General features: G+C 44.1%; 79 protein-coding genes and 2 pseudogenes (1 of these 81 running past the window's edge). 40 read left to right on the top strand and 41 right to left on the bottom strand.

Annotated features, from left to right (window positions below; all coding sequences use genetic code 11):
• Positions 1 to 85 (bottom strand): annotated as a pseudogene (locus tag FTU95_RS08310) (IS5/IS1182 family transposase); the annotation flags it as partial.
• A gap of 43 nt (positions 86 to 128) precedes the next feature.
• Here FTU95_RS08310 and FTU95_RS08305 point away from each other — a divergent pair.
• Positions 129 to 530 (top strand): annotated as a pseudogene (locus tag FTU95_RS08305) (SDR family NAD(P)-dependent oxidoreductase); the annotation flags it as partial.
• 22 nt (positions 531 to 552) lie between these two features.
• Here FTU95_RS08305 and FTU95_RS08300 read toward each other — a convergent pair.
• From FTU95_RS08300 to FTU95_RS08205, 20 genes are all read right to left on the bottom strand, one after another.
• The gene (locus tag FTU95_RS08300) at positions 553 to 1,149 is read right to left on the bottom strand and encodes a 4'-phosphopantetheinyl transferase superfamily protein (protein ID WP_218944638.1); all 597 of its coding nucleotides are present in this window, start codon (positions 1,147 to 1,149) and stop codon (positions 553 to 555) included.
• Between the two features lie 144 nt (positions 1,150 to 1,293).
• Positions 1,294 to 1,989, bottom strand: coding sequence for a hypothetical protein (locus FTU95_RS08295; protein WP_005172668.1), 696 nt, complete (start codon positions 1,987 to 1,989; stop codon positions 1,294 to 1,296).
• 21 nt (positions 1,990 to 2,010) lie between these two features.
• Positions 2,011 to 4,062 carry a hypothetical protein gene (locus FTU95_RS08290; RefSeq protein WP_180051202.1) on the bottom strand — a complete coding sequence of 684 codons (2,052 nt, stop codon included), beginning with the start codon at positions 4,060 to 4,062 and terminating at the stop codon, positions 2,011 to 2,013.
• A 2-nt stretch (positions 4,063 to 4,064) separates the two neighbouring features.
• Positions 4,065 to 5,573, bottom strand: coding sequence for a hypothetical protein (locus FTU95_RS08285; RefSeq protein WP_180078156.1), 1,509 nt, complete (start codon positions 5,571 to 5,573; stop codon positions 4,065 to 4,067).
• 274 nt (positions 5,574 to 5,847) lie between these two features.
• The gene (der, locus tag FTU95_RS08280) at positions 5,848 to 7,257 is read right to left on the bottom strand and encodes a ribosome biogenesis GTPase Der (protein ID WP_005095683.1); all 1,410 of its coding nucleotides are present in this window, start codon (positions 7,255 to 7,257) and stop codon (positions 5,848 to 5,850) included.
• 171 nt (positions 7,258 to 7,428) lie between these two features.
• The gene (gene bamB, locus FTU95_RS08275; RefSeq protein WP_005095682.1) at positions 7,429 to 8,577 is read right to left on the bottom strand and encodes an outer membrane protein assembly factor BamB; all 1,149 of its coding nucleotides are present in this window, start codon (positions 8,575 to 8,577) and stop codon (positions 7,429 to 7,431) included.
• The gene (locus FTU95_RS08270) at positions 8,574 to 9,269 is read right to left on the bottom strand and encodes a tetratricopeptide repeat protein (RefSeq protein WP_005095680.1); all 696 of its coding nucleotides are present in this window, start codon (positions 9,267 to 9,269) and stop codon (positions 8,574 to 8,576) included. The genes bamB and FTU95_RS08270 overlap by 4 nt, the downstream gene beginning before the upstream one ends.
• A gap of 30 nt (positions 9,270 to 9,299) precedes the next feature.
• Positions 9,300 to 10,595: a histidine--tRNA ligase gene (gene hisS / locus FTU95_RS08265; RefSeq protein ID WP_180075892.1), complete on the bottom strand. Its 1,296-nt coding sequence runs from the start codon at positions 10,593 to 10,595 to the stop codon at positions 9,300 to 9,302.
• A 3-nt stretch (positions 10,596 to 10,598) separates the two neighbouring features.
• Positions 10,599 to 11,720: a flavodoxin-dependent (E)-4-hydroxy-3-methylbut-2-enyl-diphosphate synthase gene (gene ispG / locus FTU95_RS08260; RefSeq protein ID WP_005172685.1), complete on the bottom strand. Its 1,122-nt coding sequence runs from the start codon at positions 11,718 to 11,720 to the stop codon at positions 10,599 to 10,601.
• A gap of 23 nt (positions 11,721 to 11,743) precedes the next feature.
• Positions 11,744 to 12,535, bottom strand: coding sequence for a DUF4115 domain-containing protein (locus tag FTU95_RS08255; protein WP_074384029.1), 792 nt, complete (start codon positions 12,533 to 12,535; stop codon positions 11,744 to 11,746).
• Positions 12,526 to 13,326 (bottom strand): type IV pilus biogenesis/stability protein PilW, encoded by an 801-nt coding sequence (pilW, locus tag FTU95_RS08250; RefSeq protein ID WP_005172689.1) that lies wholly within the window; start codon positions 13,324 to 13,326, stop codon positions 12,526 to 12,528. The genes FTU95_RS08255 and pilW overlap by 10 nt, the downstream gene beginning before the upstream one ends.
• Before the next feature lie 14 nt (positions 13,327 to 13,340).
• A complete protein-coding gene (rlmN, locus tag FTU95_RS08245; RefSeq protein WP_005095669.1) occupies positions 13,341 to 14,576 on the bottom strand; it encodes a 23S rRNA (adenine(2503)-C(2))-methyltransferase RlmN in 1,236 nt (411 codons plus the stop codon).
• 122 nt (positions 14,577 to 14,698) lie between these two features.
• The gene (ndk, locus tag FTU95_RS08240; RefSeq protein WP_004647460.1) at positions 14,699 to 15,130 is read right to left on the bottom strand and encodes a nucleoside-diphosphate kinase; all 432 of its coding nucleotides are present in this window, start codon (positions 15,128 to 15,130) and stop codon (positions 14,699 to 14,701) included.
• Between the two features lie 110 nt (positions 15,131 to 15,240).
• Positions 15,241 to 15,441, bottom strand: a complete 201-nt coding sequence (gene iscX / locus FTU95_RS08235) for a Fe-S cluster assembly protein IscX (RefSeq protein ID WP_005172695.1) — start codon at positions 15,439 to 15,441, stop codon at positions 15,241 to 15,243.
• An 87-nt stretch (positions 15,442 to 15,528) separates the two neighbouring features.
• The gene (locus tag FTU95_RS08230) at positions 15,529 to 16,080 is read right to left on the bottom strand and encodes a phosphatase PAP2 family protein (RefSeq protein ID WP_005095663.1); all 552 of its coding nucleotides are present in this window, start codon (positions 16,078 to 16,080) and stop codon (positions 15,529 to 15,531) included.
• Between the two features lie 30 nt (positions 16,081 to 16,110).
• Complete coding sequence (locus tag FTU95_RS08225; RefSeq protein WP_180078154.1) at positions 16,111 to 17,382, bottom strand: glycosyltransferase family 1 protein; 1,272 nt, start codon at positions 17,380 to 17,382, stop codon at positions 16,111 to 16,113.
• 91 nt (positions 17,383 to 17,473) lie between these two features.
• The gene (locus tag FTU95_RS08220; protein WP_180078152.1) at positions 17,474 to 17,731 is read right to left on the bottom strand and encodes a hypothetical protein; all 258 of its coding nucleotides are present in this window, start codon (positions 17,729 to 17,731) and stop codon (positions 17,474 to 17,476) included.
• A 364-nt stretch (positions 17,732 to 18,095) separates the two neighbouring features.
• Positions 18,096 to 19,112 (bottom strand): ketol-acid reductoisomerase, encoded by a 1,017-nt coding sequence (gene ilvC / locus FTU95_RS08215; protein ID WP_004278368.1) that lies wholly within the window; start codon positions 19,110 to 19,112, stop codon positions 18,096 to 18,098.
• Between the two features lie 106 nt (positions 19,113 to 19,218).
• On the bottom strand, positions 19,219 to 19,710 hold the full coding sequence (gene ilvN, locus FTU95_RS08210) for an acetolactate synthase small subunit (protein WP_064094785.1): 492 nt from the start codon (positions 19,708 to 19,710) through the stop codon (positions 19,219 to 19,221).
• Positions 19,707 to 21,434: an acetolactate synthase 3 large subunit gene (locus FTU95_RS08205; protein WP_086044103.1), complete on the bottom strand. Its 1,728-nt coding sequence runs from the start codon at positions 21,432 to 21,434 to the stop codon at positions 19,707 to 19,709. The genes ilvN and FTU95_RS08205 overlap by 4 nt, the downstream gene beginning before the upstream one ends.
• 687 nt (positions 21,435 to 22,121) lie before the next feature.
• Between FTU95_RS08205 and FTU95_RS08200 the strand changes: the two genes are divergently transcribed.
• From FTU95_RS08200 to holA, 4 genes are all read left to right on the top strand, one after another.
• Positions 22,122 to 22,472, top strand: coding sequence for a DUF4124 domain-containing protein (locus tag FTU95_RS08200; RefSeq protein ID WP_005172709.1), 351 nt, complete (start codon positions 22,122 to 22,124; stop codon positions 22,470 to 22,472).
• 125 nt (positions 22,473 to 22,597) lie between these two features.
• Positions 22,598 to 25,219: a leucine--tRNA ligase gene (gene leuS / locus FTU95_RS08195; RefSeq protein WP_180078150.1), complete on the top strand. Its 2,622-nt coding sequence runs from the start codon at positions 22,598 to 22,600 to the stop codon at positions 25,217 to 25,219.
• A gap of 277 nt (positions 25,220 to 25,496) precedes the next feature.
• On the top strand, positions 25,497 to 26,030 hold the full coding sequence (locus tag FTU95_RS08190; protein ID WP_074384022.1) for a hypothetical protein: 534 nt from the start codon (positions 25,497 to 25,499) through the stop codon (positions 26,028 to 26,030).
• Positions 26,031 to 26,039: 9 nt separating this feature from the next.
• The gene (holA, locus tag FTU95_RS08185; RefSeq protein WP_074384021.1) at positions 26,040 to 27,038 is read left to right on the top strand and encodes a DNA polymerase III subunit delta; all 999 of its coding nucleotides are present in this window, start codon (positions 26,040 to 26,042) and stop codon (positions 27,036 to 27,038) included.
• Here the strand turns inward: holA and FTU95_RS08180 are convergent.
• On the bottom strand, positions 27,035 to 27,484 hold the full coding sequence (locus tag FTU95_RS08180; RefSeq protein ID WP_005172715.1) for a bacteriohemerythrin: 450 nt from the start codon (positions 27,482 to 27,484) through the stop codon (positions 27,035 to 27,037). The genes holA and FTU95_RS08180 overlap by 4 nt on opposite strands.
• 591 nt (positions 27,485 to 28,075) lie before the next feature.
• Between FTU95_RS08180 and FTU95_RS08175 the strand changes: the two genes are divergently transcribed.
• From FTU95_RS08175 to FTU95_RS08165, 3 genes are read left to right on the top strand one after another with little or no spacing between them, the layout of a single operon-like run.
• Positions 28,076 to 29,440: a MacA family efflux pump subunit gene (locus FTU95_RS08175; RefSeq protein WP_180078148.1), complete on the top strand. Its 1,365-nt coding sequence runs from the start codon at positions 28,076 to 28,078 to the stop codon at positions 29,438 to 29,440.
• Between the two features lie 2 nt (positions 29,441 to 29,442).
• On the top strand, positions 29,443 to 31,419 hold the full coding sequence (locus FTU95_RS08170; protein WP_180078146.1) for a MacB family efflux pump subunit: 1,977 nt from the start codon (positions 29,443 to 29,445) through the stop codon (positions 31,417 to 31,419).
• Positions 31,420 to 31,429: 10 nt separating this feature from the next.
• Positions 31,430 to 32,848 carry an efflux transporter outer membrane subunit gene (locus FTU95_RS08165; RefSeq protein WP_180078144.1) on the top strand — a complete coding sequence of 473 codons (1,419 nt, stop codon included), beginning with the start codon at positions 31,430 to 31,432 and terminating at the stop codon, positions 32,846 to 32,848.
• 67 nt (positions 32,849 to 32,915) lie between these two features.
• Here the strand turns inward: FTU95_RS08165 and FTU95_RS08160 are convergent, their stop codons facing one another.
• The 3 genes from FTU95_RS08160 to orn all read right to left on the bottom strand — a co-directional run bounded on the left by FTU95_RS08160 (position 32,916) and on the right by orn (position 36,634).
• Complete coding sequence (locus tag FTU95_RS08160) at positions 32,916 to 34,751, bottom strand: tetratricopeptide repeat protein (RefSeq protein ID WP_180078143.1); 1,836 nt, start codon at positions 34,749 to 34,751, stop codon at positions 32,916 to 32,918.
• 98 nt (positions 34,752 to 34,849) lie between these two features.
• Positions 34,850 to 35,620, bottom strand: coding sequence for a ThiF family adenylyltransferase (locus FTU95_RS08155; protein ID WP_100329241.1), 771 nt, complete (start codon positions 35,618 to 35,620; stop codon positions 34,850 to 34,852).
• 456 nt (positions 35,621 to 36,076) lie between these two features.
• Positions 36,077 to 36,634 carry an oligoribonuclease gene (gene orn, locus FTU95_RS08150; RefSeq protein ID WP_004278381.1) on the bottom strand — a complete coding sequence of 186 codons (558 nt, stop codon included), beginning with the start codon at positions 36,632 to 36,634 and terminating at the stop codon, positions 36,077 to 36,079.
• 124 nt (positions 36,635 to 36,758) lie between these two features.
• Here orn and rsgA point away from each other — a divergent pair, with 124 nt between their 5' ends.
• The 4 genes from rsgA to secB all read left to right on the top strand — a co-directional run bounded on the left by rsgA (position 36,759) and on the right by secB (position 39,091).
• On the top strand, positions 36,759 to 37,817 hold the full coding sequence (gene rsgA, locus FTU95_RS08145; protein ID WP_100329243.1) for a ribosome small subunit-dependent GTPase A: 1,059 nt from the start codon (positions 36,759 to 36,761) through the stop codon (positions 37,815 to 37,817).
• A 93-nt stretch (positions 37,818 to 37,910) separates the two neighbouring features.
• Complete coding sequence (locus FTU95_RS08140) at positions 37,911 to 38,318, top strand: rhodanese-like domain-containing protein (protein WP_005095619.1); 408 nt, start codon at positions 37,911 to 37,913, stop codon at positions 38,316 to 38,318.
• A gap of 18 nt (positions 38,319 to 38,336) precedes the next feature.
• Entirely contained in the window at positions 38,337 to 38,594 is a 258-nt protein-coding gene (grxC, locus tag FTU95_RS08135; RefSeq protein WP_100329331.1) for a glutaredoxin 3, read from the top strand.
• A gap of 38 nt (positions 38,595 to 38,632) precedes the next feature.
• Entirely contained in the window at positions 38,633 to 39,091 is a 459-nt protein-coding gene (gene secB, locus FTU95_RS08130) for a protein-export chaperone SecB (protein ID WP_004278389.1), read from the top strand.
• Between the two features lie 211 nt (positions 39,092 to 39,302).
• Here the strand turns inward: secB and FTU95_RS08125 are convergent, their stop codons facing one another.
• The 7 genes from FTU95_RS08125 to FTU95_RS08095 all read right to left on the bottom strand — a co-directional run bounded on the left by FTU95_RS08125 (position 39,303) and on the right by FTU95_RS08095 (position 49,370).
• On the bottom strand, positions 39,303 to 40,109 hold the full coding sequence (locus FTU95_RS08125) for an enoyl-ACP reductase (protein WP_005095616.1): 807 nt from the start codon (positions 40,107 to 40,109) through the stop codon (positions 39,303 to 39,305).
• A 127-nt stretch (positions 40,110 to 40,236) separates the two neighbouring features.
• Complete coding sequence (locus FTU95_RS08120; protein ID WP_159516229.1) at positions 40,237 to 41,061, bottom strand: TatD family hydrolase; 825 nt, start codon at positions 41,059 to 41,061, stop codon at positions 40,237 to 40,239.
• Entirely contained in the window at positions 41,058 to 42,020 is a 963-nt protein-coding gene (locus FTU95_RS08115) for an RsiV family protein (protein WP_005172733.1), read from the bottom strand. Before FTU95_RS08115 ends, FTU95_RS08120 begins: the two co-directional genes overlap by 4 nt.
• A 49-nt stretch (positions 42,021 to 42,069) precedes the next feature.
• Positions 42,070 to 42,894 (bottom strand): hypothetical protein, encoded by an 825-nt coding sequence (locus FTU95_RS08110; RefSeq protein ID WP_159516228.1) that lies wholly within the window; start codon positions 42,892 to 42,894, stop codon positions 42,070 to 42,072.
• Between the two features lie 107 nt (positions 42,895 to 43,001).
• Positions 43,002 to 44,594, bottom strand: a complete 1,593-nt coding sequence (locus FTU95_RS08105) for a peptide chain release factor 3 (RefSeq protein WP_005095608.1) — start codon at positions 44,592 to 44,594, stop codon at positions 43,002 to 43,004.
• A 299-nt stretch (positions 44,595 to 44,893) separates the two neighbouring features.
• Positions 44,894 to 46,744 carry a bifunctional diguanylate cyclase/phosphodiesterase gene (locus FTU95_RS08100; protein WP_180078140.1) on the bottom strand — a complete coding sequence of 617 codons (1,851 nt, stop codon included), beginning with the start codon at positions 46,742 to 46,744 and terminating at the stop codon, positions 44,894 to 44,896.
• 439 nt (positions 46,745 to 47,183) lie between these two features.
• Positions 47,184 to 49,370 carry a carboxy terminal-processing peptidase gene (locus FTU95_RS08095; RefSeq protein ID WP_180078138.1) on the bottom strand — a complete coding sequence of 729 codons (2,187 nt, stop codon included), beginning with the start codon at positions 49,368 to 49,370 and terminating at the stop codon, positions 47,184 to 47,186.
• 199 nt (positions 49,371 to 49,569) lie between these two features.
• On the opposite strand from FTU95_RS08095, the gene nagZ reads away from it, so the two are divergent.
• Both nagZ and FTU95_RS08085 read left to right on the top strand, forming a co-directional pair.
• Positions 49,570 to 50,592, top strand: coding sequence for a beta-N-acetylhexosaminidase (nagZ, locus tag FTU95_RS08090; protein WP_180078136.1), 1,023 nt, complete (start codon positions 49,570 to 49,572; stop codon positions 50,590 to 50,592).
• 120 nt (positions 50,593 to 50,712) lie between these two features.
• Positions 50,713 to 51,579: a class I SAM-dependent methyltransferase gene (locus FTU95_RS08085; protein WP_180078134.1), complete on the top strand. Its 867-nt coding sequence runs from the start codon at positions 50,713 to 50,715 to the stop codon at positions 51,577 to 51,579.
• Between the two features lie 24 nt (positions 51,580 to 51,603).
• On the opposite strand, the gene FTU95_RS08080 is transcribed toward FTU95_RS08085, so the two are convergent.
• Positions 51,604 to 52,941 (bottom strand): alpha/beta fold hydrolase, encoded by a 1,338-nt coding sequence (locus FTU95_RS08080; protein WP_005172747.1) that lies wholly within the window; start codon positions 52,939 to 52,941, stop codon positions 51,604 to 51,606.
• A 322-nt stretch (positions 52,942 to 53,263) separates the two neighbouring features.
• Here FTU95_RS08080 and FTU95_RS08075 point away from each other — a divergent pair, with 322 nt between their 5' ends.
• The 4 genes from FTU95_RS08075 to FTU95_RS08060 all read left to right on the top strand — a co-directional run bounded on the left by FTU95_RS08075 (position 53,264) and on the right by FTU95_RS08060 (position 58,761).
• Entirely contained in the window at positions 53,264 to 54,529 is a 1,266-nt protein-coding gene (locus tag FTU95_RS08075; RefSeq protein ID WP_034609142.1) for a glutamate-5-semialdehyde dehydrogenase, read from the top strand.
• A 450-nt stretch (positions 54,530 to 54,979) separates the two neighbouring features.
• Positions 54,980 to 56,200, top strand: coding sequence for an acetate/propionate family kinase (locus tag FTU95_RS08070; RefSeq protein WP_005172750.1), 1,221 nt, complete (start codon positions 54,980 to 54,982; stop codon positions 56,198 to 56,200).
• A gap of 54 nt (positions 56,201 to 56,254) precedes the next feature.
• Positions 56,255 to 58,393, top strand: coding sequence for a phosphate acetyltransferase (pta, locus tag FTU95_RS08065; protein WP_005172751.1), 2,139 nt, complete (start codon positions 56,255 to 56,257; stop codon positions 58,391 to 58,393).
• A gap of 227 nt (positions 58,394 to 58,620) precedes the next feature.
• Positions 58,621 to 58,761 carry a hypothetical protein gene (locus FTU95_RS08060; RefSeq protein ID WP_157799602.1) on the top strand — a complete coding sequence of 47 codons (141 nt, stop codon included), beginning with the start codon at positions 58,621 to 58,623 and terminating at the stop codon, positions 58,759 to 58,761.
• A 440-nt stretch (positions 58,762 to 59,201) separates the two neighbouring features.
• Here FTU95_RS08060 and FTU95_RS08055 read toward each other — a convergent pair whose 3' ends face one another.
• The gene (locus tag FTU95_RS08055; RefSeq protein ID WP_005095591.1) at positions 59,202 to 59,441 is read right to left on the bottom strand and encodes a DUF2171 domain-containing protein; all 240 of its coding nucleotides are present in this window, start codon (positions 59,439 to 59,441) and stop codon (positions 59,202 to 59,204) included.
• A gap of 760 nt (positions 59,442 to 60,201) precedes the next feature.
• Between FTU95_RS08055 and FTU95_RS08050 the strand changes: the two genes are divergently transcribed.
• Positions 60,202 to 61,728, top strand: a complete 1,527-nt coding sequence (locus FTU95_RS08050) for a fumarate hydratase (protein ID WP_005172753.1) — start codon at positions 60,202 to 60,204, stop codon at positions 61,726 to 61,728.
• Between the two features lie 70 nt (positions 61,729 to 61,798).
• Here FTU95_RS08050 and FTU95_RS08045 read toward each other — a convergent pair whose 3' ends face one another.
• The 4 genes from FTU95_RS08045 to tig form a co-directional block, all read right to left on the bottom strand.
• Entirely contained in the window at positions 61,799 to 62,515 is a 717-nt protein-coding gene (locus FTU95_RS08045; RefSeq protein ID WP_100329252.1) for a DUF2846 domain-containing protein, read from the bottom strand.
• A 170-nt stretch (positions 62,516 to 62,685) separates the two neighbouring features.
• Positions 62,686 to 63,996: an ATP-dependent protease ATP-binding subunit ClpX gene (clpX, locus tag FTU95_RS08040; RefSeq protein WP_180078133.1), complete on the bottom strand. Its 1,311-nt coding sequence runs from the start codon at positions 63,994 to 63,996 to the stop codon at positions 62,686 to 62,688.
• A 29-nt stretch (positions 63,997 to 64,025) separates the two neighbouring features.
• Positions 64,026 to 64,631: an ATP-dependent Clp endopeptidase proteolytic subunit ClpP gene (gene clpP, locus FTU95_RS08035; protein WP_004647427.1), complete on the bottom strand. Its 606-nt coding sequence runs from the start codon at positions 64,629 to 64,631 to the stop codon at positions 64,026 to 64,028.
• Between the two features lie 195 nt (positions 64,632 to 64,826).
• Entirely contained in the window at positions 64,827 to 66,158 is a 1,332-nt protein-coding gene (gene tig, locus FTU95_RS08030) for a trigger factor (RefSeq protein ID WP_074384005.1), read from the bottom strand.
• Positions 66,159 to 66,423: 265 nt separating this feature from the next.
• On the opposite strand from tig, the gene FTU95_RS08025 reads away from it, so the two are divergent.
• The 8 genes from FTU95_RS08025 (at position 66,424) to rdgB (ending at position 77,336) form a co-directional block, all read left to right on the top strand.
• Positions 66,424 to 68,628: a TonB-dependent receptor domain-containing protein gene (locus tag FTU95_RS08025; RefSeq protein WP_180078131.1), complete on the top strand. Its 2,205-nt coding sequence runs from the start codon at positions 66,424 to 66,426 to the stop codon at positions 68,626 to 68,628.
• 312 nt (positions 68,629 to 68,940) lie between these two features.
• On the top strand, positions 68,941 to 71,271 hold the full coding sequence (locus FTU95_RS08020) for a TonB-dependent siderophore receptor (RefSeq protein ID WP_180078129.1): 2,331 nt from the start codon (positions 68,941 to 68,943) through the stop codon (positions 71,269 to 71,271).
• A 72-nt stretch (positions 71,272 to 71,343) separates the two neighbouring features.
• Positions 71,344 to 72,027 (top strand): Fe2+-dependent dioxygenase, encoded by a 684-nt coding sequence (locus FTU95_RS08015; RefSeq protein ID WP_100357541.1) that lies wholly within the window; start codon positions 71,344 to 71,346, stop codon positions 72,025 to 72,027.
• A gap of 428 nt (positions 72,028 to 72,455) precedes the next feature.
• Complete coding sequence (gene leuA, locus FTU95_RS08010) at positions 72,456 to 74,153, top strand: 2-isopropylmalate synthase (RefSeq protein WP_159138504.1); 1,698 nt, start codon at positions 72,456 to 72,458, stop codon at positions 74,151 to 74,153.
• Positions 74,154 to 74,266: 113 nt separating this feature from the next.
• On the top strand, positions 74,267 to 75,427 hold the full coding sequence (locus FTU95_RS08005) for a homoserine O-acetyltransferase (RefSeq protein ID WP_005095567.1): 1,161 nt from the start codon (positions 74,267 to 74,269) through the stop codon (positions 75,425 to 75,427).
• Positions 75,427 to 76,020, top strand: a complete 594-nt coding sequence (gene metW / locus FTU95_RS08000; protein ID WP_005095565.1) for a methionine biosynthesis protein MetW — start codon at positions 75,427 to 75,429, stop codon at positions 76,018 to 76,020. The genes FTU95_RS08005 and metW overlap by 1 nt, the downstream gene beginning before the upstream one ends.
• Entirely contained in the window at positions 76,017 to 76,607 is a 591-nt protein-coding gene (locus FTU95_RS07995) for a tetratricopeptide repeat protein (RefSeq protein ID WP_005095562.1), read from the top strand. The genes metW and FTU95_RS07995 overlap by 4 nt, the downstream gene beginning before the upstream one ends.
• Positions 76,608 to 76,709: 102 nt before the next feature.
• A complete protein-coding gene (gene rdgB, locus FTU95_RS07990; RefSeq protein ID WP_074383999.1) occupies positions 76,710 to 77,336 on the top strand; it encodes an RdgB/HAM1 family non-canonical purine NTP pyrophosphatase in 627 nt (208 codons plus the stop codon).
• A 130-nt stretch (positions 77,337 to 77,466) separates the two neighbouring features.
• On the opposite strand, the gene FTU95_RS07985 is transcribed toward rdgB, so the two are convergent.
• Positions 77,467 to 78,348 (bottom strand): hypothetical protein, encoded by an 882-nt coding sequence (locus FTU95_RS07985; protein ID WP_005172765.1) that lies wholly within the window; start codon positions 78,346 to 78,348, stop codon positions 77,467 to 77,469.
• A 185-nt stretch (positions 78,349 to 78,533) separates the two neighbouring features.
• Here FTU95_RS07985 and tatA point away from each other — a divergent pair, with 185 nt between their 5' ends.
• From tatA to FTU95_RS07965, 4 genes are all read left to right on the top strand, one after another.
• Positions 78,534 to 78,752, top strand: coding sequence for a Sec-independent protein translocase subunit TatA (tatA, locus tag FTU95_RS07980; protein WP_100355649.1), 219 nt, complete (start codon positions 78,534 to 78,536; stop codon positions 78,750 to 78,752).
• Between the two features lie 9 nt (positions 78,753 to 78,761).
• Positions 78,762 to 79,184 (top strand): Sec-independent protein translocase protein TatB, encoded by a 423-nt coding sequence (gene tatB / locus FTU95_RS07975; RefSeq protein ID WP_100355648.1) that lies wholly within the window; start codon positions 78,762 to 78,764, stop codon positions 79,182 to 79,184.
• Entirely contained in the window at positions 79,181 to 79,957 is a 777-nt protein-coding gene (gene tatC / locus FTU95_RS07970) for a twin-arginine translocase subunit TatC (RefSeq protein ID WP_100355647.1), read from the top strand. Before tatB ends, tatC begins: the two co-directional genes overlap by 4 nt.
• A gap of 194 nt (positions 79,958 to 80,151) precedes the next feature.
• Positions 80,152 to 82,404, top strand: coding sequence for a PhoX family phosphatase (locus tag FTU95_RS07965; protein ID WP_180078127.1), 2,253 nt, complete (start codon positions 80,152 to 80,154; stop codon positions 82,402 to 82,404).
• Positions 82,405 to 82,458: 54 nt separating this feature from the next.
• Here FTU95_RS07965 and FTU95_RS07960 read toward each other — a convergent pair whose 3' ends face one another.
• Positions 82,459 to 83,238: an NRDE family protein gene (locus tag FTU95_RS07960; protein ID WP_180078125.1), complete on the bottom strand. Its 780-nt coding sequence runs from the start codon at positions 83,236 to 83,238 to the stop codon at positions 82,459 to 82,461.
• Between the two features lie 93 nt (positions 83,239 to 83,331).
• Between FTU95_RS07960 and lgt the strand changes: the two genes are divergently transcribed.
• The 3 genes from lgt to FTU95_RS07945 all read left to right on the top strand — a co-directional run bounded on the left by lgt (position 83,332) and on the right by FTU95_RS07945 (position 85,006).
• Positions 83,332 to 84,138, top strand: a complete 807-nt coding sequence (gene lgt / locus FTU95_RS07955) for a prolipoprotein diacylglyceryl transferase (RefSeq protein WP_180078122.1) — start codon at positions 83,332 to 83,334, stop codon at positions 84,136 to 84,138.
• Positions 84,139 to 84,234: 96 nt separating this feature from the next.
• Positions 84,235 to 84,627 (top strand): hypothetical protein, encoded by a 393-nt coding sequence (locus FTU95_RS07950; RefSeq protein WP_180078120.1) that lies wholly within the window; start codon positions 84,235 to 84,237, stop codon positions 84,625 to 84,627.
• Entirely contained in the window at positions 84,620 to 85,006 is a 387-nt protein-coding gene (locus FTU95_RS07945) for a hypothetical protein (protein WP_180078118.1), read from the top strand. The genes FTU95_RS07950 and FTU95_RS07945 overlap by 8 nt, the downstream gene beginning before the upstream one ends.
• Positions 85,007 to 85,024: 18 nt before the next feature.
• Here FTU95_RS07945 and FTU95_RS07940 read toward each other — a convergent pair whose 3' ends face one another.
• Positions 85,025 to 85,540 carry a hypothetical protein gene (locus FTU95_RS07940; protein ID WP_005107935.1) on the bottom strand — a complete coding sequence of 172 codons (516 nt, stop codon included), beginning with the start codon at positions 85,538 to 85,540 and terminating at the stop codon, positions 85,025 to 85,027.
• A gap of 421 nt (positions 85,541 to 85,961) precedes the next feature.
• Here FTU95_RS07940 and FTU95_RS07935 point away from each other — a divergent pair, with 421 nt between their 5' ends.
• The 6 genes from FTU95_RS07935 to msrA all read left to right on the top strand — a co-directional run.
• A complete protein-coding gene (locus FTU95_RS07935) occupies positions 85,962 to 86,453 on the top strand; it encodes a lipocalin family protein (RefSeq protein ID WP_180078116.1) in 492 nt (163 codons plus the stop codon).
• 182 nt (positions 86,454 to 86,635) lie between these two features.
• Positions 86,636 to 87,478 (top strand): thymidylate synthase, encoded by an 843-nt coding sequence (gene thyA, locus FTU95_RS07930; RefSeq protein ID WP_004278429.1) that lies wholly within the window; start codon positions 86,636 to 86,638, stop codon positions 87,476 to 87,478.
• Between the two features lie 199 nt (positions 87,479 to 87,677).
• Positions 87,678 to 88,190, top strand: a complete 513-nt coding sequence (locus FTU95_RS07925) for a dihydrofolate reductase (RefSeq protein WP_180078114.1) — start codon at positions 87,678 to 87,680, stop codon at positions 88,188 to 88,190.
• 26 nt (positions 88,191 to 88,216) lie between these two features.
• Positions 88,217 to 89,263 carry a DUF4105 domain-containing protein gene (locus FTU95_RS07920; protein WP_005095536.1) on the top strand — a complete coding sequence of 349 codons (1,047 nt, stop codon included), beginning with the start codon at positions 88,217 to 88,219 and terminating at the stop codon, positions 89,261 to 89,263.
• A gap of 101 nt (positions 89,264 to 89,364) precedes the next feature.
• Positions 89,365 to 89,826, top strand: a complete 462-nt coding sequence (locus FTU95_RS07915) for an META domain-containing protein (RefSeq protein WP_180071914.1) — start codon at positions 89,365 to 89,367, stop codon at positions 89,824 to 89,826.
• Positions 89,827 to 89,928: 102 nt separating this feature from the next.
• Positions 89,929 to 90,039: the 5' end (the start) of a peptide-methionine (S)-S-oxide reductase MsrA gene (gene msrA / locus FTU95_RS07910; RefSeq protein ID WP_005095533.1), read on the top strand. It continues 414 nt past the right edge of the window; 111 of the gene's 525 nt are visible here — the first part of the coding sequence; its start codon is at positions 89,929 to 89,931; its stop codon lies beyond the right edge, outside the window.

The following is a 90,039-nucleotide window of genomic DNA, read 5'->3' as shown; positions in this document are numbered from 1 at the left end:
CCATTTCAGTAAAAACTTGTCGAGGTACGCCAACCAAGCGTTTGAATTCAGAATCTGAAAAACGATTTAATTTCTGATATCTCATGAAATTTATATTGAGGTGGTTTTTACTTTCGCAAGAGATCTAATCTTCATTTGCTCGTGTCATTAATTTATCTTCGGCATCCGCCATTTATGGACAGGCTGATTTGGCCTCTTATGCGACCAGTAAATTTGCCGTGCGCGGTCTGACTGAAAGTCTGGATATTGAATGGCAACCCTATGGGATTCGGGTGCTTGATGTGATGCCACTTTTCGTCGGTACAGCCATGGTGAAAGATATGCAGGCAGAAAGTATTAAAAAAATGGGGGTACATTTGAAAGCAGAGGATGTCGCACAGGATATTCTAAAACTGGTACAGCTTAAAGACTCTATCTGGCAAGCTACGCACCATCCGGTTGGATTAAAAAGTAAATTTTTATTTCATCTATCACGTATGAGTCCACAGTTTGTGAACCGAATCAGCAACCTGTTGATTGCCAGACAATAGAGTCTATTTCTACTCTGCTGCTTTAAACAGATTGGTGAATCTGGATTAGCGGAAATCTGAAACCCTTGCATGAATGCTCACTTTGCCAGGCCACGGTGAGCATACATCCTGCCATATTATAATTTTGATAGGCATAGACGCCGATCTCTGGATGTTCACATCTTCCACCATTCTGATCTGGATGAATCTGGGTATTTAACTCATTCAGGTTGATGCGTATGCCCAGTCCTGAGGCCTTTAATACAGCTTCCTTGGTGGTCCAGACCTTAAACCAGTATTCGGAATCATAGTCCAGTGCCTGCCACTGTTTAAGCTCTTCAGGATGAAAGGCATGTTGTGCCATGGCTTCAAATCGAACCTTACGGCTCAGCTCTTCAATATCAATTCCCAAATTTTGGACATTATTGCTCGTTGCCAGAGCATAGAAATTTTGACTATGGCTATGGTTAAAGTTGAAGTCTGGATGAGTGTGGAGATAGGGTTTGCCGAATTCAGTAATGCTAAAATCTGAAGACTGGATAAAATAATTAAGTTGATCTGAAAGCAATTGGTTACGATAGGCATAGATCGCACGTTTACGAAATTTGATTTGCTCTACACGTGATTGATGAAGTTCCATTGAAAAGAACTGATCTATTTTTTGCAAATAAATGTGAATATTACGCGACAATGGAAAGCTCTTGAAAACAGTTTGACTTTTTTCATTTTACGTCGCTAGATAAAAAAAGAAAGCCTGTTCGAAAACAGGCTAGCTTTATCTGTCTTAAATTGAATCTGAAATATCGACAGGTTTTGCTGCAGCAGATTCTGGGGCCTTAAAGTTCAAGCCAGCTTTTTTCATCAGTTGTGGATACTCAACCAATGCCATAGTCGAGTTTTTGGCAATGCCGGTGACATCGCTAAGCAGACCTTTGGCATCCATAAAAGACATGCCACTATTGCTGATAGTACTTGGATTGCTCAGCAATTGCATAGACACCTGCTTACTATTTACGACCAGTTCGCGTGCAGACAGACCAGCAATGGCAAAGTTTGTCAGTGAGTTCATTAAATGCTGTTTCTGGCTGGTATTTAATGCATTAATACGCTCAAGTGTCGCAGCTTCATCTTTTTTCGAAGCTTCCAGAACCGCATTGGTTAGCTTGGTAATTTCTTTCTGGATCGCTTCTTTTTCTTTGACATCAGAAGTGGTTTTCAAGCTATTCAACTTGGTTTTCAGTTCTTCGCTGTCTTTTCGCTCAGCAAATAAGGTTGCCAATGCTGTACGACTCTGAATAAACATGGCATTGGTTGCTTGTGCCTGCTTAAAAAAACCGGCTAAATCCAGATTTTGTGAAGATGTACCTGTTGTTGTCTCCACTACTTTTGAGGCCAGACCACTGAGTGTTCCAAAACCTGCATGACTTTGTGATGTCAATACAGCACTTCCCAATATCAATATGCTTACGATTTTTTTCATAGTATTTCCCCTCATAATTCCTTACTGCCCTGAATCGGCTTTTTGCACGATCTGATTTAAAATTTTTGGTAATGCTTTAAACATTTGAATGTTGTACATGGCATGACGATGAGCAGTATTTATGCCTTTTAAATTAACTTCCTGTTGCAAACCTACAGCACCGACCCGCTCCTGTTTTTCATTAAAACGGCGTGCTCCTCCTGCCAATACCAAAGTGGCATCGCAGATGGATTGATCTGTATTGCATTTGATGGAATCTTCTTGAACCTGAATCTTAAATGCTGGCTGTAAACACTCTTCTTTTGGCACATACAGTTTCAAATCCAGCTGTTTTTTAAAGCCCGCATTTTCAGTCATTTTTACAATAGATGTTTTTAAACTGGTCTGCCCTTTAAACCCTGAACCTGTCGCATAAAACGGACGCTTGGATTGACTGGTAAACGCGTGGTAAATCAGTGGCCCAAATCCATAAAACGGAATCTCTCCAACCTGTTCAGTATGCAGATTTGAACAAAGCACCCGGGCAAGTTTTGAGTCACCGACAGCAGCGTGACTATCCACCAAGATGCTGTCTCCTGAACGTACCGGTAGACGATCATTTCCACTCACAGGAAAATCAAGCTGTGCTTTAACTTTATTGCCCTGACGCTCAACCACTGTAGCTTCCCAAGTGGGAATCAATACTTGACGTTGTGCAACTTTTTCACGGTTATAGACATGAATTTTCATGCCTGTGGTCAAGCGCTCACCCGTATCCTGAATCGTGATGGTATCGCTCCCCCCGCTCGATACCTGCAAATCGGAACGGGTAAATTGAATCCCTTTCTGAAATTGCTGACCTAATTTCACCAAAGCATTTTTGAGTGCCACTTCTTTACGCGTACCGAGTGAAAAACCCATACCTTGTGAAATGGTTTCACTTATTTCATCAGTCGCATGCGCGGAATAAATCACACGTCCCGAACGATCAATCATCTCAGCAAAAACTTCGCTATGTACCACTTGCTGCTGGGTCATCTTGCCGACTTGTTGCTGATAGCCAATCACAGGGATCACATTAATACGAATAAAAAATTCTGGTAGTTCGCGCTGGTGCTGGGTTTCCTGATTGCTTAACCCCGTCTGCTCACTGACACTTTGCGCCAAAGTGCTGTAACGTTTATTCACCGGCGTAAGGGTAAATGATGCATTCTCCCCGATGGCATCAGAAAAAATCTGCTCAATCAGGTCTTTTGATTCACCTTGGTAGGTCAATACATCTACGACCAAAGCTTTAGGCTTATTCAGCGCCTGACGGGTATTTGCCGAAATCTTGCTAAACTGGCTTGAAGTGCCACTCATCAACACCGGTAATGCCACTGCATAATCACTATCGGCATGTACAACTCTAATCAAATCTCCGGAATCCGAACTGAGTTCATCGTCTTTGGCAATGCCTTGATTGAAGCCTTTATCTAAAATCAGATAGGATTTCCAGCGATCAATCACCTTGGTCTGTACTTCAGACACCTTGAATTTCTTCTGGAGATCCTGAGTGAGTTGCTGGGTCAAGGTCAGCAAACTGCTTTGAAACTTCTGCTGGACGGCTTGACGTGTTGCAACAGTCTGAATCTCGGTCGACAACACCTGAATAGGCTGTGACAAGGTAGCACTATCGGTATAAATCACTTCCCCAGATAGAATATTGGTCAATTTTAAGCTTAAGGTGACTGGCAGAAAAATCTCGGCTGTAGATTCCTTTTGCACCACATATTCACTAGCACGCAAAACGTCCAGAGAAGCCACATAGCTTCGATGTTTATTCTGCTGGGAAATTGAAGCCACCACCTGATCTTGCAAAACCTGTTTCAACTGCTGCTCAAAAGTCTGTGCAACTTGTTTACGGATCACCTCGTTCGACACAGCCTTGCTAAAGTCACAGGAAATCGAGGAGGCATTTGCTTCTATATGATCTGCCGATTGACGACAAGGCAATTCCAAGCCATAAATTCCTTTAGCCGGAAAAACCTGAATATTGGCCTGCACACTTGCAGCAGTACCCATCAGGGCCATGGCAAGAGTAATTTTTTTCATGCTTATTTGCATTGGGTACCGCCAATACATAAGGTAATGGTATTCCCTGCTTGCAAACGTTCTGCATTAGACAGCACAGGATTTACCCGGCGTAAAGCTTTGGCCAGTTCAGCACTCAATGGCTTTTCACTTTTATAAGTCATGGTCATCTCGACCAGCTTGCCATCCTGGGTACGTATATCGATATTTTCTGCGCCGTCCATCTCATCTAAAGCCACATAGAGATCATCTCCCAAGCGGCTAGATACGCTACCCGATACACTTTTTACAAAAAGGGTAATTTCCTTACCATACATGCTACGGTTTTTCGAATAGGACAGAATTTGTGGACCGACTTCGGACAAGGTCATTTCGCCCAGTTTACCGGCAACATTGGTACGACACGAATTTGTCGTTGCAGCCATTGATGATTCCGTGCGGGTATCACCGCCCATCAGCGTGCCATCATCGACTGAATAAATTTTATAGCTGACAGCACCATCACACACAAACTGGCCGGTTACACCTGAACGACCACGGTCATAAATATAGGAGCTACCGACCATAAACCAGTCTGCTTTTTCCTGACGTGCAGCAACTGCAAGTTTTGCCAATTCTGCATCACTCAGCAATTGCTGAATAGACATACTCTTGCCTTTTAAATAACGGCTACGGAATAGATCCGAATCCATTAAACGTAGATCGTATTTAGATGCTGAGCCTGCAATTGCATTCAGTGTATGGTTTTCACGCTCTGGCTTTGTAGATGGAGTCTGATATTCCACATATTTTACAAAGTTTTGAATATCATTTTGGCGTTCAGACTGGCTATAACGTGCTGACTCACTGGCGTTATAACTCGCTGAAGCTGAAGATTTACCTGAATTATTGTGACTTGCTGAACGTGCTGCGACTCCTACACCCGCACCATAATAATTATCATATGCATAACCAGATGCAGCTGATGACTTTCCTTTCGATGAATATGATGAACTCTCGCTCGCTTTGGCACTTTCTTTGGCATCATAGCTGGCCTTTTCATCATAAGCATAGCTTTTATCAGAGAAGTACGAGGTAAATTCTTTGACCGGTTTAGAGTTATCACGCGGCACACCGAAATATTCATCCATCACGATCATGATCGGACTGGTTCGGCTATTCTTTTTGGATAAACCCAGGTCATTTAAGATCTGGCGAAACTCCTGATCATCCATTTCAATTGAAATAGAGGTGACCAGTTCTTTATTACTATTAGTTTGGCTGCCACGATTAAACACGTAGCCATTATCAACTTGTTTCACAATATCTGTTAGATGAGGCAGAGCATCCTGCATGGCTTGAGGACCATTAATTTTTTTGATTAAAGCAATGACTGCATCAGTTTTTGCATTATTCAATGCTTGATTACGTGTTCCTACCGGATCTTTTTTAATAATAGGGCTACTGCCCTCACCATTTACTTTGATCATTTCAGCACACGCGAGGCTTGGCAGGCCCATCATACAGATTAAAGCCAATGCAGTTTTTTTCATGTTCCCCTCACACCACCCCAATCGAGACAGTAATTTCTTATGATCTTTTTCAGCCAGCTTTCATTCTTGCGACTGAGTTAACAATTTAAAACAAATATAATACATATTACATAAATATTAAATTGATACTTATACTAAATGACTAGAAAAAAAGAAAATTTTTATTTTTGCTAAAATCAGAATTAAGCTTTATCACAAATACATTTTTATATTTTTCACAAAAAACAAAAAAGCCTGCATCAGCAGGCTTTTTATCGAAAACTAAAAAAAGAAATTAACGTTTAAATTTCTTCTCGGCTTTCTTGAACTTCTGTACATAACGACGTTTACGCGCTGCAATACGCTCATCCATCACCGTCTTACGCCCTTCAAACGGGTTTTCAGAGGTTTTAAACTCGATTTTAATCGGCGTACCTTCAAGCTTGTATACTTTACGGAACACGTTTTCAAGATAACGACGGTAATCCGCAGGGGTTTTATCGACCTTGTTACCATGGATCACGATGGTTGGTGGATTCTGTCCGCCCATATGCGCATAACGCATTTTAATACGACGACCCTGAACCATAGGCGGTTGGTGGGCATCTGTTGCATCATTTAAAATCTGGGTGATTTTTGCCGGTGATACTTTCAAACGAGATGAATCATAGGCACGGTGAATCGAAGGATAAAGCTCACCCACACCCGTTCCATGCAATGCAGAAATCAAATGCACTTTTGCCCATGGAATGAAATCGAAGCGACGCTCTACATCTAGCTTACATTGCTTGCGATCATATTCAGTCATGTTATCCCATTTGTTGACAGCAATGACCATGGCACGACCGGCTTCAAGCGCATAGCCAATCAGATGCAAATCTTGCTCTACAATACCATCACGTGCATCGACCACAACCACAATCACGTTGGCATCTTTCATCGCCTGTAAAGTTTTAACAATCGAGAATTTCTCAATCATTTCATCCACTTTACCTTTACGACGCACCCCTGCAGTATCAATCAGGGTATATTGACGGCCATCACGCTCGAATGGAATATAAATCGAGTCACGTGTTGTACCCGGCTGGTCAAATGCCACCACACGCTCTTCGCCGAGCAAACGGTTCACCAGCGTAGATTTACCGACGTTTGGACGACCAATAATCGCTAAACGCAGACCAGTGTTTTTATCATGCTCTTCCGGGTTTTCATCTTCCGGTACATCGGCAAGCACGTCTTCCAGCATTTGCTGAACACCACGACCATGGCTGGCAGCAACTTGTAACGGCTCGCCCATGCCCAGTTTGTAGAATTCAACCAGGGCAGCTTCAGCATGTACGCCATCGACTTTATTGGCCGCCAGAAAGACCTTTTTGCCTAAAGTACGCAGTTCACGTGCAATCTGCTCATCGGAAGCCAGCAGTCCGGCACGCGCATCGACCACAAAAATGATAATATCGGCTTCATGAATGGCAGTTTTAGATTGCTCTGCCATGTACGAGTCAATACCGCCTTCATTTTCACCAATACCACCGGTATCAACCACAATGAAAGATTTATTTTGATAGGTTGCATCGCCATATTTACGGTCGCGTGTCAGACCAGCAAAGTCTGCCACCAATGCGTCACGGCTCTTGGTAATCTGATTGAACAGAGTTGATTTTCCGACGTTCGGACGACCAATGAGCGCAATTACGGGTTTCATAGAGTAACCTTTATTCAATAATCAGGCAGTCAAAGTGGCCTGAACATCAGAAAGTATAGGAAGATATAAGGGGAAAAATACCCTAAATAAAAACACGGGGCATTGATTTTTCAATCACCCCGCGTTCACAAAAATACGGTTGCGGCTAGTTTAACATAAGGCTCGTTAAAATTAACGGTTCTGCCAAATGCTTAATGCGCCCTTGCGTGTAGAAACATAAAGCTGGTTGTCGATCACACGTAAGTTACGCACTTCACCAGAGGTTTTCGAACGACCAGTAATTTGTCCGGTACGCGGGTCAATCAGGTGCAACACACCATCCAGATCACCGACCACCAAATCCGTGCCTAACATCACTGGATTACTGAGCTGACGATTCAGCAATTGATCATTTTCCCAAAGCGGTTGACCCGAGCTAATCTCAAAAGCTTTAATTTTGCCATCAGTTTGCGCCACGAATACGCCATTGCCGACAACTTCTGGACGCTGGATGCTGCTGGCATCTTCACTCCAGATGACTTGCTGTGAAGCCAAGTCCAGTACAGTCACCTGACCTTGATAACTGGTCGTCACCACAAACTGGCCTGCAACGACCGGCTCACCGTCAATATCGACCAGACGCTGAATATCAGAACGGCCATCCGACACGGCGACACGACGCTGTAACTTTGGTACGCCACTTAAGGCATCCAGTGCATAAATATACGCATTTGAAGATGCAATCAGCACATTACGCGCATCTAATGGCACAGGAGCCGCCATACCACGCAGGCTGAATTGTACATTAGGCAGGTTATAAGTCCAAACTTGTGCACCGCTTGCCACTTCATGCGCATAGACCATACCGTCATTGCTCACACTAATCACACGACCTGCATGAATCAGTGAAGGCGCCAGTAAAGCACCCGTCAATTGTGCAGTCCATTTTTGCTCACCGGTTTGCTGATCGAGTGCAAACAGTTGGCCCTTCTGGCTACCCACAACAACCAGACCCTCGGCCGCTTCAACGCCAGAACTTAGATTATCTTTGCTGACTTTTTTCTGCCAAAGACGCTGTTTGCCCTTAAATGCAGACACCTCGCCTTTTGGATCAATCGCAAAAACCACACCATTGTCTGCATCCAGACGTAAACGCAATGGATCGGCAGCATCTGTCGCAGATACACTGGTGGAAAATACAGGAACCAGTGTTTTGGCTTGGGTCAGTTTTGGAAGTGGGTTCGGTTTTACTTCTGGAACTTTATTTGTTTTACCTGCACAGCCAGCCAGTGCAAGCGTTAAAACAGTCAAGGCACAGGTAATTTTGTATTTTCTATTCATGCAGCTTCTTCCGCTTGTGTTTCTATAATTGGGCGTTCGATTTCCGGATCATCGACCAACACGCCTACGCTTTCGAGCTTAATTTGTAAAATCTGACGTTCTTCTTTACGTTCAATCAAGGCATCCCATGCACTTTGATATACTTTTTTCGCATTTTCAATATCATTTTTGGCAACATAGATATCGCCACGTGCTTCATCGGCAGTTGCTTTAAACGCAGGTTCAGTCACTGCTTCTAAAGTTTTCAATGCAGCATCATATTTTTTCTGTGCCAGTTGCGCATAAGCCAGACGAAGTTTGACCACCTGAACCAGACCTTTATCGTCTAGTGTCGAGTTTTCAACTTTTTGTAGCGCTTTCTCAGCCGCAGCATAATCTTCTTTGTCATAGGCCAGTTTCGCCATGACCAGCTGAGTCTGAATGGCCTGAGCTGAATCTGGTGCTTCTTTGACAATTTTGTCCGCAGTTTCAGACAGCTTGGCAAAGGCATCGCCCTGCGTCGCCTGTGCATCATCCATCAACTGCTGAACCTTGGCAGTGTGCATTTGCGACTCTGCCAGGTTTTTCTTCTGCCAATATTCCCATCCAAAAAAGGCAATCAGCGCAATCAAAATCCCTGTAATGATCGAAGAACCATATTTCTTCGTAAAGGATTTTAAGCTTTCAAACTGTTCATCACCCACTGCGCTCATGAGACTACCCTTTTCCTGATGTTTTATCGATTATTTTAAAGAAATTTTAGCACTAAAAAATGCAACGAAGTCCGTAAATGGCACATTCGATTGCTCTGCGGTTGCCAGTTCTTTCACCGTAAAAGTCTGCGCTTCAAGTTCACGCTCACCTAAAATCGCAGCAAACAAAGCACCGGCCTGATCGGCCTTTTTCATTTGCGACTTCATTGAACCTTGAGAGCCCACTTTCAAACGCACCTGACTCCCCGCTGCTTCAAGCTGATCACGGATCTGTTCAGCAATGACCAAGGCTTGACCTTGAGAAGCCGGTTCAGCCACCAGGAATACTTCACAATCACGCGTTGGTGTATTGTCTTCAACCTGTTCAAGCAGAAGCAATAAACGTTCGATACCCATGGCAAAACCAACCGCAGGTACAGACTGATCAGGCTTGCCCTTCAATTGACCAACAAGACCGTCATAACGGCCACCGGCACACACGGTTCCTTGTGAACCTAAATGTGTTGTGGTCCATTCAAACACAGTTTTGTTGTAGTAGTCTAAGCCACGTACCAGTTTTTGGTTGATCACAAAACTCACGCCGGCATCAGTCAGGTACTGTTGTAACTGGACAAAATGCGCCAGAGTTTCTTCACCCATAAAGTCATGCAGTTTCGGTGCATTTTCTAGGATGCTTTGGGTTTTGGCATCTTTAGAATCCAGAATACGCAGTGGATTTGTGGTCAGACGGCGCTGAGAATCTTCGTCCAGATCGGCTTTATGTGACTCTAAAAATTCAACCAAGGCTGCACGATAGGCTGCACGTTCATCCGATTCGCCTAAAGTATTTAATTCAAGTTGAACCTTGTCCGCTACGCCCATACGTTTCCACAGACGTGCAGTCATCAAAATCAGCTCTGCATCCATGTCCGGAGTCGCCACACCAAAGGTTTCTACACCAAACTGGTGGAACTGACGGTAACGGCCTTTCTGTGGTTTTTCATAACGGAACATTGGCCCGATATACCAGACGCGAGGAGTTGCACCACGAAGCAGATTATGCTCCAGCATGGCACGTACACAGCCTGCAGTTCCTTCAGGGCGTAGTGTCAGAGACTCAGGCGGATTACCTTTGTCCAGAAAGGTATACATTTCTTTTTCAACGATATCGGTGGCATCACCGATCGAACGTTTGAACAGATTGGTCTGTTCAACGATAGGCAAACGGATTTGTTGATAGCCATAAGCATCCATCAAACCCGAAAGATGTTGTTCAAGACGTCTCCAAGCTGGGCTTTGCGTTGGGAGAATGTCATTAAAACCTTTGATTGCGACGATTGAACTCATGATCTACTCAGAAAAACTTGTACGAATAATTTCTTTAGATTTAGCTTCTTCAAGCTCGGTAACACGTTGACGAACCATATTTTCGATCTCATCAACCAGTTGATTGGTATCAATTAGATGGCTCTTTTCACCATTACGATACACCAGTGAACGTGGCGCTGCACCTACGACACCGATATCGGCTTCTTTAGCCTCGCCCGGCCCATTTACTTTACAGCCAATCACCGAGACATCCATCGGGGTACGGATATCTTCCAGACGCTCTTCCAGTTGTTGCATCACTGAAATCACATTAAATTCCTGACGTGAACAGCTTGGGCAGGCAATAAAATTAATGCCGTTAGAACGCAGACCCAGCGATTTTAGAATATCAAAACCGATTTTAATTTCTTCTTCAGGCTCGGCAGCAAGCGAAATACGCATGGTATCGCCAATGCCTTCCATCAGCAAACCACCCAGAGCGATTGCAGATTTAACCGAACCTGTACGGTAAATACCGGCTTCGGTTACACCCAAATGCAGCGGATTATCAATTTGCTGTGACAGCAAACGGTACGCATCCATGGTCAGGAACACATTGGATGCTTTAACTGAAATTTTAAATTCCTGAAAATCCAGACGGTCTAAAATGTCGATATGACGCATCGCAGATTCAAGCAATGCTGCGCCTGTCGGCTCGCCATATTTCTTTTGAATGTCTTTTTCGAGTGAACCGGCATTGACACCGATCCGCATTGAAATATCATTATGACGTGCTGCTGCCACCACTTCACGAATCTTTGCTTCTGAGCCGATATTGCCCGGGTTAATCCGCAAACAGTCTGCACCGAAGTCCGCAACTGCCAAAGCAATTTTATAGTCGAAGTGAATATCGGCCACCAAAGGCACATTCACCTGCTTACGAATTTCACCAAATGCTGCCGCCGCTTCCATCGTAGGCACAGAAACCCGCATGATGTCTGCACCGGCATCGACACAGCGCTGGATCTGTGCAACCGTGGCTGCCACATCACAGGTTTCAGTATTGGTCATAGACTGGATACTGATTGGTGCATCACCACCCACATAAACTGAACCGACACGAATTTTACGTGTTGGACGACGTTTAATTGGATTTACGATCATGGTTTTGCTCTACTCTTGATCTGTTAAGGTGACAAACGGAATTCTGCTTTTCCGTTTACGGTATAAGGTGACAATGAAATATTTTCATTATTCAGGCTGAGTGATACAGCTGCCGCATCATCAAGACGAATCTGGAATGGTGCTTCACCATTGAGTTGCAAACTCGATGCCTGACGGCCAGTCGCTAAAACGTTACCGGCTGAATCGACGATATGCACAGAGGTCGGACGGTTAAAATCGAGTTTTAGCTGGTCGCCAGACAGTGCGGCGCCTGCATCCAGATTCAGAATCTCGATATTGGAAGCACCGACTCCAGAAACTTCACTGCTATTTTGCGAATTACTGCTCGACCAGTTTTGAATCATGGCAAACAGTGCGCCCAAAATTAGCAGCAAGACCAGCGTAATAAAAATGCGCTTTAACCATTTACGGTTACGGTCACGCTTGGAACCTGGCAATTTCCCCATAATTTTGATGGGGGAATTATTCAGCGCATGATTGGGCAACAAACCCGTATCATTGGTATAAATTTCATCAAAACGCTGAATAATAGTCGACGCATCTACACCCAAAAGTTTGGCATAGATCCGGTAATAGCCTTTGATAAAAGTCGCCTCAGGCAAAGACTTATATTCATCCTGCTCAAGTGCAGTCAGGGTTTTGACCGGAATATTCAGCTCTTTGGCCACATTTTCCAGATCACGTTGCTGATTGAGACGAATCTGGCGCAAGTACTCGCCCGGACGTTGAATATTTCCTAACGCATTTGGAGCTACGCTCGAATGATTCGAAGGTGAATTAGGATTTACTTCCATACGGCCTCAGTACTGTACTGTAATTGCAAATAACGTTGGTATTCCTGGCTTTCAGGAAACAATGCACGTAACTGGTTCACCAATACCTGCATCCCCAACTGATCACCACTGGCACGCGCAGTGCGAATGCCAACCCAGAGCGCACGGGCACCCTGATTTTTCTGTCCCACACCACGCGCAAACTGTTGATACAGTTGTGTCGCTGCCGGGAACTGCTGGTTTAAATAAAAAATTTCTGACAACTCTAACATTGATATATATGAGTCGCGATTCGCCTGAAGCGCCTGTTTGAATGATTTTTCAGCATTCACCACATCGCCCATTTTCAGGTAAATACGTCCCATATTTTCCAGCGCACGGAAACGCTGATCATAACCTAAAGTTGCACCGGCAATGTTAAACTGCTCGATCGCATCATTATAGCGTTCTAGCTGATATAAATACGTGCCATAGTTGTTGCGTGCCTGTGCATTTTTCGGATCTGCCGAAATTGCACGCTTGAAATAAGCATCTGCTTTCTCAAGATTGAGCTGACTACCTTCCTGTTGCAATAGCACGCCCATCATCATATTCGCTTGCGAATCACGCGGAGTCGTTTCGAGTGCCTGATCCAGCGCACGTTTGGCTGCATCTAGGTCACCTGTTCTTAAATATTCTGCCGCCAATTGGGTACGGACTTTGGTGGCTTTTTCAGGATCTTTCTGACCCAAATCTGGCGTTTGACATGCAACCAAAGCTAAAGACACACATACTGTTGAAATCAAAGCAATTTTAGATGTTAGATTTCTCAACTGGCGACCTCTTATTATCCTTGTGAACGCATAATCTCATTTGACTGCGCAATTTTCTTTTTCCACTGTTCCGCACGACGGGTACGATCAGCCACTTGACCTACAAGCTGTCCACACGCCGCATCAATATCATCACCGCGTGTCTGACGAATCGTACACACAAAACCGGCATCAGACAAAGTTTTTTGGAAAGAAATAATGCGGTTACGGCTTGAACGCCCATAAGGCGCGTGCGGGAAAGGGTTGAATGGAATCAAATTAATCTTGCTCGGCAAGTTCTTCAGCAGCTTAATCATTTGCTGTGCATGTTCAGGATGATCATTCACACCATCCAGCATCACATATTCAATGGTGACGTGTTTACGTGAACTTTCATTACCATCTTTGGCAATATAACGCTGACACGCCGCAATCAGTTGTTCTAAAGGATATTTCTTGTTGATTGGCACCAGTTCATTACGCAGTTCGTCATTTGGTGCGTGCAATGAAATTGCCAGTGCAACATCAATGTCTTTGACCATTTGATCGATTTTTGGCACCACACCTGATGTCGATAAGGTCACACGACGTTTCGACATGCCATAAGCAAAGTCGTCCAGCATAATGCGCATGGAATTGAGTACGGCATCGTAGTTAAGCAGTGGTTCGCCCATGCCCATCATGACCACATTCGTGACTGAACGTTCACGATCTGCCACAGGTACATCTTCCATATAGGAATAGTTCGCCACCCACAACTGACCAATGATTTCTGACTGATCTAAATCGCGCTGAAAACCCTGTTTACCGGTTGAACAGAATGAACAGTCCAGTGCGCAGCCCACTTGAGACGAAATACACAAGGTACGACGTAGGCCGCTACGATGTTCAGCAGGAATCAATACAGTTTCGACAAGAGAGCCGTCACCATCACCGACACGGAAGACCCATTTCCGGGTACCGTCTTTAGAATAATTTTTATGCACCACTTCGGGCGCTTTAATTTCACAAATACGTTCCAGTTTTTCACGCAGTTTGCCCGAGATATTGGTCATCTCGGCAAAATCGGTCACGAAAAATTGGTGAATCCATTTCATTACCTGCCCGGCACGAAACTTCTTCTCCCCCATATCCTCAAAGAATTTCTCCATTTGCGGACGAGACATGCCGAGTAGGTTCACTTTTTCCACAGCATTCTGCTGTGTGGGAGTGGACGGAGATGGTTGCTGTGCAGCTGAAACTGCAGATACAGCGACGACTTCAGTACTCATGTGTATTACCTAAACCATGTCTAAAGATCAAAGGAGAAGCTCAATATGTGAGCAAAGAATTATTCAAAGAATAAAAAAACCAGATAAGTATAATAACACTTATCTGGTTTGAATACTGCGAATTAACGAGTACGTGGAGCAATCTCAGTTTGAGCGAAGAAGTAGTTAACTTCACGGTCAGCTGATGCTACAGAGTCAGAACCGTGAGCAGCATTTTCGTCGATGCTTACAGCGAAATCTGCACGGATTGTACCAGGAGCAGCTTCTTTAGGATTCGTCGCGCCAAGGATGTCACGGTGAGCAAGAACAGCGTTTTCACCTTCAAGAACTGAAACAACCACTGGACCAGAAGTCATGAAAGCAACAAGATCAGCAAAGAAACCACGTTCTTTGTGCTCAGCGTAGAAGCCTTCAGCTTCAGCTTGAGTCAAGTGTTTCATTTTAGTTGCAACAATTTGAAGACCAGCTTTCTCGAAACGAGCAAAGATGTCGCCGATGTGGTTTTTAGCAACTGCGTCTGGTTTTACGATAGATAAAGTACGTTCGATAGCCATGATAGGCTCCTTAAGTCAATTGTTGACATGAAAATTTGGCGCATTATACCGAGATAATGCGCACTTTTCTGCTTTTACACTGTAAAAATATGCTTTTTTCAATCGGGCACTTAACGCGCTTCGTCAATCCATGCCATTTGAATCGCTTCCAGCAGACCTTCTGTGGATTTAGTCGGGTCATCTGCAAACTCAGGCAAGGCACATACCCAGGCGTGTAAATCAGTAAAACGAATCCACTGCGGATCCACATCTGGATGCGCTTCGTAGAGTTCAATCGCGATATCGAGGGTATCAGTCCAACGTAAACCCATCTCTATTTCTCACCATATTTGCTTTAATGCTGTACTTTAGCAAATTTATAAAAATCTGCGAGCTTTCGCCTCAGTTTTCACTTATTTTTACAACATAATATTGAGATAAGGTGCGCTCAGCACAATGACCACGGCCATCATGCCTCCGATCATTGCCCCAACTGCGACATCACTTGGATAATGCAATCCCAGAATCATGCGCGATAAAGCCACCAGCAGCGTAAAAGGGAGCATCAACAGCAATAATAGCGGTGCAACATAACCCAAGACCGTGGTTGCCATTACCGCATGCAAGGTATGTCCAGACGGAAAACTAAAATGATCCAGCGGCCGCTCACCCAGTCGAATCACCTGATGCACCTGATAAGGTCTTGGACGTACAGTTTTTGTTTTGAGAATTTTATAAATCAGCGTACCGAACGTTCCGCCCAAAATGATATAGAGCATCTGTAGCCCATACTCCAAGCCACGAAGTCCCCATGCAGCAAAACACATCACATACCAAAACACGCCATCCCCCAAACGGCTAATGATTTTAAAAAAAGCAGCGATTCGATTTGAGTGGGAGAGATGATTGAGGTAGACACAGCCTTTTAAATCTATTTCTAAAAATTTGAGTTTGGCATTGTGGATTTTCATCATGTTGCTCCCGCTCTTGTTTTAATTAGGTCATTTATTTTGCCTTGTGATTGAGTACAGAACCTGTTCAAACTGCTCTACAGGATGTTGCCATCCGACCTTCTGTGCACAGTGTGAAGCATACACACCCATTCTTCTAAGTGTGTGATAATCTGGTAACTTTAAGATATTGGCTGTTAAATCTTCTTGCAGACCCAGTGAGCTGAGCCAGCCCGTTCGGTCGTGTTGTACATGTAGATGTGCACAAGCATAATCATAAGCAATAACCGGCAGTCCACTGGCCATCGCCTCCAATACCACATTGCCAAAGGTTTCAACCTGACTCGCAAAGCAAAACACATCGGCACTGGCATAGGCTTCAGCAAGCTGTTGACCACGCAAACTCCCGGTAAACACAATCGAAGCATCATGATTCAACTGCTCTAAGCGCTGTCGGTCTGGACCATCTCCGACCACCACCAGACGCACATCCTGACAATACATATGACGCAATGTGAAATATGCCTGAATCACCACTGGTATTTCTTTTTCAGGCGATAAACGCCCGACATACAACATGACACGGGTCTCTTTGGAAGCTCCCCAGTTCTGGCGTAGGGAATCAGAACGCCATTTAGGTGAAAAGGCTTGTGTATCTACCCCTCGCCCCACCACAACCAGTGGAAACGTCACTCCAAATTTGCGGAGTGCTTCGGCAGTCTCACGACTCGGTACACAGGTAATTGCGGTATGATTATGAAACCATTTGAGATAATGCTGAATGGGTTTAACCAAGAATGCCAAATCGAAGAAACGGCTAAATTCCTGAAATGGAGAGTGAAAGCCGCTTGATACAGGAATTTCAAGGAATCTTGCAGTTTGCTGCGCGGCAAGCCCTAATGGGCCTTCTGTGACGATATGCACTACATCGGGTGCAAAGGCTTCTACCGCATGGCGAACCTTTAGAAACTGCGGCCAACCGAACTGTAAGCCTGAATATTTGGGAATACGCTGTGCTTTAACCAAACATTCCCGATAGGGTTGAAATTCAGCACAGATGCCTTTTTGCTCGGGTCGAATCAATAAAATTTTATGCCCCTGTTTTTTCAGCCCTTTGCAGAGTTGTAACAGTGAATGGGCTACACCATTAATTTCAGGTGGCCATGTTTCGGTCACTATGGCAATTTTTAAGCGGGGGCGTACCAAATCTGCAAGCGCAGATGATTTTTGAGGACTTTTCAGACGTTGCTGTTTTAAGTCAAATTGAAAGCCATCAAGGAATGCTTGTTGTTTTGTTAAGGCTTGGCTGTAGGGCTGATTCATGTCGCACCTATCTTACTTATGTATGTTTTAAGCAAAGCATAGGTGTTCTGTGTGACTGTTTGATGAAGTAGCAAAAACTTAATAATGGGTGCTATGCAACCCGAAATGAGCCTTCTGAATTGAATATCATTTTGGCTGTAGAAGCTTTTTGATCTTTAATAGTTAGAATTAATCCTTTGTAGTAATTAGGGTCATTACAATCAATAAATACATCACACTTAAAAATATCTTTTATCTCAAAAACTAAATTGCTCTCAATAAAATCATTAATATTTATTAGATTCTTTTCTGTACTAATCTCAAATCCTAAGCATTTAACTTTCATGCCTTTTCCAATAAAAAACCCCATAATAACGAGGTCTTTATAGCATAAAATTCAACCAAAATGAGTATTAATTCTTTTCCTTATCAACGATTTTGTTTACTTGAATCCAAGGTACGAAAAAAATAAAGCACTGCTTTATTCTTCTTGAGGCACGTAACGTTAATACTAACTTCATTATCACACAAAAAAGCCCCCGTTAAAAACAGGGGCTTTTTGACTTAGACATTAGAACTTAGTTCTTTTCTTTATCTACAATCTTATTCGCTTGAATCCAAGGCACGAAAAAGATGTAAGCAATGCTTACATCTTTTGAGGCACGTAACACCAAAAATAAAAAACCCACTCAAAATGAGTGGGTCTTCGCATTCAAATCAATTGATTCGAGAAATTAGTTTTTCTCTTTATCAACAATTTTATTTGCTTGAATCCAAGGCATCATCGCGCGAAGTTTGTTACCAGTTACTTCAATACCGTGAGCAGCGTTTTGACGACGACGTGCAGTCATTGAAGGGTAGTTTAAAGCACCTTCTTGAATGAACATCTTCGCGTATTCGCCAGATTGAATACGTTTAAGTGCATTACGCATCGCTTCACGAGACTGCTCGTTAATTACTTCAGTACCCGTTACATATTCGCCATATTCAGCATTGTTCGATACAGAGTAGTTCATGTCCGCGATACCGCCTTCGAACATTAAGTCAACGATCAATTTAAGCTCGTGTAGACATTCGAAGTACGCCATTTCAGGCGCATAACCAGCTTCAACCAAAGTTTCGAAGCCCATTTTAACCAGTTCAACTGCACCACCACAAAGAACTGCTTGCTCACCGAAAAGGTCAGTTTCAGTTTCTTCACGGAATGAAGTTTCGATGATACCTGTACGGCCGCCACCTACGCCTGAAGCGTAAGAAAGAGCAACGTTACGCGCATTACCAGAAGCATCTTGGTGAATCGCGATAAGATCAGGAACACCTGAACCACGTTGGTATTCAGAACGTACTGTGTGACCAGGAGCTTTAGGCGCAACCATGATTACGTCTAAGTCAGCACGTGGAACAACTTGGTTATAAAGAATCGAGAAACCATGAGCAAATGCTAAAGTAGCGCCTTGCTTGATGTTTGGCTCAATTACGTCACGGTAAAGTTGAGATTGGAACTCATCTGGAGTCAAGATCATCACTACGTCAGCTTGTGCTACAGCAGCAGGAACTTCAGCAACTTTAAGACCTGAATTTTCAGCTTTCTTCCAAGAAGCAGAGTTCGCACGTAAACCTACAGTTACGTCAACGCCAGAATCTTTCAGGTTAAGCGCATGCGCGTGGCCTTGTGAACCGTAACCAATGATCGCTACTTTCTTAGATTGGATGATAGATAAGTCACAGTCTTTATCGTAAAAAATTTGCATTGCTGTCTCCGCTTAAATGCTTGTTTGTCCGTTAAATCAGGCAATGACCCTTGTATTTACATTGCCTGATACCCTCTTCTTATTTAGAGGAGGAAATACTTAAAATTTAGATGGTGAGTACTTTTTCGCCGCGTGCGATACCGGATACACCTGAACGTACCACTTCTAAAATCGTGTGTTCTGCAAGTGCATCAATAAACGCATCCACTTTCTCAGTCGTACCTGCGATTTGAACGGTATAGGTCGTTGGGGTTACATCGACAATCTGACCACGGAAAATATCTGCAGTACGCTTGATTTCGTCGCGAGATGAACCCAATGCCTTCACTTTAATCAGCATCAGTTCACGCTCAATGTGCGCGCCTTCAGACAGGTCAACCACTTTCACCACTTCAACCAGCTTGTTGAGCTGTTTGGTAATTTGCTCAATCTTGTGATCATCGCCATAAGTGGTCAATGTCAAACGTGAAAGCGTTGGATCTTCAGTCGGAGCAACATTCAATGTTTCGATGTTGTAGCCACGCTGTGAGAACAAACCCACTAAACGGGAAAGCGCGCCTGATTCGTTTTCTACGAGTACAGAGATAATATGTCTCATTTCGTGCGCTCCCCTTTAGCCAACCACATATCCTGCATCGATTGACCCGCAATCAACATCGGATAAACGTGCTCGGTACGATCTACCATAACGTTAATAAATACGCACTTGTCGTTAATCGCCATCGCTTCTGCAAGCTTCGACTCTAGCTCATCGGCATGATTAATCTGAATACCGACATGACCATAGGCTTCCATCAGTTTGGCAAAATCAGGCAATGAATCTACATAAGAACTTGAATGACGTCCTTCATAGTTCATATCTTGCCACTGCTTCACCATCCCTAAAGACTGGTTATTCAGGCACAGGATTTTTACATTCAGGCCATATTGCTTACAGGTCGACAGTTCCTGGATACACATCTGAATCGATGCTTCACCGGTGATACACACCACTTGCTGTTCCGGGTATGCAAGCTTCGCAGCCATTGCATACGGCAAGCCCACACCCATGGTGCCTAGACCACCTGAGTTGATCCATTGACGTGGACGTTTGTATTTGTAATACATCGCACCAAACATCTGATGCTGACCGACATCAGAAGTAATGATCGCTTCGCCATTGGTCACTTTATCCAATGCCTGAACCACTTGTTGTGGCTTCATCACGCCATCAACACCCGCTTCATAACGACCGCCATGCACTTTGCGCCATTCATTAATCTGAGACCACCATGCCGCAATCACTTCAGGATTTGGCTTGGAAACATTGAGCTGTTTCAACTGGTTCAACATTTCAGTCAATACCGGCTCTACCGCACCGACAATTGGAATGTGCGCCATAATGGTTTTTGAAATCGTCGCCGGGTCGATGTCAATATGAATCACTTTGGCATTCGGACAGAATTTTGCCGGATTGTTGGTGACACGGTCATCGAAGCGCGCGCCTACACACAGAATCACATCTGCATTGTGCATGGTCATGTTGGCTTCATAAGTACCGTGCATACCGAGCATACCGATGAACTGTTCATCATCACCCGGGAATGCGCCCAAGCCCATTAAGGTATTGGTTACCGGATAGCCCAATAGATGCGCAAGCTCTGTCAATTGTGCAGATGCATTGCCTTGAACCACACCACCACCCGAATAAATTACTGGGCGCTTAGCATTGACTAATTCTTCAATCGCTTTACGAATTTGACCTGAGTGACCACGAAACGGTGGCTGATACGAACGCATCTTCACTTTTTCCGGGTATTCGTAAGCAAATTTTTCTGCAGGATTGGTCGCATCTTTAGGAATATCAATTACGACAGGGCCTGGACGACCAGATGACGCGATATAGAATGCTTTTTTGATGATTGCAGGAATTTCGCTGGCATGACGCACCTGGAAACTATGCTTCACGATTGGACGTGAAATGCCGACCATATCGGTTTCCTGGAATGCATCTTCACCAATCAGATGACTCGCAACCTGACCTGACAAAATCACCATCGGGATTGAGTCCATATAGGCCGTTGCAATTGGCGTTACCGTATTGGTTGCACCCGGACCTGAGGTCACCAGCACCACACCGGTCTTACCTGTGACGCGTGAGTAAGCATCCGCCATGTGACCGGCAGCTTGTTCGTGACGTACGAGGTAATGATTGATTTTGTCTTGTTGAAATAGCGCATCATAAATATGAAGAACTGCGCCGCCTGGGTATCCAAAAACATGTTCAACGCCTTCGTCCGCTAATGCGCGAACAAGCATTTCACCACCAGATAGAAGTTCCAACGTGATTCACCCTAATATTATGACACTGCACAAATGGGAGGCATTTGCAGTGTTTCATTTGTTAACTGTCTGCACTGTTATAGCACACAAATTTCATAGTTTTCATAGCAATAGGAAAAAAATCTGATCTCTTGGCTGTTCGAGCAATACAAGACCTAAAACATGTTGGGATAAACATATTTTGCTTAGCTTTGTTCAATTTCTCGGCTAGAGAAATCGCCCACTGCATGAAATGACACTTAGTCGAAGGGTGATCGATTAAGGCATATAAAACTATTGCAGCATTCTTGTGTTTTCAGGCTTTAAAGTCAAGTTTAAAAAACAGGCAATATGCGCTTTAAAATACCTGATTTGCTGTTTTTAACAGCAATCTAGAGCAAGGACAGTAATAAAGAATTAATCTAATAATATTTAATCCAATAAAATTCATAAACTTATATATTTAATTTTATAAATTTTTAGTATGTCTTATATAAAAAAAATGAATGAATTTTTAATAAATCCAGTGAAGTTGTTTATCAATAAATTTTGTGTCTGAAAATTTGCTCACCACCTCTACAAACGAGATGCAGAAGCTGTTCGACCCTTGATCATGAATAGAGCGGATAAAAATTCATTATTTTTACTGTGAAAATCACTACAATGTTTTGTAGTATTTTATGGCTAGAACACAGAGGCTCAAAAACAATGAAAATATCTTTTTTAACTGCCTTAAGTCTGAGTTGTGCAATTTCTCTGGGCATCTGTAGCAGCAGTGCTTCAGCAATCCAGTATTATAAATGGGTCGATGCCAAGGGCACCACACACTATACGAAAACACCGCCCCCGAAAACAGCGAAAAAAGCCACAACTGTCGATACCTATGGCTGGAAAAACTCGGCACCGACACCGCCTAGAACGAGTGAAACTGAAGTGCAAACAGAAAATAGCGCTCAAGAACAACTGCAACAGCCTCAAATTCCTGCGAATCAGGATCAGCAGCAACGTGAAGCCAACGAAGCCTTAGAACAATCGAAAAATCGCGCAGTGGCTTTATAAGCGACCTCCACTATGGAACTGATCATTTTTTCTTAGGGAAATGCCTGCGCAAAATTCACTTTTAGGTGCATTTTGCGCTATGCTGTGCAACAGACTTTTTTTCACCGTAATTCACTGATACGTTTATGACTACTCACATTGATTCCGAATATCAAGCCAGTGCGATCGAGCCTCAAGTCCAACAGGATTGGGAATCTCGCAAAGCCTTTAAAGTTGCCGACAAAGTAGAAGGTCCACGTCGTTATATTCTCTCGATGTTCCCTTACCCAAGTGGCAAGCTGCATATGGGTCATGTGCGTAACTATACGATTGGTGACGTGATCAGCCGTTTCCATCGCTTAAAAGGTGAAACGGTTCTACAACCAATGGGTTGGGATGCTTTCGGTCTACCTGCTGAAAACGCAGCGATTGCACACCAAGTTGCTCCGGCAAAATGGACATTTGAAAATATCGCTTACATGCGTGACCAGTTGAAAAAACTCGGTCTTGCAGTGGATTGGGATCGTGAATTTGCCACCTGTACCCCAGAGTACTATCGTTGGGAACAATGGCTATTTGTTCAGCTTTATAAAAAAGGCTTGATCTACCGTAAACTTTCAACTGTAAACTGGGATCCGGTCGATCAGACTGTTCTTGCCAACGAACAGGTTGAAAATGGTCGCGGCTGGCGTTCAGGTGCATTGGTGGAAAAACGTGATATTCCAATGTACTACTTCCGCATTACCGATTATGCGCAAGAGTTACTTGACGACCTGGACACGCTTAAAGATGGCTGGCCACAACAAGTTCTGACCATGCAGCGTAACTGGATTGGTCGTTCACAAGGGATGGACATTACCTTCCCTTCAGCGAATCCTGAAATTTACGCAGACGGCCTTACTGTATTCACCACACGTGCTGACACCTTAATGGGTGTGACTTATGTTGCAGTTGCAGCAGAACATCCAATGGCGCTGAAAGCTGCGGAAAATAATGCTGAACTTAAAGCATTTATTGAAGAATGCCGTATGGGTTCTGTGGCTGAAGCTGACCTTGCCACTGCTGAAAAGAAAGGCATGGCAACAGGTCTGTCTGTGAAGCATCCTGTCACTGGCGAAGCAGTTCCTGTTTGGATTGCCAACTACGTGTTGATGTCTTATGGCTCTGGCGCAGTGATGGCTGTACCTGCACACGACGAACGTGATTTTGAATTTGCCAATAAATATGGCTTAACCATCAAACAAGTGATTGCTGCTAAAGGCGCAGACGATGCAGACTTTGATGCTACACAATGGCAAGAATGGTACGGTTCTAAAGAGGGTAAATTGGTCAATTCTGCTGAATTTGACGGTTTAGACTTTCAAGCAGCTTATGATGCGTTCCTTGCGAAATTAGAACCAACAACTCTTGCAAGCACCAAAGTTCAGTTCCGTTTACGTGACTGGGGTGTATCGCGTCAGCGTTATTGGGGTTGCCCAATTCCAATGATCAACTGTGAAAAATGTGGTCAGGTTCCTGTACCTGAAGAGCAACTTCCAGTGGTCTTACCGACTGATGTCGTACCTGATGGCTCGGGTAATCCATTGAACAAGATGCCTGAGTTTTATCAAACCACTTGCCCAAGCTGTGGTGGTGATGCGCGTCGTGAAACAGATACGCTGGATACCTTTGTAGAGTCATCTTGGTACTATGCACGTTATGCATCTCCTGATTTTACTAATGGTTTAGTTAAACCTGAAGCTGCTCAAACATGGCTTCCAGTAAATCAATACATCGGTGGTGTTGAACACGCGATTCTGCACTTACTTTATGCACGCTTCTTCCACAAATTGATGCGTGATGAAGGTGTAGTACAAGGTAATGAACCATTTACCAACCTGTTAACTCAAGGTATGGTTTTGGCAGATACTTATTACCGTGAAGCTGAATCAGGCAAGAAAACCTGGTTTAACCCTGCAGATATCGATCTCGAACGTGATGAAAAAGGGCGTATTCTGTCTGCGAAATACCAAGGTGATGGTCAGGACGTAATTGTTGGTGGTCAGGAAAAAATGTCGAAATCGAAAAATAACGGTATCGACCCGCAATCAATTATCGACCAATACGGTGCAGATACCGCACGTGTATTTATGATGTTTGCAGCACCACCGGATCAATCGCTTGAATGGTCGGATGCCGGTGTTGAAGGTGCCAACCGCTTCCTGAAACGTGTATGGCGTTTAGCAACAGGCTTCCTTGAAAAAGGTAACGGTGCATCAAACATCGACAAAGCGGCACTGTCTACGGCTGCACAAGACCTACGTCGTAAAACCCATGAAACCATCCAGAAAGTCGGTGATGACATCGAACGTCGTCATGCATTTAACACTGCAATTGCTGCATTGATGGAACTTCTAAACGCGAACAACAAGTTTGAAGCCCAAGATGACAATGACGTTGCTGTTGCACGTGAGTCGATCACTACACTTCTGACTTTGTTAGCTCCATTTGCACCGCACTTAAGCCAAACTTTATTGGCTGAGTTTGGGATTGAATTGAATTCAACCCTATTCCCTGCTGTGGACGAATCTGCACTGACACGTAATACGCAAACCATTGTGGTACAAGTCAACGGTAAACTTCGTGGCAAACTTGAAGTTTCTGTGGGTGCATCAAAAGATGACATCTTGGCGCAAGCCAAAGCATTGCCTGAAGTTCAACAATTCCTGACTGGTCCAACCAAGAAAGAAATTGTGGTACCGAATAAATTGGTGAATTTGGTGGTTTAAATCCTGAGGAATTGTTTAAGCACTGCTTTAAACAATTCTGCAAGGGGATGAGGGCGAATAATTCACCTCTCCCTAACCCTCACTTGCGTTCAGTTTTAAAAGCGCTGCTTTAAAACCTCACTCAGGAGAGGGACTTTAAGAAATAATCCCTCCAAACCTCCCTTTGCCAAAGGGAGGCTTAAAAAACACAAAGCCCGTTGCCAGCCAACGGGCTTTGACTTTACAATCCAGTTCAGGATTTCAAATATTCCCCTTCGGGAAGCATAGAGGGCAACACATGCATTTGGGCAAACGTTTAGCAGCAATTGTTTTAACTTGTGGTCTGAGTGCAGGCTTAGTCGGCTGTGGTTTTCATCTGAAAGGAACCAATCCGAGCTCCGCACCTGTTGCTTACTCTGTCATGAGCCTGTCTTTACCGCCCAATACTGAAGAACTGCAAGAAAAACTGGCAGTTTACCTCGGTGCTGCAGGCGTACAGCTAAGTAATGCACCTAATGCTTATGTATTGCGTGTTCTCGATTACACGCCGCGCCGCTTAGAATTGAATGGTAAGCTGGTAGAAACCTTGCTACGTTTAAATGTGACTTTTCGCATTGAAGATGCACAAGGCAATCCGATCACTGAACCACGCACTGTGGTGGCAACGCGTACTTATCAATATGACATTGAAACAGTCAACACTGATGACCAGGAACAAAAGTTTCTCAATCAGGTGATTATTGATGATGTGGCACAGCAGATCGCGCGTCAGATTTCATCGAACCGCCTACCCTTGGCCAAACAAAATACCCCAGCGCAACCTGCTCAATAAGAACGCCTTATGAAACTTGACTATCTGCAAGCCCTAAAACGTGTCGATGAAGCTCGCGGTGCCTGGGTCTTGCATGGTCAAGAGCCTTTGCTAGAACAAAACCTGATCGATGCCTTTCGCACACATTGGCAAGCCAAAGACATCGAACGTCAACGTTATGATGTCAGTTCAGTTTCTGAGTGGAAAAATGTCTTTAATGCATTGAACAGTTTGTCATTGTTCTCAACCCAACTGGCAGTTGAAGTGCATGGCAATATCAAACCAGATGCCAGTAGCCTCAAACTGCTGAAAAGCTATTTACAACAAGACAGTGATAATCTGCTATTGGTTGTTATGCCCAAGCAAGATGCGAGCAGCCTCAAATCCAGCTTCTTCCAGACGGTTGAGGCCAATGGTGTCTGCGTTGCGCTTACTGCAAATTATCCACGCGATCGTCAGCAAATTTTGGCAGTTGAAGCAGAGAAACTGGGGATTAAACTGGCCCATGATGCCTGGCAATGGCTGGAACAGCATCATGAGCACAACTTGCTGGCAGCCAAAAACAGCCTGATGCGGGTCAGTGACACCTTTGCAGAAGTTGATGTGATTCAGATTGATCATTTATATGCCTGCTTACAGGATCAATCACGCTATAGCACCTATGATTTGAGTGATGCCCTACTGCAAGGCAATCTCTCGCAATCGATCAAGATTTTCCAGTATCTGGTCGCTTCAGGTGAACCGATGAGCCTGATCTTATGGAGCCTGAGCAAGGAAATGCGTCTGTTGATGCAACTGTTTGAACAGCCGCAAAATGCCTTGCAAATTGGAATCTGGAAAACCAAAGTCGGGCTATATCAGCAAGCTTTACGCCGTCTCAGCCCACAACGCTTTTTGAGCTGGCCCCAGCTGTTAATCCGTATTGATGCAGCCATTAAAGGAATGTCCAAAGAGAACCCTGAACATCTCATCTTACAGGCCATTGCTGAAATGTGCGGTCAACGCTTATTTTTAGCGCCGAGTGCTTAACCAAAGAAACGTGCAAACCAGCCCTTGCCTTTTTTGCTTTCCTGAGCACGTAAATAACTCAACATATTATCGCGCACTGCATCGACATAGTCCTGATCATCATGTTGAATATGATTGATCAGCCATTTGGACAATAAACGATATAAATCATTTTCAATCGATTCTCCCTTCTCGAACTTGAGACGATAATCATTGAGTCGTTTCACAAATAATTCATGTATACCGCGATGCGAAGGTAGGTATTGATAACTGACCTGTTCCAGCAGGTTTTCTTCAAAGCTGAAATGTGACTGGGTATAATCGATTAAATCCTCCAAGACCTCTTTGATTCGATCGCGATCTCCTGTGCTTTTTACCTGCTCCAAAGCATTGATATAATCTAAAATTTGACGGTGCTGATTATCGATTACGTCGATTCCAATATTATAGCTTTCATTCCATTCCATCGTTAAACCCTCATCAATGTTGCGAGCAAAGTTGTATTATTTTTGCACAATAAATGTGCGTTTTCTTCTTAAGTGGTAAAACCATAATTTTTTTATGGAATTAAATCTTACAAGCTTTATTTATTTAAATCCATATATAAAACATGGGTTTTTAATTTTTTTTTCTACTTAATTTTCAACTGGTTTTTGCTCTCTGGACTAGAGGGAGGAAAATTAAGCCAGAAACAGCCTTAAAACAAATATCACACAACAAATCTAGTATGTTTGGTCTTATGTCTTTATTGATTCACACTCGATTTTATTTGTGCAGCGCTTTGATTGAAAAAATACTGTTGGGGACAGTGATCATTTTATTCAAGAGTCACCTGATGATCTTTTAAATAGGATCGATGTTATCTATAGAGGGTCAAAGTCTTGTTATGAATGTCAGAACAAGCAATTCATGGAGCATTTTAAAATGGTCTGTATGGACGATATTTTCAGAAATCAGCCAATAGAAAATAATTCTCATTATAATTCAAAAAATTCACGATTTATCCCAATTTCGCTTTTATAATCAATCCCTATCTTTGATCCGAATTCGTACTCAATATGCCAAAAATAAAACCGACGAAACTAATTATGGCCGCCGTGATTGCCATTGTGTTAATCGCTGCGGGGTGGTATTTCCTCAAACCTAAAGAACAGCCGCCACAGTATATTACTGCTGAAGTAACACAGGGTGATATTGAAAGTTCTGTACTGGCGACCGGTATTTTAGAAGCCACCAAAATGGTCAGCGTAGGTGCCCAGGTTTCTGGCCAGGTGAGACAAATGTATGTGGAACTCGGTGATCAGGTTAAACAGGGTCAGCTGATTGCACGAATTGATTCTGTTCGTCAGGAAAATGATTTAAAAACTGCTGAAGCCAGCATTAAAAACCAGATGGCACAGCTTGCAGTGAGACAGGCGAATCTGGCCAAAGTTGAAGCTGAATACAATCGTCAGAAAGCCATGTATGCACAGGATGCAACTTCCCGTTCAGAGCTGGAATCTGCATTTGCCAGTTATAAAACGGCTCAGGCCGATATCACGGCAATCAATGCACAGATCGAACAGTCGCGCCTGACCTTGGCAACTGCCAAAGAAGACTTGGGTTATACCCAGATTGTGGCACCGATGGATGGCACGATTGTGGCGATTGTGACCGAAGAAGGTCAAACCGTGAATGCCAATCAAAGTGCACCGACCATTGTGAAGCTGGCCAAGCTGGACACCATGACCATTAAAGCTGAAATTTCTGAAGCAGATGTGATGAAAGTGGAAGAAGGTCAAACGGTTTATTTCACCACACTGGGCAATAACGAGAAAAAGATTTACGCCAAATTGCGCCAGGTTGAACCTGCACCAAATTCGATTAATACCGATTCCAATGCAACAGGCTCATCTTCAAGTTCTGCGGTGTATTACAACGCTTTATTCGATGTACCGAATGAAGATGGCAAACTGCGTATTGATATGACGGCGCAAGTTTATATTGTGCTGGATGAAGCTAAAAACGTGCTGACGATTCCGGCCGCTGCGATTCAAGGCTCAAACCGTCCGCCACGTGCTAATCGGGCTGAAGGTTCTCGCGGTGACAGTTCTCGCGGCGAAGCTAATCCGGCAGCACTTCCTGAAGCTGAATCTGCTCAAGGCAATCGTCCTGCTGGTGAACGCCCTGCCCGCCTGAATCTTTCTGAAGCGGAGCTGGCACTGATTGAACAGGGCAAAGCACAGCGCGCCATGGTGCGTGTCTTGCAGGCTGATGGTACTGCAAAACCAACCCCTGTACTGATCGGTTTGAATAACCGTGCCACTGCACAAGTGATTAAAGGTCTAAAACGTGGTGATCAGGTGGTCATTGCTGATGGTTCTGACACCTCCAATGATGCAGCAAAACGCGGTGGCAATAGCCGTGGCCCAATGAGAATGTAAATATGAATTCACAACAGCAGCCTCTCCTCGAGGTGAAAAATCTGGTACGTGAATTCCCTGCGGGTGAAGGTACGGTCCAGATTTTAAAAGGGGTCAATCTGGAGATTTATCCGGGTGAACTGGTGGCGATTGTTGGTCAGTCTGGTTCAGGTAAATCCACCCTGATGAACATTCTGGGCTGTCTGGACAAACCCACCACGGGTAGCTACAAGGTCAAAGGCCGTGAAACCCGGGAACTGGAAGCAGATGAACTGGCGCAGTTACGTCGTGAATATTTCGGCTTTATTTTTCAGCGTTATCACCTGCTCGGCGATTTAAACGCAGCAGGCAATGTCGAAGTCCCTGCCATTTATGCGGGTGCAGATTCATCGGAACGGCATGCGCGTGCGGTCAAGATTCTGACCGATCTGGGTCTGGGCGAAAAAACCCAGAACCGTCCGAGTCAACTGTCAGGCGGTCAGCAGCAACGTGTGTCGATTGCCCGTGCGCTGATGAATGGCGGTGATGTGATTCTGGCCGATGAGCCGACAGGTGCCTTGGATAAGAACAGCGGTATTGAGGTGATGCGTATTTTGCGCGAACTGAATGCCAAGGGTCATACCATCATTCTGGTTACGCATGATCATAATGTGGCAAAAAACGCGACACGAATCATTGAAATTTCAGACGGGAATATCATTTCCGATCAGCCGAATGTGCCTGAAGCCGAAGACCATCTGGAAAAGCAGCCGCTGATCCGTAATCAACAAAAGAAGATTTCTTCATGGCGTTCGGCGGTTGACCGCCTCGGTGAGGCCTTCCGTATGGCTTTGCTGGCCATGAATGCGCATCGCATGCGGACTTTCCTGACCATGCTCGGGATCATTATCGGTATCGCTTCGGTGGTTTCAGTGGTGGCTTTGGGGAATGGTTCACAGAAGCAGATTCTGGAAAATATCAGCAGTCTGGGCACCAATACCATTACCGTATTTCAGGGGCGGGGCTTCGGAGACAATTCCAGATCTTCACAAGCCAAAACCCTGATTCCAGCCGATGCCGATGCGCTGGCCGAACAACCGTATGTCGATGGCGTCAGTCCCTCTGTGAACAGCAGTGTTACCGGCCGTTATAAAGAAATTGAAGCCTCAACCACGGTCAATGGCGTCAGTGAAGATTTCTTCTATGTGCGTGGCATGACTTTCCAGTCCGGTCAGCCCTTTGACCGCAGTAGCATCATGCAACAGGCACAAGATGTTGTCATTGATACCAATACCAAAAACACTTTCTTTAAGGATGGTACTAATCCGGTGGGTCAGGTGATTTTACTGGGTAGCGTCCCGAGCCGGATTATCGGGGTGATTGATGCGCAAAAAGGCATGATGGGCAATAATGACAGCCTGAATGTCTACCTGCCGTATTCTACCGTGATGAGTCGTATGCTGGGGCAATCTAACGTTCGCAGCATCATTGTGCGGATTAAGGATGAATACCCAAGTGCGGCGGCTGAAAATGCAATTTTAAACCTGTTGGTACAGCGCCATGGCGCGCAGGACGTGTTTACCCAGAATGCCGACAGTATTCGTGAAACCATTCAGCAGACCACAGCGACTATGACGCTTTTAATTTCGGCGATTGCGGTGATTTCACTGGTGGTCGGCGGGATCGGGGTGATGAATATCATGCTGGTGTCCGTGACTGAACGTACTCAGGAAATTGGGGTGCGGATGGCAGTGGGTGCACGTCAAAGTGATATTTTGCAGCAGTTCCTGATTGAGGCAGTGCTGGTGTGTATTTTAGGCGGTATTTTGGGGGTGCTGCTCTCGCTCGGGATTGGCCAGCTAATTACCCACTTTGCCGGCGGTACTTTCCAGATGGCGTATTCAACCACTTCGATTGTAGCGGCCTTTGTCTGCTCAAGCCTGATCGGGATTGTGTTTGGCTTTATCCCGGCACGTAACGCTGCTCGTCTGAATCCAGTCGATGCGCTCTCTCGCGAATAAGGAATCTGATATGCAAATGAATTTAACCAAGCTTGCCAGTGCCCTGTTGCTGGGAAGCTCGCTGGTCGGTTGTGCCGCAGTGGTGAAAACCCCCTATGAACAGCCTGCGATCAATATGCCGGGTAGCTTTCAAAACAATAAGGTGCTTAGTCAGCAGATTCATGCCGATATTTTGGCAGATCAATGGTGGACTTTATTTAAAGATCCGCAATTGAACAGTTTGGTCGATCAAGTGCTGGCGCAGAATACAGATCTGGCGGTGGCTGGCATCAGTTTACAGCAGGCGCGCATTCAGGCCAGACAGGCACAAAGCCAGCAAGGCGTCCGTGTCGGTGATGCACGAATTTCAACGGGACAGCGTTTTGATCTGGAGGGTGGTGGCAATGCTTCGACGGGTCTTTCACTGGGCTATCCGGGCTTAAGCTATGAACTGGATCTGTTTGGCAAACTGGCCAATCAGACTGAAGCGGCGCGCTGGGAAGCCTTGGCATCTGCACAGGACTTACAGGCGACGGCGCAGAGCCTGATTGGCACCACGGCACAGCTTTACTGGCAATTGGCTTATTTAAACGAGCGTTATAGCGTGGTACAGCAAAATCTGGCAACAGCGCAAAAAACCTATGATCTGGTGCAGGTACAATATCGTGCCGGTGCGGTGTCCGGTCTAGATTTAACCCAGGCCGAACAGGCGATTCAAAGCCAGCAAGCCACCTTAAGCCAGATTGAGCAGCAACGGGTGGAAACGCGTACCGGCCTCGCAGTATTGCTGCATATGCCAGTACAACAGCTTTCTATTCAGGAGCCAAGCCGTTTACCGAATATTCAATTACCGAGTATTCAGGCCGACTTACCCGCGAGTTTATTGTCCCGTCGTCCCGACCTCCAAGCGACTGAACTACGTTTGCGTAAAGCGCTGGCCAATAAGGATGCCAACAAAGCCAGTTATTATCCTTCAATCAGTCTGACTGGGAATTTGACCACAGGTATTGGCAGCAGTACCTCGCTTTCAAATGCGTTGAAGAATCCGGTGGCGACTTTAGGTGCGGGTCTGACCTTGCCCTTCCTGCAATGGAATGACATGAAACGTGATCTGCAAGTCAATGAGCTAGAATATGAAAAAGCGATTATGCAATATCGCCAGACCATGTATGAAGCCTTCGCCGATGTGGAAAATGCCTTGTCGAACCGGACTGAAATCAGTAAGCAAGTCACTTTGCAGCAACGTAATGTCGAACTGGCTGAACGTACCGAACGCCTGACTGAAGTACGTTATCGTAATGGCGCGGTGGCGTTAAAGAACCTGCTAGATGCGCAGGAAACTACGCGGAATGCACGGCTGTCTTTGGTACAAACCCGACAGAACCAATACAATGCCTATGTGACTTTAATGCAGGCATTAGGTGGCAGTCCAATCCAGCAATTACTTTAAACAAAGCTTGAACCATAAAAAAACCGCTGCCAGACAGCGGTTTTTTTATGGTGTGATTTCAATAAAATTACTTCATTTCTAAATAGGCATGTACATTTTTCAATAATTCAGTTGATCGCTCATGCCCGAGCAAACTGCCTTTTTCCAGCCAGTCCCGCGCGCGCCCAATATCCCGCTCTACACCAATGCCTTTGATATATAAGCGCCCCAGATGACTATAAGCATCGGCATTGACCTGCGCTGCCGCCTGACGGTAATACTGTACCGCCTGTTCGATATTTGCCTCAGTGCCTATGCCATTTTCAAAAGCGTCCCCCAGCGCATTCAGTGCCACACTATTCTGCTGAGCAGCCGCTTTTTGCAGATAGCTCAAACCTAAGGCAATATCCTGCGCAATCTGTTGCCCCTTAAGATACTCCAAGCCCAATTCTGCCTGTGCCTGTGCATGTCCCAGTTGTGCAGCCTGATGCAGATAACGATTGGCCTGCTCTGGATGATAGATAAAGACCGGATAAAGACCTGACAGAGCCTGATACAGGAACCAGGCTGCTTCCTTGGAGCCTTTCGCAACCGCCTGATTCAGATATTGAATGGCTTTGTCGTGTGTCGGCAATGGATATTCCGCCAGACTATAAAAACGCCCGACCACATAAATTAAATCTGCCTCAGACTGAGCCTCGATCTGCCAATATTGCTGGGCCACTGCCTGAATCATGCGGGTGGCTTTACCCGTATCTTTAGCTGTGCCGATACCATTTAAATAACACAGTGCCAGACCCATTTGTGCATAAGCATCATCGGAACTGAGCTGAAATGCTGCCTGATATAATTCAAATGCCTTTTGCGGCTCATAAGCCACTAGATGCTGTTCAAAATACAGCGCGGCAATCATGCATAAAGCGGGCGGATGCTGAGTATTGGCAGCTTCAGACCAGTAACGAAACGCCATGGTTTCATTTTTATCGACATACCAGCCATGAAAATAAGCCAGTCCAATTAAAGTCTTGGAATGCGCATCGGCATGTTCTTTGGACTGCTGCATCAAATGCTGGAACACGCGCTGACGCTGGTCGGTATCGATACGGCCTTGCAACACACCGGCATAATAATCATAGAGACCTTTTTGATCACCAAGACTGATACAGCGTTTAATAAATTGCAGGGCTTGAGTCTGGTCTTGGGGCAGCCTCTGTCCACGCGCATAATCATCGGCGATCTGCTGATTGGCAGCCAGATGATCTTGCTGCGCAGCTAAAAACAGATAATGAATTCCCTGAACCAAATCTTGAGCCGCTGAATCTGTTAAATAATACTGCGCCAGTTGATACTGCGAATTGCTATGTCCCTGCCCGGCATTTTGAATGAGTAAGGCCAAGCGCTGCTGTTCAGCGTTCTTCTCTTCTGGATTTGTTTCTGTAGTGGAAGAAAGTTCAGTGATGCGGTACTGGGCATCCAGATTGCCACGGGCTACGGCATGTCGGTACCAGTACAGCGCTTTTTCCGGGTCAGCCATTTGATAGCGTTGCTCCTCATGAATCTGCCCTAGATGATAAGCTGCGTCATCACTGCCCAGATGAAAGGCTTTATCGAGATAACTGATGGCTGTTTCCGTATTTTGCGCATGTCCCAGACCCTGCAAATGCATCAGCCCCATGCCGACATAAGCCTGTGGAATTTCCTGTTGCTGGGCAAGATTCTGGTAAATCTGATAGGCGCGTGCATAATTCGGATGTTCAGGATCTGAACTCAAGCGCGCCGCATGCTTGAGCTGTGCATCAAGCTGCTCAATCCATAGATCATGCTGCACAGCTTTGGCCTGATCACGTTTCACCGGATCCGGACGTTTCCACATCCAGATTCCCAAAGCCCCTATCCCCAAAATCAATACCAGCAAGAACCACATAACTGCTCCAAAACATTATTTTTGTTCTGCAAATGAATCCTTTCATTCTAAACGCCGTCTCAAAAAAAGCACATATCTTGTGCTTTTTATTTTGTAAATCAGGCTTTTGCTCTTTTACTATCCAGCTTCTTCAAGCCTTCTGCCACAGCGACCATGGCAAAGCTTGATGTCACCACCACGGCAGAGCCATAACCACCACAGCGCAAGCCGGCACTGGCACAGACATCGGCACTCGAGAACGGATTATCGATTGAATAGACACAGGTAATGCCGAATTTTTCTTTAGGTTTTTTACAAATACCTTTGCCGCGTAACTGGGCACGCAATTTGGCCAGCATCGGGTCCTGTTCGGTTTTAGATAAGTCTGCGACACGAATTTTCAGGGGATCCAGTTTACCGCCTGCCCCGCCCGACACAATCAAGGGAATCTTGTTAAAGCGACAATGCAGCATCAAGGCAAATTTGGCCTTCACATCATCAATACAGTCGAGAATTAAATCAGGATTACCTGCTAAAATTTCTTTGATATTTTCCGGCGTCAGATAGTCATCAATCAGATTAATCTTGATCCGTGGATTAATGGCATGACAACGCTCGGCCATCACTGCAATTTTTTCATGGCCCAAGGTCGTGCTCATGGCAGGCAATTGACGATTAATATTGGATGCCGCCACCACATCCATATCGACCAAACTCAGCTCGCCCACACCGCTACGTGCCAGCGCTTCTACTGCCCAAGAACCGACACCACCGATGCCAATCACCATCACATGACTTTTTTCATAATGACTGAAGCTGTCTTCTCCATAAATTTTGGCAACACCCGCAAAGCGGCGCTCATATTCATCGTCTTGAAGCAGGTCGGTCATAAGTCATCAATAGCTGTTAAATCACGGCTTATTTTAGCAAAGTCAGCATTTTTTTACTGCTTCTAAAATTTTGATACAAAATCTATCAGCAAAATCAGAAAGATAAATTCAGGAACATTTATAATTGGATAAAATTCATACATAAAACTTTAAATATGGGAGTCAAACACTGTGCTGATCAATGCTCTTTTGGCTCTCAATTTTATCCTGATCACTCTACATTTTTATTTTTACAGTAGCCAAAAACAGAAAAACTATGCGCTGAGTATTTTTATTCGTTTGCTGATTTTAGGCCTATTCGGATATGTGATCCTAGATCGCCATGAAACCCAGACCCATCTGATTTTGGTACTGATATCCTGGGTGATATTTGAACTGATTGAGAGTTTATATCAAAAGAAAAAAGCATCAATCTCATAAAAAAAGAGGCTTGCGCCTCTTTCAATCCATCTAAACTTAGTCTTTATTCATGATAAAGAAATATTGACGATAGTATTTCAGTTCGGCAATTGAATCACGAATGTCATCCATCGCCAGATGCGAAGCATTTTTCTTGAGACCACTCATAATTTCTGGACGCCAGCGTTTTGCCAGCTCTTTCACTGAAGATACATCCAGATTACGGTAATGGAAATACTGCTCCAGCTCAGGCATCAGGCGATGCAAGAAACGGCGATCCTGACAGATCGAGTTGCCACACATCGGGGATGACTTTGGATTGACCCATTTTTTCAGGAATTCAATGGTTTGCTGTTCTGCATCCTGAGCCGTCAGTTTACTGCGACGCACCCGTTCAATCAGACCCGATTGACCATGTTGACGAGTGTTCCACTCATCCATGGCATTTAACAGACGTGCAGGCTGATGCACCGCAAGCACAGGACCTTCTGCCAGAATATTCAAATTGTCATCGGTTACAATCGTCGCAATTTCAATAATTTGGTCATTGTCTGTGTCTAGACCTGTCATTTCAAGGTCAATCCAAATCAGGCGGGTATCAGCGGTGCTGCTCATAAATGTGCAATCTTATTGGGTTTAAAAACAACTATAGTAGCAAATTAATTACATCTTGGGTGTCATTCGGGGGCTGCTTCATGCTATTTTTGCCATCTGATTTACCCGGTTTTTTAGGATATGAATGGCCTTAATACGTAAGCGTCGTCTGACAGAGCAACAACAGCGCCGCATTCAGAAACAACAGAAAACACGTCAAGAAGATCTCGATACCTCCAGTGATCTGGAAGGTTTGGTAGTGCAACACTACGGCCGCCAACTTGAAGTGCAAGCTTTGTCTACTCCTGACATTCACCCTGAAAAACCTGTGGTCGCCGATGGTGAGCCTGAACCTTTCTGGAAAGAAATTGAACTAGGCAGCGTCTGGCGCTGTCATACCCGAACCAATCTGGATTTACTGGTCACGGGTGACCGGGTTAAATGGCAAGCCGATCCGAATACAGGTTTAGGAATTATTACGGCGATTCATCCACGTAAATCCTTATTGACCCGTCCTGACCGCTATCACAAGGTTAAACCGGTAGCGGCCAATATTTCACTGATTGTGATTGTGTTTGCACCATTACCTGAGCCAGCACCGGGCCTGATCGACCGTTATCTGGTGGCCTGTGCCGATGCCGATATTCCTGCGCTTCTAGTGATGAACAAAGCCGATTTGTTAAAAGAGAACGATCCAATTCTGACTCTGCTACAAGAATATCAAGACCTCGGTTATGAAGTAATGCAAACCCAGTCCGATGGTGATCTGACTGTATTGTCCAATCGTCTGGAAAATGAAACGGTGGCTTTTGTCGGTCAATCGGGTGTCGGTAAAAGTACGCTGATCAATGCGATCGTGCCAGATGCAGCCCAGAAAACCAATATTATTTCGGAAAACTCGGCACTCGGTCAGCACACCACCACCTCAACCCGTTTAATCGGTTTTGGTGAAGGTGCTGCCCTGATTGACTCTCCGGGAATTCGTGAATTTGGCCTGTGGCATCTGACTTTAGATAAGGTACAAATCGGTTTTCCTGAAATTGAAAACCTGCTCGGACACTGTCAGTTCCGGAACTGCACGCATAAGCATGAAAAACAATGTGCTTTACGTCAGGCTGCGAGTGCGGGTGAAATTTTACCGCGCCGACTGGACAGCTATTTGCGTTTAATCGATGAAATCACTGAAGCACAGCAAAAAAATTAATTTTCTTGTGCCTCAACCCTTGAAGCGGTGATTTTGATCACCATATTTATGAGCTATACTCTTGGCAATTTTAAAATTGTAATTAGGTGAATTGTGGAACGTTGGTTCGAGTTTATGGGGAATCACCCCTTCTTATTTGGAACACTCGCGGTATTGGTAGTTTTGTTCTTCATTATCGAAGGTCAACGTAACGGTCGTAAAATTTCTCCGCAGTCGCTGGGAATTTTAGTCAAAGCAAAAAATGCCATGCTGATTGATTTACGGGATGCCAAAGACTTCCGTGAAGGTCATATCAGCGGCAGCCGTAACATTCCATATAGCCAGATTACAAAGCATGTTGAAGAGCTGAAAGCATCTGATCGCCCTTTGGTGTTCATTTGTAACCTTGGACAGGTGGCTGGTACTGCGCTACAACAAGTGGGTCATGCCGATGCATACCGTCTTGATGGCGGCATCAGCAACTGGAAAGCCCAGGGTTTACCTTTGGTGAAAAGCAAATAATCCACGAACAGGAGATTGATCATGGCTGACGTTATTGTTTATTCAACGACTGTGTGTCCTTATTGCGTGCGTGCAAAACAGTTGCTTGAGCGCAAAGGTGTCGCATATAAAGAAATTAATCTATCTCAAGAAGCACCTGAAGTACGTCTTGAATTGATGCAGCGTACCAATCACCGCACTGTGCCACAAATTTTTATTAAGGATCAATTCATCGGTGGTTTCGACCAGCTTTATGCTTTAGAGCGTGAAGGCAAACTCGATGAATTACTGGCTTAATTCTATTAAAATCATCACTTTATATTAAGGATCAAAGAATGAGTGAAGAACAACAAGCTCAACCACAATTGGCATTAGAGCGTATTTATACCAAAGATATTTCTTTTGAGGTTCCTGGGGCACAAGTTTTTACCAAGCAATGGCAACCTGAGCTCAACATCAACCTTTCTTCTTCTGCAGAAAAAATTGATGAGACTCATTTTGAAGTGGCTTTAAAAGTCGTTGTTCAAGCGACCAATGAAGGTGATACTGCTTTTATCGTCGACGTGACTCAAGCCGGTATCTTCTTGGTAGATGGCGTTGAAGAAGAGCGTCTTCCATACATCCTGGGCGCATACTGCCCGAACATTCTGTTCCCGTTCCTGCGTGAAGCAGTGAATGATATGGTGACTAAAGGTAGCTTCCCACAGTTGCTGCTTACCCCAATCAACTTCGATGCTGAATTTGAAGCCAATATGCAACGTGCACAAACTGCCGCTGTAGATGGTCAGGCTTAATCGCTGTCCTGCAAATCTAAAAAAGACCGCTTATGCGGTCTTTTTTATGGCCTTGAGTGAACTCCCCCTTTATCAAAGGGGGAATGAGGGGGATTTTGCTCATTCACTCTTTTTTTTAAGAAAGGGTTTAGCGAGATTAAAGAAAAATAATCCCTCCTAACCTTCCTTTAAAAAAGGGAGGAACTCTCCCCCCACGGCAGAGAATAGACTTTTATTCCGCATCCGCCATTAAATCAGCACTCATACCCACGGTATTGAAACCGGCATCGACATACAGGATTTCACCGGTAATGCCATTGGCCCATGGCGAGCACAGGAATAATGCTGCATTGCCGACATCTTCAATCGTTACATTACGTTTTAATGGCGCAACTTTTTCATTTAAGTCGAGCATTTTACGGAATGATTTAATGCCTGAAGCAGCCAGAGTACGGATTGGACCCGCAGAGATGGCATTGACACGAATACCTTCCTGACCCAAGCTCGAAGCTAAATAACGAACACCGGCTTCTAAAGAGGCTTTGGCCATACCCATCACGTTATAGTTCGGCATTACGCGCTCAGAACCTTGATAAGTTAGCGTTAACAGGCAGCCTTGACGAACTTGTAGCAAAGGCTTTGCCGCACGTGCCATCGCGATAAAGCTATAGGCACTGATGTCATGTGCAATATTGAAACCTTCGCGGTCTGTGATTTCGGTAAAGTCGCCATCCAAAGTATGCGCCGGTGCGAAACCGATAGAATGCACTACGCCATCCAGACCATCCCAGTGTTTCGCCAGCTCAGCAAATGCATTATCAATATCAGCATCTACCGCCACATCACAAGGAAAAACCAGTTTTGAACCAAACTGTTCAGCAAAGTCATCTACCCGCTTTTTCAGCTTTTCATTTGGATAAGTAAAAGCCAATTCAGCACCTTCACGATGTAATGCCTGAGCAATACCAAAAGCAATGGATAATTTACTCGCAATACCCGCGATCAAGAAGCGCTTACCCGCCAAAAGTCCTTGTGCCATGTGAATCTCACCTAAAATAATATATATGCATGATGCCAAGTCTGAGGCATTTTAGAAATTGCATAATGCATCTTTTTTTAACAGATACCAAATTACAGTAGATACAGCCGAGCAATAAAAACCGGCATTATTCATCGGCCAAATTCAAAACCTGATGGGTATTCTGCCAGAGCTGCTGTGCCAATTTGGCTTGATCTTGCCCTAAGCTTTGTGCCAAACCTTCCAGTACATAAGGCAAGTTGGCAGGTGTATTGCGGGTACGTTGCTCACCTGACTGTTGACAGCATAACGGCGTCATATCCGGACAATCGGTTTCCAGCACCAGATGTTCTGCACCGACTGCCTGTACCACCTGATGCAGTTTTCTGGCATTCGGATTGGTAATCTGTCCGGTGACTCCCAGTTTAAACCCCAACTTGACAAAAGCCTTGGCTTCCTCAACACCTCCGCCAAAGGCATGTGCGATTCCACCCTGTTTAAACTGATGCTGTTTTAAAATTTGTAAAACTTCTGCATGTGATTTACGGATATGCAGCAAAATCGGCTTATCAAATTGTTGTGCCAGTTCAATTTGTGCAGCGAAAAAATCTTGCTGCTTTTGAAAAATTTCAGGTTGTTTATGCTGCTTTAAAAATGTGTCGAGACCGATTTCACCAATGGCAATGCATTGTTCATTTCTAAGTAGCTGCTCCAGATCATATAAATGTTCAGCCTGATGCTGTTCAATATAAAACGGATGCAAGCCGGGTGCCAAGTGGCTATGCGGTGCATTTTCCAACCCGTTGATAAAATGGTGGGTTTTTAACAAATCCTGAAAGCGGTTTTGCAAAAAGCCAATTAGAACCAGATGTTCCACACCTACCGCTTTGGCCGCATAGGCCAGATGTTCCCGATCAGGATCAAAATCGGGAACATCAAAATGGGTATGCGTATCGAACAGTTTTAACTTCATTCGGCTTTAGATGCTAACGCTGGCTGTGCCTCAGAGGCTGCTGTTTCAGCTTGCGGCAGATATTGCGGTTTTAGCACGCCTTGTAGCTGCGCATAAGGAATCATTAAGCGCGGCAAACCCACCACATAAGGTCCGATTTCATATTCGGCATATTGTAAGATCAAACCTTCTTTGGCCAGATAAAAATTATCGGTCAGTATGAACTTCCAGGCCTGTTCATATTCAGCGACATCTTTTGCCAGCTTGGACTCCATGACCCAGACTTTAAAAGCCTCATACGCCTGTGCTTCGAGTTTGGCTTTTTGCTTCTCGGCAATAATGTCATCCAGCTTGACCAGTGTTTGCTGTTCAAGATCAAAATTATAATAGCGCTGTGCAGATGCTCCGTGCGCACCTCCCAGATAATGGCTACTGTTTAGCACCACAGTCGCCAATGGATCACCCGAATTCAGAATCTTGGGCTTAATCATCAGGCTAATGCTATGACTGGCACTCAGTGCTTTGAGCTCCTTGTCCAGATTCAAGAAGGTCTGCATAGAAGGCTGAATTTGCTGCTCAAGCTGCTGTTTTGGTGTAGTGACCGTCGACAAGGCTGTTTTTGGTTCAGAAGCAGCCACTTCGGCTTCACTGGCAGCAGTGGCTTTTGCCGGCTCAATCGCATCGACAGACAGGATATTTTTTAACTGTTGCAAAATCTGCTGATCGATCCATTCATCAATAAAGCGCTGATTACTGTTCAGGCGTTCAATCGAAATTTCCGGACAGTTTTTACCCTCACACTCTGGAATCACCAGCTTGAGTTTTTCGGTATCACCACTAAGTTTCAGGACTTCTGGCTCGGTTTGTACCACTTCAGGAGAAGTCGGCTCTTTCGGCTCATTGCTCTTCGGCTGACATGCACTCAGTAAAACTGCGGATGCCAGTATCGATAGACAAAAAATATTCTTATATTTTGGCATTCATTACCCTTTTCAAAACGTGTAATTAATCCTGAGAGGATTACGACCTTTAGAACATATTCCGATAGACTTCGGCTTTCAAGACCTGTTGTGTTTGTTCTTTTGTTAAATAGATATCCAGTTGTTTGGCATCTTTGCTAATGTCATGACTGCGATAATGCAGACCAATCCCTTCCTGATCGAAGAACCACTCAGCCTGCCCCCAATACAGTTTTTTCGGTGCTTGCTGCTGAACCTCGTGATTATTGTCCTTTAACCATTTTTCATAAGCGGTTTGAATGATCTTGTCCATTAACAACTGTTGTTTGGGATCGATAATATCCAGTGGGGTCAGCATTTTTTGTTGTTGACGATCGGCTACAAAAAAATAATAGCGCTCATACACACTGATATTTTCCTGTTTACTATCAATACCAATTTGCAGCAAGACATATTGATTACGCTGATAGGGAATGCGGGTATACAGCGATAATTCATAAGCCTGATTGAGCTGGAGTTGAGCCTGCCAGGCATCCGATTTTTTCACATAGGCATTCATCGCCTGTTGTAAACTCATATCCTGTTTTAAGCCAATTTGATCCTGAATTACCTTGGCCTGCTGTTTTTCGATCCAGTGATTCATCCATGGATCAGCCGTATATAAAGTCTGGATATCGACATTGATACAGTTTTTGGTTTCACAAAATGGCAAGGCGATCTTGGCCGGTTGTTCTTGAATATTCAGGTAAGGCAAAATACTGGCACTTTGCTTAACTGGGGTTGTTTTTCCATCCGGCTGGTCAAGTTCCGGTTCTTTTTCGCTTTTATCACAGCCACTCAGGACAAGACTTAAACCAATGACAGCACCGAGGGCGGCTTCCTTGCTGAACTTCATTTTTAAACAATCTATCAGGTTATGAATAGTTTAAATGTAACATAAAACAAAACAGCTTCCGGAGAAGCTGTTTGATATTTTTAGACGATATTTGAATACCTGAAAGTTTAGTGTTCGCGCGTATTATGGAACACGATGTCCGGATAACGTTCTTGCATGAGCTGTAAATTCACTCGGCTTGGCGCAAGATAAGTCAAGTGACCACCGCCATCGACTGACAACTGGTCGTGGGCTTTTTTCTTAAATTCGTTAAATTTTTTCTCGTCATCACAAGACACCCAACGAACAGTATTGATGTTCACGGGTTCGTAAACACAGTCAACTTTATATTCTTCTTTCAAACGATACGCCACCACTTCAAACTGAAGTACGCCCACTGCACCCACGATCAGGTCATTATTATGCTGTGGCATAAATACCTGTGTTGCACCTTCTTCAGACAACTCTTTCAGGCCCTTTTGCAACTGTTTCGATTTCAAAGGATCTTTTAAGCGTACACGACGGAACATTTCCGGTGCAAAGTGCGGAATACCTGTGAACTGTAGCTTTTCACCTGAAGTAAAGGTATCACCAATCTGAATGGTGCCGTGGTTATGCAGTCCGATAATATCGCCCGGCCACGCTTCTTCCAGATGCTGGCGGTCACCGGCCAGGAAGGTTAAGGCATCACTAATCCGCACATCTTTATCCAGACGTACATGCTTCATTTTCAGGCCTTTTTCATATTTACCTGAACAAATTCGCATGAATGCAATACGGTCACGATGTTTCGGGTCCATATTGGCCTGAATTTTAAAGACAAAACCGCTAAAGCCTTCTTCATCAGCTTCGACAACACGAGCCTGAGTAGGATGGGCCTTCGGCGGCGGTGCATATTGACTGAAGGCATCCAGCACATGGTCAACCCCAAAGTTACCTAAGGCTGTACCGAACAATACCGGCGTTTGACGGCCTGCCAGAAATTCTTCACGATCCAATGGCTCATTGGCCATTTGCACCAGTTCAAGTGATTCTTCAAATGCAGCCCACGCCAGCTCACCAACTTTCTCACGAAGATCCGGATAGTCATAACCATCACGTATTTCGATTGTAGGAATGGTTGAACCAAAACCGGTTTTGTAAATGTAGAATTTTTCTTCGATTAAATTAAATACACCGGCAAAATCACGCCCCGTACCCAATGGCCAGGTGATCGGAACACATTTAATTTTCAGAACGTTTTCGATTTCATCCAGAAGCTCGAGTGGCTCACGGATTTCACGGTCCATTTTGTTAACAAAAGAAATAATCGGTGTATCGCGCATACGACACACGTCCATCAATTTAATGGTCCGGTCTTCTACCCCTTTTGCACCATCAATCACCATTAATGCCGAGTCAACGGCGGTTAAGGTACGATAGGTATCTTCCGAGAAATCTTCATGTCCCGGGGTATCGAGCAGGTTGATCATCTTGTCTTTGAACGGGAACTGCATCACCGAGGTCGTGATCGAGATGCCACGTTCTTTTTCCATTTCCATCCAGTCTGATGTAGCGGCCCGGTCAGACTTACGGCTTTTCACCATACCTGCAACCTGAATCGCCTGCCCCCATAACAGCAGCTTTTCTGTCATGGTGGTTTTACCGGCATCGGGGTGGGAAATAATGGCGAATGTACGTCGCTGAGCGACCTGCGCCGCTAACTCATCTTTAAAACTCATGGAAAATACCTACTGCAGAACCGCAGTGCTCAAGATCAAAAACGATCAATATGAAAATTGGCGATATTGTAGCAGATTTCTAAAGCCAATAAGTATGCCCACGGCTGAAGGAAATGACAGTATTTATAAGATCTACACTTGCTGACTGCTGGATTTTTCAGCCCAGATTGAGTCAGAAATAATACGGTTATGAAGCTTAAATATGGGAGTTTGTGTCATTCAACTGGCCTGCTGAATAACGCTAAATATAGGTCCACCGTACTCTTTAGTACCGCATTAGTAGCGTATAAAAATTCAAATTAAGACAGAAAATCCTGTATTTCCAATGACTCGACTGGCATCGGCTTTGCCAGCAAATAACCTTGTAATTGCTGACAACCGAGTCGAGTCAAAATATCTGCTTGCAGCGTGGTTTCTATGCCTTCAGCCGTTACTTTTAAACCCAGTTTAATCGCCAGCCGAATAATGCTTTCCAGAATCATTTCTTCTTTAGAGCCGACGCTAAGATCCTGAATAAACTCTTTATCAATTTTCAGTTCATCCACGGGCAGATTTTTTAGATATAAAAAGCTGGAATGTCCGGTTCCAAAATCATCAATCGCCAGCTGGATGCCGATATTACGTAATTGTTCAAGGGTACGAATACTGGCATCGATATAATGCATGGCGGTCGATTCAGTAATCTCGATCATCAAATGCTGCGGATTGATCTTATAGCGTTTAAACAGGTTTTGCAGATTAGCTAATAGATGCTTATGCTCAAACTGCACCGCAGACAAATTCACGGCAATCGGGAAAAAGTCGGTATTATTTTTTTCCCAGAGTTGGATCTGTTTGCAAGCCTGCTCCAGTGCCCAATAGCCCATCTGAATAATAAGCCCAGTTTTCTCAGCGCCATGAATAAACATATTGGGACCCAGCAACCCATGTAACGGATGCTGCCAGCGAATCAGGGCTTCTACCCCACAAATTTTTCGCTCACTGGTAAATTTGGGCTGATAAAACAGTACAAATTGCTGATCTTCAACTGCTTTATACAGATCATTAATCAGCTTGCTCTGGCTCTTGGATTCATGCTGATCAGAAGAAAAATTAAAGACTGAATAGGTATTGCGGCCCTGATATTTAGAACTGAGCATTGCTGCATCGGCATTCACCAGTAAATCTTGCAGATTCTTGCCATGCTCCGGATATATCGCGATTCCGATACTGCCCGAAATATTAATGGTTTTGCCATCAATCAGGAAGCTGTCCTGAATCAGATTTAGAATCTGCTCTGACATTTCTGAAGCTTTGCTGACGGACGTATTTTCCAGCACCATCAGGAACTCATCGCCGCCAATTCTGAGCAGCTTGGAACGGTCACCCCATAACTGATGAATACGCGCAGTCAGTTGAATCAGCAACTGGTCTCCGACCTGATGACCAAACACATCATTCACCGCCTTAAAACGATCCAGATCAATATATAAAAAGGCAATTTCCTGCTGATGTTGTTGCTTGGAAAACAAGATATCTGCGTATTCAGCCAGGTATAAACGGTTGGGTAATTTGGTGAGATTATCCTGGATATTTTGATTTTCGAGCTCTTTATTGGCCCATCGCAGTTGGCGATTCCGAGAGGCCAGGCGCAATTCTGAGAGAACCAGACGAATCATGGCAATCAGTAACAGAGCACTGATTAACACAACCGCGAACAACAGATCATAAGTCGCATGTGAAGATTCTGTGATTGGCGTAATCTCTGTTCTCTCAAAGTTGGCCCTAAGACTACTTGTATAGTGCATGGTTGAGACCCCGAGACTCATCACCACGATCGCGAGAGCCACTCGGGAAAATGACCAGATGCTTTGGATCATTAAGCAGAGGGTAAAAATAGAAGCCGTAAAGACACTCAAATAAGAGAGCAACATCCAGCTGAAATCAAAATGATAGACATGACTTAAATGAATTGCTGTCATCCCAGTGAAATGGATCGACCAGATCAACAGCCCCAGTAATGCGGCCGTTGCAAATAGCATGAGTGTTGCAAATTTTCTTCGCGACTCACGCCACCATATTTTTTGAATCGGCATCAAAAAATAGCCAGCGACGAAAGCAAAGAGAGTTGATCCGATGACCAGACTGATATCATGCTGAATAGGGATCATATAAAATGTTCCGTATTGGTCATCATTGTTATTATTCCCCTCACGTGTATTTCTATTTCCACCTGGTCAAGTTTAAAGCCGTCAGAATCGTAAAGTTGACAAGCAATGCACATGTGTCGCTGTGCAAAGCCTCTGGTTTTAAATAAAATTAGAATTTATATTTTTTTAATTCAGGGTCGAGAACAGATTCTGAAATCATGATGAGCATCAGCATAAAATATGACTTCTATCTTATGAGTCTTGAAAATTTTAGCAAATGTTTAAATCTATTTTTCCAGTTTATTTATTCGACCACCGTCACAATTTTTTTCTTTTTATTTAGACAGCTAGCAATTCATATGAAAAATTTATTCTGATTTTTAAATAGCCGGATGTCATAAAAAAATAGCCTGTCGAAACAGGCTATTTTTTTAGATCCTTAAATGGACACGCTTAAAAGTTACTGTTTGGCCTGTAACTTGGCATAATCCAGCAACACATGTGCAGCTTCGATCACAAAGGCTTCTTCTTCAGGAAGCGCCGGACGCTCTTTGGCTTTCATTTTGGCACGGGTTTCAATCAGTGCATCCATTGAAGCCTGATAAGTTTCCCAGTTCGGATAAGGTTTAAGACCTGTAGCCATACGGCGGGTATTTTCTGCCTCCAGCGTTTTTTGCTCCATGACAATCAACTCTGCTTTACGCTGTTGCAAGTCCAGTACCTGACGCTTTTCTTCCTCGGCTTTTTTCATCACCGCCTTACGCTGTTCCAGATACTTGAACTGAGAATCCAGCACGACCCGTTGCTGAGAAAGTTTAGCCAATTCAGGTACATATTTCTGTACTGCACCTTCACGTTTAAACGGTGCGGTTGGAATGGTATCCCACTGCAAGGCATTTTTAGCCTTACGCTCACCAAACTCTTCATTATAAATATCGACCAGTTTAATGTCTGGCACAACCCCTTTATTCTGGGTACTACCACCAGTCACCCGGTAGAATTTACGCTGTGTCAGTGTCGCCTGACCATGGGCCAAGCTATCCAGTTGCACCTGCGCCGTACCCTTACCAGTGGTGGTACTGCCGATCACAATCCCGCGTTCATAATCCTGAATCGCTGCGGAGTAAATTTCGCTGGCCGAGGCAGAGGCCAGATTGATCATTACTGCCAAAGGACCCGCATAGGTTTGTGCACCGCCATCATCATCTTCAAAGACGCTAACATTGCCATTACCATCACGAATCTGCACCACTGGACCAGACTTGATCACCTGCCCCAACATACGTGCCACTTCTTCCAGTGAACCACCTGGGTTATTGCGCAAATCGACAATAATCCCGGCAACATTCTTCGCCGCGAGTTCTTTCAAGGCTTTGTTGGTATCTTCAGACACCGAACGATAATCCGTACCGGCACGGCGTGCGCGATAGTTCAGGTAGAACGATGGAATTTCGATCACACCATATTGATATTTCTTGCCATCGCGTTGAATGTCGACCACACGTGTACGCACACCGGCATCTTCTTCCTGAATCACGTCACGGGTAATGGTCACATTACGTGCCTGCCCCATGGCAGCACCCGCACCGAGCAAGCGTAAAGTGACTTTAGTGCCACGTTTACCACGAATCAGACCGACAATTTCATTACTTGGCCAGCCAATGACATCGACCATCTGTTCGCCGTCTTGGGCTACACCAATGATACGATCCCCTGATTTGACCTGACCGGATTTGCTGGCCGGACCACCTTCAACGATGGTTTCAATCTTGGTGTAATCTTCATTGCCACGTTCCGGACGAATCGATACGCCGACGCCTTCCAGCTGTAAAGTGGTCTGACGATTCAGCTCCATCGCATCCACAGGCGGGAAATAATTGCTGTGCGGATCATAGGTCAGCATCATCGCATTCAAGGTCTTGTCGAGCACATCATCACTCTTGATCCGGCTGACACGTTCCAGCTGACGGGTATAACGCTTGGTCAAGGTTTGTGCAGGCGTCAGATCTTCAGGACCGGTAAGGTCTTGTCCATTGGCCAGTTCTGGATTGGCCTTCAGTGCTTTCTGTTTGGCCTGTTCTTCTTCTTTACTGATGGTCAGATTGATCAGCTGGGACACCAGCATTTTTGACCAGTGCGCGCGCTGTTCAGCCTCAGTTTTAAAGAATGGTGCTTTTTCACGATCAGTTTCGATATAGACATTTGGCTGATTCAAGTTCTGTGGTTTTTTCAGCTCATCCAGCATATAAGTATAGAACTGAGTCAGGCGCTGACGATATTGCGCATGGATTTCATAAGGACCCGACAAATTGCCAGCTTTCAGGTGAGCACCGAAATTGGCTCCATAACGTTTCTTGTAATTTTCAACTTCTGGTGCCAGAAATAAGCTATGTTCCGGATCCAGACTATCGATATAGAAATCGAAAATACGCTGCGAAGTCTGGGCATCCAGACGCATATTCAAATAGTGCTGACGATCCACCAGCGTCGCCAGTTGACGTGATACTAACGCCTGTTCTTGAGATGGCTGAATGGCTTTGCTGACCACTTCTGCACTATTGGCTGCAATCGCATCATTCACGACATGGGTAAAAAAGAAGCCACCTGTCGCAATCGCAACGGCGCAAGCTATCGTTTGAAATTTCATAAATAATTCGTACTTCCTTGGCCTAGAGACCAATGTGACCGTGTTGCTTTTCGACCAGAATTTAACGTATTCAGCATCTTAAACAACTTAATATGTTTATGTCGTGTAGTTTTATCATATTCTGTGCTGACAAAGTGTAGCAAATCATTGCAGAAATCAGGTATTGTTTCCCGGAAAAATTCTAAAACGGATTCCGCATATGATTGGCGCATTGATGCTCGACATCGCAGGCACAACCCTGACTCAAGAAGATATTGAACTATTCGGTGCGCCGCAAGTCGGTGGAGTCATTTTATTTGGTCGCAATATCGAATCTCCGGCTCAAGTCCGTGCCTTAACCGATCACATGCGCCAGATTCGTCCTGATATTTTGATTGCAGTCGATCAGGAAGGTGGACGTGTGCAGCGCTTAAGACAGGGCTTTACCCTGCTCCCTGCGATGGGGAAATTTGGCGAACTGTATGCTCATGATTCGCAGCGTGCTTTAGATTTGGCCGAAAAATGCGGCTGGCTGATGGCGATTGAAGTACTGGCTGTCGGGATTGATTTCAGTTTTGCGCCGGTGCTGGATTTAAACGACATCAGTGATGTGATTGGTGACCGAAGCTTTGCCAGAAATATTCCGGATATTATTCCACTGGCCAGCGCATTTTTAAAAGGGATGAAACGTGCAGGAATGGCGTCAACCGGGAAACATTTCCCAGGTCATGGTTCAGTCAAAGCGGATTCACATGTTGCGGCAGCCATTGATATGCGCAGCTATGAAGACATTCAGCAAAAAGACATGCAGACCTTTATCCAGTTACAGCCGCAACTCGATGCTTTAATGCCGGCTCATGTCATCTATAGTCAGGTCGATCCAAACCCGGCCGGATTCTCGGAATTCTGGATTCAGAAAGTCTTGCGTCAGCAACTCGGTTTTGACGGCGTTCTGTTCTCGGATGATTTAAGCATGCAGGCCGCCTGTGTGGCAGGCGGTGCCGATGCCCGAATTCAGGCCGCCCTCAAAGCGGGTTGTGACATGGGTCTGGTCTGCAATGACCGTGCAGCACAATGCATTGCACTGGAAGGGATTAAGGATCTGCCTATCCCGAACCAGCAACGTCTGGAACGCATGCGCGGCAACATCCCGAACATCCAGATTGGGTCAGAGCTTGATCTGGGAGAAGCATGGCGCAATATCCGTGACGAAATACTGGTATTCAAGCAGCAGACTAGCTGAAACTTTTTAAATCCAATCAAGATGATAAAGGAACACGACAAAGTGTTCCTTTTTTATTATGATGTTAAAAGGCGTTACTTCTGTAGCACCCAACTAAAATAACAATAAGGTCAGAACCCTATGCCAAAATCACTTTCGCAGCATCGCCATATTTCTTTTACAGCACATTATACCGGCTATATCTGGTATCAAATGGGGATCTCACATCCGGTCTTTGCCACGACTAAAGGCAAATTTCTGGCCACACTGCTACATCCACTTGAAGTATGGGCAGAACGCTCTGTAGGTGGCAGCATGCGTACCACACTCAAGCAGCGCCATCAGATGATTGATGAACATCTGTGTCAGTTGATCGAGCAGCATCCACAACTTCAGATTCTTGAAATTGCCTGCGGTTTGTCTCCACGTAGCTGGAATTTCAGACAAAAATTTCCCGAGATTAATTATCGTGAACTGGATCTTCCCGACATGGCCAGAATCAAGACCCAAGCCTTGCAGCAGATTGATCAGCAGGCTCCCGAAGTGCTCACTGCAGATATTTTTAGTGAAGAGTTGGACTGTATCTTTCAGATGTTTGATCCCGACCAACCTTTGGTGGTAATTAATGAGGGACTGATTAATTACTTTGATCAACGCATGTTGCGTATTCTGTTGCAAGGTATTGCAGAGAATGCACGACATTTTCCAGCCTTGCATTACCTTAGCGACATTTACCCGGAACCCGTCAAAAATAAATTGGCAAATTTTATTTGGAGCTGTAGCCGTCTGCTTAAATTCATGTCACGCAGTGCTTTTACCTTTCATTTTAAAACCCCCCAAGAATTACAGCACTTTTTTCAAGATGCCGGTTTCGATCAGGTTGAGGTACAACAACCGCAACGTTATTTTGCCGAGCCTCGTCAGCAAAATCTGACACCGGAGCAGGATGAACATCTCGGTGATCTGGTCTGGATGATTCATGCAGTGAAAAAAAACAGCGTTAAATGATGCTGTTTTTTTATTAAGCCCCGATTAAATCACTGCATCGAAAGCGTCTTCTTGCTGAAGGATTTTCTGTTGTTGCACAAAAGCCAATAAACGTTCTGCCACTTCAAAACTGCCATGTTTAAACAGGGCCCGCACTTGAGTCTCATCCTGTTCAAAGATCAGACATTCGATCTTGAACTCGCCGTTTTCATCTTCCAGATGCAAGGCCAGATCACGCGGATAAGCTGCGGCACACTCTGTCTGTCCTGCGTCTAACTCCAGCAATACTCCAAAGAAATTCATGTCGATAATTTCTACATTCAACAGCAGATCCGAATGACGATGACTCAAATAACGTTGTGGCTGTTGCACACAAATCCGTTCTTCACCGCGCCGTTCAATCTGCTGCATCTGTTCACGGCTAAACGGAATAATTCCCGGCAACTGCTCGACTGCTTCATCACGCAAGAAGGTGGCAAACAGATGCATAGTTTCTTTCCTGCGCTGCAACTGAGGCACATGGTCAGCACCGGCAATTTGTACATACTGCATATTTGGACATTGCAGGGCAAAATTGGCATTCTCATGTGGCAAGGTAAAACTGTCATATTGACCACAGGCCACCAGAACCTTGCACTGTGGAATCGGCACGTGGGTCAGACGCAATAGACGGTTGCAGTTAATATCATAACGCTCTTGTTCGGTCACCGTGAATTCTGACATCTGCTTGAAGAATAAGCGCTTTGCTGTTGGTGACATGCGGGTTTCTTTGAGACGGGCATGATTGACCAGATATAAAATGACGGCCTGACCAAATTCATCCATGCGCTGTTCTTTCATCAGATGCAAGGATTCTTCCAATAGCATGCGCCAGCTTTTGCGGGTTTTCTGCATTACGCCCATCAGGATCATCCGATCCACCAGTTCAGGGCGCTGGTCTGCCAGACAGGAGGCGACTACTGAGCCTAAGGACATGCCTAAAATTGAAACTTGAGGAAGTTGCATCTGCTCCAGCCATTGCCCCAGCATGGCAGCAAGGTCTTCAAGCTCCAGAGTTCCAGCCGACAGACCAGTATCCACATTGCTGATCTGCTGGTTGGCTCCCATCGAAGGCAAGTCAATCAGAATGATCGGGCCGGCAGCGAAGAGCTGTTCGACACAATATTTATAGGAATTAAAATTCTGGAAGGCGCCCCCAATGATCACCATCGGCCTGAGATGCAAAGTATCCGGACGGGCAATCGCCATATATTCGATTTTCCAGCCATCCATCCAGGTGCTTCGTGCTGGCTGCTTAAAACTGTGCTTATCATAAAGATCAAAAAAACCATAATGGCTTTGCGAATCCAATACATGGGCATCCATGTGGATAATGGAATTCATTTTCCTTTTCCTCCGTCCTTGCCTTATTTTTATTGTGCAAGTCATGATTAACAGATCTTATGCTTCAGACACATTCCGATGAGCCTGAACACGCATCCTGCTCTTTAATAATTATATATGACTTCAATGTCGCTTATTTCATTCTATACAGAGCGGCTTTTCACAAGCAACCGCTTCAGCGACCACTTATCTGCTTTTAAACAGAAAACAATTTCAAAATGTTTAGAAGTCCGCGAAAACGGATGATTTTTAACAGATGGGCTTCATTGTCCGGCAGCAGACTGTTAATATCGAAGTGAAATTTCTAAGTGATCAAAGCGCTATGCAAGAGTCTATTGAACAATATATGCAAACGGTAGGACAGCAGGCACGCCAGGCTTCTCGCATTTTGGCTCGTGCGTCCACCCAAACCAAAAACAACGCACTATCGGCTATTTATACGGCTTTGGAAAATAGCCAGCCAGCTATTTTGGCTGCCAACCAGAAAGATATGACCAAAGCGCATAATAACAATCTGGACAGTGCCCTGCTTGATCGCTTAGAACTCAACCCCGCACGCTTTAAAGGTATGTTAGAAGGCCTGAAAGATGTGATTGGCCTGAAAGATCCGATTGGTGAAATTAGCGATATGGCTTATCGCCCATCTGGCATTCAACTGGGCAAGATGCGTGTACCTTTAGGTGTGGTCGGCATGATTTATGAATCACGTCCCAACGTGACCCTGGAAGCGGCTTCACTGGCGCTGAAATCAGGCAATGCGATTATTTTACGTGGCGGTTCAGAAGCACTGGAATCCAATCAGGCGATTGCCGCGGCAATTCAACATGCGCTGAAAATTTCCGGCCTGCCAGAATCAGCAGTACAAGTGATCAATACCGTTGATCGTGCTGCAGTCGGCCAGCTCATTACCATGACCGAATATGTCGATGTGATTGTGCCTCGTGGCGGCAAGAGCCTAATCGAACGCATTACTGAAGAAGCTCGTGTCCCGGTGATCAAACATTTAGATGGTAATTGCCATATCTATGTGGAAGCACAGGCGGATCTGTTAAAAGCCTTACCCATTGCTTTAAATGCTAAAACCCATCGTTATGGCGTGTGTAATGCCATGGAAACTTTGCTAGTCGATGAAAAAGTCGCTGAAGAGTTCTTGCCTCGCATCGCAGAACTTTATCAGGAGAAAAAAGTAGAGCTCCGTGGTTGCAAAGAAACCCAGCGTATTCTTGCTGATGCAGTGATTGCGGCCACTGAAGAAGACTGGTATACCGAATATCTGGGCCCAATTCTGGCCATCAAAGTGGTTTCTGGCATAGAAGAAGCGATTGAACATATTAATCAGTATGGCTCACATCATACCGATTCGATCATTACTGAAAATTACAGTCTGGCACGCGAGTTTTTGGCCGGTGTCGATTCGAGTTCGGTGATGATCAATGCCTCGACCCGCTTTGCTGATGGTTTTGAATATGGCTTAGGCGCGGAAATCGGAATTTCAACCGATAAAATTCATGCCCGTGGTCCGGTTGGTCTTGAAGGCCTGACCTCACAAAAATGGATCGTATTTGGTGATGGTCAGATTCGCCAATAACTATTTCAGATGATCACTTTAAAAATCAGTTTTGTTCGCAAGGCTGATTTTTTATGGATATAAAAATTAAAACCAAAATGGATCAGAACCTTTGGGTCATTTTATTGATGAATCTCTGTATAGAATTGTATGTATAAGTCATATTTGCTGTTTTAGGCACTAAACTGAAAGCAATCTGTTCTAGTACGACATTAAAAATAGAATTCGGCAGCTTTATTGATTATATTTTTCAGCATCATTTTATTTATAAATGAAAACTATGAACTGATAAATTTTAGTTATTATTGTCAGCCTGGTCGATAATGCTTAAGTCTAATCTGCTAAAGTCTATCTAGGACAGAAAAAAAACAAATGTTAAAACATCAATATTGATTCAGCTTAGTGCCTTTTTGCTGATCACTGGATCAAGTCAATGGACGAGAATTTTAATTAAAAATCGGGTAATCAATCGTGTCTAAATCAGTATTAGTTATTAATTGTGGCTCTTCTTCAATCAAGTTTGCATTACTTCTTGAGGAACAGAACTTCCGTATTCATGGTTTAGCTGAGAACTTAGGCACAGAGAATGCTCGTATCAAAGGCGTGACTGTCGGTAACGAACCAGTCGATATCCATATTCCTTTTGCCGACCATAAAAAAGCCCTTGAAGTTGGTTTGGAGCGTCTGGCTAACTATCGCCCAGATGCGATTGGTCACCGTGTGGTACATGGTGGCAGCCTGACCAAAGCAGAATTGATCAATGATGAAATTATTGAAAAGATTCGTGAAGCAACGCCGCTTGCGCCCTTACACAATCCGGCACATCTGATTGGCATTGAAGCCACCAAACGCTTGTTCCCAGACTTACCGCAAATAGCAGTATTTGATACCGCATTCCATCAAAGCATGCCAGCACATGCATATCGCTATGCCCTGCCAAAATTCTTATATACAGCCCATGGTGTGCGTCGTTATGGTTTCCACGGCACCAGCCATGCTTATGTTTCAGACCGTGGTTCTGAACTGGCAGGTAGCCTGAAACAAGGCGGCTGGTTAACAGCACATCTCGGTAATGGCAGCTCGACCTGTGCCGTGTGGAATGGGAAAAGTGTAGATACGTCAATGGGCTTAACCCCGCTTGAAGGTATTGTCATGGGCACCCGCAGTGGCGATGTCGACCCAAGCCTGCACAGCTTCCTGGCAAAGAACCTGGGTTGGGATATCTATAAAATTGACAAGATGCTGAATAGCCAGAGCGGTCTGTTGGGTCTGTCTGATTTGTCGAATGACATGCGTACCCTGATTGAAGCATCGGAACAAGGTAATGAAGATGCTGCATTAGCGATTGAAGTATTCTGCTACCGTCTAGCCAAATCTCTGGCAGCACTGAGCTGTGGTCTGCCACGTATTGATGGCTTGTTCTTCACTGGCGGTATTGGCGAAAATTCTGCCTATATCCGTGAAAAAACCATGACTTATCTGCCCCACTTCGGCTTCAACCTGGATAAAAGTGCCAATAATGACCTGAAACGTGGCACTGAAGGCCGTATCGATTCAGGTACAGGTCCACAAATCTGGGTAGTGCCAACAGACGAAGAAGGTCGTATCGCTCAAGAAGTACATAGCGTTGTAGAACTTGAAGTGGAGCAAAAAAACGCAAAAAAGTCTGAAGCTGAGGTAGCGCTTGCATAAGCAAGCAGGGCCACTTTTTAACTGATTTTTATTATTGTGTGACTGACGTAACTTATGAAAACGATTCTATTGGTTCCCACTGGGGAAGGCGTAGGCTTAACTTCTGCATGTTTAGGCCTGATTTATGCACTGGAATGCCAAGGGGTTAAAGCTGGCTTTCTCAAACCTTTTGCTCAGGAATTGAATGAAGTCGAAGACCGTACTACGGCTTTGTATCGTCATATTTCTCAAAGTGAAACTGTTGAACCAATCCGTTATAGCAAAGTCTTGCAGCAGATTAATCTGGGTGAACAGGATGAACTGCTGGAAGAAGCGGTACGTCTGCATCGTCAAATTGCCAGACAGCATGACCTGATTATTGTCGAAGGTCTATTGCCAAATGCTCAGGACAGTTTTGCCGATGATCTGAATGCCTCGCTGGCGCAGGCTTTGGATGCCAAAGTGATTGTGGTCAGCAATGCCAATATCCAGCAGCCAGGTCAGACTGCCGATAAAGTTGAAAACCAGATTCGCAACTTTGGTGGCGCCAGTTCAACCCGCCTGTCTGGCATCCTGTTGATGCGAACCAAAGGTCTGCCTGAAGAATCTGCACAGATTCCTGTAACGCTTGATCCGGATTTACGTCTTGCAGAAGAAACCACACAATTTATTCGTGCCATCCAGCAAACCCATCCACATATTGGTTCAGAAAAGTTACCTGTAATTGGACTGGTGCCTTTCAGTAAAACTTTAAGTGTGCCGCGTATATCTGATCTGGCGGCACATATTCAGGCCTACTGGATTAATGAAGGCGAAGCGAAACAGCGCCGTGTCCAGCACAGCAGCCTGATTTCGGCCAATATTGAACATGAATTGCATAAGTTTGTAGCGGGTGAATTGATCATCAGTGCATCTGACCGGATTGATGTGTTATTGGCCAGCAGTCTGGCCAGCAGCAATGGTATTCCTTTGGCTGGCTTGGTGCTAACTGAACATCATCAGCCAAATGATCACGTATTGGAATTTTGCCAGACCGCCATCAAACAAGGTTTACCAATTTTACATACACCGCTTAGCACCTTTGAAACCGCACAAAAACTGACAAATCTCAGCAATGAAATTCCAGTAGATGATACGGAACGTGCAGATCAGGTCACGCGCTTTGTTTCGAGTCACATCAATCCGGAATGGCTCGGTCAGATGTTGAATGGTTCTTATAAGCCACGTCTATCGCCTTCAGCCTTCCGGCATGAACTGGTACAAAAATCGATTGCGGCGAAAAAACGTATTGTATTACCTGAAGGTGATGAACCACGTACGATACAAGCTGCAGCAATCTGTCAGTCGCGTGGCATTGCACAATGTATTTTATTGGCCAATCCCGAATCTGTTTTAGAAGTGGCAAAAGCTCGTGGTATCGAATTGCCTGAAGATCTGGAAATTCTGGATCCGGATCTGATTCGTGACAACTATATCGACAAGATGGTCGAGCTACGTAAAGGCAAACTCAACGAACTGCAAGCGCGTGAACAGTTGCAAGACACTGTGGTGCTCGGCACCATGATGCTGGCGCTGGATCAGGTTGATGGTCTGGTCTCTGGCGCGGTACATACCACGGCCAATACCGTACGTCCTGCCTTTCAGCTGATCAAGACTGCACCCGATTATTCACTGGTTTCTTCTGTGTTCTTTATGTTGCTGCCAGATGAAGTCTATGTTTATGGCGACTGTGCGATTAATCCTGATCCAGATGCAGAGCAGCTGGCCGAGATTGCGATTCAATCGGCAGATTCTGCCAAAGCCTTTGGCATTGACCCGCGGATTGCAATGATTTCTTACTCTACCGGAACTTCAGGTATGGGTGCCGATGTCGAGAAAGTGGCTGAAGCAACACGAATTGCCAAAGAACGTCGTCCTGACCTGCTAATTGATGGGCCATTACAATATGATGCTGCCTCGGTTGAAAGTGTTGGCCGTCAAAAAGCACCAGATTCACAAGTGGCCGGACGTGCCAATGTCTTTATTTTCCCGGATTTAAATACGGGTAATACGACTTATAAAGCTGTGCAACGTGCTGCCAATGTAGTCAGTGTCGGGCCAATGTTGCAAGGTTTGAACAAACCGGTGAACGACCTGTCTCGTGGTGCTTTGGTCGATGATATTGTATTTACCATCGCCTTAACCGCGATTCAGGCAGAACAGCAGGCTCAATAAATTTAATAGCTCCGCACTCACCACCCTCTCGCAAGATGGGGTGGTTTTTTTAATCATTTTTGTTCTAAAGTCGGACATTCTATAATCTGTCGATTACTTTTCTAAAAATAAAAAATGCTCTCAAAGAGCATCACATCAACACTGATCTTAAATGGAACCGCATCTACTTACACTTACTGAAAGTTGAAAATCTACTCACATTTTTAGCGCTCACGCAAATCGATGAAATGCGTTATATGACCGGCTTGAAATGGCATTTTACACTTGAAGATATGCAGGCACATATTCAGCGCTGTTTGGCTGATCCAACCCGTTATGACTTTGCGATTTGTTTAAACCATCATGATGAAATGATCGGTAAACTTTGAATTCTAGAAATCAATCTTGTGCTCAACATGCCGAATTTTGTATTGCCATCTCAACGATCACTTGGACAGCTCAAGGCTATGGCAGTGAAGCGCTCAAGTTGGTCAAAGAGCTTTTCTTTAAGCCATTACAACTCAAAAGTTTAAGTTCAAAAGTCTTTGGACATAATTGAGGTGGAAGTCGTGCCTAGGAAAAATATGGTTTTCAAACGCTAAAAATCATACAAAATGGTTTTGAATATGAAGGGGAATTTTCAGATAAAATCATTATACAGGCTCAAAATCCATTTCTGGCAGAATGCAAAACCAAATAAAAAAGAATCAACTACGCATAATAAATGCCAGTCTTTCGAACTGGCATTTTCAACGATTACTAATAAAGTCTGTGACATAAAAAATTAAGCTGAGACAGCCCTGCTTTTCAGTCCACTGACTTTAATTTTTTATAAGGTGGTCCACTCTTTACGCACATCTTCTGCTGTTTTATTGAGCACTACGCTATCGTCTTTGATTTCGCTTACCCAACTCAAGGGAATCAGATGATGCTCATTATTTTCATCATCACTTCTTGTCAATTTAATTGAATCCTGACCTTCTAAATGGTCTACCTTCCCGACTTGAGTACCACATGAAGCAATGACTGAAGCATGTTCTTTAATATCACTTGCATTAAAATTGTTCATTCTATTTGCCTGTTTCTAGAAGTTGAGAGGAACAGTCTAAGCAATAAAAAACGCCACATGTGTAAGGCTTTTCAGACTTTGGGTTTTGAAGGGTTAAGAATGTAAACGCTTAGCACGGTTTAACCCACTACATAACAAAAATGCTTTTTGAAGTTGAGTATTCAGATATTTTTATAGCTTGATGAATTGGATGTGAAGATTTGAAGATTTGAAGATTTGAAGATTTGAAGATTTGAAGATTTGAAGATTTGAAGATTTGAAGATTTGAAGATTTGAAGATTTGAAGATTTGAAGATTTGAAGATAGGTTAATTTTTTATGTCTTAAAATAAAAAAGAAGATAAAGCTTAGGCTTGATCTTCTTTCTGACCGTACATCCAAGTTGCAGCGATATATACACAAAAACCACTTGCCATTAAAATACCTGTAACCATTGTTAAGATCTCCCGTTTCAATAGCTGCATTATGTAAAAGTTTTATGACAGTTATATGACAATCTGGTTTTTTATTAAATTTAAAATAATTAATAAAATTCAATTGCTTAATACGGAATAAGCAAAATTATGCGTATTTTTTATCTGAAATATGACACTAAATATGACCGATTACTGTCATATTTGACCCGCTGAGCTGCTAAAGTCGTCCTTCAGATTGCTTAAACTATAAACTTTCGGCCAATGCTCGCCCAAAATGCCCACAACCCGATTCTTTTGTCTTATAATTTAGCCCGCTAGCTATCAGCCCGCTCAAGAGATATTTGTATGACAACTATTATCAAGCAAGATGACTTAATCACATCGGTTAAAGATGCGCTTCAGTTCATTTCTTACTATCACCCACAAGACTTTATCCAAGCGATGAGCCGTGCGTATGATCGTGAAGAGAACAAAGCTGCTAAAGATGCGATCGCGCAAATCTTAATTAACTCACGCATGTGTGCAGAAGGCCACCGCCCAATCTGTCAAGATACCGGTATCGTCAACGTATTTGTTGAAGTGGGCATGGATGTTAAATTCGATTTAACCATGGGCCTGGATGATGCAATCAATGAAGGCGTACGTCAGGGTTATTTAGAAAACTCCAACGTGCTTCGTGCATCAGTTCTGGCCGATCCTGCTTTTGGTCGTAAGAATACCAAAGACAACACTCCTGCCGTGATTTACCACAAGCTTGTGCCTGGTAATAAAGTAGATATCACTGTAGCAGCCAAAGGTGGCGGTTCAGAAAATAAATCTAAACTCGCAATGTTGAACCCATCTGATTCAATCGTAGATTGGGTACTGAAAACTGTTCCAACGATGGGTGCAGGCTGGTGTCCACCAGGTATGCTAGGGATTGGGATCGGTGGTACTGCTGAAAAAGCCATGATGCTTGCCAAAGAAGCATTGATGGAAGAGATCAACATGGACGAATTACTTCGTCGTGGTCCACAATCTAAACTTGAAGAACTTCGTATCGAAATCTTCGAAAAAGTGAATGCTTTGGGTATTGGCGCACAAGGTCTTGGCGGTTTAACCACTGTTCTTGATATTAAAATCAAAGATTATCCATGTCATGCTGCGGGTAAGCCAGTCGGTATGATCCCGAACTGTGCTGCGACTCGTCATGCACACTTCACACTTGATGGTACGGGTGTTGCCAACATCATCGCACCAAAACTTGAAGACTATCCTGAAGTCACTTGGGATTCTTCATCTTCTAAACGTGTTGACCTGGACAACATCACGCAAGAAGAAATGAACTCCTGGAAACCAGGCGATACGCTTCTTCTAAACGGTACGATTTATACTGGTCGCGATGCTGCACATAAACGTATGGTCGACATGCTGAACAACGGTGAAGAACTTCCTGTTGACTTGAAAGGCAAGTTTATCTACTACGTCGGTCCAGTCGATCCAGTCGGTGATGAAGTGGTTGGTCCTGCTGGTCCAACAACGGCTACACGTATGGATAAATTCACACGTCAAGTCCTTGAAGCAACTGGCATGTTCGGCATGATCGGTAAAGCGGACCGTGGCCCTGCTGCTGTTGAAGCCATTAAAGATAACCAGGCAACTTACCTCATGGCTGTGGGTGGTGCTGCTTACTTGGTATCGAAAGCGATCCGTGAAGCTGAAGTGGTGGCTTTTGCTGATCTGGGTATGGAAGCAATTTACAAGTTTGTCGTGAAAGACATGCCGGTTTCTGTCGCGGTTGATGTGAATGGTACTTCTATTCACGCGACTGCACCGAAAATCTGGCAAGCAAAAATTGGTAAGATTCCAGTCGTGGACGCTGCTGCGGGCTAATTTCTATTGCAATAAAAAAGCACCCTGAATGGGTGCTTTTTTATTGTGTTTGCTTAAAAAAATGTCCAAATTACCAAGTCCGTGGATCCCAAAGTTTAAAAGGTGCTTTCAGCTGCACATCTAATGAGGGATCATAAGCAGTCGGTTCAATTTTTTGGGCTTTTTTACGAATCTGGCCAGTTTCCTGATCTTGTGCCACGAAGTTAAAACTGTCTGATTTTAGCTGAGTAAAAGCAATTTCATTCAGGCCAACTTTTTCCGGCATCAGCATGAGCGGCCCGGAAATACTCCGGCGTGTACTGATATTTTCTTCATCATATTTAATAAAATAAGACTGTCCCGCTTCGACAGTAAAATCCAGATATTTAGGCTTCTGGAAATGTAGCGCGCCTAATGGCCGGCTGGTACTCAAACGATAGGTCCCTGCAGGCACCTCAATCCAGTAATAATGATTATGCAATAAGCTTGGAATATGCTCTTGATTAATAAACAGGCTGGCAGCAACAATTTCCTGACGGTTCCATCTGGAATCAGGCCGGTATAAATACACGATGGCTGCTTCAGCATGCTGCGGTTTCACCGTCTGAAACTGGTTGCCCTGCTTTTGATTGACCCAGCCGCCAATGGTGAACATGCCGATACGATGCTGCTCGACGAAGCCCGGTTTTTTTTCAAGATCGATATTTTTTAAAGTGCTGAGTGGCTGTGTAGGCTCAACGACGGCTTTCTTACCATGACACCCCAGCAATGCCAAACTGCTGATGAGTACAATTGCGACTCCACGCATGCTTATCCCTCACTGCGTCTTTATTCTTTTGTATGCAAGTGCTTTGCGATTTGTTTTTTATAAGTTTTAGGCATCCACGCCTAGTGAATCAGATTAACACCGAGCTTTATTTTTGGAAATAAAAAACGTGCGAAAACACGGAGTTTTCGCACGTTTCGGACGAATAGCAATTAAGCAGATTTACTATTCACGACCTTTAAATCTATTTTTGTCGCTGTCTCTTGCTGATCATGCGGCTGACGCTCGGCACGGTATTCCGGCTCTGCTTCACCTTTAATCACCGCTTCATTGACGACCACAGTGCCGACATCACTACGGCTTGGCAAGTCATACATGGTTTCCAGCAATGAATTTTCCAGAATCGAACGTAGACCACGTGCGCCTGTATTACGCTCAACTGCTTTCTTAGCCACGGCACGTAGAGCAGATTCTTCAAAGACCAGATCCACATCTTCCATATCAAACAGATGTTGGTACTGACGGGTCAAAGCGTTCTTCGGCTCAGTCAGAATCTGCATCAGTGCTTCTTCATCTAACTCATCCAAAGTAGCAATCACTGGCAAACGACCAATAAATTCTGGAATCAAACCAAATTTTACCAGGTCAGTTGCTTCAACTTGACGGAACAAGTCAGACAGCTTCTTGGTTTCATCTTTTTTACGCACTTCTGCAGTAAAGCCGATGCCACCTTTTTCCTGACGCTGCTGTACAATTTTCTCAAGTCCTGAGAATGCACCACCACAGATAAACAGGATGTTTGAGGTATCAATCTGAATAAATTCTTGCTGCGGATGCTTACGTCCACCTTGTGGCGGAATTGATGCAACCGTGCCTTCAATCATTTTCAATAATGCTTGCTGAACACCTTCACCTGATACATCACGCGTGATGGATGGGTTTTCAGACTTGCGGGTAATCTTGTCGATCTCATCGATATAGATAATCCCCTTTTGCGCTTTTTCGACATCGTAATCGGCTTTTTGCAAAAGCTTCTGTACGATGTTTTCTACATCTTCACCCACATAACCGGCTTCGGTCAGTGTCGTTGCATCTGCCATAGCAAATGGAACATCAAGAAGACGTGCCAGCGTTTGTGCAAGCAAGGTTTTGCCTGATCCTGTCGGACCAACCAACATAATATTACTTTTTGAAAGCTCGACTGAATCATCAGCTTTCTTGCCATTATTCTGCACTTTCAAGCGCTTGTAATGGTTATAAACCGCCACTGACAAGGTTTTTTTCGCGACGTCCTGACCAATCACATATTGATCCAAGGCCGCACGAATTTCATGCGGTTTCGGCAAAGGACGATTGGCCCAGTCATTGGTTTCCACCTGCTGACTGGTTTGAACCAAATCTAAGCATACGTCCACACATTCGTTACAAATGTATGCGTCCTCGCCTGCAATCAGCTTCCCGACTTCAGACTGCGTTTTACCGCAAAATGAACAATGCTTTTGTCCTTGAGGATGTTCGGACATATTTACTCCACTATCTCAATCTTTAAAACTTACGGACGTTTAGTTAAAACTTCGTCCACAAGACCGTATTCTTTCGCTTGCTGAGCAGTCATAAAGTTGTCACGGTCTGTATCACGTGCAACTTTCTCGTAATCCTGACCGCTGTGTTCAGCCATTAAACGGTTTAAACGTTCTTTAATAAATAGAATTTCACGGGCATGAATTTCAATATCTGAAGCCTGACCACGGAAACCACCCAATGGCTGGTGAATCATGACACGGGCATTTTCAAGGCAATAACGCTTGCCTTTGGTACCGGCATTCAGCAGGAACGCACCCATTGATGCTGCCTGACCCATGCAGTACGTTACGACATCTGGTTTGATAAACTGCATGGTGTCATAAATCGCCATACCTGCAGTTACCGAACCGCCTGGTGAATTGATATATAGATGAATATCTTTATCTGGATTTTCCGCCTCTAAAAACAACATTTGCGCAACGATCAGGTTCGCCATGTTGTCTTCAACTTCGCCCGTCATAAAAATTACACGTTCACGCAAAAGGCGTGAATAAATATCAAAAGAACGCTCACCACGAGAGGATTGTTCTACCACCATTGGCACTAAAGCGTTTTCAATCGTTGGAACATACATACGTTTATTTATTCCTAAATTTTTTGTGACCTAACCCATAATCACAATATGAGGGATAATCACTGAAATTGCAAAAAATTCGCCAACAAATCCATTATATTTTTTGCATTAGTTTTGTGAAAAACAGAAATGCTTTTTTCAGCGCTCAATATGAAAAAAAAGGCGCATTAAGCGCCTTTTTTATCGAAAGCTAAATTAGCCTTGTTGACGAGCTTGTTGCTCTTTCAATAAGTCTTCATAGCTTACAGTCGCATCAGTTACTTTAGCAGAAGCCAAAATGTAATCAACAACTTGGTCTTCTAGTACAACAGCTTCGATTTGTTGACGTTGTTGCGCATCGTTTTTGAAGTATTCGATCACTTCGTTTGGATCTTCATAAGAAGACGCCATGTCTTGGATATACGCTTCAACACGTGCAGCATCTACTTCGATTTTCGCATCAGCTAAAACACGGCTAACCAATACACCAAGTTTTACAGATTTTTCAGCTTGTTCTTTGAACAATTCATCTGGAAGCATGCTTGAATCAAATGCTTGCGCACCTTGAGCACCGAACTGTTGAGTGAACTGCTGAATCATTTGTTGACGTTGACGGTCAATTTCTTGAGCAAGCATAGCCGCTGGAAGTTCAACTTCGTTTGCAGCAACAAGCGCATCAAAAGTCGCACCTTTTACCTGGTTACGCAGGCCGTTTTTCACTTCACGTTCCATGTTTTTACGAACGTCAGCTTTCAACTTCTCAACGCCTTCTTCTTCAGACACACCGAAGATTTCCAGGAATTCAGCATCAATTTCTGGAAGTTTTTGTTTTTCAACAAGCTTCACAGTGATTTTGAATTGAGCTTGTTTACCAGCAAGGTTTTCAGCTTGGTAATCTTCAGGGAAAGTTACATCAATCACTTTCTCTTCGCCTTTCTTCATACCAACGATGCCGTCTTCGAAGCCAGGAATCATACGGCCAGAACCGAGTACAAGTTTGAAGTCTTCAGCAGCGCCGCCTTCAAATTTCTCGCCATCAACCGTACCTTCGAAATCAAAAGTCACTTGCATGTCTTTTTTAGCCATGCCTTTGGTTTCAGCCCAAGCAGCACGTTGTTTTTGAAGATTTTCGATCATCTTCTCAACGTCTTTATCGTTGACTTCAGTTGCTTTACGTTCAACTTCTAGACCTTCGAATTTCACTTCAACTTCTGGATAAACTTCAACAGTCGCTGTATATACCAGCGCGTCGTCTTTCATTTCAGTTTTTTCGATGTTTGGCATGCCCACAGCATTGATTTTCTCTTGCTGGATTGCTTCGAAAACTGTGTCACGAATAATATCGTTTACCACTTCTTGGTAGATACCCGCGCCGTATTCACGACGAACTACGTTTACAGGCACTTTACCTGGACGGAAGCCGTTGATCTTCGCAGTTTTAGCAGTGCGTTTTAAACGAGCTTCAAATTGCTCATTAATACGGCTCGTCGGTACAGAAACATTTAAACGACGGGCAACGCCCGAAACCGCTTCAGAAGTTACTTGCATGGCTTCCTCTATATATTAGGTTATAACAGGTTTATAAAAATGTGCCACATTATATGACAACATTTAAGGATATACAAAAAATACGCGCGAGTTCCAGTTTTTAAACCCTTTTTTTACTTGAATTGGCATCTTTTCAAATATTCAGGCGATTAAATTGAAATGAAGGAATTGTATATTTTTATTGCAAATGATAAATATTATCACTAGTATTCACTTTCAAATTTGATACAAAACTCTGAACTCTCTCCATATTGGAATTTTGGTTATGCGTGATTTTAATCTTCGACCTTTAGCTGTGGCTATTCTTGGGGTTACAGCTGCTTCTGCACATGCTGAAACAAATAATACCACTGTACCAGTAACACAATTGTCTACGATTGTGGTTTCAGCGGCGGGTTATGAACAAAAGATTAAGGACGCACCCGCTTCAATTACTGTACTCACCGAAGAAGATTTTAAAACAAAACGTATTACTTCTTTAGCAGATGCTTTAAGCGATGTAGAAGGTATTGATATTAGTCCTACGGCTGGTAAAACAGGCGGTCTAGATATTAGCATTCGTGGCTTACCATCTGAGTACACACTTGTACTCATTGATGGTCGCCGTCAAAACAGTACCGGCGATATTACACCGAATGGTTTTGGTGAAACAAAAAATAATTTTATTCCTCCATTGTCTGCAATTGAACGCATCGAAATTATTCGTGGCCCGGCATCTACCTTATATGGTTCGGATGCAATGGGAGGTGTCGTAAATATTATTACTAAAAAAGTAAGCAGCGAATGGACCGGTTCGATTGGTTTAGAAGGATCAATCTTGCCGAAAAGCTCTGATTTTGGTAACCAACGTAGTATCGATTTGTATGCAACTGGTCCCTTAGTACAAAACCTTTTGGGCTTACAAATTCGCGCAAAACATTGGGAACGTGACGAATCGAATGTAACTAGAGATATTGACCAAACAACATTAGGTACAGGTAATAATCCATCTGAAGGTAAAATTGATACCCTAGGTGCACGTTTAACATTAACACCCACAGACAAGCATGACATATCTATTGATGCAGAGTCTCAGCGCCAATCATATGAAAATCCGAAAAATACCAGCGGTTTCCAATTAGGTACTGTAGGCCCAGCAGGTGGCTATGATAATGAGATGGAATTTAATCGTGATAAATATGTGCTAGCTCATCAATGGCGTAATGACATTGGTACTTTAGACAGCAGCATTACCCGTAATGAAAGTGAAACTGTTGGTCGTCTTATTCCATCACGTATGCAAGGTGGCGATTTAGTTACTAAAACCCCGCGACTAATTGAAAGTGAAGATACTATTTTTGATACTAAACTGTCTGTAAATTCAATAGCAAATCATAACTTGATCTTAGGTGGCCAATGGTGGGATGCCAGCATTTCAGATGGCCTACGTTCATCTAAACCTGAGGTTAACTTTACTCAAGTTGGTTTGTTTGCAGAAGATACATGGAATATCTTACCAAACTTCGCCTTAACATTAGGTCTGCGTTATGATGATCACGATACTTTTGGTGATTTCATTACTCCTCGTGCTTATGCTGTTTGGAATGTTAACGATACTTGGACACTAAAAGGCGGTTATTCAGAAGGCTATAAAGCTCCTCGTTTAGAACAGTTGACAAATGGTGTAGTAAACGTTGGACGTCAAGGTGCTCAACCTATTTTTGGTAATCAAAATTTAAAACCTGAAACTAGCGATAACTATGAGCTTGGCATTTATTTCACACCTAATAATGACTTAAATATTAACTTGACAGGTTTTATCAGTACCGTTGAAGATAAAATTGTTTCAGGTGCAATCACAGATACTTCGGTAAATACAGGTGGCAATCCAGGTGAATGTTTAGTAAACCAAACTTGTGCAGACTATTTAACTGGTCTCGGCACTCCATGGCAGTGGCTTAATCAATCCAGTGATCGTGCTTTTATGATCACTCGACCTGACAACGTTGATGAAGTTGAAATTTATGGTACAGAGCTAGGTATTAATTGGGGCTTTGCTGAAGATTGGAAATTAAACTTTAACTACACTTGGACTGAAACTGAGGTTACCAAAGGTAAAGATAAAGGGAAAAAGTTACAAGACACCCCTGAGCATATGTTTAATGCAACTGTAAAATGGAATGTCGCTGACAATGCTGATCTTTGGTTACGTGGTGAATACCGTACCGAACGCTCTCGCTTCAAAACCACAAACTTAACTGGAGATGATCTTACTGTTTATAATACGTTGGGTGACTATGAGGCATATGGTTTAATGCACTTAGGCACAAATTATGCCGTGAATGATAACTGGGATATTGGTGTTGCACTCTACAACATTTTCGATAAAGACTTTAATAAGTATGAAATCGTTGATGGTACTGCCTATAACTTATATAGCAATACCCAAGAAGGTCGTCGCGTTCAGTTAAGTACAACTTTTAAATTCTAAGAAATACATCTCTTAAAAAAACCCTGCCCTGGCAGGGTTTTTTTCTTATCGTGCGATCAATACTTTCCAAAACATTGCTAATTTATGCTGTTCTATAAACATCATTATTCTCAATAAAAATTTAACAATTAGATTAATTTTTCAATATTTACTAAAATCATATGTTTATATATTGATTGTTATAATATTACATTTAGAAACTCATTTAACATTTTCTTAAAGATCATGAATTCCCATCATTAAAAGATAAAAACAATAACAAGAATCATTATTATTCGCATACATTTTTAATATTCATTTCTTAGGTTTAACATGACCTTCATTAAAACACGTAAAAAAATCGTTTCCTCTGCAATTGTTTCGTCTTTATCAATTGTCGGAACACATGCAATTGCTGAAGAAAATGTAGTTCGACTTGACACCATTCATCAAGAAGTCAAAGCTGAACAAGCACCCAGCTTAAAAGTAGATCAATCTGCAAACAGCAAATTTGTTGCTCCTTTACTCGACACACCAAAATCAGTATCCGTTATTTCAAAACAGCTGATTGCAGATACGCAAGTGACGACTTTAAGTGATGCTTTACGTACTGTGCCGGGTATTACCCTAGGTGCAGGTGAAGGGGGCAATCCAAACGGCGATCGTCCGTTTATTCGTGGTTATAACTCTGAAAGTTCCATGTATGTAGACGGCGTTCGTAATGCCACTTCACAAAACCGTGAAATGTTTGCTGTCGAACAGGTCGAAGTGACTAAAGGTTCTGCGTCTGCCATGGGCGGCGCAGGAGCGACCGGTGGTAGCATCAACATGATTTCTAAAGTTGCGAAGAAAGGTGACTTTTTAGAAGGCTCGGTCGCTGGCGGCACAGATAACTATCAACGTATTACTTTAGATGGCAATAAAGATTTCGGAAATGGTATCGCAGCACGTGTTGCGGTAATGGGCCATCATAATGAAAAAGCTGGCCAGAAAGATGGTGCGGAATATAAACGTGCCGGTATTGCGCCAAGTATTAGCTTTGGTCTGGACACCCCTACTCGCGCGACTTTGGGCTATTACTACTTAAAGTCTGATGATACGCCTGATGCTGGTGTACCTTACGGTACACTTGGAACTGCTGATACTATTGGTAAACCCATTGATGTAAAACAAGGCATTTACTACGGATGGCTTAATCGTGACTTCCAAAAACAAGAAAATCAAATTGGTACATTTAAGTTAGAACATGATTTAAATGAAAATTTAACACTTTCTAACATTGCAAGTTATACCCGATCAAAAAATGATTATGTATGGACTCAACCTGACGATAGTCAAAAAAATATTGCCAATGATGAAGTTTGGCGCCGTGCCAATACACGTATTACCGACACAGAAGGCTATAGCGATCAGCTAAGCTTACGCGGCAAATTTAATACAGGCGCTTTACAACATAGCTTTAATATCGGTGCTGAATATAGTTATCTAGAATCAGATAAAGGCAATTATACAGTTAACAATTCTGGCAATGTTGAACCTGTTCAAACAGTTGATGCTGCTGGCAACCCAGTCTTTGATAAAGATGGTAAACCTGTAATGACCAACCCAATTGGAGGTAACTCTGCATCTGGTGCATGTTCTACAAATTACGGTTATGGACAAGGTGCTGCATCTGAATACTGGTGTACTTCTGCTCTTAACCCTAATTCACGAGATCCATGGTTAGGCAGTATTACTGTAAATAAAGCCGTCACCACAACAACTGCAGAAACAACATCTATCTATTTATTAGACAGCATCGAAATCAATCCTCAATGGATAGTCGATCTAGGTGCACGTTGGGATAAATTCGATACGGAACTTAAAACCAATGCAACCGGTGTAAAAATTGAAAACAATACGGACTTTTTCTCATATCAAGCAGGCTTAACATTTAAACCTGTAGAAAATGGTTCGATCTATGCGAGTTATTCGACTTCTGCAAACCCAGTAGGGATTGATGCAGGTGATGGCTCTGAAGCAACAGTCAATGCCAACAATAAAGACCTTGACCCTGAAGAAGCTCGTACTTTTGAAATCGGAACAAAATGGGACTTATTAAATGAAAAACTGAATTTAACTGCTGCCATTTTCCGAACAGAAAAACAAAATACGCGGATTCAACTGGATGCTAGTACATATACTAATGGCGGTGAAACCCAAGTTGATGGTATCGAATTGGGCTTAAACGGTAACATTACCGATAAATGGGCAGTTTCAGCTGGCTATACTTATCTAGACAGCGAAACTGTGAATCCAGGCCCATCTTGTAACCGTCAAGGCGTGTGTACACCGGATAACCCTGCCAAAGGTAAACAAATGCAGAATGTGCCTAAAAACTCTGCAACCCTGTGGACAACTTATGCAATAACTCCAGCTTTAACTTTAGGTGCGGGTGCTGTGGCAATGGATAAAGTCTATGGCGATGCTGCGAATACAAAATATGTTCCGGGCTATGTACGTTACGACGCGATGGCACGTTATAACGTAAATAAAAATGTTGATTTACAATTGAACGTCAACAACCTGTCTGATGAACGTTACTTTACCAAAGCTTATGCATCTCACTATGCCACTGAAGCAGAAGGCCGTAGCGCAGTATTGGCAATCAACTTTAAATATTAATTCAATGTAAGCGCATAGCCTCCTTATGGGGGCTATGCTATTTTCAATATAAAATATTCAGGAAAAGTCTTCGTGCTGCATCATATTCCAAACGTACTGAGCAAAGAACAAGTGCAATATTTCCGTGAGGAGATGAATAAAATCGAGTGGGTGAATGGCAAGGTTACGGCTGGTACGCTCTCTGCAACGGTGAAACAGAATCAGCAATTGCCTGAAGATCATCCCCTGACCCATCATTTAAGTCATATTATTCTTGAATCATTGGGTCAACATCCGCTATTTCTATCGGCTGCGATTCCACTCGATATCATTCCCCCACTGTTCAACCGTTATGAAAATAACGAAGCTTTTGGCTTTCATGTCGACAACTCCATTCGCCGTATTCGTGGCACGAATGAACGTCTCAGAACCGACTTATCCTGTACGGTTTTTTTGAGTGAACCTGAAGAATATGCCGGTGGTGAACTGGTGGTTGAAGACACCTATGGCTATCACGAAGTAAAACTGCCTGCCGGGGATATGATTCTGTATCCATCCACCAGTTTGCATGAAGTCACCCCAATCACCTCAGGTTGCCGAATTGCCTCATTTTTCTGGGTACAAAGCATGATTCGTGATGATGCTGAACGGCATATGCTGTTTAATCTGGATCAAAGCATTCAAAACTTGAGAATGCAATTGGGCGATCAGCATGCAGAAGTTATGAAACTGACCAATTTGTATCACAACCTCATGCGCAAATGGGCCGAGCTTTAAAATTTTGCCCGGATTAAATGCCTTTAGCCATCTAGGGCTATCTTTTCTAAAAATATAGGCTGATATGGCATGATTGGGTGTAAAAAATAACGGCTTATTTCAAAATCAAGAAAATATAAAACACTATACTTAAAATATATGGGAATATTTTTCAAAACTTAAAGCTTATAAGAAAATCTTTATTAAGATACGACTAAAATCTATTAAAAAAGCAAAAACTTTTCGGTTTAACTGGATTAAACTTAAAGTTATAAGTTGATCATGCAGGTTTTTTGATTAAAACTAAATCCCAAATATTCCAGAAGATTTTTAGTTTTAATGCTGGTTCCAATCTGTATGTAGACGATTATAGACACAATCTATTCGGTAACCTTTGCCAGTGCTTCAACCAAGCGCAGACTCTATCAGGTTACACAAGGAGCTCTCTCATGATGTTGGCTGATCCAAGTAAAAAATACCGTCGCATGTATCAACGTGTGGACTTACCAGACCGTCAATGGCCGAACAATGAAATCAACAAAGCGCCAATCTGGATGAGTACTGACCTGCGTGATGGTAACCAGGCGATCTTCGAGCCAATGAACATGGAGCAAAAATTCAAGATGTTCCAGATGTTGGTGAAAATCGGTTTCAAGCATATTGAAATTGGTTTCCCTTCAGCATCGCAAATTGACTTTGATTTCACTCGTAAATTGATTGAAGAAGATCATATTCCTGAAGATGTTTATATCGAAGTTTTGGTTCAAGCTCGTGATCATTTAATTGCTCGTACCTTTGAATCTTTACAGGGTGCAAAACGTGCCATTGTGCATATCTACAACTCCAATTCACCGACTTTCCGCGAGAAAGTCTTAAATGTAGATGTAGCGGGCGCAAAACAATTAGCCGTCAATGCAGCACAAAAAGTCAAAGAATATGCCGCAAAACAGCCTGAAACTGAATTTGTCTTCCAGTACAGCCCGGAATGTTTCACTGCGACTGAATTAGAAGTTGCAAAAGATGTCTGTGATGCTGTGACTGAAATCTGGGAAGCATCACCGACCAATAAAGTCATTTTGAACTTGCCTGCAACGGTAGAAGTCTCAGGTCCACACATCTATGCCGATCAAATCGAATGGATGCACCGCAACATTCAGCGTCGTGACGGCGTAATTATTTCTGTGCACTGTCATAATGACCGTGGTTGCGGCATTGCCGCTTCTGAATTGGCGATGATGGCCGGTGCCGATCGTGTTGAAGGTTGTGTGTTTGGGAACGGTGAGCGTACCGGTAACGTCGATGTGGCAGCAATCGCATTGAACATGTATACCCAAGGTGTTGCGCCAAACCTGGATTTCTCCAATATCAATGAAATTATCGCGACTGTAGAAGAATGTACCGGTTTGCCAGTACATCCACGTCATCCATACGCAGGTGATTTGGTCTTTACTGCATTCTCCGGTTCACATCAGGATGCGATCAAAAAAGGTTTCGAATTCCAGAAAGACCAAGAAATGTGGGATATGCCATATTTACCAATCGATCCAAAAGACTTGGGTCGTGACTATGATGCGGTGATTCGCGTTAACTCACAGTCAGGTAAAGGCGGTATCGCCTACTTGTTAGAATCGAATTACAACGTGACTTTACCACGTCGTTTACAAATCGAGTTCTCGCAAATTGTACAAAAACGTACCGATGAACAAGGCACTGAAATTTCTGCAACCGAGATCTGGAAGTTGTTTAAAGAGACTTATGTCGATGTTAAACATGTACATTACTCGACTAAAAACTACAAGTTATCGGATGACAATGGCAATCAGGTGATTGAGCTGGATCTCGAAGTTGAGGGTCAGTCCCGCCGTGTTCGCGGTGAAGGCAATGGTCCAATTTCTGCAATCTTGGATGCACTTCAGTTACCGATTGATGTGGTGAACTATGAAGAGCGCAGCATCAGTTCAGGTGCGCATGCCAAAGCCTTGGCCTTGATTGAACTGCAAGTCAAAGGCACTGGCAAGTCTGCCTTTGGTGCGGGTGTACATGACAACATCGTGACCTCTTCGATTGAAGCAATTCTTGCCTCGACCAACCGTCTGATTGATCAAGGTGTATTAAGCACTGATCAGGTAATCGCTGCTGCGGTCTAACCGGCTGTATTAGAATTAGCGATAATTCATAGCACTAAAATGACTTTAGAAGGATATCCGCTAGTGGTATCCTTTTATTATTCATACTCAAGATTTTAAGGCGAATCCTCCCCGTGTCTTTTCCAGCTGACTCAGTGGGCATTGTTGTCCCACAAAAGTTCCAATTTGAAGAGCCGTTAGAGCTTGAATGCGGTCGCATCCTCCCCCGTTTTGAACTGATGGTTGAAACTTACGGTACCTTAAATGCTGACAAGTCCAATGCCATTCTGATTTGTCATGCCCTTTCTGGTCATCATCATGCCGCAGGTTATCATCATGAAGATGATAAAAAGGCTGGCTGGTGGGACGCCTGTATTGGTCCCGGCAAAGCCATTGATACTGCAAAATTCTTTGTGGTATCACTGAATAATATTGGGGGCTGTAGCGGTTCTACCGGTCCAACCTCACCAAATCCTGAAAATGAAAACCGTCCTTATGGTCCAGATTTTCCGCTGGTCACGGTCCGCGACTGGGTTAAAACTCAGGCTTTATTGTCCGATCGTTTAGGCATTCAGACTTGGGATGCCATCATTGGTGGTTCACTCGGTGGCATGCAGGCACTGCAATGGTCAGTGGATTACCCGAACCGTTTAAGAAAATGTGTGATTATTGCCAGTGCGCCAAAACTTTCAGCACAGAATATTGCCTTTAATGAAGTAGCACGTCAGTCGATTTTGTCTGATCCTGACTTCCACAACGGCCGTTATCTGGAAAATGACAGCTACCCCAAACGTGGTCTAATTCTGGCACGTATGGTCGGTCATATTACCTACCTGTCCGAAGAAGCCATGAAGCAGAAATTTGGCCGTGATCTGAAATCTGGCAAATTTATGTATGGTTTTGATGTCGAATTCCAGGTCGAAAGTTATTTGCGTTATCAGGGTGAACAGTTCAGCCGTAACTTTGATGCCAATACCTATCTGATCATGACCAAAGCACTGGATTATTTTGATCCGTCACGTGAATATGAGCAGTCACTGAAAAAAGCCATGGCCCATACCCAGTGCAAATTTTTGGTGGTGTCCTTCACCACTGACTGGCGTTTTACCCCTGCCCGCTCGCAGGAAATTGTGGATGCCTTAATTAGCAACCATAAACCGGTGAGCTATCTGGATATTGATGCCGAACAGGGTCACGATTCCTTCCTGTTCCCGATTCCCCTGTATGTAAAATCTTTGCGTGCATTCCTGGGTGGTGAAGAACACCTGAAAGCCACACCGAAGGAGGCCGTATAATGCGTATCGATCAACAACTCGCTGAAAAGTGGATTAAGCCCGGTTCTAGCGTACTCGACCTCGGTTGTGGCGATGGTGAACTGCTGGCACAAATGAGTAAAAAACACGATATTCGTGCATACGGATTAGAAATTGATCAGGAAAAGATTGCAATTGCGGTCAGTCGCGGGTTAAATATCATCCAACAAGACTTAAACCTCGGTTTAAGCCGCTTTGCCGACCAGTCTTTTGACAATGTGGTCATGGCACAAGCTTTGCAGGCTGTAGATGCACCTGACGTATTATTGCGTGATATGGTGCGTGTAGGGAAACAGGCCATTATTACGTTTCCAAACTTTGCCCACTGGAAGACCCGTTCTTTCTTGGCGATCAAAGGAAAAATGCCGGTTTCTGAAGCCTTGCCTTATATGTGGTATAACACCCCGAATATCCACTTATGTACATTCCGTGACTTTGAAGCACTCTGTGCGGAAAATAACATCAAAATTATTAATCGACTCGCTGTGAACGGGAATCAAGAAGATAGTTTGCTCAGCAAACATCTCCCTAATCTATTTGGTGAAGTCGCAATTTATCGAGTGAGCGCGCTATGAAAAAATTATTATTAGGTACGACGCTACTGGCTGGACTTTTTGGCATGCAAGCCCATGCAGACTATGTTGCTCCAAGTCCTTCTGTTGCCAGTCAAGCGGCTCAGTATTCAATAATGGATATCAACAGTCTGATCAAAGCAGCTAAAGCAGGTCAGGCCGGTGCACAGTTTTATCTGGCCACCAAATACCAGTATGGCAAAGACATTCAAAAAGATGAACGACAGGCCTTTGCCTGGTACAAAGCTGCTGCCGATCAAGGTTTAGCTGTGGCGCAGTTAAATGTCGGCCGTATGCTGGCAGATGGCATGGGCACCCGAAAAGATGAAGCGCTGGCACGTCAGTATTTTGAAAAAGCAGCCAGCCGTGGTGATAACCGTGCCAGCTTTAACCTGGCCATGATGGAAGAGAAAAAGAAAAACTACATGGGTGCTTATCAGTGGTATGAACTGTCTACCCGTGATGGCATGCTCGACAATAAAGTGATTACCCTTTCTGAAGGCAAGAAAACAGCATTGGCGGCAAACTTGACCCAGGAACAGATCCGTCAGGCGCGTGACCGTGCCGACAGATGGATTCAGGCACAATAAAGCTGAATGGTATAAATAGCACCTTCGGGTGCTTTTTTATTGCCTACAAACCCGCAATGGCAGTTAAAATAGCACGATTGATATTTAGAGAATGAGTGACACATGGCTTCTACAGATTGGTTATCCCAAGGCACACTGGTATTGGCAAGTAATAACAAAGGTAAAATTGCCGAGTTTGAGAAAATGTTTGCGGAACTGCAACTGCCGGTAGATGTGATTCCTCAAGGTCAACTGAATATCGAAGATGCCATCGAAGATGGCTTAAGCTTTGTTGAAAATGCCATTATCAAGGCACGCCACGCGGCTAAAATCTCAGGTAAACCGGCGATTGCCGATGATTCAGGCATTTGTGTGCCAGTTCTTGGCGGAGCTCCTGGGATCTACTCAGCACGTTATGCCGGTGAACATGGCAATGATGCCGCCAATAATGAGAAACTTCTAGTAGACCTTAAACCATTGCGTAAAGATAGCGAAGCGATTGAAGGCATGTTTGTCTGTGTACTGGCACTGGTTCAACATGCTGAAGATCCACTGCCACAAATTTTCCAGGGCATCTGGACGGGTGAAATTTTAGAAGCAGCACGCGGTGAAAATGGCTTCGGTTATGACCCGCTGTTCTGGTTGCCGGAACTCGGTATTTCCAGTGCAGAAATGAGCAAAGAAGAAAAGAATAAAATCAGTCATCGTGGTCAGGCCATGCAGCTGTTTAAAGCCAGTTTGGCGAAATAATTTGTTTTACCCCTCCCTTTTCCAAAGGGAGGTTGGGAGAGATTTAAACATTAATGAATCCCCCTAAATCCCCATTTTTCAAAGGGGGACTTTATAACTCTTTCTAGCCTTCTCTCCAAAAAAGGAAACTTTATAGCGTAGGCATCACCGCATGCAACACCAGCCCATAGATCCCAATCAAAATTGCACTCGCAATCGTCCCCGAAGCAATATATTTAGCGGAATGCCCTGTGCCCTGATAATGGGTTTCTAAAGCCACGATGTTCGCTGCCGGTGGCAATAAGAAATACATCATCATTACACTATAAGTCAGGAGCTGATGTGGAATCGGCAAGAATATATAGGCAATACCAGCCAAGCCTAATGCAAAAATAAAGCGCCCGCTGATCAGCACCAGACTGCGCTTTAAATCCCTCAGCTGAATACGGACATGACGAAGCCACATGCCCAAAATGCACATTCCTGCAAAAGTGACTAAAAATTTATTGGCTGCATATGCCCATTGAAGGGTGGGATGAAACTCATAATGACTAAAGTCCCAAAATGATAAAACCCCTGCAATACTGAGTGCGATCACCGGTGGCGATTGCAGGATATTTTTCAGAATAAATGTCCAATCTTGGCGAGTTTGGCTCACGGCAATGACAGCACTGACATTCCCAAATAATGAGCCACCAATATAAAGTGCAATCATGGTCGACATTGCGTCAGTGCCAAACACTGCTAAGGCAAATGGCAGACCGAGCCATACGCCATTCAAATAGCTAAAACACAGCGCACGCAATTTATCTTTGGCAAAATAATAAAACAGGCTAAACAGCACAATTGAACTAAAAATACTAAAGCCCATCAGCCACAGACTGCCCGCTTTATAAAACACCATATTGTAAATAATCAGCACAGGAATCAGGACACGTGCCAATAAAGCCGCCAAGACAGGTCGAACCGGCTTTAAATATTGCACGCCCCAATAACCAATCAAAAAAGACAGCAGGGGAAGAATCAAGGCCATGACAGTGCTGCTGAGATTTCCATATCAGGTTATATGCTAGCACAGCATCCTTTTCATCTAATGATAGATTTTTCATATGAATTACTCATTACCCTGCTGCCGTGTCGGCAAACTGTCATTAAAGCGTCACTGCATTGTCATACAAGCCTGCTGAGATAGGGGCATGAAATATAGAGGATAAAATAATGGCAGGATTATCAATTTGGCATGTGCTGATTTTTGCAATTGTGGTGATTTTATTGTTTGGTACATCGAAGCTGAAAAACCTGGGTAAAGATGTCGGCGGTGCAATTAAAGACTTTAAAAAATCAGTCAAAGATGAAGAAGCAGAAATGGCCAAGCTGCAAGAACCGCGAACGATTGATGCACAAGTCAAAACCCCTGAAACCTCGATCAAGAGTTAAGAGTCCGCTATGCTCAATATCGGAATGACCGAACTGCTGATTTTCGGGATTATTGCACTTCTGGTGCTTGGGCCAGACAAGTTGCCTGAGGCAGTCCGTTTTGTCGGAACATGGTATGGCAAGATCAAGCGCATGGTCAGCAATGTTCAGAACGATCTGGATCGTGAATTACGCTTGTCCGAACTGCGAGAACAGATGCAGGCCGAAATGCAGCGGATCCAGCAACTGGAAGCCAAGATGCAGGCACAAATGGCAGATTTGCAGCAGCCGATTGCAACTGATGAATTAAAAATAAAGCCTCAGGCTGCCCAGCCCGTGCTTCGCTATCAGCCTGTGGTACAGCCCGTATCAGCGGTGTATTTACCTCAGCCTGCACAAACTCAAGCAGTGATTTCCCAACAACGCTATACAGAAATGAAGGTGGCCGTATGACGTCTTTACCGACCACACCTGCCTCAAATGATGCTGCAGCGCTGAACCTTGAAGAGATGCCGATTACCCAGCATTTGGTGGTGTTAAGAAAACATCTGTTTAAAGTGGTTGCTGTCCTGATTGGCCTGTTTTTCTGTTTGCTGCCCTTTGCCAATCAGACCTATCAATGGTTATCTGAACCTTTACGGGCACAATTGCCTGCCAGCTCGACCATGATTGCCACGGATGTGACGGCAACATTCATGGCTCCGTTCAAGCTGAATTTCTTTGTGGCGCTGATGATCACAATGCCGTTTATTCTGTATCAGCTCTGGACATTTGTTAAACCGGCGTTATATGCCAAAGAAAAGAGTCTGGCACTGCCGCTTTTGATCGGCAGTATTGTGCTGTTTTATACCGGGATCAGCTTTGCCTACTTTGTGGCCTTACCTTCGATCCTGCATTTTTTTATCAGTGTCTCGCCGGAAACTGTGGCACCGATGACCGACATTAACAGTTATCTTAGCTTCTGTTTAAAGCTGTTTCTGGTCTTTGGTTTTACCTTTGAAATCCCGATTATTACCTTGGTTTTAATCCTGATTGGGGCAGTTTCAACACAAACCCTGGTGGAGAAACGGCGCTTTATTATTGTCGGCTGTTTCTTTGTCGCGATGTTCGTGACACCACCAGATGCACTGTCGATGATCATGTTGGCTGTACCGATGTGGTTGCTGTTTGAACTGGGTTTGCTGGCCGGAAAACTGATCGAAAAACGGCGTTTAAAAGCGCAATAAGAACAATCAGCCAAAACAAAAATCATGCTTTAACTCAGGCAGCTCCGGCTGTCTTTTTATTTTTAAAATATCAGTAAAATACTGATTTATTTAATCTTAATGTCACATTTCCTTAAGATTAGTGTCACATCTCAGACTTAAGGTATTGAAAACTTCTACACCACCAAGCACTTATTTTTACTTGAGACTTTAAAATGAAAAACGAAGACATGATACCTTGCCAGGATCTGGTTGAAGACAGTAATAATTCAAACAATAGCCACTTTCAAACAATTCTGGATCAATACACCAGTCGCCGTAGTTTTATTGCAAAAACCACCAGTGGGGCAATGGCCTTAGCCTTTGCAGCAACAGTAAGTGGTTGTTCAGATGATGATAATGATTCTGGCACGCCTGACACTAACCCCACCACACCACCAGACACCACGAACCCAGATCAACATGCATGGAGTGACCTGAAAGCGCGCCCGAATAAATTGACCTTTGAGCCGGTTCGCAAAAATACGCAAAACTTCTTTAGCGTGCCTGAAGGCTATGAACTGAAAGTGCTATATGCGGTCGGTGATCCAATTAACCCTGCATATTCAGAAAAGACAGATGTAACATTAGCTTCAGGTGCTTCTTATCAGTTCCGTGCAGGCGATAACCATGACGGCATGAGCTTTTTCGGTATGCATCCAAGCAACAAAAACTATGCGGCCAAAGAGTCCACCCAAGGTTTACTGGTTTTAAATCACGAATACCTGCAACAAGCTCAACTCCATACGCCAGAAGGCCCGATTACGATCGACGGTGTACGTCCAGAAGATCAGGTCCTTCGTGAAGTGAATGCGCATGGGGTTTCGGTAATTGAGATTAGCAAAGATGCCAATACACAAGAGGTTAAAATTAACTTAAATTCTAAGTTTAACCGTCGTATCACGGCAGCAACCGAGATGGAAATTCATGGACCCGCTCGCGGCTCTGACTTGGTGAAAACGATTTTCTCACCCGATGGAACGTTGACGCGCGGCACCTTTGCCAACTGTGGTAATGGGTATACACCTTGGGGCACTTACTTAACCGCGGAAGAAAACTGGAGTGGTTATTTTGCCCGTCAAGCCAATGACACCCGCGCGATTGCAAAAGAAGAAATTGCCTTGTCACGTTATGGTCGTGGCGGTAGTGAGGCCCGTTCATCTCAATACCGCTGGAATACTCCGGTTGCTGAATTAACCGGTGATAAAGGACTGTATGATCGTTGGGATATTTCAGTAAAAGGCGCCAGTGCTTTAGCTGATTATCGTAATGTCATGAATACCTGCGGATTCATTGTCGAGATTGATCCATTTAGCGCGAACACACGTCCGGTTAAACGTACTGCATTGGGCCGCTTTGCCCATGAAGACTGCCGCTGTAGTAATCCGATTCCGGGTCAGCCATTAGCCTTCTATATGGGGGATGATGCAACAGGCGAATATATCTATAAATTTGTTTCTGATGCAGTCTGGGATCCGAAAGATGTCAATGGGGGTTATACCGCTGGTGATAAATACATGGATAAAGGCACATTATATGTCGCTAAATTCAATGATGACGGTACAGGTGAATGGCTAGAACTGACTCATGGCAAAAATGGTTTAACCGCGGCCAATGAAATCTATCCATTTGCAGGCCAAGATGACATCGTCATCAATGCCCGTCTTGCTGCTGACCATGTTGGTGCGACCAAAATGGACCGTCCAGAATGGGTTGCAGTGAATCCGGAAAATGGCGAAGTGTATGTAACCTTAACCAACAACAGCAACCGTGGTCGTGCATATGAAACTGATGCTGCCAACCCACGTAGCTACATCGACTTTAAAGGCTCTTCAGCTAGCAATTCAGGCAATATGAATGGTCATATCATTCGTTTTAGTGAAGCTAAAAATACAGTGACAGCGACAAGTTTTGCTTGGGATATTTTCCTGTTCGGTGCAGAAGCACGTGCTGCCTCTAACATCAACCTGTCAGGTCTGGATGATTTAAATGACTTCTCCAGCCCGGACGGCATGTGGTTCGATCCACGCGGGATTCTGTGGATTCAGACCGATGATGGTCAGTACACCGATGAAACCAACTGCATGATGCTGGCAGCGCTGCCAGGTAAAGTCGGTGATGGAACCAAAGCGCTTGCTGCCAGCACCAAGGCAGAAGGACAAGCAACCTTTGTCGGTGCCAAGCTGAAGAATGATCGGGTTCGCCGTTTCCTCACCGGCCCATCAGGCTGTGAAATTACCGGTGTGACCATTACCCCGGACTACAAGGCGATTTTCGTCAACGTTCAGCATCCAGGGGGTGCATGGCCAGCCAACCAAAGCGAGCGTTATAGCCGTTTAGGCAAAGTGCCTCGCTCTGCGACTGTGGTGATTACCCGTAAAGATGGCGGTGCCATTGCGGGTGAAGCTTTGGAACAAGCGACCGTATAAAAAGCTGTTATTCAAAAATGCCGACGTCTAGTCGGCATTTTTTATATTCGGTGATTATTTCAGGCTAATTATTTTCTCAATAGTTTGACCTGCGGTCGCACCTTGTTGTGACTTCTCAATCCAGTGCCATTGTCCCTGCTGCATTCTCAAAAAATTTGAGCAGCGGGTGCCATAGGCCGGACTCTGAATAAAAGTCGAAGACAGCAGTTGTTCCATTTCCACGGAGATGCCGGTGTCTGGCAGAAGTTCAGGAATCACCTTGCGTTCATCTTCCAGAATATCCCAGACTGCATGACACAAATCTGCTTCTGCGATCTCCTGGTATTGCAGCATCGGTAAAAATTCCTGGGTAAAGCGTTTACGTAAATGTCGGGTCTTGTACCAGTCTTGGCTCATCAGGCCATTCGAAACCACATATACGCCATGCGCAAGTACTTGTGGTTCTTCACCGCGATTGCTCATATATACGGCCTGCTCTTGATCGCCGATAAACAGGTTAAAACCAGCATAGTCACACTGGCGTTGTTCCAGATCTTGGGCAAATCGGATCGGTGTTAAGTCAGAATCTAAAAAGTTCTGGATGATATGTCCACGTGAAGTCGGATAATGCCCTTTGTCCTGTCCATCACGAAAATTGGTAATCACCGCCCAACGACCGGAAGCTGTAATACCCATCCAGGTACCACCCGACTGTAGATCCTGCCCGGCAATTATCGGACTATTCTCCCATTCGTGTAGCTCCTGCGTAGGACGCTGATAGAACTCATCCCGATTTGAAATCAGACATAATGGGCTCTGATCCAGAACCTTCCAAGCCAATGCCACGATACACATAATTTACGCTCTCGATCTTTACACATTGAATGTACAACATTTTTCTTTGCTTTAAGCTAAAATCTGTGCAAAACAGAATCACAAGGAACAGGAATGCTCACCTATCCCAATATTGATCCCGTCGCGATTTCGCTCGGGCCCTTACAAGTCCACTGGTATGGACTGATGTACTTACTGGCATTTTTATTTGCCTGGGGATTGGCGACGTTTCGCGCCAAACAACGTGGCTGGACACCGGATATGGTGTCTGACCTGATTTTCTTCGGTGCACTCGGTGTGATCATTGGTGGCCGTGTCGGTTATGTCTTCTTCTACGGTTTTTCCCAGTTCCTGGCCGATCCTTTATGGCTGTTCCAGATCTGGACCGGCGGTATGAGTTTCCACGGAGGTTTCCTCGGGGTCATTCTGGCCATGTTGTGGTGGTGTAAGAAATATAAGATGACCTGGTTCCAGACTCTGGATTTTATCGCACCTTGCGTACCGACAGGCTTGATGTTTGGCCGAATTGGTAACTTTATTGGTGGCGAACTGTATGGCCGTCAGGTCACCGACCCAAACTTTGCCTGGGGCATGATCTTTCCGACCGATCCCCTGCAACTGGTGCGTCATCCATCTCAACTCTATCAGGCGCTGTGTGAAGGCCTGATCCTGTTTATTGTCTTATGGTGGTTCAGTTCCAAGCCTCGTCCACGTATGGCAGTTTCTGCGCTGTTCCTTATCGGTTATGGCCTGGCACGTTTTGTGGTTGAATTCTTCCGTGAGCCGGACAATGGTCAGCTGTTTATTGGCTGGATGAGCAAAGGACAATTCCTGAGCCTGCCAATGATCCTGATTGGCTTGTGGATGATGTGGTATGCCTACCAGAAGAAAATTTATGACTGGGGTCCACAAAAAAAATAGCTAAGAAAAAAGCTTAATTTAGCGAGGCAAAGGCCTCGCTTTTTTATATCCAAAATATGCTAAAGTGCCGATTATCTCTTCTATTCTTTCATCATTATGCTTGAGTTCTGGTTTAATCCGCAGGTATCTGTTCTCAAAAAGTTGTTGATCTTTATTATGATTGCAGCGACAGCTGCAGGCTTGTACTGGATGGAACCACTGCCCTTAGATTCGATTTTGATGTTTGTCGGTACCGGTATCATTTTTCTGATCTGCCGTTACTGCAAAATCCACTTTGCCAACAAAAACCCGACCGGTTTGCTGTATAGATTACTGACCTGGATTCCAATTGCCTTATTGATTGCTTTAGTTTTTATGAATATGCAACAGGGTGAAATCCTGATTCCAGGCGCACAAGGCATTGCCTTTATGGCTCTGGCAATTTGCCTGTTTTCACCATTGTCGCTGCTCAATCAGAACTCTCAGGATCCAGAGCCACCACATGCTTGAATTTTGGTATTCCGAACGCTGTAGCCGTCAAATCAAGCTGATGGTCATTATTGCGACCTGTATTTTGATTTATGCAGCATCGACTGTGGCCCAGTTAGATCCGGTATTTGTAGGGGTGAGTTTAGCGATTGGAATTGTCGTGCATTTACTGCACCATTCCCGCCTGAAAATTTCGAAATCCAATCCCTATGCAAATGGCTTTAGCGCCTTGAGCCGGGTGGTTCCCATCATTGCCTTAATTACCCTGTTTGGCTATTTGCCAGAACAGCACCAGCAATGGGGCAAATTTGCCTTGGGTCTGCAATGTCTTGGCTTTGCCGCGATTGGATTTTTTATCGTTTCAATCTATGAAAGCCGTGCGAAGCGTTTTGAGGACTGATCACTTCGCAGTATTTTCTTAGAAGTAAGTTTCCAGACGATAGTAACTATAAGTCACGTTTTTATTGCGATAAACTGCATGATCTCGCTGTTTAAAATCCGATACCCAGGCACTACCTGAATAAGCCGCGATATGTCCATATTTATGTCCCTGAGTACGGTCAATAATATAGATATCACCTTTTTTCGGCCGATCAAAAGAAGCATTAATTTTCTTATAACCCAGCTGCATCAGGGTACTTCCCCAATCTGCCGCTGCGACCGGATGATTCACAATTTTCGCACCAGAAGATTGCAGACCGACACGAATACTGCGCGCACATTTCTGTGTACTGGTATTTCGGGTAATGCCTTGCAGATAACTGGTAAATTTCTCGATATTGATACGATGGCCATTGCTTACGCCTGAAGCGTTACGGACAGTGGCTTTTTGGGATGACTTTTTAGGTCTTTGCTCCGATTGGGAACGCACCATGATATTCGCTTGGACAGGAGCATATACTTCGCTCATGTTTACTTGATGATCATAGATCATGCCTTACCAACCGCTCCTCACCTATAATTTAGGCTTTCATATTGTTAACAAGCCGAGAATACTAGTCGCTTAAATGTTATTTTTCACATTAAAAATGTAAATAAATTTGTCTATTTTTCCGGCATTCAAATTAAGCCATTCTTTCTAATACAGTTACAAAACCCATCATCTTTGCAAAAAAAATGTAAAGTAAAGCCAACTCCAACGCCTTGCAAAGCGTTTTCAGCCGGAAATACACAAAATGAGCCGTTATTTTCTTCTCCTCAAACCCTAGGGATTTAATCTGTAGCTCGGCCATTTTAAGGCAACATTTCACTACATGATTACATCATTTTGAGCTCTGCATCCTGTATTACACTGATGCGGCATTTTTAAATACTGATGCGGCATTTTTAAATATTGAACTAAACGGAGAAGAAAAATGAGTCAGACTTTAAGTACCGTTTCAAATTTTAATTTAGAACAATATTTAGGGACCTGGTATGAAATTGCACGTTTGCCGATGAAGCATCAACCTGAAGACAGCACCGATATTTCTGCGGTATATAGCTTGAATGAAAATGGTAAAGTTCGGGTTCAGAACCGCTGTCTGGATGGCGATGGCAAGCTGGATGAAGCCATTGCTGAAGCAACCATTGTCGATGCAGAACAGGCCAAGCTTGAAGTCAGCTTTTTACCTGAAGGCCTGCGTTGGATTCCGTTCACCAAGGGTGATTACTGGGTATTAAAAATCGATCCAGATTATCAGACCGCGCTTGTAGGCGAACCGAATAAAGAATATTTATGGCTACTGCATCGCGGTACCAGTCTGGACGAAGCGACTCAACGCGAATATTTAAGTTATGCAGAATCCTTGGGTTATGATCTGTCTGATCTGATTCATACAGCGCATACTGGCCACAAAACCGCTTAAATTGCAATCAAAAGACCTCCATCAGGAGGTCTTTTTTATTCTCAATTTGGACGATGAAAGCTCATCAAAAAATGCTATGATGTGCGCAATTTAAATTGTCCCTTTCGACAGAAAATTGATTACAAAATAATCCATTTTGCTGTTAAAACGGCGATTTTTAACAGATTCAAATAGAGAGAACTATGCGCCAATATCTTGACCTTTTACAACATATCCTCGACAACGGCGGCGATAAAGGCGACCGTACCGGTACAGGTACACGTTCGGTATTTGGTCATCAAATGCGCTTTGATCTTTCGCAAGGTTTTCCTTTACTGACCACCAAAAAAGTTCATTTCCGCTCTATCGTGATCGAACTGTTGTGGTTCCTGAAAGGCGATACCAATGTTCAATATTTAAAAGACAATAAAGTCTCGATTTGGGACGAATGGGCAACCGCAGAACAGACTGCGCGTTTTGGCCGTCCTGAAGGCGAACTGGGTCCAGTTTACGGCCACCAATGGCGTAATTTTGGGGCCAGCAAAAATGCAGACAATAGTTATAATCAGGACGGTTTTGACCAGATCAAATGGTTGATCAATGAAATTAAAACCAATCCAAATTCGCGCCGTCTGATTGTATCGGGCTGGAACCCGAATGAGGCAGGTCAGGTCGCATTACCACCTTGCCATACCCTGTTCCAGTTCTTTGTACATAATGGCAAATTATCTTGTCAGTTGTATCAGCGCAGTGCCGATGTATTTTTGGGTGTACCATTTAATATTGCCAGCTATGCTTTGTTGACGCATATGATTGCGCAAGTCTGTGATCTGGAAGTTGGTGATTTTGTCTGGACTGGCGGCGACACCCATTTGTACAGCAACCATTTTGAACAAGCACAGTTACAGCTCAGCCGTGAGCCATTAGGCCTTTGTCAATTAAAACTAAATCCTGAGATCAAAGACCTGTTCGATTTCAAATTTGAAGATATCGAAATTGTCGGTTATGAATCTCATCCAGGAATTAAAGCCCCTGTCGCTGTTTAATTTTCTTTATTATAAAGTTCCCTCTCCTCCTAGGAGAGGGCTAGGGAGAGGCCTTTTACCACGCGTGAATCGCCCACTCCTTTCAAAATATATTCCCGGCCCTAAAGCGTGAAGGCAATCAAGATAAATTGTTAACCTCTCCTTCGTACCAGTAAAAAATTACACGAAGGGCTTTGGGTTTGATGAGAAGGATCAATACATGTCATTTCAAGATTTAGAAGTTGTACACGTCGTCGCCATGGATCAGCAGCGTTGTATCGGCAAGGGCAATGATCTACCTTGGCATATCTCTGCCGATCTGAAGCACTTCAAGGAAATCACCCAAGGTGGTGTGGTGGTGATGGGTCGCAAGACACTAGAATCAATGGGACGTACTCTGCCTAAACGGGTGAACTGGGTGATTACCCGTGATCCAGACTGGGCATTTGCAGGCACCAAAGTCGCTTATAGCATTGAAGATGCGTTGAGTCAGGCCCTGACAGATGTGAAGGCTTCAGAAAAACCCGAAACCATTTTCATCATTGGTGGCGGTGAAATCTTTAAACAGACCATGAATATTACAGACCGTCTGGAACTGACCCATGTCGAACTGGATGTACAGGGCGATGCCTATTATCCTGAAATTCCGGCAGAATTCAAAAAAGTCGCGACCGAGCAACATATTGACGACAAAACCGGGATTGCTTTTGAGTTTGCAACCTACAGAAAATAAAGCCTATTTCTCATGAAAAAGTGACTATGCAGGGACGCGAATATATTTCCAAGCACTGGAGTCTGTGGCTGCTGGGTAGCCTGTTTACCCTCTTTGTCATTCTGTCGAGTCTGTGGCTCAGCCTGATGCTCTGGGTTCAGCAACCTCTCGGCAAGATTGGCAGCTTGATCCTGATTGGTGTTTGGTTAACGTTTTCCCTGCTGGTACTCGGGATCTACTTCACCCGGCACCTGATCTCGCGTAAAGTCGATAGCATTCTATATCTTCTGGTCTTTCTGTTTTGTCTGCTGGGCTATTTTAGTCTGCAAGCGCGTCAGGATCGGGAGTGGAATCCTGAAGTGGCTCAGTTGTTGCACTATGAACAACAAGGCGATCAGGTCACCCTGCACAATATCCGGAACTTTGACTGGCAAGCTGATGGTCGTTATATCGAACGTTGGGAAAGCCGCAGTTTTGACCTGAACCAGATTAGCGGGGTGAATATCATTACCTCCTACTGGATGGGTCCGAAAATTGCCCACACGTTGGTCAGCTTCGATTTTGCCAATCAAAAACCTCTCACTTTCTCGATTGAAATCCGCAAGGAAAAACATGAAGAGTTTTCTGCAATTGGTGGGTTTTTCCGTAAATATGAATTGAGTCTGGTGGCATCGGACGAAAAAGATATTGTGTATACACGTAGTAATATTCGCGGGGAGCAGGTGTATTTCTTTCCGGTAAATATGCCACAAGCTCAGGCCAAAGCCTTATTCAAAGAATATCTGGCCCAGGCCGATGAATTGGCCAGAGAACCCAAGTGGTATAACACCCTGACCAGTAATTGCACCACTCTGGTCTTTGATATGGTTCAGGCAGTATCGCAACAACAATTGCCTTCAGATTATCGACTGTTAGCGTCCGGCTATTTACCGAATTATCTCTATGATCTGAAAGTGCTGGATCAATCCTGGGATATGCACACCTGGTACCAACGGGCGCATGTGAATCCACGAGTCAAACAGAGCGCCGATCTGTCCAGCCAGGAATATTCGCAGCGACTTCGTCAAGGCCTGCCTGCACCTCAGACGCATTAACTGGCGTTTTATTACTGTAAATAAAGATACAAAACCGACTGGAACCCGGATCATTTTTTTGTTTATATACAAATAGCTAGTCAATAATCAGAGTATCTTTCATGCTAAAAAAATTAACTGCAATCGCCCTATTGGGTTCAGTATTGGCTGTAATGGGCTGCGAAACCGTACCGAATACCGCCACCACACAAACCACGAATCATTTACAACTTTTGCAAAATCGTACCTGGATTGCCACACAGATTGGCAATACTGAAATCAAGACCGCAGCTACTGCACCTCATCTTCCAAGTCTGCAATTTGATGCCAGTACCCAGCGTGTTTCCGGTTCAGATGGCTGTAACCGGGTTATGGGCAGCTATACCGCAGGCAAAGACAGCCTGCATTTAAGCCAGATGGCAACAACACGCATGGCCTGTATGCATAATGATCAGCTTGATCAGAAATTTAATGAAGCTTTAGCCAAGGTGACGCATTATCAGGTATTTGGTAAAACCCTAAAACTATTGGATCGTCATGGTAATGTGTTAATTCAGCTGGAAAGTGCAGTTCAGCCACGTTAAGACTTCCCTACAAAAAGCCTGTATTGGCGGGCTTTTTTATCTTTCATACTGATGGGCCAGGATTCAACCATCAGCCCAGTTCAATCGAATGAGGAATCAGCCATGCAACAAGCACTTTTTGGTGGTGGATGCTTTTGGTGTACCGAAGCGGTATTTTTACAAATTCAGGGCGTTCAGCAAGTCCTGAGTGGCTATGCCGGCGGTCATACCCCT

The organism is Acinetobacter sp. YH12208, assembly GCF_013418055.1.
Lineage (GTDB): Bacteria > Pseudomonadota > Gammaproteobacteria > Pseudomonadales > Moraxellaceae > Acinetobacter > Acinetobacter pseudolwoffii.
The sequence above is the reverse complement of the archived record's forward strand: the minus strand, read 5'-3'. Positions and strand labels throughout refer to the sequence as shown.

Coding starts and splice junctions, on each gene's coding strand:
- FTU95_RS08300 (WP_218944638.1), bottom strand. CDS start 1,149: ATGGAACTTCATCAATCACGTGTAGAGCAAATCAAATTTCGTAAACGT.
- FTU95_RS08295 (WP_005172668.1), bottom strand. CDS start 1,989: ATGAAAAAAATCGTAAGCATATTGATATTGGGAAGTGCTGTATTGACA.
- FTU95_RS08290 (WP_180051202.1), bottom strand. CDS start 4,062: ATGAAAAAAATTACTCTTGCCATGGCCCTGATGGGTACTGCTGCAAGT.
- FTU95_RS08285 (WP_180078156.1), bottom strand. CDS start 5,573: ATGAAAAAAACTGCATTGGCTTTAATCTGTATGATGGGCCTGCCAAGC.
- der (WP_005095683.1), bottom strand. CDS start 7,257: ATGAAACCCGTAATTGCGCTCATTGGTCGTCCGAACGTCGGAAAATCA.
- bamB (WP_005095682.1), bottom strand. CDS start 8,577: ATGAATAGAAAATACAAAATTACCTGTGCCTTGACTGTTTTAACGCTT.
- FTU95_RS08270 (WP_005095680.1), bottom strand. CDS start 9,269: ATGAGCGCAGTGGGTGATGAACAGTTTGAAAGCTTAAAATCCTTTACG.
- hisS (WP_180075892.1), bottom strand. CDS start 10,595: ATGAGTTCAATCGTCGCAATCAAAGGTTTTAATGACATTCTCCCAACG.
- ispG (WP_005172685.1), bottom strand. CDS start 11,720: ATGATCGTAAATCCAATTAAACGTCGTCCAACACGTAAAATTCGTGTC.
- FTU95_RS08255 (WP_074384029.1), bottom strand. CDS start 12,535: ATGGAAGTAAATCCTAATTCACCTTCGAATCATTCGAGCGTAGCTCCA.
- rlmN (WP_005095669.1), bottom strand. CDS start 14,576: ATGAGTACTGAAGTCGTCGCTGTATCTGCAGTTTCAGCTGCACAGCAA.
- ndk (WP_004647460.1), bottom strand. CDS start 15,130: ATGGCTATCGAACGTACTTTATCTATCGTAAAACCAGACGCAGTTGCT.
- iscX (WP_005172695.1), bottom strand. CDS start 15,441: ATGGGTTTACGTTGGACTGATACCCTCGATATCGCGATTGAACTCTAC.
- FTU95_RS08230 (WP_005095663.1), bottom strand. CDS start 16,080: ATGAAAATCCACAATGCCAAACTCAAATTTTTAGAAATAGATTTAAAA.
- FTU95_RS08225 (WP_180078154.1), bottom strand. CDS start 17,382: ATGAATCAGCCCTACAGCCAAGCCTTAACAAAACAACAAGCATTCCTT.
- FTU95_RS08220 (WP_180078152.1), bottom strand. CDS start 17,731: ATGGGGTTTTTTATTGGAAAAGGCATGAAAGTTAAATGCTTAGGATTT.
- ilvC (WP_004278368.1), bottom strand. CDS start 19,112: ATGCAAATTTTTTACGATAAAGACTGTGACTTATCTATCATCCAATCT.
- ilvN (WP_064094785.1), bottom strand. CDS start 19,710: ATGAGACATATTATCTCTGTACTCGTAGAAAACGAATCAGGCGCGCTT.
- FTU95_RS08200 (WP_005172709.1), top strand. CDS start 22,122: ATGAAAATATCTTTTTTAACTGCCTTAAGTCTGAGTTGTGCAATTTCT.
- leuS (WP_180078150.1), top strand. CDS start 22,598: ATGACTACTCACATTGATTCCGAATATCAAGCCAGTGCGATCGAGCCT.
- FTU95_RS08190 (WP_074384022.1), top strand. CDS start 25,497: ATGCATTTGGGCAAACGTTTAGCAGCAATTGTTTTAACTTGTGGTCTG.
- holA (WP_074384021.1), top strand. CDS start 26,040: ATGAAACTTGACTATCTGCAAGCCCTAAAACGTGTCGATGAAGCTCGC.
- FTU95_RS08180 (WP_005172715.1), bottom strand. CDS start 27,484: ATGGAATGGAATGAAAGCTATAATATTGGAATCGACGTAATCGATAAT.
- FTU95_RS08175 (WP_180078148.1), top strand. CDS start 28,076: ATGCCAAAAATAAAACCGACGAAACTAATTATGGCCGCCGTGATTGCC.
- FTU95_RS08170 (WP_180078146.1), top strand. CDS start 29,443: ATGAATTCACAACAGCAGCCTCTCCTCGAGGTGAAAAATCTGGTACGT.
- FTU95_RS08165 (WP_180078144.1), top strand. CDS start 31,430: ATGCAAATGAATTTAACCAAGCTTGCCAGTGCCCTGTTGCTGGGAAGC.
- FTU95_RS08160 (WP_180078143.1), bottom strand. CDS start 34,751: ATGTGGTTCTTGCTGGTATTGATTTTGGGGATAGGGGCTTTGGGAATC.
- FTU95_RS08155 (WP_100329241.1), bottom strand. CDS start 35,620: ATGACCGACCTGCTTCAAGACGATGAATATGAGCGCCGCTTTGCGGGT.
- orn (WP_004278381.1), bottom strand. CDS start 36,634: ATGAGCAGCACCGCTGATACCCGCCTGATTTGGATTGACCTTGAAATG.
- rsgA (WP_100329243.1), top strand. CDS start 36,759: ATGGCCTTAATACGTAAGCGTCGTCTGACAGAGCAACAACAGCGCCGC.
- secB (WP_004278389.1), top strand. CDS start 38,633: ATGAGTGAAGAACAACAAGCTCAACCACAATTGGCATTAGAGCGTATT.
- FTU95_RS08125 (WP_005095616.1), bottom strand. CDS start 40,109: ATGGCACAAGGACTTTTGGCGGGTAAGCGCTTCTTGATCGCGGGTATT.
- FTU95_RS08120 (WP_159516229.1), bottom strand. CDS start 41,061: ATGAAGTTAAAACTGTTCGATACGCATACCCATTTTGATGTTCCCGAT.
- FTU95_RS08115 (WP_005172733.1), bottom strand. CDS start 42,020: ATGCCAAAATATAAGAATATTTTTTGTCTATCGATACTGGCATCCGCA.
- FTU95_RS08110 (WP_159516228.1), bottom strand. CDS start 42,894: ATGAAGTTCAGCAAGGAAGCCGCCCTCGGTGCTGTCATTGGTTTAAGT.
- FTU95_RS08105 (WP_005095608.1), bottom strand. CDS start 44,594: ATGAGTTTTAAAGATGAGTTAGCGGCGCAGGTCGCTCAGCGACGTACA.
- FTU95_RS08100 (WP_180078140.1), bottom strand. CDS start 46,744: ATGATCCCTATTCAGCATGATATCAGTCTGGTCATCGGATCAACTCTC.
- FTU95_RS08095 (WP_180078138.1), bottom strand. CDS start 49,370: ATGAAATTTCAAACGATAGCTTGCGCCGTTGCGATTGCGACAGGTGGC.
- nagZ (WP_180078136.1), top strand. CDS start 49,570: ATGATTGGCGCATTGATGCTCGACATCGCAGGCACAACCCTGACTCAA.
- FTU95_RS08085 (WP_180078134.1), top strand. CDS start 50,713: ATGCCAAAATCACTTTCGCAGCATCGCCATATTTCTTTTACAGCACAT.
- FTU95_RS08080 (WP_005172747.1), bottom strand. CDS start 52,941: ATGAATTCCATTATCCACATGGATGCCCATGTATTGGATTCGCAAAGC.
- FTU95_RS08075 (WP_034609142.1), top strand. CDS start 53,264: ATGCAAGAGTCTATTGAACAATATATGCAAACGGTAGGACAGCAGGCA.
- pta (WP_005172751.1), top strand. CDS start 56,255: ATGAAAACGATTCTATTGGTTCCCACTGGGGAAGGCGTAGGCTTAACT.
- FTU95_RS08060 (WP_157799602.1), top strand. CDS start 58,621: ATGCGTTATATGACCGGCTTGAAATGGCATTTTACACTTGAAGATATG.
- FTU95_RS08055 (WP_005095591.1), bottom strand. CDS start 59,441: ATGAACAATTTTAATGCAAGTGATATTAAAGAACATGCTTCAGTCATT.
- FTU95_RS08050 (WP_005172753.1), top strand. CDS start 60,202: ATGACAACTATTATCAAGCAAGATGACTTAATCACATCGGTTAAAGAT.
- FTU95_RS08045 (WP_100329252.1), bottom strand. CDS start 62,515: ATGCGTGGAGTCGCAATTGTACTCATCAGCAGTTTGGCATTGCTGGGG.
- clpX (WP_180078133.1), bottom strand. CDS start 63,996: ATGTCCGAACATCCTCAAGGACAAAAGCATTGTTCATTTTGCGGTAAA.
- clpP (WP_004647427.1), bottom strand. CDS start 64,631: ATGTATGTTCCAACGATTGAAAACGCTTTAGTGCCAATGGTGGTAGAA.
- tig (WP_074384005.1), bottom strand. CDS start 66,158: ATGCAAGTAACTTCTGAAGCGGTTTCGGGCGTTGCCCGTCGTTTAAAT.
- FTU95_RS08025 (WP_180078131.1), top strand. CDS start 66,424: ATGCGTGATTTTAATCTTCGACCTTTAGCTGTGGCTATTCTTGGGGTT.
- FTU95_RS08020 (WP_180078129.1), top strand. CDS start 68,941: ATGACCTTCATTAAAACACGTAAAAAAATCGTTTCCTCTGCAATTGTT.
- leuA (WP_159138504.1), top strand. CDS start 72,456: ATGATGTTGGCTGATCCAAGTAAAAAATACCGTCGCATGTATCAACGT.
- metW (WP_005095565.1), top strand. CDS start 75,427: ATGCGTATCGATCAACAACTCGCTGAAAAGTGGATTAAGCCCGGTTCT.
- FTU95_RS07995 (WP_005095562.1), top strand. CDS start 76,017: ATGAAAAAATTATTATTAGGTACGACGCTACTGGCTGGACTTTTTGGC.
- rdgB (WP_074383999.1), top strand. CDS start 76,710: ATGGCTTCTACAGATTGGTTATCCCAAGGCACACTGGTATTGGCAAGT.
- FTU95_RS07985 (WP_005172765.1), bottom strand. CDS start 78,348: ATGGCCTTGATTCTTCCCCTGCTGTCTTTTTTGATTGGTTATTGGGGC.
- tatA (WP_100355649.1), top strand. CDS start 78,534: ATGGCAGGATTATCAATTTGGCATGTGCTGATTTTTGCAATTGTGGTG.
- tatB (WP_100355648.1), top strand. CDS start 78,762: ATGCTCAATATCGGAATGACCGAACTGCTGATTTTCGGGATTATTGCA.
- tatC (WP_100355647.1), top strand. CDS start 79,181: ATGACGTCTTTACCGACCACACCTGCCTCAAATGATGCTGCAGCGCTG.
- FTU95_RS07965 (WP_180078127.1), top strand. CDS start 80,152: ATGAAAAACGAAGACATGATACCTTGCCAGGATCTGGTTGAAGACAGT.
- FTU95_RS07960 (WP_180078125.1), bottom strand. CDS start 83,238: ATGTGTATCGTGGCATTGGCTTGGAAGGTTCTGGATCAGAGCCCATTA.
- lgt (WP_180078122.1), top strand. CDS start 83,332: ATGCTCACCTATCCCAATATTGATCCCGTCGCGATTTCGCTCGGGCCC.
- FTU95_RS07950 (WP_180078120.1), top strand. CDS start 84,235: ATGCTTGAGTTCTGGTTTAATCCGCAGGTATCTGTTCTCAAAAAGTTG.
- FTU95_RS07945 (WP_180078118.1), top strand. CDS start 84,620: ATGCTTGAATTTTGGTATTCCGAACGCTGTAGCCGTCAAATCAAGCTG.
- FTU95_RS07940 (WP_005107935.1), bottom strand. CDS start 85,540: ATGATCTATGATCATCAAGTAAACATGAGCGAAGTATATGCTCCTGTC.
- FTU95_RS07935 (WP_180078116.1), top strand. CDS start 85,962: ATGAGTCAGACTTTAAGTACCGTTTCAAATTTTAATTTAGAACAATAT.
- thyA (WP_004278429.1), top strand. CDS start 86,636: ATGCGCCAATATCTTGACCTTTTACAACATATCCTCGACAACGGCGGC.
- FTU95_RS07925 (WP_180078114.1), top strand. CDS start 87,678: ATGTCATTTCAAGATTTAGAAGTTGTACACGTCGTCGCCATGGATCAG.
- FTU95_RS07920 (WP_005095536.1), top strand. CDS start 88,217: ATGCAGGGACGCGAATATATTTCCAAGCACTGGAGTCTGTGGCTGCTG.
- FTU95_RS07915 (WP_180071914.1), top strand. CDS start 89,365: ATGCTAAAAAAATTAACTGCAATCGCCCTATTGGGTTCAGTATTGGCT.